Source organism: Streptomyces sp. L-9-10 (assembly GCF_004151105.1).
In the GTDB taxonomy this organism is placed as follows: domain Bacteria; phylum Actinomycetota; class Actinomycetes; order Streptomycetales; family Streptomycetaceae; genus Streptomyces.
The window spans coordinates 1-115,343 of the sequence record NZ_PHRF01000168.1; the positions used below are offsets into that span (position 1 = coordinate 1).

Annotated in this window: 96 protein-coding genes, 2 pseudogenes and 1 riboswitch (1 of these 99 running past the window's edge); of the genes and pseudogenes, 43 read left to right on the forward strand and 55 right to left on the reverse strand. The window is 70.4% G+C overall.

Annotation, left to right across the window (positions count from 1 at the left end):
• Window positions 1-107 precede the first annotated feature (107 nt).
• Both CU044_RS36355 and fahA read left to right on the forward strand, forming a co-directional pair.
• On the forward strand, window positions 108-2,123 hold the full coding sequence (locus tag CU044_RS36355) for a CocE/NonD family hydrolase (protein ID WP_129773098.1): 2,016 nt from the start codon (window positions 108-110) through the stop codon (window positions 2,121-2,123).
• 268 nt (window positions 2,124-2,391) lie between these two features.
• Window positions 2,392-3,615 carry a fumarylacetoacetase gene (gene fahA / locus CU044_RS36360; RefSeq protein ID WP_129773100.1) on the forward strand — a complete coding sequence of 408 codons (1,224 nt, stop codon included), beginning with the start codon at window positions 2,392-2,394 and terminating at the stop codon, window positions 3,613-3,615.
• Window positions 3,616-3,698: 83 nt separating this feature from the next.
• Here fahA and nuoN read toward each other — a convergent pair whose 3' ends face one another.
• Genes nuoN through CU044_RS36430 form a run of 14 tightly spaced genes read right to left on the reverse strand, consistent with a single transcriptional unit; the run spans window position 3,699 to window position 19,745 of the window.
• Window positions 3,699-5,351, reverse strand: a complete 1,653-nt coding sequence (gene nuoN / locus CU044_RS36365; protein ID WP_129773102.1) for an NADH-quinone oxidoreductase subunit NuoN — start codon at window positions 5,349-5,351, stop codon at window positions 3,699-3,701.
• The gene (locus CU044_RS36370; protein ID WP_129773104.1) at window positions 5,348-6,925 is read right to left on the reverse strand and encodes an NADH-quinone oxidoreductase subunit M; all 1,578 of its coding nucleotides are present in this window, start codon (window positions 6,923-6,925) and stop codon (window positions 5,348-5,350) included. The genes nuoN and CU044_RS36370 overlap by 4 nt, the downstream gene beginning before the upstream one ends.
• A gap of 5 nt (window positions 6,926-6,930) precedes the next feature.
• Window positions 6,931-8,826: an NADH-quinone oxidoreductase subunit L gene (gene nuoL, locus CU044_RS36375; RefSeq protein WP_129773106.1), complete on the reverse strand. Its 1,896-nt coding sequence runs from the start codon at window positions 8,824-8,826 to the stop codon at window positions 6,931-6,933.
• A 14-nt stretch (window positions 8,827-8,840) separates the two neighbouring features.
• Entirely contained in the window at window positions 8,841-9,140 is a 300-nt protein-coding gene (nuoK, locus tag CU044_RS36380) for an NADH-quinone oxidoreductase subunit NuoK (protein ID WP_129773108.1), read from the reverse strand.
• Window positions 9,137-10,015 (reverse strand): NADH-quinone oxidoreductase subunit J, encoded by an 879-nt coding sequence (locus CU044_RS36385; RefSeq protein WP_129773110.1) that lies wholly within the window; start codon window positions 10,013-10,015, stop codon window positions 9,137-9,139. The genes nuoK and CU044_RS36385 overlap by 4 nt, the downstream gene beginning before the upstream one ends.
• A complete protein-coding gene (gene nuoI, locus CU044_RS36390) occupies window positions 10,012-10,617 on the reverse strand; it encodes an NADH-quinone oxidoreductase subunit NuoI (RefSeq protein ID WP_193564164.1) in 606 nt (201 codons plus the stop codon). Before nuoI ends, CU044_RS36385 begins: the two co-directional genes overlap by 4 nt.
• Window positions 10,610-12,010 (reverse strand): NADH-quinone oxidoreductase subunit NuoH, encoded by a 1,401-nt coding sequence (gene nuoH, locus CU044_RS36395; protein WP_129773112.1) that lies wholly within the window; start codon window positions 12,008-12,010, stop codon window positions 10,610-10,612. The genes nuoI and nuoH overlap by 8 nt, the downstream gene beginning before the upstream one ends.
• Window positions 12,007-14,559 carry an NADH-quinone oxidoreductase subunit G gene (locus CU044_RS36400; protein WP_129773114.1) on the reverse strand — a complete coding sequence of 851 codons (2,553 nt, stop codon included), beginning with the start codon at window positions 14,557-14,559 and terminating at the stop codon, window positions 12,007-12,009. The genes nuoH and CU044_RS36400 overlap by 4 nt, the downstream gene beginning before the upstream one ends.
• Window positions 14,556-15,917, reverse strand: coding sequence for an NADH-quinone oxidoreductase subunit NuoF (gene nuoF, locus CU044_RS36405; protein WP_129773115.1), 1,362 nt, complete (start codon window positions 15,915-15,917; stop codon window positions 14,556-14,558). Before nuoF ends, CU044_RS36400 begins: the two co-directional genes overlap by 4 nt.
• Window positions 15,917-16,711, reverse strand: a complete 795-nt coding sequence (nuoE, locus tag CU044_RS36410) for an NADH-quinone oxidoreductase subunit NuoE (protein WP_129773346.1) — start codon at window positions 16,709-16,711, stop codon at window positions 15,917-15,919. Before nuoE ends, nuoF begins: the two co-directional genes overlap by 1 nt.
• A 35-nt stretch (window positions 16,712-16,746) precedes the next feature.
• Complete coding sequence (locus CU044_RS36415; protein ID WP_129773117.1) at window positions 16,747-18,078, reverse strand: NADH-quinone oxidoreductase subunit D; 1,332 nt, start codon at window positions 18,076-18,078, stop codon at window positions 16,747-16,749.
• Window positions 18,078-18,815 carry an NADH-quinone oxidoreductase subunit C gene (locus CU044_RS36420; protein WP_129773119.1) on the reverse strand — a complete coding sequence of 246 codons (738 nt, stop codon included), beginning with the start codon at window positions 18,813-18,815 and terminating at the stop codon, window positions 18,078-18,080. The genes CU044_RS36415 and CU044_RS36420 overlap by 1 nt, the downstream gene beginning before the upstream one ends.
• Window positions 18,812-19,366 (reverse strand): NADH-quinone oxidoreductase subunit B, encoded by a 555-nt coding sequence (locus tag CU044_RS36425; RefSeq protein WP_046505025.1) that lies wholly within the window; start codon window positions 19,364-19,366, stop codon window positions 18,812-18,814. Before CU044_RS36425 ends, CU044_RS36420 begins: the two co-directional genes overlap by 4 nt.
• 19 nt (window positions 19,367-19,385) lie before the next feature.
• Entirely contained in the window at window positions 19,386-19,745 is a 360-nt protein-coding gene (locus CU044_RS36430; RefSeq protein WP_129773348.1) for an NADH-quinone oxidoreductase subunit A, read from the reverse strand.
• Window positions 19,746-20,560: 815 nt separating this feature from the next.
• Here CU044_RS36430 and CU044_RS36435 point away from each other — a divergent pair.
• From CU044_RS36435 to CU044_RS36445, 3 genes are all read left to right on the forward strand, one after another.
• A complete protein-coding gene (locus CU044_RS36435; RefSeq protein ID WP_129773121.1) occupies window positions 20,561-21,406 on the forward strand; it encodes a C40 family peptidase in 846 nt (281 codons plus the stop codon).
• 151 nt (window positions 21,407-21,557) lie between these two features.
• Window positions 21,558-21,932 (forward strand): PadR family transcriptional regulator, encoded by a 375-nt coding sequence (locus tag CU044_RS36440; RefSeq protein WP_129773124.1) that lies wholly within the window; start codon window positions 21,558-21,560, stop codon window positions 21,930-21,932.
• Window positions 21,929-22,543 (forward strand): hypothetical protein, encoded by a 615-nt coding sequence (locus tag CU044_RS36445; RefSeq protein ID WP_129773126.1) that lies wholly within the window; start codon window positions 21,929-21,931, stop codon window positions 22,541-22,543. Before CU044_RS36440 ends, CU044_RS36445 begins: the two co-directional genes overlap by 4 nt.
• 27 nt (window positions 22,544-22,570) lie before the next feature.
• Here the strand turns inward: CU044_RS36445 and CU044_RS36450 are convergent, their stop codons facing one another.
• The gene (locus CU044_RS36450; RefSeq protein WP_129773128.1) at window positions 22,571-23,503 is read right to left on the reverse strand and encodes an SDR family oxidoreductase; all 933 of its coding nucleotides are present in this window, start codon (window positions 23,501-23,503) and stop codon (window positions 22,571-22,573) included.
• Window positions 23,504-23,606: 103 nt separating this feature from the next.
• Between CU044_RS36450 and CU044_RS36455 the strand changes: the two genes are divergently transcribed.
• A complete protein-coding gene (locus CU044_RS36455) occupies window positions 23,607-24,287 on the forward strand; it encodes a TetR family transcriptional regulator (RefSeq protein ID WP_129773130.1) in 681 nt (226 codons plus the stop codon).
• Between the two features lie 92 nt (window positions 24,288-24,379).
• Here the strand turns inward: CU044_RS36455 and CU044_RS36460 are convergent, their stop codons facing one another.
• Window positions 24,380-25,690 (reverse strand): helix-turn-helix transcriptional regulator, encoded by a 1,311-nt coding sequence (locus tag CU044_RS36460; protein ID WP_129773132.1) that lies wholly within the window; start codon window positions 25,688-25,690, stop codon window positions 24,380-24,382.
• Between the two features lie 212 nt (window positions 25,691-25,902).
• Here CU044_RS36460 and CU044_RS39925 point away from each other — a divergent pair, with 212 nt between their 5' ends.
• Genes CU044_RS39925 through CU044_RS36475 form a run of 5 tightly spaced genes read left to right on the forward strand, consistent with a single transcriptional unit; the run spans window position 25,903 to window position 30,147 of the window.
• On the forward strand, window positions 25,903-27,015 hold the full coding sequence (locus CU044_RS39925; RefSeq protein ID WP_240046051.1) for a hypothetical protein: 1,113 nt from the start codon (window positions 25,903-25,905) through the stop codon (window positions 27,013-27,015).
• Window positions 26,918-27,805, forward strand: coding sequence for a nucleotidyltransferase domain-containing protein (locus CU044_RS39930; protein ID WP_240046052.1), 888 nt, complete (start codon window positions 26,918-26,920; stop codon window positions 27,803-27,805). The genes CU044_RS39925 and CU044_RS39930 overlap by 98 nt, the downstream gene beginning before the upstream one ends.
• Window positions 27,775-29,022: a hypothetical protein gene (locus tag CU044_RS39935; RefSeq protein WP_240046053.1), complete on the forward strand. Its 1,248-nt coding sequence runs from the start codon at window positions 27,775-27,777 to the stop codon at window positions 29,020-29,022. Before CU044_RS39930 ends, CU044_RS39935 begins: the two co-directional genes overlap by 31 nt.
• On the forward strand, window positions 28,974-29,672 hold the full coding sequence (locus CU044_RS36470; protein ID WP_240046062.1) for an SDR family oxidoreductase: 699 nt from the start codon (window positions 28,974-28,976) through the stop codon (window positions 29,670-29,672). Before CU044_RS39935 ends, CU044_RS36470 begins: the two co-directional genes overlap by 49 nt.
• Before the next feature lie 34 nt (window positions 29,673-29,706).
• Entirely contained in the window at window positions 29,707-30,147 is a 441-nt protein-coding gene (locus CU044_RS36475; RefSeq protein WP_129773136.1) for an NUDIX domain-containing protein, read from the forward strand.
• A gap of 452 nt (window positions 30,148-30,599) precedes the next feature.
• On the opposite strand, the gene CU044_RS36480 is transcribed toward CU044_RS36475, so the two are convergent.
• Window positions 30,600-30,983: a metalloregulator ArsR/SmtB family transcription factor gene (locus CU044_RS36480; RefSeq protein ID WP_129773138.1), complete on the reverse strand. Its 384-nt coding sequence runs from the start codon at window positions 30,981-30,983 to the stop codon at window positions 30,600-30,602.
• Between the two features lie 96 nt (window positions 30,984-31,079).
• Between CU044_RS36480 and CU044_RS36485 the strand changes: the two genes are divergently transcribed.
• Window positions 31,080-33,059 carry a heavy metal translocating P-type ATPase gene (locus CU044_RS36485; RefSeq protein WP_129773140.1) on the forward strand — a complete coding sequence of 660 codons (1,980 nt, stop codon included), beginning with the start codon at window positions 31,080-31,082 and terminating at the stop codon, window positions 33,057-33,059.
• A 745-nt stretch (window positions 33,060-33,804) separates the two neighbouring features.
• Here CU044_RS36485 and CU044_RS36490 read toward each other — a convergent pair.
• Window positions 33,805-34,278 carry an ATP-binding protein gene (locus CU044_RS36490; protein ID WP_129773142.1) on the reverse strand — a complete coding sequence of 158 codons (474 nt, stop codon included), beginning with the start codon at window positions 34,276-34,278 and terminating at the stop codon, window positions 33,805-33,807.
• Window positions 34,279-34,522: 244 nt separating this feature from the next.
• Here CU044_RS36490 and CU044_RS36495 point away from each other — a divergent pair, with 244 nt between their 5' ends.
• The 4 genes from CU044_RS36495 (at window position 34,523) to CU044_RS36510 (ending at window position 36,541) form a co-directional block, all read left to right on the forward strand.
• A complete protein-coding gene (locus CU044_RS36495; RefSeq protein WP_129773144.1) occupies window positions 34,523-35,374 on the forward strand; it encodes a helix-turn-helix transcriptional regulator in 852 nt (283 codons plus the stop codon).
• Between the two features lie 13 nt (window positions 35,375-35,387).
• Window positions 35,388-35,582: a DUF397 domain-containing protein gene (locus CU044_RS36500; RefSeq protein ID WP_129773350.1), complete on the forward strand. Its 195-nt coding sequence runs from the start codon at window positions 35,388-35,390 to the stop codon at window positions 35,580-35,582.
• A gap of 90 nt (window positions 35,583-35,672) precedes the next feature.
• Complete coding sequence (locus CU044_RS36505) at window positions 35,673-35,867, forward strand: DUF397 domain-containing protein (protein ID WP_129773146.1); 195 nt, start codon at window positions 35,673-35,675, stop codon at window positions 35,865-35,867.
• Between the two features lie 314 nt (window positions 35,868-36,181).
• Complete coding sequence (locus CU044_RS36510; protein WP_129773148.1) at window positions 36,182-36,541, forward strand: hypothetical protein; 360 nt, start codon at window positions 36,182-36,184, stop codon at window positions 36,539-36,541.
• Window positions 36,542-36,582: 41 nt separating this feature from the next.
• Here CU044_RS36510 and CU044_RS36515 read toward each other — a convergent pair whose 3' ends face one another.
• Window positions 36,583-39,330 (reverse strand): hypothetical protein, encoded by a 2,748-nt coding sequence (locus tag CU044_RS36515; protein WP_129773149.1) that lies wholly within the window; start codon window positions 39,328-39,330, stop codon window positions 36,583-36,585.
• Between the two features lie 245 nt (window positions 39,331-39,575).
• On the opposite strand from CU044_RS36515, the gene CU044_RS36520 reads away from it, so the two are divergent.
• Window positions 39,576-40,124: a glycoside hydrolase family 25 protein gene (locus tag CU044_RS36520; RefSeq protein WP_129773151.1), complete on the forward strand. Its 549-nt coding sequence runs from the start codon at window positions 39,576-39,578 to the stop codon at window positions 40,122-40,124.
• 153 nt (window positions 40,125-40,277) lie between these two features.
• Here the strand turns inward: CU044_RS36520 and CU044_RS36525 are convergent, their stop codons facing one another.
• Window positions 40,278-41,564 carry a geranylgeranyl reductase family protein gene (locus CU044_RS36525; RefSeq protein ID WP_129773153.1) on the reverse strand — a complete coding sequence of 429 codons (1,287 nt, stop codon included), beginning with the start codon at window positions 41,562-41,564 and terminating at the stop codon, window positions 40,278-40,280.
• A gap of 107 nt (window positions 41,565-41,671) precedes the next feature.
• Between CU044_RS36525 and CU044_RS36530 the strand changes: the two genes are divergently transcribed.
• Entirely contained in the window at window positions 41,672-42,178 is a 507-nt protein-coding gene (locus tag CU044_RS36530) for a GNAT family N-acetyltransferase (protein ID WP_129773352.1), read from the forward strand.
• A gap of 103 nt (window positions 42,179-42,281) precedes the next feature.
• Here the strand turns inward: CU044_RS36530 and CU044_RS36535 are convergent, their stop codons facing one another.
• The 5 genes from CU044_RS36535 to CU044_RS36555 all read right to left on the reverse strand — a co-directional run bounded on the left by CU044_RS36535 (window position 42,282) and on the right by CU044_RS36555 (window position 47,846).
• A complete protein-coding gene (locus tag CU044_RS36535; RefSeq protein ID WP_129773155.1) occupies window positions 42,282-42,974 on the reverse strand; it encodes a demethylmenaquinone methyltransferase in 693 nt (230 codons plus the stop codon).
• A gap of 137 nt (window positions 42,975-43,111) precedes the next feature.
• On the reverse strand, window positions 43,112-43,561 hold the full coding sequence (locus CU044_RS36540) for a hypothetical protein (RefSeq protein ID WP_129773157.1): 450 nt from the start codon (window positions 43,559-43,561) through the stop codon (window positions 43,112-43,114).
• Window positions 43,562-43,593: 32 nt separating this feature from the next.
• On the reverse strand, window positions 43,594-44,820 hold the full coding sequence (mqnC, locus tag CU044_RS36545) for a cyclic dehypoxanthinyl futalosine synthase (RefSeq protein WP_129773159.1): 1,227 nt from the start codon (window positions 44,818-44,820) through the stop codon (window positions 43,594-43,596).
• A gap of 181 nt (window positions 44,821-45,001) precedes the next feature.
• Window positions 45,002-46,795, reverse strand: a complete 1,794-nt coding sequence (locus CU044_RS36550; protein ID WP_129773161.1) for a serine/threonine-protein kinase — start codon at window positions 46,793-46,795, stop codon at window positions 45,002-45,004.
• 130 nt (window positions 46,796-46,925) lie between these two features.
• Window positions 46,926-47,846 carry a menaquinone biosynthesis protein gene (locus CU044_RS36555; RefSeq protein WP_240046054.1) on the reverse strand — a complete coding sequence of 307 codons (921 nt, stop codon included), beginning with the start codon at window positions 47,844-47,846 and terminating at the stop codon, window positions 46,926-46,928.
• 400 nt (window positions 47,847-48,246) lie between these two features.
• On the opposite strand from CU044_RS36555, the gene CU044_RS36565 reads away from it, so the two are divergent.
• Window positions 48,247-48,450, forward strand: a complete 204-nt coding sequence (locus tag CU044_RS36565; protein ID WP_017948713.1) for a cold-shock protein — start codon at window positions 48,247-48,249, stop codon at window positions 48,448-48,450.
• A gap of 316 nt (window positions 48,451-48,766) precedes the next feature.
• Here the strand turns inward: CU044_RS36565 and CU044_RS36570 are convergent, their stop codons facing one another.
• Window positions 48,767-50,704 carry an AMP-dependent synthetase/ligase gene (locus tag CU044_RS36570; protein ID WP_129773356.1) on the reverse strand — a complete coding sequence of 646 codons (1,938 nt, stop codon included), beginning with the start codon at window positions 50,702-50,704 and terminating at the stop codon, window positions 48,767-48,769.
• Between the two features lie 350 nt (window positions 50,705-51,054).
• On the opposite strand from CU044_RS36570, the pseudogene CU044_RS36575 reads away from it, so the two are divergent.
• Window positions 51,055-52,118, forward strand: a pseudogene (locus CU044_RS36575) (MaoC/PaaZ C-terminal domain-containing protein).
• Here the strand turns inward: CU044_RS36575 and CU044_RS36580 are convergent.
• The 10 genes from CU044_RS36580 to CU044_RS36625 all read right to left on the reverse strand — a co-directional run bounded on the left by CU044_RS36580 (window position 52,072) and on the right by CU044_RS36625 (window position 63,669).
• Window positions 52,072-52,701 (reverse strand): TetR/AcrR family transcriptional regulator, encoded by a 630-nt coding sequence (locus tag CU044_RS36580; RefSeq protein WP_129773358.1) that lies wholly within the window; start codon window positions 52,699-52,701, stop codon window positions 52,072-52,074. The pseudogene CU044_RS36575 and the gene CU044_RS36580 sit on opposite strands and share 47 nt — an antisense overlap.
• A 257-nt stretch (window positions 52,702-52,958) precedes the next feature.
• Window positions 52,959-55,835, reverse strand: a complete 2,877-nt coding sequence (locus CU044_RS36585) for an ABC transporter ATP-binding protein (RefSeq protein ID WP_129773165.1) — start codon at window positions 55,833-55,835, stop codon at window positions 52,959-52,961.
• Window positions 55,835-56,800 (reverse strand): DUF1611 domain-containing protein, encoded by a 966-nt coding sequence (locus CU044_RS36590; protein WP_129773167.1) that lies wholly within the window; start codon window positions 56,798-56,800, stop codon window positions 55,835-55,837. Before CU044_RS36590 ends, CU044_RS36585 begins: the two co-directional genes overlap by 1 nt.
• Before the next feature lie 399 nt (window positions 56,801-57,199).
• A complete protein-coding gene (locus CU044_RS36595; RefSeq protein ID WP_129773169.1) occupies window positions 57,200-58,555 on the reverse strand; it encodes a dicarboxylate/amino acid:cation symporter in 1,356 nt (451 codons plus the stop codon).
• A 509-nt stretch (window positions 58,556-59,064) separates the two neighbouring features.
• Entirely contained in the window at window positions 59,065-59,361 is a 297-nt protein-coding gene (locus CU044_RS36600) for a DUF4229 domain-containing protein (RefSeq protein WP_240046055.1), read from the reverse strand.
• Window positions 59,362-59,433: 72 nt separating this feature from the next.
• The gene (locus tag CU044_RS36605; RefSeq protein WP_129773171.1) at window positions 59,434-59,964 is read right to left on the reverse strand and encodes a GNAT family N-acetyltransferase; all 531 of its coding nucleotides are present in this window, start codon (window positions 59,962-59,964) and stop codon (window positions 59,434-59,436) included.
• Window positions 59,965-60,036: 72 nt separating this feature from the next.
• Window positions 60,037-61,215, reverse strand: coding sequence for an aminofutalosine synthase MqnE (mqnE, locus tag CU044_RS36610; RefSeq protein ID WP_129773173.1), 1,179 nt, complete (start codon window positions 61,213-61,215; stop codon window positions 60,037-60,039).
• A gap of 64 nt (window positions 61,216-61,279) precedes the next feature.
• The gene (locus tag CU044_RS36615; RefSeq protein ID WP_129773175.1) at window positions 61,280-62,260 is read right to left on the reverse strand and encodes a zinc-binding dehydrogenase; all 981 of its coding nucleotides are present in this window, start codon (window positions 62,258-62,260) and stop codon (window positions 61,280-61,282) included.
• 94 nt (window positions 62,261-62,354) lie between these two features.
• The gene (locus CU044_RS36620) at window positions 62,355-62,810 is read right to left on the reverse strand and encodes an Lrp/AsnC family transcriptional regulator (RefSeq protein WP_129773177.1); all 456 of its coding nucleotides are present in this window, start codon (window positions 62,808-62,810) and stop codon (window positions 62,355-62,357) included.
• Window positions 62,811-62,952: 142 nt separating this feature from the next.
• Window positions 62,953-63,669 carry a UbiX family flavin prenyltransferase gene (locus tag CU044_RS36625; RefSeq protein WP_129773179.1) on the reverse strand — a complete coding sequence of 239 codons (717 nt, stop codon included), beginning with the start codon at window positions 63,667-63,669 and terminating at the stop codon, window positions 62,953-62,955.
• Window positions 63,670-63,840: 171 nt separating this feature from the next.
• Between CU044_RS36625 and CU044_RS36630 the strand changes: the two genes are divergently transcribed.
• Window positions 63,841-64,407 (forward strand): rhomboid family intramembrane serine protease, encoded by a 567-nt coding sequence (locus tag CU044_RS36630; protein WP_240046056.1) that lies wholly within the window; start codon window positions 63,841-63,843, stop codon window positions 64,405-64,407.
• 70 nt (window positions 64,408-64,477) lie between these two features.
• Here CU044_RS36630 and mqnP read toward each other — a convergent pair whose 3' ends face one another.
• Window positions 64,478-65,380, reverse strand: coding sequence for a menaquinone biosynthesis prenyltransferase MqnP (gene mqnP / locus CU044_RS36635; protein WP_129773183.1), 903 nt, complete (start codon window positions 65,378-65,380; stop codon window positions 64,478-64,480).
• Entirely contained in the window at window positions 65,377-66,828 is a 1,452-nt protein-coding gene (locus tag CU044_RS36640; RefSeq protein WP_129773185.1) for a menaquinone biosynthesis decarboxylase, read from the reverse strand. The genes mqnP and CU044_RS36640 overlap by 4 nt, the downstream gene beginning before the upstream one ends.
• Before the next feature lie 242 nt (window positions 66,829-67,070).
• On the opposite strand from CU044_RS36640, the gene CU044_RS36645 reads away from it, so the two are divergent.
• Window positions 67,071-67,496 (forward strand): PLD nuclease N-terminal domain-containing protein, encoded by a 426-nt coding sequence (locus CU044_RS36645; protein WP_129773187.1) that lies wholly within the window; start codon window positions 67,071-67,073, stop codon window positions 67,494-67,496.
• 171 nt (window positions 67,497-67,667) lie between these two features.
• Here CU044_RS36645 and ccsB read toward each other — a convergent pair whose 3' ends face one another.
• The 7 genes and pseudogenes from ccsB to hemL form a co-directional block, all read right to left on the reverse strand.
• Complete coding sequence (ccsB, locus tag CU044_RS36650) at window positions 67,668-68,759, reverse strand: c-type cytochrome biogenesis protein CcsB (RefSeq protein ID WP_240046057.1); 1,092 nt, start codon at window positions 68,757-68,759, stop codon at window positions 67,668-67,670.
• Window positions 68,756-70,525, reverse strand: a complete 1,770-nt coding sequence (locus CU044_RS36655) for a cytochrome c biogenesis protein ResB (protein ID WP_129773189.1) — start codon at window positions 70,523-70,525, stop codon at window positions 68,756-68,758. The genes ccsB and CU044_RS36655 overlap by 4 nt, the downstream gene beginning before the upstream one ends.
• Window positions 70,526-70,529: 4 nt before the next feature.
• Window positions 70,530-71,267 carry a cytochrome c biogenesis CcdA family protein gene (locus CU044_RS36660; protein WP_129773364.1) on the reverse strand — a complete coding sequence of 246 codons (738 nt, stop codon included), beginning with the start codon at window positions 71,265-71,267 and terminating at the stop codon, window positions 70,530-70,532.
• Between the two features lie 31 nt (window positions 71,268-71,298).
• A complete protein-coding gene (locus tag CU044_RS36665; RefSeq protein ID WP_129773190.1) occupies window positions 71,299-71,919 on the reverse strand; it encodes a TlpA disulfide reductase family protein in 621 nt (206 codons plus the stop codon).
• A gap of 204 nt (window positions 71,920-72,123) precedes the next feature.
• A complete protein-coding gene (locus CU044_RS36670; protein ID WP_129773192.1) occupies window positions 72,124-73,371 on the reverse strand; it encodes a hypothetical protein in 1,248 nt (415 codons plus the stop codon).
• Between the two features lie 246 nt (window positions 73,372-73,617).
• On the reverse strand, window positions 73,618-74,301 hold the full coding sequence (locus CU044_RS36675) for a histidine phosphatase family protein (protein ID WP_129773194.1): 684 nt from the start codon (window positions 74,299-74,301) through the stop codon (window positions 73,618-73,620).
• Between the two features lie 74 nt (window positions 74,302-74,375).
• A pseudogene (hemL, locus tag CU044_RS36680) lies at window positions 74,376-75,680 on the reverse strand (glutamate-1-semialdehyde 2,1-aminomutase); the annotation flags it as partial.
• 125 nt (window positions 75,681-75,805) lie between these two features.
• Between hemL and CU044_RS36685 the strand changes: the two are divergent.
• Window positions 75,806-76,381, forward strand: a complete 576-nt coding sequence (locus CU044_RS36685) for a hypothetical protein (protein WP_129773196.1) — start codon at window positions 75,806-75,808, stop codon at window positions 76,379-76,381.
• 77 nt (window positions 76,382-76,458) lie between these two features.
• On the opposite strand, the gene CU044_RS36690 is transcribed toward CU044_RS36685, so the two are convergent.
• Complete coding sequence (locus CU044_RS36690) at window positions 76,459-77,004, reverse strand: flavoprotein (RefSeq protein WP_129773198.1); 546 nt, start codon at window positions 77,002-77,004, stop codon at window positions 76,459-76,461.
• A gap of 292 nt (window positions 77,005-77,296) precedes the next feature.
• Here CU044_RS36690 and CU044_RS36695 point away from each other — a divergent pair, with 292 nt between their 5' ends.
• The 4 genes from CU044_RS36695 (at window position 77,297) to CU044_RS36710 (ending at window position 82,298) form a co-directional block, all read left to right on the forward strand.
• Window positions 77,297-78,997 (forward strand): hypothetical protein, encoded by a 1,701-nt coding sequence (locus tag CU044_RS36695; RefSeq protein ID WP_129773200.1) that lies wholly within the window; start codon window positions 77,297-77,299, stop codon window positions 78,995-78,997.
• Between the two features lie 120 nt (window positions 78,998-79,117).
• Entirely contained in the window at window positions 79,118-80,377 is a 1,260-nt protein-coding gene (locus tag CU044_RS36700) for a histidine kinase (RefSeq protein ID WP_240046063.1), read from the forward strand.
• Window positions 80,378-80,442: 65 nt separating this feature from the next.
• Window positions 80,443-81,225, forward strand: coding sequence for a hypothetical protein (locus CU044_RS36705; protein WP_129773204.1), 783 nt, complete (start codon window positions 80,443-80,445; stop codon window positions 81,223-81,225).
• A 92-nt stretch (window positions 81,226-81,317) separates the two neighbouring features.
• On the forward strand, window positions 81,318-82,298 hold the full coding sequence (locus CU044_RS36710; RefSeq protein ID WP_129773206.1) for a winged helix-turn-helix domain-containing protein: 981 nt from the start codon (window positions 81,318-81,320) through the stop codon (window positions 82,296-82,298).
• Window positions 82,299-82,428: 130 nt separating this feature from the next.
• Here CU044_RS36710 and CU044_RS36715 read toward each other — a convergent pair whose 3' ends face one another.
• On the reverse strand, window positions 82,429-83,076 hold the full coding sequence (locus CU044_RS36715) for a response regulator transcription factor (protein ID WP_129773208.1): 648 nt from the start codon (window positions 83,074-83,076) through the stop codon (window positions 82,429-82,431).
• Between the two features lie 186 nt (window positions 83,077-83,262).
• Here CU044_RS36715 and lanKC point away from each other — a divergent pair, with 186 nt between their 5' ends.
• From lanKC to CU044_RS36740, 7 genes are all read left to right on the forward strand, one after another.
• Entirely contained in the window at window positions 83,263-85,875 is a 2,613-nt protein-coding gene (lanKC, locus tag CU044_RS36720; RefSeq protein ID WP_165372051.1) for a class III lanthionine synthetase LanKC, read from the forward strand.
• A gap of 63 nt (window positions 85,876-85,938) precedes the next feature.
• Window positions 85,939-86,028 (forward strand): class III lanthipeptide, encoded by a 90-nt coding sequence (locus CU044_RS39125; RefSeq protein WP_193564165.1) that lies wholly within the window; start codon window positions 85,939-85,941, stop codon window positions 86,026-86,028.
• An 81-nt stretch (window positions 86,029-86,109) separates the two neighbouring features.
• The gene (locus tag CU044_RS39130) at window positions 86,110-86,199 is read left to right on the forward strand and encodes a class III lanthipeptide (protein WP_193564166.1); all 90 of its coding nucleotides are present in this window, start codon (window positions 86,110-86,112) and stop codon (window positions 86,197-86,199) included.
• Window positions 86,200-86,321: 122 nt separating this feature from the next.
• Window positions 86,322-88,271: an FtsX-like permease family protein gene (locus CU044_RS36725; RefSeq protein WP_129773212.1), complete on the forward strand. Its 1,950-nt coding sequence runs from the start codon at window positions 86,322-86,324 to the stop codon at window positions 88,269-88,271.
• 13 nt (window positions 88,272-88,284) lie between these two features.
• Window positions 88,285-89,523, forward strand: coding sequence for an MFS transporter (locus CU044_RS36730; protein ID WP_129773214.1), 1,239 nt, complete (start codon window positions 88,285-88,287; stop codon window positions 89,521-89,523).
• Complete coding sequence (locus tag CU044_RS36735; protein ID WP_165372052.1) at window positions 89,516-91,636, forward strand: prolyl oligopeptidase family serine peptidase; 2,121 nt, start codon at window positions 89,516-89,518, stop codon at window positions 91,634-91,636. Before CU044_RS36730 ends, CU044_RS36735 begins: the two co-directional genes overlap by 8 nt.
• Window positions 91,633-92,418, forward strand: coding sequence for an ABC transporter ATP-binding protein (locus CU044_RS36740; RefSeq protein ID WP_129773217.1), 786 nt, complete (start codon window positions 91,633-91,635; stop codon window positions 92,416-92,418). The genes CU044_RS36735 and CU044_RS36740 overlap by 4 nt, the downstream gene beginning before the upstream one ends.
• 131 nt (window positions 92,419-92,549) lie before the next feature.
• Here CU044_RS36740 and cobN read toward each other — a convergent pair whose 3' ends face one another.
• The gene (cobN, locus tag CU044_RS36745) at window positions 92,550-96,203 is read right to left on the reverse strand and encodes a cobaltochelatase subunit CobN (protein ID WP_129773218.1); all 3,654 of its coding nucleotides are present in this window, start codon (window positions 96,201-96,203) and stop codon (window positions 92,550-92,552) included.
• Window positions 96,204-96,259: 56 nt separating this feature from the next.
• Window positions 96,260-96,332: riboswitch (cobalamin riboswitch) on the reverse strand.
• A gap of 277 nt (window positions 96,333-96,609) precedes the next feature.
• Here cobN and cobG point away from each other — a divergent pair.
• From cobG to CU044_RS36765, 3 genes are read left to right on the forward strand one after another with little or no spacing between them, the layout of a single operon-like run.
• The gene (gene cobG / locus CU044_RS36750; RefSeq protein ID WP_240046059.1) at window positions 96,610-98,064 is read left to right on the forward strand and encodes a precorrin-3B synthase; all 1,455 of its coding nucleotides are present in this window, start codon (window positions 96,610-96,612) and stop codon (window positions 98,062-98,064) included.
• The gene (locus CU044_RS36755) at window positions 98,061-98,723 is read left to right on the forward strand and encodes a precorrin-8X methylmutase (RefSeq protein ID WP_129773222.1); all 663 of its coding nucleotides are present in this window, start codon (window positions 98,061-98,063) and stop codon (window positions 98,721-98,723) included. The genes cobG and CU044_RS36755 overlap by 4 nt, the downstream gene beginning before the upstream one ends.
• Window positions 98,720-100,537 (forward strand): precorrin-2 C(20)-methyltransferase, encoded by a 1,818-nt coding sequence (locus CU044_RS36765; protein WP_240046060.1) that lies wholly within the window; start codon window positions 98,720-98,722, stop codon window positions 100,535-100,537. The genes CU044_RS36755 and CU044_RS36765 overlap by 4 nt, the downstream gene beginning before the upstream one ends.
• On the opposite strand, the gene CU044_RS36770 is transcribed toward CU044_RS36765, so the two are convergent.
• Window positions 100,504-101,409: a cobalt-precorrin-6A reductase gene (locus CU044_RS36770; protein ID WP_129773228.1), complete on the reverse strand. Its 906-nt coding sequence runs from the start codon at window positions 101,407-101,409 to the stop codon at window positions 100,504-100,506. The genes CU044_RS36765 and CU044_RS36770 overlap by 34 nt on opposite strands.
• A 33-nt stretch (window positions 101,410-101,442) precedes the next feature.
• On the opposite strand from CU044_RS36770, the gene CU044_RS36775 reads away from it, so the two are divergent.
• From CU044_RS36775 to CU044_RS36790, 4 genes are all read left to right on the forward strand, one after another.
• Complete coding sequence (locus CU044_RS36775; RefSeq protein ID WP_129773230.1) at window positions 101,443-102,564, forward strand: cobalt-precorrin-5B (C(1))-methyltransferase; 1,122 nt, start codon at window positions 101,443-101,445, stop codon at window positions 102,562-102,564.
• A gap of 240 nt (window positions 102,565-102,804) precedes the next feature.
• The gene (locus CU044_RS36780; RefSeq protein ID WP_129773232.1) at window positions 102,805-103,278 is read left to right on the forward strand and encodes a hypothetical protein; all 474 of its coding nucleotides are present in this window, start codon (window positions 102,805-102,807) and stop codon (window positions 103,276-103,278) included.
• Window positions 103,279-103,299: 21 nt separating this feature from the next.
• Window positions 103,300-104,721, forward strand: coding sequence for a hypothetical protein (locus tag CU044_RS36785; protein ID WP_129773234.1), 1,422 nt, complete (start codon window positions 103,300-103,302; stop codon window positions 104,719-104,721).
• The gene (locus tag CU044_RS36790; protein WP_129773236.1) at window positions 104,718-105,233 is read left to right on the forward strand and encodes a hypothetical protein; all 516 of its coding nucleotides are present in this window, start codon (window positions 104,718-104,720) and stop codon (window positions 105,231-105,233) included. Before CU044_RS36785 ends, CU044_RS36790 begins: the two co-directional genes overlap by 4 nt.
• 37 nt (window positions 105,234-105,270) lie before the next feature.
• Here the strand turns inward: CU044_RS36790 and CU044_RS36795 are convergent, their stop codons facing one another.
• From CU044_RS36795 to cbiE, 3 genes are all read right to left on the reverse strand, one after another.
• Entirely contained in the window at window positions 105,271-109,695 is a 4,425-nt protein-coding gene (locus CU044_RS36795; protein ID WP_345790171.1) for a hypothetical protein, read from the reverse strand.
• Window positions 109,696-109,936: 241 nt separating this feature from the next.
• Window positions 109,937-110,695 (reverse strand): precorrin-4 C(11)-methyltransferase, encoded by a 759-nt coding sequence (cobM, locus tag CU044_RS36805; RefSeq protein ID WP_129773242.1) that lies wholly within the window; start codon window positions 110,693-110,695, stop codon window positions 109,937-109,939.
• Complete coding sequence (gene cbiE / locus CU044_RS36810) at window positions 110,692-112,065, reverse strand: precorrin-6y C5,15-methyltransferase (decarboxylating) subunit CbiE (protein WP_193564168.1); 1,374 nt, start codon at window positions 112,063-112,065, stop codon at window positions 110,692-110,694. The genes cobM and cbiE overlap by 4 nt, the downstream gene beginning before the upstream one ends.
• Window positions 112,066-112,329: 264 nt before the next feature.
• Between cbiE and CU044_RS36815 the strand changes: the two genes are divergently transcribed.
• On the forward strand, window positions 112,330-112,722 hold the full coding sequence (locus CU044_RS36815) for a hypothetical protein (RefSeq protein WP_129773246.1): 393 nt from the start codon (window positions 112,330-112,332) through the stop codon (window positions 112,720-112,722).
• Window positions 112,723-112,783: 61 nt separating this feature from the next.
• Here CU044_RS36815 and CU044_RS36820 read toward each other — a convergent pair whose 3' ends face one another.
• Window positions 112,784-113,452: a TetR/AcrR family transcriptional regulator gene (locus CU044_RS36820; RefSeq protein ID WP_129773248.1), complete on the reverse strand. Its 669-nt coding sequence runs from the start codon at window positions 113,450-113,452 to the stop codon at window positions 112,784-112,786.
• A 79-nt stretch (window positions 113,453-113,531) separates the two neighbouring features.
• Between CU044_RS36820 and CU044_RS36825 the strand changes: the two genes are divergently transcribed.
• On the forward strand, window positions 113,532-114,167 hold the full coding sequence (locus tag CU044_RS36825) for an NAD(P)H-binding protein (protein ID WP_129773250.1): 636 nt from the start codon (window positions 113,532-113,534) through the stop codon (window positions 114,165-114,167).
• Window positions 114,168-114,463: 296 nt separating this feature from the next.
• Here CU044_RS36825 and CU044_RS36830 read toward each other — a convergent pair whose 3' ends face one another.
• Both CU044_RS36830 and CU044_RS36835 read right to left on the reverse strand, forming a co-directional pair.
• The gene (locus tag CU044_RS36830; protein WP_129773252.1) at window positions 114,464-115,291 is read right to left on the reverse strand and encodes a CbtA family protein; all 828 of its coding nucleotides are present in this window, start codon (window positions 115,289-115,291) and stop codon (window positions 114,464-114,466) included.
• Between the two features lie 21 nt (window positions 115,292-115,312).
• Window positions 115,313-115,343, reverse strand: partial view of a CbtB-domain containing protein gene (locus tag CU044_RS36835; RefSeq protein WP_129773254.1) — the end only. The gene runs 203 nt beyond the window's last position; only the last 31 of its 234 coding nucleotides appear in the window; the start codon falls outside the window, past its right edge; its stop codon occupies window positions 115,313-115,315.

Genomic DNA, 115,343 nt, shown 5'->3' on the forward strand with positions numbered 1-115,343 from the left:
CCTCATGTCCGCCCCATCCGCACCCTCAGCAGCATCCGCACCGCAGGAACCCCAGGGCAGGCCCAGGGTCTCCGAGCGGGAAGCACGCCAGGTCGCCGGTGACCGGTATGCCCCCCACCATCCGCACCGACTTCCCGTACGAGACGACCCACACGGACCTGCGCATCCCCCTCCCCGACGGCACCCGGCTGTACGCGCGCGTCTGGCGCCCGGTCACGGACGAGCCCGTCCCCGCGCTGCTCGAATATCTGCCGTACCGGCTGACCGACTGGACGGCCCCGCGCGACTGGCAGCGCCACCCCTGGTACGCGGGCCACGGCTACGCGTCCGTACGGGTCGATGTGCGCGGGCACGGCAACAGCGAGGGGCTGCCGGGGGACGAGTACGACGCGACCGAGCTGGCCGACGGCGTCGAGGTGATCAACTGGCTCGCCGCGCAGCCCTGGTGCACCGGCCGCGTGGGCATGTTCGGGATCTCCTGGGGCGGCTTCAACGCACTCCAGCTCGCCGCCCTCGCACCGGAGCCCCTGAAGGCCATCGTCACCGTCTGCTCGTCCGACGACCGCTACGACAACGACGTCCACTACATGGGCGGCTCGGTCCTCGCCGTGGACATGCACGCCTGGGCGGCGACGATGCTGGCCTTCGCCGCCCGCCCGCCGGACCCGGTGTTCGCCGGGGAGGGCTGGCGCGAGATGTGGCTGGACCGCCTCGAAGCCGTCGAGCCCTTCATCCACACCTGGCTGGCCCACCAGACCCGGGACGCGTACTGGCGGCACGGCAGCGTCTGCGAGGACTACGGCGCGATCGAGGCGGCGGTCCTGGCCGTCGGCGGCTGGCACGACCCGTACCGCGACACCGTGCTGCGGCTCGTCGAGCACCTGGACCCGGCGCGGGTACGGGGGCTGATCGGCCCCTGGTCGCATCAGTACCCGGACCGGGGGCTGCCGCCTGGCCCGGCGATCGGCTTCCTCCAGGAGACCCTGCGCTGGTGGGACCAGTGGCTGAAGGGCGCGGACACGGGGATCATGGCCGAGCCGCCGCTGCGCTCCTGGATCAGCGCCTCGCACCCGCCCGCGACCGTCTATCCCGAGCTGCCGGGCCGCTGGGCGGGCGAGCCCTCCTGGCCCTCGCCGAACGTCACCGTCGTCCCGTACACCTTCCAGGGCGAGCCGGTGGTCGTCGACTCCCCGCAGCAGACGGGTCTGGACGCGGGCCGCTTCTTCCCGTTCGGCAACGACGCGGACCTGCCGCCCGACCAGCGCGACGAGGACGCGAAGTCCGCCTGCTTCGAAATCCCCGTCACCGGCGGGCTGACCGAGATCCTGGGCCGCCCGCGCGTCCGGCTGCGGCTGCGGCTCGACGTCCCCTCGGGACAGGCGATCGCCCGGCTCTGCGATGTCGCGCCGGACGGCTCGTCCACCCTCGTCACGCGCGGTGTCCTCAATCTGTCGGCCAGGAAGGGCCGCGACCGGATCACGCCCTGGCCCGAGGGCGCGACCGAGGACGTCACCTTCGAGCTGAACGGCATCGGGCACACCTTCCCGCCGGGACACCGCATCAGGCTCGCGGTCTCGTCCGCGTACTGGCCGTGGATCTGGCCGCGCGCGGAGTCGGCGGGCTTCACCCTGGACCCGGCGGGCAGCTCGCTCGAACTCCCGGTCCGTACGGCCACCGCCGCCACCGCCGCCGCTGACCGGGCGATCTCGTTCGAACCGCCCGAGCAGGCCGAACCGATGGGCGTGGTCTCGCCGGCGACGCTGGACGAGGAGCGGCCCGAGCGGCTGGTGACCCGGGACGTGGCGCGGGGGCTGTGGCGGCTGGAGGTCGATCCGCGCTACGGCGGTACCCGCGTCTATCCGGACGGTCTCGAATTCACCGAGGACGCGCTGGAGACGTACACGATCCAGGAGAGCGACCCGCTGTCGGCCACCGCCCGCTCGGACTGGCGGATCCGGCTCCACCGGCCTGAGCCGGCCTGGGACGCGCGGGTCGAGACCCGCTCCGAGATCAGCTGCGACGTGGACGACTTCATCACGTCCAACGAGGTGATCTGCCGGGACGGCGCGGAGGTGGTCTTCCACCGGACCTGGGAGAAACGCGTTCCGCGCACGGCGGGTTGATCGCGCGCGGGCGAACGCGGGTGAGCGCGGACGGTGTGGGCGACGCGGGCTGCGCAGGCGGTGTGCGCGGCGCAGGCGGCGCGAACGGCCCGAGCGGCGGCGATCTGACGGTGGAACAGGTCCGCCGCGGGGGCTACCGCGGGTACGCTCCGCGAACTACCCGTCACAGTCCGCACCTTTGGGTCAAGCCGGACTTTTCACCACTGCCGCGGCTGGGCAACAGCGACGTAACGTGTCCTGCATCGATCCGGAAAGCGAGGCAGCACCAATGCCCGAGCAGAGCCCGCTCGAACCGGCCGAGGGAGACCCCTTCGGTCCGCACAACCTCCCGTACGGAGTGTTCTCCACCGCCGACGAGCCCGACCGCCGCCGGCTCGGGGTCCGTATCGGCGACCACGTGCTCGACGCGGGAGCGGCGGCGCACGCCCTGGGCTCCCCGTACGCCGCACTGCTGGCCAGGCCGAGCCTCAACCCCCTGATGGCGGCGGGCCGTACGGCCTGGCGCGATGTCCGCCGGGCCCTCACCGCGTGGGTCACGGTGCCCGCGCACCGCGCGGACATAGAGCCCCTGCTCCATCCGCTCGGCTCGGTCACACTGCATCTGCCGTACGAGATCGCGGACTATGTCGACTTCTACGCGAGCGAGCACCACGCCACCAATGTGGGCCGGATCTTCCGCCCCGACGGAGACGCGCTGCCCGCCAACTGGAAGCATCTGCCGATCGGTTACCACGGCAGGGCGGGCACGATCGTCGTGTCCGGTACGGACGTGACGCGCCCGTCGGGCCAGCGCAAGGCGCCCGCCGACCCGGTTCCGGTCTTCGGCCCCTCCGCCAAGCTCGACATCGAGGCGGAGGTCGGCTTCGTCGTCGGCACGCCCTCGCGGCAGGGCGGTCCGGTGGACCAGGCGTCCTTCCGTGACCATGTCTTCGGGCTGTCGCTCCTCAACGACTGGTCGGCGCGCGACATCCAGGCGTGGGAGTACGTACCGCTCGGCCCGTTCCTCGGGAAGTCCTTCGCCACGTCCGTCTCGGCGTGGGTGACCCCGCTGGAGGCCCTGGACGCGGCCCGGGTGGCGCCCCCGGCCCGTACCACCGAGCTCCTCCCCTATCTGGACGACTCCGACGACGAGGAGCCGGGCGGCTTCGACCTGCGGATCTCCGTCGCGCTCAACGGCCAGGTCGTCTCGGAGCCGCCGTTCTCCACCATGTACTGGACGGCGGCCCAGCAGCTGACCCATATGACGGTCAACGGCGCCTCGCTCCGTACGGGCGACCTCTTCGCGTCCGGCACGGTCAGCGGCGCCGCGCGCGAGCAGCGCGGCTCCCTGCTCGAACTCACCTGGAACGGCACCGAGCCCCTCGAACTGCCCGCCGGCAAGCGGACGTTCCTGGAGGACGGCGACGAGGTCACCCTGACCGCCTGGGCCCCGGGTCCCGACGGCACCCGGGTCGGCCTCGGCGAGGTCAGGGGCCGTATCGTGCCCGCCTGAACCGGGCTGTCCTGCACCGGACGAGACTGCCCGGCACCCGCGACGGGTGCCGGGCAGCCGGCTCTGTCTCAAGCGACGGCGCTCTACCGGACGAACCCGCCCGCCTGGCCCGCCAGGTCCAGGAAGTACTGCGGGGCCACGCCCAGGACCAGCGTGACCGCGACGCCCACCGCGATCGCCGTCGTCGTCAGCACCGACGGCACCGCGACCGTCGGCCCCTCCGGCTTCGGCTCGCTGAAGAACATCAGCACGATGACCCGGATGTAGAAGAACGCGGCGATCGCCGAGGCGATCACACCGATCACGACCAGCACACCCGCGCCGCCGTCCGCCGCCGCCTTGAAGACCGCGAACTTCCCGGAGAAGCCCGAGGTCAGCGGGATACCCGCGAAGGCGAGCAGGAAGACCGCGAAGACCGCCGCCACCAGGGGTGAACGCCGCCCGAGCCCGGCCCACTTGGACAGATGGGTCGCCTCGCCGCCCGCGTCGCGCACCAGCGTGACGACCGCGAACGCGCCGATCGTGACGAAGGAGTACGCCGCCAGATAGAAGAGGACGGACGAGATGCCCTCGCTCGTCCCCGCGATCACACCGGCCAGGATGAAGCCCGCGTGCGCGATCGAGGAGTACGCCAGGAGGCGCTTGATGTCGGTCTGGGTGATGGCGACGATCGCGCCGCCCAGCATCGTGACGATGACGACACCCCACATCACCGGGCGCCAGTCCCAGCGCAGCCCCGGCAGCACGACGTACAGCAGCCGCAGCAGCGCGCCGAAGGCGGCCACCTTGGTCGCCGCGGCCATGAAGCCGGTGACCGGTGTGGGCGCGCCCTGGTAGACGTCCGGGGTCCACATGTGGAACGGCACCGCGCCGACCTTGAAGAGCAGCCCCATCAGCACCATCGCGCCGCCGATCAGCAGCAGCGCGTCATTGCCCATGGTGCCGGCGAGGGCCGGGCTGACGTTCTGCGCGGTACCGCTGACGACCTCCGCGATCCGCGCGTACGAGACGGAGCCCGCGTACCCGTACAGCAGGGCGATCCCGAAGAGCAGGAACGCCGACGAGAAGGCGCCCAGCAGGAAGTACTTGACCGCCGCCTCCTGCGACATCAGCCGCTTGCGGCGGGCGAGGGCGCAGAGGAGGTAGAGCGGGAGCGAGAAGACTTCCAGCGCGATGAAGAGCGTCAGCAGATCGTTGGCCGCCGGGAAGACCAGCATGCCCGCGACGGCGAACAGGGCCAGCGGGAACACCTCGGTGGTGGTGAACCCCGCCTTGACCGCCGCTTTCTCGCTGTCGCTGCCCGGTACGGCCGCGGCCTGCGCCACGAACGAGTCCACGCGGTTGCCGTGGGCCTCCGGGTCGAGCTTGCGCTCGGCGAAGGTGAACACGGCGACGATCGAGGCCAGCAGGATCGTGCCCTGGAGGAAGAGCGCCGGGCCGTCGACGGCGATGGCGCCCATGGCCGCGATGTGCTTCTTTGTCGTGCCGTAGCCGCCGGCCGCGAGCCCGACCACCGCGGCGAAGCCGGCGGCCAGGGCGACCACGGAGAGGAACAGCTGGGTGTGGTACCTGCCCCGGCGCGGGACGAACGCCTCGGCCAGAATGCCCAGGACCGCCGCGCCCAGCACGATCAGTACGGGTGACAGCTGCGCGTACTCGATGTTCGGGGCCGGGATCTTGGTGATCCCGTCGGCCGCCGTCGTTGTCCACAGGCTGTGGACGACAGTCGCACTCATGGAGCGGCCTCCACCTCGGGCTTGGGATCGGTCTGCTGTACGTCGGAGAGCGTGTGCTCCACCGCCGGGTTGACGATCTCGGTCAGCGGCTTCGGATAGACACCCAGGAAGAGGAGCAGCGCGATCAGCGGGGTGACGACCACCAGCTCCCGGACGCGCAGATCCGGCATCGTCCTGACCTCGGCCTTCACCGGTCCTGTCATCGTGCGCTGGTACAGCACCAGGACATAGAGCGCGGCGAGCACGATGCCGATGGTGGCGATGATGCCGATCACCGGATACCGGCTGAACGTGCCGACCAGGACCAGGAATTCACTCACGAACGGGGAGAGCCCCGGCAGCGAGAGCGTCGCGAGCCCGCCGATCAGGAACGTCCCCGCGAGAACCGGCGCGACCTTCTGCACACCGCCGTAGTCCGCGATGAGCCGCGAGCCGCGCCGGGTGATCAGGAAGCCGGCCACCAGCATCAGCGCGGCCGTCGAGATCCCGTGGTTGACCATGTAGAGCGTGGCGCCCGACTGGCCCTGGCTGGTCATCGCGAAGATGCCCATGATGATGAAGCCGAAGTGGGAGATCGACGCGTACGCGATCAGCCGCTTCATGTCCCGCTGGCCGACGGCGAGCAGCGCCCCGTAGACGATGCTGATCAGCGCGAGCACCAGGATCACCGGGGTGGCCCATTTGGACGCCTCGGGGAAGAGCTGGAGGCAGAAGCGCAGCATCGCGAACGTGCCGACCTTGTCGACCACGGCGGTGATCAGTACGGCGACGGGCGCGGTGGCCTCGCCCATGGCGTTGGGCAGCCAGGTGTGCAGCGGCCACAGCGGCGCCTTCACCGCGAAGGCGAAGAAGAAGCCGAGGAAGAGCCACCGCTCGGTGTCGGTCGCGATGGACAGCGAGCCGTTGGCCCGCGCCTCGGCGATCTCGGAGAGCGAGAAGCTGCCCGCGACGACATAGAGCCCGATGACGGCGGCCAGCATGATCAGGCCGCCGACCAGGTTGTAGAGGAGGAACTTGACGGCCGCGTACGAGCGTTGGGTGGCCGCCGCCTCGTCCCCGCCACTGTGGGCGCGGTCGCCGAAGCCGCCGATGAGGAAGTACATCGGGATGAGCATGGCTTCGAAGAGGATGTAGAAGAGGAAGACGTCGGTGGCCTCGAAGGAGAGGATCACCATCGCCTCGACCATCAGGATCAGCGCGAAGAAGCCCTGGGTCGGCCGCCACCGGCGGTTCGGGTTCACCTCTTCCAGCGGGTCGGCGTCATGCCAGCCGGCCAGGATCACGAAGGGGATCAGCAGCGCGGTCAGCGCGAGGAGCGCCACCCCGATGCCGTCCACGCCCAGTTCGTAACGGACCCCGAAGTCCGAGATCCAGGCGTGCGATTCGGTGAGCTGATAGCGGGCACCGCCGGGCTCGAAGCGGACCACCACGAGGGCGGCCAGCACGAGCGTGGCGAGCGAGAAGACCAGCGCCAGCCACTTGGCGGCGGTGCGCCGGGCGGCCGGGACGGCCGCCGTGACGATCGCGCCGACCGCGGGCAGCACGGCCGTCGCCGTCAGGAGCGGGAACGACATGTCCGTTACACCGCCCTCATCAGCAGGGTCGCGGCGATGAGCACTGCCGTACCTCCGAACATCGAGACCGCATAGGTGCGGGCGTAGCCGTTCTGCAGCTTGCGCAGCCGGCCGGAGAGCCCGCCGAACGACGCGGCGGTGCCGTTGACCACGCCGTCGACCAGGGTATGGTCGACATAGACCAGGGAGCGGGTGAGGTGCTCGCCGCCGCGGACCAGGACCACATGGTTGAAGTCGTCCTGGAGGAGATCGCGGCGGGCGGCGCGGGTGAGCAGCGAGCCGCGCGGGGCGGTCACCGGCACGGGCTTGCGTCCGTACATGAACCAGGCGAGGGCGACCCCGAGGACCATCACGACGACGGTGGCGGTGGTGACGGTGGCCGCGCTGACCGGCGGGTTCCCGTGCGAGTGTCCGGTGACGGGCTCCAGCCAGTGCAGGAAGCGGTCACCGATGGAGAAGAACCCGCCGGCGAAGACCGAGCCGAAGGCCAGGATGATCATGGGGATGGTCATGGACTTCGGGGACTCGTGCGGATGCGGCTCGTGTCCCTTCTCGTCGGGCTGCCAGCGCTTCTCGCCGAAGAACGTCATCACCATCACGCGCGTCATGTAGAACGCGGTGATCGCGGCGCCCAGCAGCGTGACGGCGCCGAGGATCCAGCCCTCCGTGCCGCCCTTGGCGAAGGCGGCCTCGATGATCTTGTCCTTGGAGAAGAAGCCGGACAGGCCGGGGAAGCCGATGATCGCCAGATAGCCGAGACCGAACGTGACGAACGTGACCGGCATGTACTTCCGCAGGCCGCCGTACTTCCGCATGTCGACCTCGTCGTTCATGCCGTGCATGACCGAGCCGGCGCCGAGGAAGAGCCCGGCCTTGAAGAAGCCGTGCGTCACCAGGTGCATGATCGCGAAGACATAGCCGATCGGGCCGAGGCCCGCCGCCAGGATCATGTAGCCGATCTGCGACATCGTCGAGCCCGCGAGGGCCTTCTTGATGTCGTCCTTCGCGCAACCGACGATCGCACCGAAGAGGAGCGTCACCGCGCCGACCACCACGACCACCAGCTGAGCGTCCGGCGCCGCGTTGAAGATCGCGCCGGAGCGGGTGATCAGATAGACGCCCGCCGTCACCATCGTCGCCGCGTGGATCAGGGCCGAGACCGGGGTCGGGCCCTCCATCGCGTCACCGAGCCAGGACTGCAGCGGCACCTGCGCCGACTTGCCGCACGCGGCCAGCAGCAGCATCAGGCCGATCGCCGTCAGCTTGCCCTCCGTCGCGTCGCCCGTGGACGACAGGACGGGGCCGAAGGCGAAGGTCCCGAAGGTGGTGAACATCAGCATGATCGCGATCGACAGACCCATGTCGCCGACGCGGTTGACCAGGAACGCCTTCTTGGCGGCCGTGGCCGCGCTGGGCTTGTGCTGCCAGAACCCGATGAGCAGGTACGAGGCGAGCCCGACGCCCTCCCAGCCCATGTACAGCAGCAGGTAGTTGTCGGCGAGGACCAGCAGCAGCATCGCCGCCAGGAACAGGTTCAGATAGCCGAAGAAGCGGCGGCGCCGCTCGTCGTGCTCCATGTACCCGATCGAATAGATGTGGATGAGCGTGCCCACGCCGGTGATCAGCAGGACGAAGGTCATCGACAGCTGGTCGAGCTGGAAGGCGATGTCCGCCTGGAACCCCTCGACGGGGATCCAGCTGAACAGATGCTGGTGCAGGGAGCGCCCTTCACCGCTCTTGCCGAGCATGTCGCTGAAGAGCACGACACCGATCACGAAGGACGCGGCGGCCAGCAGTGTGCCGAGCCAGTGGCCCACGCGGTCGAGCCGACGCCCGCCGCACAGCAGGACCGCCGCTCCGAGCAGAGGCGCCGCGATGAGCAGCGCAATCAAGTTCTCCACGATTCAGCGACCCCTCAGAGCTTCATCAGGCTGGCGTCGTCGACCGAGGCCGAGTGGCGGGAACGGAACAGCGACACGATGATCGCGAGCCCGACCACGACCTCCGCGGCGGCGACGACCATCGTGAAGAACGCGATGATCTGGCCGTCGAGATTGCCGTGCATCCGGGAGAAGGCGACGAACGCGAGGTTGCAGGCGTTCAGCATCAGCTCGACGCACATGAACACCACGATCGCGTTCCGCCGGATCAGCACCCCGGCCGCGCCGATGGTGAACAGCAGCGAGGCGAGATAGAGGTAGTTGACCGGATTCATCGCTTGACCTCCTCATCCTCGCGGCCCAGCCGCTCCGACGACCGCTGCTCCAGCGCCTTGAGATCCGCGATGGCCTCGTTCGACACATCGCGGATCTGTCCGCGGTCCTTGAGCGTCTTGTTGACCGTCAGCTCGGACGGGGTGCCGTCCGGCAGCAGACCGGCGATGTCCACCGCGTTGTGCCGGGCGTAGACACCGGGGGCGGGCAGCGGGGGCAGTTGCGTGCCCTTGCGTACGCGCTCCTCGGCCAGCTCCCGCTGGGTCTTGGCCCGTTCGGTGCGCTCGCGGTGCGTGAGCACCATCGCGCCGACCGACGCGGTGATCAGCAGCGCGCCGGTGATCTCGAAGGCGAAGACGTACCGCGTGAAGATCAGGGCGGCCAGTCCCTCGACATTGCCGCCGGCGTTGGCCTGGCCGAGCCCGGTGAAGGAGTTCAGCGAGGCGTTGCCGATCCCGCCGATGAGCAGGACACCGAAGCCGAGCCCGCAGGCGGCGGCCCACCAGCGCTGGCCCTTCAGCGTCTCCTTGAGGGAGTCGGCGGCGGTGACACCGACCAGCATGACCACGAAGAGGAACAGCATCATGATCGCGCCGGTGTAGACGACGATCTGCACCACGCCCAGGAAATAGGCGCCGTTGGCGAGATAGAAGACCGCGAGGATGATCATCGTCGCGGCCAGGCACAGCGCGCTGTGCACGGCCTTCTTCATCAGGATCGTGCAGAGCGCGCCGATCACGGCGACGGTGCCGAGGATCCAGAACTGGACGGCCTCGCCGGTCGAGGTCGTCGTGGCGGCGGCGGTGAAGGACGGAGCGGAGGTGAAAGAGGAAACAGACGTGACGGACGAGAGGGAGGACGCGGCGAGCAGGCTCATGCACCGGCCTCCTCGTCCGTCGGCTTCTCGCCCTTGCTCACCGCGACCTGCCGGACCGTACCCGGCGCGGCCTCGGTGACCAGCCCCCGGTAGTAGTCCTGTTCGTCGGTGCCGGGGAAGATCGAGTGCGGCGACTCGACCATGCCTTCCTGGAGGCCCGCGAGAAGCTGCTCCTTCGTATAGATCAGGTTCTCGCGGGAGCTGTCGGCCAGCTCGAAGTCATTGGTCATCGTGAGCGCCCTGGTCGGGCACGCCTCGATGCACAGACCGCACAGGATGCAGCGCGCGTAGTTGATCTGGTAGACGCGGCCGTAGCGCTCCCCCGGGGAGTAGCGCTCCTCGTCCGTGTTGTCCGCGCCCTCCACGTAGATCGCGTCCGCCGGGCACGCCCAGGCGCACAACTCGCAGCCGATGCACTTCTCCAGCCCGTCCGGATGCCGGTTCAGCTGATGCCGGCCGTGGAAGCGCGGCGCCGTCACCTTCTGCTGTTCCGGGTACTGCTCGGTCAGCCGCTTCTTGAACATGGCCTTGAAGGTCACGCCGAAGCCGGCCACCGGATTCCGGGGGGGACGCGGGATGTCCCCCGGCGAAGAGTCAGACACTGTCAGCCTCCTTTCCGTCACTCTCGGTACCGTCACTCACAGTATTGCCCCCGCCACTGACAATCAGCTCGCGGTCACGTCGTGGCCGCCTGCGCGGTACGGGCGGCAACTCCTGTCCCGGCAGCGGCGGTACGGGGAATCCGCCCGCCATCGGGTCGAAGGCCGGGGGTTCCGGTTCGTTCGCCGCCGCGGCCTTCTCCTTCCTGTCGCGGAAGATGTCCGCGACGAAGGAGAGCAGCAGGATCGCGATGACCGCCCCGAGGACGTACAGCACGATCGACTGGAAGCCGTAGTTCTCGTTGCGCAGGGCCCGTACGGTCGCGACGACCATCAGCCAGACCACCGACGCCGGGATGAGGACCTTCCAGCCGAGCTTCATCAGCTGGTCGTAGCGCACGCGCGGCAGCGTGCCGCGCAGCCAGATGAAGAAGAACAGCAGCAGCTGGACCTTGATCACGAACCAGAGCAGCGGCCACCAGCCGTGGTTCGCGCCCTCCCAGAACGTGGAGATCGGCCACGGAGCGCGCCAGCCGCCGAGGAAGAGCGTGGTCGCGACGGCCGAGACGGTGACCATGTTGATGTACTCGGCGAGCATGAACATCGCGAACTTGATCGAGGAGTACTCGGTGTTGAAGCCGCCGACGAGGTCGCCCTCGGACTCCGGCATGTCGAAGGGGGCGCGGTTGGTCTCGCCCACCATCGTGACGATGTAGATGATGAAGGAGACCGGCAGCAGGATGATGTACCAGCGGTCGGCCTGGGCCTCGACGATCGCCGAGGTCGACATCGACCCCGAGTAGAGGAACACCGACGCGAACGCGGCGCCCATGGCGATCTCGTACGAGATCATCTGCGCGCACGAGCGCAATCCGCCGAGCAGCGGATACGTCGACCCCGAGGACCAGCCCGCGAGGACGATGCCGTAGATCCCGACCGAGGCGACCGCGAGGATGTAGAGCATCGCGATCGGCAGGTCGGTCAGCTGCATCGTGGTGCGGTGGCCGAAGATCGACACCTCGTTGCCGGCCGGGCCGAACGGGATCACGGCGATCGCCATGAACGCCGGCACCGCCGCGATGATCGGCGCGAGAACGTAGACCACCTTGTCGGCGCGCTTGACGATGATGTCTTCCTTGAACATCAGCTTGGCGCCGTCGGCGAGCGACTGGAGCATGCCCCAGGGGCCGTGCCGGTTGGGGCCGATGCGCAGCTGCATCCAGGCGACGACCTTGCGCTCCCACACGATGGCGAAGAGCACGGTCAGCAGCAGGAACGCGAAGCAGAACACGGCCTTGACGACCACGAGCCACCACGGGTCGCGGCCGAACATCGACAGGTCCTCGGCGGCGAGGACGGTCCCCGGGGCCGCCGCGAACTGGGCGAGGGCGGTCATGCGCGCACCTCCGGTGCTTCCGTGGCCGCGTCCCTTGCCTCGGCCGGGCCGATACGGACGAGCGTGCCGGGGCGGGAGCCGGTGTCCGCGAGGACCCCGCCGCCCGTGGAGTTGAGCGGCAGCCAGACCACCCGGTCCGGCATCCGCGTGACCTGGAGCGGGAGCGTGACCGTGCCCAGCGGGCCGGTGACGGACAGCTCGTCGCCGTCCTTGACGCCCGTCTCGGCGGCCGTCACGGCGGAGAGCCGGGCGACCGCCGCGTGCCGGGTGCCCGCCAGCGCGTCGTCGCCCTCCTGGAGACGGCCGAGGTCCAGCAGGAGCCGGTGGCCCGCGAGGACCGCCTCGCCGTCGCCGGGCCTGGGCACCGGACGGGACGGTTCCAGCGGCTCGTCGGCGCGCGGACCCTCCCAGCGGCCGAGCCGGTCCAGCTCGGTGCGTACGGCCCTCAGGTCCGGCAGTCCGAAGTCGCCGGATACGCCGGCGTCCTCGGTGGCCGCGACGGCGGCGAACGTGTCGGCCAGCATGTGCAGCACCCGCGCGTCGGCCGGGGCCAGCCGCCGGGTCATCTGCTCCGGCTTCAGCGCGGCCTCGAACAGCCGCGCCCTGCCTTCCCAGTTGAGGAACGTGCCGGACTTCTCCGCGACGGCCGCCACCGGGAAGACCACATCGGCCCGCTCGGTGACCTCGCTGGGCCGCAGCTCCAGCGAGACGAGGAAGCCGACGGCGTCCAGCGCGGCCCGCGCGCCCGCCGGGTCGGGCAGGTCCGCGACCTCCACACCCGCGACGACCAGGGCGGCCAGCTCGCCGGTGGCGGCGGCCTCGATGATCTGGCCGGTGTCGCGGCCGTAGCGGTGCGGCAGTTCGCGTACGCCCCAGACCGCCGCGGTCTCCTCACGGGCCCGCGGGTCGGTGGCGGGACGGCCGCCGGGCAGCAGCGACGGGAGCGCGCCCGCCTCCACCGCGCCGCGCTCGCCGGCCCGCCGGGGGATCCACACCAGCTTCGCGCCGGTCGCGGTGGCTGCCCGCGCGGCGGCGGTGAGCCCGCCGGGTACGGCCGCGAGCCGCTCGCCGACGACGATCACGGCGCCCGGCTCGCGCAGCGCCCGGGAGGCCCGTTCGCCGTCCCCTTCGAGTCCGGCGCTGACCGGGTTGGCCGCCAGCGCGTCCAGCCATTCGGTCTCGGTTCCGGGCGCGGCCGGCAGCAGCGTGCCGCCGGCCTTCTCCAGACCGCGGGTGGCGTACGCGGCGAGCGAGAAGGTGCGCTGGCCGTGGTTGCGGTGCGCCTTGCGCAGCCGCAGGAAGACGCCGGGCGCCTCCTCCTCGGACTCGAAGCCCGCGAGGAGCACGGCCGGAGCCTTCTCCAGCGTGGTGTACGTGAGCCCCGTACCGTCCAGGTCACGGCCGTGGCCGGCGATATGGGCGGCCAGGAAGTCGGCCTCCTCGGTGCTGTGCACGCGTGCGCGGAAGTCGATGTCGTTGGTGCCGAGGACGACCCGGGCGAACTTGGCGTAGGCGTAGGCGTCCTCGACGGTGAGCCGGCCGCCCGCCAGGACCCCTGTCCGGCCGCGCGCGGCGCCCAGACCGCGGGCGGCGGCCTCCAGCGCCTCGGGCCAGCTCGCCGGTTCGAGGACACCGTCCTCGTTGCGGACGAGCGGGGTGGTGAGCCGGTCGGGCTTCTGCGCGTAGCGGAAGCCGAACCGCCCCTTGTCGCACAGCCATTCCTCGTTGACCTCGGGGTCGTTGGCGGCCAGCCGCCGCATGACCTTGCCGCGCCGGTGGTCGGTCCGGGTGGCGCAGCCGCCCGCGCAGTGCTCGCAGACGCTCGGCGAGGACACCAGGTCGAACGGGCGGGAGCGGAAGCGGTACGCGGCCGAGGTCAGCGCCCCGACCGGACAGATCTGGATGGTGTTCCCGGAGAAGTACGACTCGAAGGGGTCGCCCTCGCCGGTGCCGACCTGCTGGAGCGCGCCCCGCTCGATCAGCTCGATCATCGGATCGCCCGCGATCTGGTTGGAGAACCGCGTACAGCGCGCACACAGCACACACCGCTCGCGGTCCAGCAGCACCTGCGTGGAGATCGGGACGGGCTTCTGGAACGTCCGCTTCTTGCCCTCGAAGCGGGTGTCCGGGTCGCCGACCTGCATGGCCTGGTTCTGGAGCGGGCATTCGCCGCCCTTGTCGCAGACCGGGCAGTCCAGCGGGTGGTTGATGAGCAGCAGCTCCATCACGCCGCGCTGGGCCTTCTCGGCGACCGGGGAGGTCAGCTGCGACTTGACGACCATGCCGTCGGTGCACGTGATGGTGCAGGAGGCCATCGGCTTGCGCTGGCCCTCCACCTCGACGATGCACTGGCGGCAGGCGCCGGCCGGGTCGAGGAGCGGATGGTCGCAGAAGCGCGGGATCTCGATGCCGAGGAGTTCGGCGGCGCGGATCACCAGGGTCCCCTTGGGGACGGAGATCTCGATGCCGTCGATGGTCAGCGAGACGAGATCCTCGGGCGGGACCGCCGCCTCGCCGCCGCCGGAGGGAGCGCTCGTCGTCACGGTCATGCGTTCACCTCCAGGTGCGGGTTCCGGTCTGCCCAGACGGTGGACTTCGCGGGGTCGAAGGGGCAGCCCTTGCCGGTGATGTGCTGCTCGTACTCCTCGCGGAAGTATTGGAGCGAGGAGAAGATCGGGGACGCGGCACCGTCGCCGAGCGCGCAGAAGGACTTGCCGTTGATGTTGTCGGCGATGTCGTTGAGCTTGTCGAGGTCGGACAGCTGTCCCTTGCCGTCCTCGATGTCGCGGAGCAACTGCACCAGCCAGTACGTGCCTTCGCGGCACGGCGTGCACTTGCCGCAGGACTCGTGGGCGTAGAACTCGGTCCAGCGGGTGACGGCCCGTACGACGCAGGTGGTCTCGTCGAAGCACTGGAGCGCCTTCGTGCCGAGCATGGATCCGGCGGCGCCCACGCCCTCGTAGTCCAGCGGGACGTCGAGGTGCTCGTCGGTGAACATCGGGGTGGAGGAGCCGCCGGGCGTCCAGAACTTGAGCCGGTGGCCCGCCCGCATGCCGCCGCTCATGTCGAGCAGCTGGCGCAGCGTGATGCCGAGCGGGGCCTCGTACTGGCCGGGGCTGGTGACGTGCCCGCTGAGCGAGTAGAGCGTGAAGCCCGGGGACTTCTCGCTTCCCATCGACTTGAACCAGTCCTTGCCGCGGTTGAGGATCGCGGGAACGGACGCGATGGACTCGACGTTGTTCACCACAGTGGGGCAGGCGTAGAGGCCCGCCACCGCCGGGAAGGGAGGACGCAGCCGGGGCTGTCCGCGACGGCCCTCCAGGGAGTCGAGCAGCGCGGTCTCCTCACCGCAGATGTACGCGCCCGCGCCCGCGTGCACGACGACATCGAGATCGAGCCCGCTGCCCAGGATGTTCTTGCCGAGGTACCCCGCCGCGTACGCCTCGCGCACGGCTTCCTGCACCCTGCGCAGTACGGGGACGACCTCGCCGCGCAGATAGATGAACGCGTGCTGCGACCGGATCGCGTAACAGGCGATCACGATCCCCTCGATGAGGGAGTGCGGATTGGCGAAGAGGAGCGGGATGTCCTTGCAGGTGCCCGGCTCCGACTCGTCCGCGTTGACGACGAGGTAGTGCGGTTTGCCGTCACCCTGCGGGATGAACTGCCACTTCATCCCGGTGGGGAAGCCCGCGCCGCCACGGCCGCGCAGGCCCGAGTCCTTGACGTACGCGATGACGTCGTCGGGCGGCATGGCGAGGGCCTTCTTCAGCCCCTCGTATCCCTCGTGCCGCTCGTAGGTCTCCAGCGTCCAGGACTCCGGCTGGTCCCAGAAGGCGGACAGCACGGGCGCGAGGATCTTCTCGGGGCTGGTCCCGTTCTCGTTGAGCGCGGCGGCCATCGTCATCACTCCCCCTCCTCGGCTGCGGGTCCTGCCGGGTGGTCCGGGTCGGAGGCCGAGGTCTGCTGCGGCGATGTCTCCGGTGTCCCGGAGGGACTCGTTGCGCCGGAGTCGCGCGGGCGCACCACGCGCGGCTCGGGTGTCTCGCCCTTGGCCAGCCGCAGCCCGATCAGCGACGCGGGCCCGGCGCCGCCGGTGGCCTCGACGGCGCCGGGGCGCTCGTCGGGGAAGCCGGCGAGGATGCGCGCCGTCTCCTTGTACGTGCACAGGGGCGCGCCGCGGGTCGGCTGGACGGTCTGCCCCTCGCGCAGGTCGTCGACGAGCCGCCTGGCGCTGTCCGGCGTCTGGTTGTCGAAGAACTCCCAGTTCACCATCACGACGGGCGCGAAGTCGCAGGCCGCGTTGCACTCGATGTGTTCGAGGGTGACCTTGCCGTCCTCGGTCGTCTCGTTGTTGCCGACGCCGAGGTGCTCCTTCAGCGCGTCGAAGATGGCGTCGCCGCCCATCACCGCGCAGAGCGTGTTGGTGCAGACGCCGACCTGGTAGTCGCCGCCCTGCTTGCGGCGGTACATGGAGTAGAAGGTCGCGACGGCCGTGACCTCGGCGGTGGTCAGGTCGAGCAGCTCGGCGCAGAAGGCCATCCCCGTGCGGGAGACGAACCCCTCCTCGGACTGCACGAGGTGCAGCAGCGGAAGCAGCGCGGACCGGGAGCCGGGGTAGCGGCCGATGATCTCCTTGGCGTCCGCTTCCAGCCTGGCGCGCACATCGGCCGGGTAGTCGGGAGCGGGGAGCTGTGGCATCCCCAGGCTCACCCCCGCGTTGGGCGGTGTGGTGGTCACCGGTCGACGCCTCCCATCACGGGGTCGATGGACGCGACGGCGACGATGACGTCGGCGACCTGGCCGCCCTCGCACATCGCCGCCATGGCCTGGAGATTGGTGAAGGACGGGTCGCGGAAGTGGACCCGGTACGGGCGCGTGCCGCCGTCGGAGACGACATGCGCGCCCAGCTCGCCCTTGGGCGACTCCACGGCGGCGTACGCCTGTCCCGGCGGGACCCGGAAGCCCTCCGTCACCAGCTTGAAGTGATGGATCAGAGCCTCCATGGACGTGCCCATGATGTTCTTGATGTGGTCGAGCGAGTTGCCCAGGCCGTCGGGGCCGAGCGCGAGCTGCGCGGGCCAGGCGATCTTCTTGTCGGCGACCATCACCGGGCCCGGCTCCAGCCGGTCCAGGCACTGTTCGACGATCCGCAGCGACTGCCGCATCTCCTCCAGCCGGATGAGGAAGCGGCCGTACGCGTCGCAGGTGTCGGCGGTCGGGACCTCGAAGTCGAAGGTCTCGTAACCGCAGTACGGGTCGCTCCTGCGCAAGTCGTGCGGGAGCCCGGCGGAGCGCAGGATCGGTCCTGTGGCGCCCAGCGCCATGCAGCCGGTCAGATCGAGATAGCCGACGTCCTCCATGCGGGCCTTGAAGATCGGGTTGCCGGTGGCGAGCTTGTCGTACTCCGGCAGGTTCTTCCGCAGCGTCTTCAGCAGCTCGCGCAGCTGGTCGACGGCGCCCGGGGGCAGGTCCTGGGCGAGGCCGCCGGGGCGAATGAACGCGTGGTTCATCCGCAGGCCGGTGATCAGCTCGTAGGCATCGAGAATCAGTTCACGATCACGGAAGCCGTAGATCATGATCGTCGTCGCGCCCAGCTCCATACCGCCGGTGGCGATGCAGACGAGGTGCGAGGAGAGCCGGTTCAGCTCCATCAGCAGGACGCGGATGAGCGTGGCCCGGTCCGGGACGTCGTCCTCGATGCCGAGCAGCTTCTCGACGCCCAGGCAGTACGCCGTCTCGTTGAAGAACGACGTCAGGTAATCCATGCGCGTGACGAAGGTGGTGCCCTGCGTCCAGTTGCGGAATTCGAGGTTCTTCTCGATACCGGTGTGCAGATAGCCAATGCCGCAGCGGGCCTCGGTGACGGTCTCGCCCTCGATCTCCAGGATCAGTCGCAGCACTCCGTGGGTGGAGGGGTGCTGGGGACCCATGTTGACGACGATCCGCTCGTCGTCGGCCTTGGCGGCGGACTGGACGACCTCGTCCCAGTCGCCGCCGGTGACCGTATATACGGTGCCCTCGGTGGTCGCGCGGGGCGTGGCGTGGGGTGCGTGGGGAGCAGACATCAGGAGTACGACCTCCGCTGGTCCGGAGCCGGGATCTGGGCGCCCTTGTACTCGACGGCGATCCCGCCGAGCGGATAGTCCTTGCGCTGCGGGAAGCCCTGCCAGTCGTCCGGCATCATGATCCGGGTCAGGGCGGGGTGGCCGTCGAAGATCAGCCCGAAGAAGTCGTACGTCTCGCGCTCGTGCCAGTCGTTGGTCGGATAGATCTCGACCAGGGACGGCACATGCGGGTCGGCGTCCGGCGCGGAGACCTCGACACGGATCAGCCGGCTGTGGGTGAGCGAGCGCAGGTGGTAGACGGCGTGCAGCTCGCGGCCCTTGTCGCCCGGGTAGTGGACGCCCGACACCCCCGTACAGAGCTCGAAGCGCAGCGCCGGGTCGTCGCGCAGGGTGCGCACCACCCGGACGAGATGCTCGCGGGCGACGTGGAAGGTGAGTTCGCCGCGGTCGACGACCGTCTTCTCGATGGCGTTCTCCGGGACGAGTCCCTGCTCCTCCAGCGCGCCTTCCAGCTCGTCGGCGATCTCGTCGAAGGACCCGCCGGGGCCGCCGTACGGCCGGGCGGAGGGGCCCGGCAGCAGCACGGTCCTGACGAGCCCGCCGTATCCGGAGGTGTCGCCGCCGTTGTTGGCGCCGAACATGCCCTTCTGTACGCGGATGGGCTCGCCGGTGTCCTCGCGCGCGGACGGAACGTTGTTTCCGGAGGGCCGCTCTCCGGATCCCTGGTCGCCGGTCACCGCAGCAACCCCTTCATCTCGATCGTCGGGAGCGCCTTGAGGGCCGCCTCCTCCGCCTCGCGGGCCGCTTCCTCCGCGTTGACCCCGAGCTTGGAGCTCTGGATCTTCTGGTGGAGCTTGAGAATGGCGTCCATCAGCATCTCGGGCCGTGGTGGGCAGCCGGGCAAATAGATGTCGACAGGGACAATGTGATCCACACCCTGGACAATCGCGTAGTTATTGAACATTCCGCCCGATGATGCACAAACCCCCATGGAGATCACCCACTTGGGGTTGGGCATCTGGTCATAGACCTGCCGCAGAACCGGCGCCATCTTCTGGCTCACCCGCCCGGCCACGATCATCAGATCGGCCTGCCGCGGCGAACCGCGGAAGACCTCCATGCCGAACCGCGCCAGGTCGTACCGCCCGGCACCGGTCGTCATCATCTCGATGGCGCAGCACGCGAGGCCGAAGGTCGCGGGGAAGACGGAAGACTTCCGCACCCAGCCCGAGGCCTGTTCGACGGTGGTCAGCAGAAAACCGCTCGGCAGCTTCTCTTCGAGTCCCATTGGTGGCCCCTCAGCCCCTTTAGTCCCATTCCAGACCGCCGCGCCGCCATACATACGCGTAGGCGACGAAGACGGTGAGCACGAAGAGCAGCATCTCCACGAGCCCGAAAATCCCCAGTGCGTCGAAGGTGACGGCCCAGGGGTAAAGGAAGACGACCTCGATATCGAAGATGATGAAGAGCATCGCCGTCAGGTAGTACTTGATGGGAAAACGGCCGCCTCCGGCCGGCGTCGGCGTGGGTTCGATGCCACACTCGTACGCTTCAATTTTGGCCCGGTTGTAGCGCTTTGGCCCGATAAGCGTGGCCATGACCACGGAGAAGATCGCAAACCCAGCCCCGAGGGCGCCGAGCACGAGGATGGGTGCGTAGGAATTCACGCCCCTCAGCTCCTTCCAGTCGTCCTTGACCGTTGGATCGCACCGGGCGGTTCGCCTCACCGCCCCACCACGACCCCTGAAGATCGCGTACATGTGAGGCAGTTCACAAGCCCGACTGCCCCGCATCTTATGCCCGGTGGTCTGTGATCTGCGACACGGGGTACAGCAACGGCTTTGTGATCTCCACCACCCGACGAAGGATCATGAAGTCGGATGAGCGGTGATCTTCATACGTGAAGCGGCCGAGCGGTCACCAGATGTGACATCCGATCTTGTTTCCGCTGGTCGGGGGCGCATCGCCCTACCAAGGGATGCACCGTACAAGCAAATTTGCAATGAAACAGTATACAGTGATAAGGGCTCGGCGGTCACCCGCACGAGGGGGAAGTGCGGACCGACGTGGACACGTGCACGCATTCACGAGCAACCGGGACAGCTTCGCGAGCGTCCACAGAGATACGTGCGAGCACCTTCGAAGACCCCCAAGATCACGCCGAGATCACGCCGAGATGACCCCGAGCGGGCTCCGTGATCGTTCCGACCGCCGGACCATGGGCACTCTGTGACCTGTACCACCTCACTCAACCGTCAAGACAAGAGGGCTTGGCCATGAGTGTGAAGGGGTGGTAAGCGGCGGGCAATTCGGACGTTTATCAGAAAGACCGTGATCACAGCCATGATCACCCATGCCCGGTTTGCCCGTTACGGCGTCAATAAGACCCGAGGCTAAGCGGATTCACAGATTCCGAACGTAACTGTGGCGCAACACACCTTGCTTGACGGGAACCAGGTTCCACCTGATAGCCGTAGTTCTCATGTCCCACACCGCTCACATACCCAGCCACCGGAAGCCCCGCCGCAGCGCGTCGAAAGTCGTCCTCCGTAGTGGAGTTGCCGGTGGCGTCCTCAGCACCATCGCGGTCGCCGGTGCCGCCGGACCGGCGAACGCCGAGCCGGTGACCACCCAGACCATCGAAATGCCCACGCTCACCTCCGGACTCGTCGGCGACTTCACGCGGTCCGCCGAGGCCACGCAGCGCGTCGCGAACTCCCTGGACCTGCGTGCCCAGCAGGACGCCGCCGCGTCCACCGCCGAGCGGACCGCCAAGAAGGCCAAGGCCGAGGCGGACCGCAAGGCCGAGGCGAAGAAGAAGGCCGCCGAGGCCCGCGCCAAGGCCGCCGCCGCCGAGCGCGCGTCCCGCACCGCGGAGCGCACGACACTGTCGGCGCCTTCGTCCTCGAACTCCGGCTCGGGCTCCTCCTCCGGCTCGACCGCCTCCGCCTCGAACGTCTCCTCGCAGGCGACGGGCTCCGCGGCGGCCGTCCTCGCGTTCGCCCAGTCCCAGATCGGCGACGCCTACATCATGGGCTCGACGGGCCCGAACGCCTGGGACTGCTCCGCTCTCGTCCAGGCCGCCTACCGCCAGATCGGCGTCGACCTCCCGCGCGTCTCGCAGGACCAGTCGACGGCCGGCACCCAGGTCTCCCTGAGCAACCTCCAGCCGGGCGACATCCTCTACTGGGGCGGCGCGGGCAGCGCTTACCACACGGCGATCTACGCCGGCGGCGGTGAGTTCATCGGCGCGCAGAACCCCAGCTCCGGTGTGGTGAAGAAGTCCATGGACTGGGACCCGCCGAGCGGCGCGGTCCGCGTCCTCTGATCCACCCGTAGGTCCACTCGTCGTACGGCGAACACCCGCACCCCGCTCGGGGGGATGCGGGTATTCGTCGTTCCCGTCCCCTCGCCCGCTCACGGTGCGCGGAAGGGACCCCCCTTCCTGTCCACTTGCCCCGCCAGGTATCTTGCATCGCATGGAACCAGGTGATTCGACCAAGCAGGCGCGGGCAGCCGCTCAACTGCGCAAGGGTGTCCTGGAGTACTGCGTACTCGCCTTAATGCGGGACCGCCCCCGCTACGGCGTGGAACTCCTCCACGCCCTGGAGGACTCCGGCGCCCTGGCCACCAGCCAGGGCACGGTCTACCCGCTGCTCTCCCGGCTCCGCCGCGACGACCTGGTCACCACCACCTGGCAGGAGTCCACCTCCGGACCACCCCGTCGCTACTACGCGCTCACCGACAGCGGCCGGGCCGCGCTCAACGAGTTCACCCGCGTCTGGCCCGGCTTCCGCAACGCCGTCGACGCCTTCCTGACCACCCCCCGCCCCTCCACCGGAGACCTCGCATGAAGACCTCTGCCGACCCCGTACGCGACTACCTCTCCGCCGTCGAACGCGAGGCCTCCGCACTCCCCGCCGACCGTCGCCAGGAACTCCTCGCCGACCTCGCCGAACACATCGAGGTGACGCGCGCGGAACGCCCCGACGCCGCGACCGGCGAGATCCTGGCGGAGCTGGGGGACCCCCGTACGATCGCGGCGACGGCACTGGCCGAGGCGGGGTACGGGACCACCGGCACCCCGGCCCGGAGCGACGTGGACGCACCCGCCCGGCGCGGCAAGGTGCATCCCCTGGTCCCGCTCCTGATGCTCACCCTCTCGCTGCCCTTCACGATGATCTTCTCCATCGGCCCCGACGCGGCGTTCGACGCGGGCTCGGTGTTCGGCTTCCTGTTCCGCGTCACCGGCGCGGTACTTCTCTGCACCTCGGTGCACTGGACCGCCGTCCAGAAGACCACCGGCGTGCTGCTCACCGTCATCGTGCCGACCACCGCCTTCACGACCTGGAACCTGACCACCGGCTCGGCGGCGGGCGAAGTCCCGGCCCTCCTGGGCAATCTGGGAAGCCTCGCCCTGATGGCCGGCACGGCGGTATGGCTCTGGCGGGCCCGTCGCACCTGAGCGCGGCCGCCGGCCGCAGCGCTCCCGTCAGGCGGCGGGGGCGGGAAGCGTGACTCCCGTGAGGCGCTCGGACTCCGCCCACAGACGGGCGTTGACGGCCGGGTCGAGGGCCCGGCGGGTCGTGCGGGCCGTGGCGGTGGGGCCGACCAGCTCGAACCGTCGGCTCGGACCGTAGTAACCACCCGCGACGGCCGCGGGATCGGCCGCCGCGTACAGCAGGGGTTCCGTGCCCTGCTGGACGTCCTGCGAGGGCAGGAAGTTGAGGGACGTGAGTACGGAGACCCCGCGCGACGGCTTGCCGGTGCCGAGACTCGGCCCCGTCGTCTGGAGGTTCGTGCGCGTGTAGCCGGGGTGCGCGCCGGTGCTCAGCAGCCGCCAGCCGCGCTCGGCGGCGAGGGCCGCGAGGTGCCGGGTCATCATCAGGTTGGCGAGCTTGGACTGCGCGTAGGAGAGGTTGGGGCTGTAGCGGCGGCGCTCCCACTGAAGATCCTCGAAGTGGATACGGCCGTAGTTGGCCACACCGCTGCTCATCGTGGTCACCCGCGGCGCGGCGGCGGAGAGCAGCAGCGGAAGCAGCCGGACGGTCAGCGCGAAGGGGCCGAGGTAGTTGCTGCCCATCTGGAGCTCGAAGCCGTCGGCCGTGGTGTGCCTGGACGGCGGGGCCATCACCCCGGCGTTGTTGACCAGCAGATCGAGTGGGGTGCCGTCGGCGATGAGCCCGTCGGCGAACTCCTGGACGGAGGCCAGATCGGCCAGATCGATCCTGCGCACCTCAAGTCGGGCCTCCGGGTGCTGGGCCAGGATCTCGGCGCGGGCCCGCTCGCCCTTGGCGACCGTACGGACGGCCATCACGACGCGCGCTCCCGCGCCGGCGAGCCGCCGGGCCGCCTCCTTGCCGGTCCCGCTGTTGGCGCCGGTGACGACGGCGAGCTTCCCGCTCTGGTCGGGGACGACGTACATGGCGACTCCTTCTAGTAGACCGGCGGTCTGTTGTCTCGACTGCCCCGACGTTAGCAGACCGACGGTCTGCTAACAACAGACCAGGGGTCTGTAGTCTGGGGCCATGACAACGCCCTTCCAGCGCGCCCGCAGCGAGGAGCAGCGCGCCGTACGCCGGCAGGCGATCCTGGACACCGCGGCGGCGATGCTGACCGAGATGCCCGTGGCACAGGTGAGCCTCAACGAACTGAGCCGACGCGTCGGTCTGGCGAAGTCGAACGTGCTGCGCTACTTCGAGTCTCGCGAGGCCGTCCTGCTCGAACTGCTGGACACCGCGCTGCGCGAGTGGCTGGACCTGCTGGACGACACCCTCGCCACGGCGATCGACGCGTCGGACGGACCGTACGAACGCGGCGACCAGCTCGCCGGCGCGTTCGCGGAGACACTCGCGGCCCGTCCGGTGCTCTGCGATCTGGTCGGCGCGCAGGCCGCGGTGCTGGAACGGAACATCTCCCCGCGGATCGCCGCGGAGTACAAGCACGCCACCCTGGCCGGCGTCGCCGTCATGGTCCGGCTGATCCACGCATACGTACCCGAGCTGGATGAAAACGACGCGATGCGGTACGCCGCCGCCGCCTTCTTGCTGACCGGCGCGATCTGGACCCACGCACAGCCCTCTGCCGCGATGCTGGCCGCGTACGAGGCCGACCCCGCGCTGGCGGCCATGCGCATGGACTTCACGGCGACGCTCCGCGGGCAACTGGAAGTGATGGCCTCGGGACTGCTGGCCCGCGCATCGCGCTGAGGTGGGCGCCGCCGTGAGGCGCAGCCGGCGGATACGCCGGAACCCGAAAGGGCCCCGGTACAGTCACCGCCCATGGTCAGCGACGACTTCCGTCACCTTCGTGCGGACCGTACGCCGACGGCGGCGGCCAGTTCGCGGATGCCGCTGGTACGGGGGTGGCGCCGGGTGAGATCGGTGACGATGGCGCGGATGCTCGGGCGATCGTGGACCTCGGAGGGGGCCGCGCGATGCGCGGCGAGCAGTGCGTGCGCTGTCTGCTCGGGCTTCCCCCACTGCCAGTACGCACGCGCCATGTCGGTATGGAGGCGGCCGCGACGCTCCGCGGTGCGGAACTGGGCGGCGCGCAGGTTCCGGCCGGCGTGGACGGCGGCTCCGGCGTCGCCGAGGGACCTCAGCACGCCGACCTTGTAGAGGCTGACGGACGCGGGGGTGACGGTGAAGGACTGCGGACCGACGGCTGGTTCGGGGAGGAGGGCCGCGGCGCGTTCGGCCTCGCCGATCATCTCCAGAGCACGGACACGGTCTCCGGCCTCAGCCGCGGCGTAGGAGACCGTGCAGAGCATCTGGGCGAAGGCCGCGGCCTGGGCGGGAGTCGTCAGACCTGTCGCTTCGACCTGGGACGCTGCGTGGAGGGTGACCCGCTGGGCCGTGTCGGCGCGCCCTTGGTGCCGGAGCACGATGCTGAACGCTCGGGCCGAGGCGGCTGCGGCGAGTGGGGAGCCGGACAGGCGGGAGTAGGTGGTGGACCTGTCAGCGGTGATCCGGCTCGCCGAGTGTCGGCCGATCTTCGACAGCGCTTCGGTTGCCAAGTCATAGCAGGCCGCGAGCCGCGCGTAGTCGGCGGCCTCGCGGGAGGCAGCACATGCCTCGGCGATGGCGAGCAGGTTGGGCAACGTCTCGACGAGCTTGGCGTGCGCTCCCGAATTGAACAGGGCCTGCGCTGTGCGAAAGTCGGCCAACAGGCCGGACGGCGTCGGTGCGGAGGCGGGCTCGGGCAACAGGGCGAGGGACTCGTCGAGGTTGTTCAGCACGTAGAGCGGCGCGGCGAGGCCGACGGTCAACAGGGCCCGGCGCTTCATCGGATCCTCCCCCGGCTCGTCCTGCCATCCGGCGGTGGCAACTGTAGTGGCCTGAGGCGGCGTTACGCCGAGAACCGCGGCAAGGACCCCCGGAGGGATGACAAGCGCACCGGCGAAGGACTTGAGCATGTCGAGGTCCGTCGCCGGGCGTTCCGCTGTCTCAAGCCGACTGACGGCGGAGGCGGAGTAGCCGGTGGCCCTGCCGAGGTCGATCTGCCGCCACCCACGCTCGTGCCGGGCCCAGCGGATGAGTCCTCCGGTGTCGCCCGCGGCGATGAGAGCGCGGGCCCGGGGGGAGTTCCAGTCCGGTACCTGTACACGCATGACCGCCCCCGATTGCCGCTGAACACCAGCCCACCAACGGTAGCCGAACCGTCACAGTGCGTCGATGTCGTATGCGCGGCGCGCACACGCCGTGCGCGCGCCGGGCCGTGGCTTCGGAACCGGGACGTGGCGCGGTGTGGTGGAGGCTGCCCCGGCGGGCCGGCTCGTTGTCCCGCCGACAGGCCCCTGGAGCTTCGTCGGAGGAGGTCGCCATGACCATCGTGCCCGCCCGGTTAGAGCAGCCCGTGTCGATCGCGCTCAGCGGTCCCGACAACACCGGGAAGACCAAGCAGATCGCGCTCCTGGCCCGCCGGATGGGCCCGGCCGCGTGCGGCGGCGGCCCGCTGGAGGCCCACGACCCGCGCTGGGAGCGGATCAAGTCCGCCGGGATGGGGAGCTGGTGGTTCGAGACCGGCCCTGTGGAGGAGGTCGCCGATGTGCTGGCCTGCTCCTACCTGGAGCGCTCGCGCGGCGTCGCGTCTGCGCCGGTGCGCTTGCTCGACCGGGGCATTCCGATGCTGGAGGCGTCCGTGGCCGCCACGGTGGCGGTCCGCGAGGAACTGACGTCGCCGGCCGCCGCCGACCGGGCCCGCACGCTGCTCGCCCCGTACGCCGAGGGCCTCGCGGCGGCGGAGGCCGCCGAGCACTCGGTGGTCCTGATGCACTGCCAGGACCCGGCCGAGGGAACGCGGCGGGCCCTGTCCCACGAGGTGAGCATCACGCAGACCTACGCCGCCTATCAGCGCCACCTCCACGACCAGGTCGCCCGGCTCGTCGCCGACGGCCGGTTCGCGCAGACGATCACCGTCGGAGGAAGGCCCAGCATCGCCGTCCAGGACGACATGCGCCGCCGCCTGCACCCGCTCGCACCGGGCATTCCCGCGCGGGCGCTGCCGGGCGTGCGCGTCGTAGCGCTCGGCGGTCTGTCCGAGAGTGGGAAGAGCACGGCCGGCGAGTACCTGCGCACCCGACACGGGTACGCCCGCCTCAAGATCGGCTACCTCATCGAGGACAGCGCCCGCCGCTGCCGAATCGCGGACCCGTACGCGCTCGGCGAGGTTGTGCAGGCCGAGCTGATCGTGGACGCGCTCGACCGGTACTGCGCCGCCCACCATTTCCTGGACCGGGTCAGCATCGAGTCGCTGCACAGCACCGGTTCCACCCGCGAGCTCGCGCGGATGCTCGGGGAGCAGCTGACCGTCGCCCTACCTCAAAACACCATTCACCGTGCGGGCCGCGCGCAGCGTCCCGGGTGCGGCCGATGTCGCCCACCGCGACAGGACCAAGCTCAGCCGGGGCGCGGAGAAGATCGCCGCAGCCGCTGATGCGGTCATCGACAACCGTGGCAGCCGCCTTCAGCTGGAGCGGGCCCTGGACCGGATCGCCCTGTCCGCACGCTGGCCCTCCCACCAGCCGGAGACCGTCCCGTTGAACACGCTCGGCCTCCCGGTCCACTTGGAGGCCTACCTGTCCGCCGTCCTGGACCGGACGGCCGGCCGGCAGCCGCTGATCGACCTGCTAGCCGTCACCGGCAGCGGCGCTCGCGGCACGTACCAGCACGGCTGGAGCGACCTCGACGTCTTCATCATCTCTACCTCCGAGGCCCTGCCCGGCATGGCGAGGATCCTCGCCGACCTCGACGGCCAACTCGACGGAGTCAAGCTGGGCTTGACAGTGGTCACCCCGGGCGAGTGCGCCACCGGCGCCGTCTCCTCGCGCGTACTGCACGTCCTGGCCCTGCTCGGCACCGGCTCCCTGCCCGCCCTGTGGTGCCGCCCCGGCCTGATGCTCCCCGCCCCCACGGCCGCCGACGACGTCGACGCCAGCGTCCACGACGGCATCCGGGCCGCCACCGAGCTCCGCCGCCAGCTCCTTCGCACCGCCGTCGACCTGCGGGCCCTGTACAAGGTCACCGCGCTGCTGGCCAAGATCCAGCTCCGGTTCGCGGGCGTTGAGTGCCCCGCCGACGACGACGCCCTGACCATGCTCCTGACCGATATCCACCCGCGCCTCGACAGCCTGCCGCACCAAGCGCGCACCGACCGCGATCAGGCCGAGAGTCTGGCCCGTACTGTCCTGGACCAGTGGCTCGCGACGACGGACGGGACCCGGTGAACCCGGCCGACCCGCGCCGGCCGGTGTTCGACAAACACACCACCGCTGAAGGGGCCGAGGCCGAGGTCCGCGGTTGGCACCACATCCGGGAACTGCTGCCCGCGCCCGCCTTCCTGGGCCGCCGCACCACGGCACAGGCCCATGTGGTCACATTCGAGGACGTCTTCGACAACGGCCGCTGCCGGCTTCTCCTTGGCGACCTCATCGCCCTGGCCGACCGCGACACGGCCGCGCTGCCCCGCCTGCTCACCCTCGTCGACGAGATCTGCCGAAGCCTGCACACGGCTGCCTCTACCACCGGTGCGACAGCCCCGCTCTCGCAGTGTCGGCCCGGTCTGTACGCCGACCGGATCCGGCGTGGCGGACGACTCGACGCCTGGTACCTCCACCAGGACCTTCCCCTGGCCCTGCCCGGAACGCACACGGTGCTCACCCTCGGCGAACTGCGCCACTACACCTTCACCGTCAACGAGCGCCCCCTCGCCGTGGACCTGCCGGCCATCATCGCCGGGGCCCGGCGCACGCTGAACCCGGGTGGTCGGTGGGCCACCGCCATCACCCAGGGCGACCCGACTGAACCGAACATCGCCGACCCTCTGTGCTGGCTCGACTTCGAACACGCCGGTCGCAACACCCTCCCCGGTGAGAACGCCATCTTCCTCTGGTACCTCATGGCCCTGGGCGGCTGGCTCGTCCCCCGCTACCAGCCCGACACCTACCAGCGCACGCTCCGTCTGGCCCTGACCCCCCGCACCGCCCCACGCGTCGAGCACTGCGCCCTGGACGAGACCGAGCGGCACATCACCCTCCGCTACACCTGGGCCGTCGAACCCGGCCGCCACGCCGCTCTCACCCGTGCCCTGCAGAACCTCGCCGCCTCCCCAGCCGCCTTCCTCAACGAGGCGCGGGCCTTTCTCACGCTGCGCATCCTCGGCGTCATCCCGCCCACGCTCCTCAGCGCCCCGGATCTCCTCCTGGTTCTGATCAAGGCGGCCGAGTGCCACGACCCCGCCACCGAACTCACCAGCCTGTTCAACCCCACCCCCGTCCCGTTCCCGCCAAGCCGAAGCACGGAGTGGCCACCATGTCTCCCACTGGCCCTGAACCCACCCTGCGCACGCAGCCTCTTCACGGGCGGACCGCCCTGGTCACCGGCGCGGCCACCGGTATCGGCGCAGAGATCGCCCGCGCCCTCGCGGCGGCCGGCGCGGCCGTAGCCGTGTCCCACCTCGCCCAGCCCCGTGATGCCGACACCATCCTGCAGTCGCTGCAAGGTGACGGGATCGCCGTCCACGGCGACCTGACCGACCCCGACGAGGTGATCGCGCTGTGCGATCACGTTCGCGACCGGCTCGGCCCCGTCGACATCCTGGTCAACAATGCCGGCTCCTACCCCCGCGTCGCCTGGCCGGACACCGACGAGGCCGCGTGGGCCTACGCTCTGGACGTGAATCTCACCGCCCACTACCGCATGTGCCGGGCGATCACCCCTTCCATGGCCGAGCGGCGCTGGGGTCGGATCATCACCATGGGCAGCGTCAACGCCCTCGTCGGCCGTACGGGCCTGACCGCCTACGGCGCCGCCAAGGCCGGGCTCCAGGGCCTCACCCGCTCTCTGGCCCGCGAACTCGGCCCGCACGGCGTCTGCGTCAACGCGGTCCTGCCCGGAGCCATCCAGGTCGACGCCGAGAACAGCCTCCCCGCCGGCCACCGCACTGCCCCCGCAGAGCAGGTCCGTCGCCAGTGCGTCCCCAGGCGGGGCCGCCCCGCCGACATCGCCGCCGCCATCGCGTTCCTCGCGACCCCTGCCGCGTCCTTCATCACCGGCCAGTCCCTGCATGTCGACGGCGGCTGGCTCCCCACCTGACCAACCCACTCGCGAACTCTCGAAAGGCTGACCGATGAGGCAGCGCGTCCGTGCCGTACTGATCACCCCGACGAACACGATGCTCGCGATCAAACGGATCCGCCCCGGCCTCCCGGAGTACTGGGTCCTGCCCGGCGGCGGAGTCGAGGCCGATGACGAGAGCCTGGAGTCCGCACTTCACCGTGAGGTACGGGAGGAGATCGCGGGCCACGCCGAGATCACCGGTCTCCTGCGCATCCTGGAGTCCGACGACGAGCAACAGTTCTTCTACCTCGCACGCATCAAGCAATGGAACTTCAACCAGCGCAGCGGGCCCGAGTTCAGCCGGGACGACCGCGGCGAGTACCTACTCGAAGAAGTACCGCTCACCGCCGAGGGCCTCGACGCGATCAACCTCAAGCCCGAGGAGATCACCGACGAGATCCGCAACGCCCTCAACGACGGCCGCTTGGCCGAGGTTCGTGCCGAGGGGTAGTCGGGCTCGCCCGGAGGGTGTGGTGTCGGGTGGGGGCCGCCCCTGATCTTTGAGTTTCGCGGTTGCGGGCCGGGCGTCAAGGGCGCTCCTGCGTCGCGTCGGCTACGCCGATTCCGCTGCGCTCCACCCTGGACACCCACCCCTCCACCGCAAGTGCAGCTTCGAGGGGGGCCGGCCCCGGGGGGAGGGGTCCCCGGAGGGGATCCGTGGACGGTGGCCGGTCCGTTGCCGACTGCCGCTCGGTGGGCCCTGCGGGGCTGCGCGGCAGTGGAGTGGGGCGGCCCGACACCGGCTCGGCGACTTACCCCCGTGGAGGGCCAGGATTCATGCCCCGCTGATGACGGTGTGTGGGTGGTGGGGTGGGTGTGGCCCAGGGGGCGGCAAGTGGGCTAGCTGGAGGCCGTGGTGTGCCATGGAGCCCGGTTGGGCGGCCTCAGGACACATGCGACCGTCTACCGCCGGACCGTGGCCGGTGCCCCTTCAGTGGTGGGGGCGTCGCGCAGGCCGAGGCGCAGGTGCTCGACGTGGAAGAGGGCCTGTTCCAGGAGTTCGGCGACATGGCTGTCGTAGAGGGCGTAGACGATGGACCGGCCCCGGCGTTCTCCGGTGACGAGTCCGAGGTTGCGCAGCAGACGGAGCTGGTGGGAGCAGGCGGATGCCTCCATGCCGACGGCTTCGGCGAGGTCGCCGACCGCGCAGGGGCCTTCCTGGAGGCGGGCCAGGATGTACAGCCGCGAGGGGGTGGCCAGGGCCTGGAGGGTGGCGGCGACATCGGTGGCTCCCGCCGCGTCCAGCCGTTCGCGGGGGGTGGCCTTGTCGTCGGTTCCGTGACCCATGTCGCCCATCCTACCGGCCATACCTGAAGACCTGTTCAGATATTCCGGTATGGTGGATGTGTCGCGCCCCCCATGCCCGTGAAGGGTCGTTTCGTCATGCCTTCTGACCTGATCCAGCGCCCCGAAGAGGCAGTTCCGGCCGCCTCGCGTACGGCTCCGAAGCGGCGCACCCAGGTGTTCGCCCTGGCCGAGGCGCGCTGGGCCGCCTCAGCGCTGGCGCTGTTTCTGATCGCGCTGCCGCTCCAGCTGACCGGTGCTCCCGCCTGGGCGTGGGGCCCCCTCTACGCCGCCGCCTACATCACGGGCGGCTGGGAGCCGGCCTGGGCCGGGCTGACGGCGCTGCGGGAGAAGACCCTGGACGTCGACCTGCTGATGATCGTGGCCGCGATCGGTGCGGCCTCGATCGGGCAGGTGATGGACGGCGCCCTGCTGATCGTCATCTTCGCGACCTCCGGCGCGCTGGAGGCATTGGCCACCGCGCGGACACAGGACGCGGTGCGCGGTCTGCTCGACCTCGCCCCCACCACGGCCACCCGGCTGGCCGATGACGGAAGCGAGGAGAGCGTCGCCACCGCCGATCTGGTGGTCGGCGACACCATCCTCGTCCGGCCCGGTGAACGGGTCGGCGCGGACGGCCGCGTCGTGGACGGGGCCGGCGAGGTCGACCAGGCCACCATTACCGGCGAGCCGCTGCCGGTACCCAAGGAGACCGGTGACGAGGTCTTCGCCGGCACCCTGAACGGCACCGGCGCCCTGCGGGTCAAGGTCGAGCGGGACGCCTCGGACTCGGTGATCGCCCGGATCGTGGCCATGGTCGAGGAAGCCTCCGGCACCAAGGCGCCCACCCAGCTGTTCATCGAGAAGGTCGAGCAGCGGTACAGCCTCGGCATGGTCTTCGCGACCCTGGCCGTATTCCTCGTCCCCCTCGCGTTCGGCGCCGAACTCACCGGCTCGCTGCTGCGCGCGATGACCTTCATGATCGTCGCCTCGCCGTGCGCCGTGGTCCTGGCGACGATGCCGCCGCTGCTCTCGGCCATCGCCAACGCCGGACGTCATGGCGTGCTGGTGAAGTCCGCCGTCGTCATGGAACGACTGGGACAGGTCGACGCGGTCGCACTCGACAAGACCGGCACCCTCACCGAGGGCACGCCCCGCGTCACCGACATCCGCCCCTTGGACGGTTCCGGCCTTGACGAGGACACCCTGCTGGCGCTGGCGGCCACCGCCGAGCATCCCAGCGAACACCCCTTGGCCCGCGCGGTCGTCGACGCCGCCCGCACCCGCGGCCTGGCCATCGCGGACATGCGGGACTTCATCTCCACTCCCGGCATCGGCGTCACCGCCACCGTCGACGGCCACACCATCGCGGTCGGCGCCCCCGCCCGCATCCTCAACGGCAACGAGGACACCGTCTCGGCCCACGCCGCCGAGTTGGAGAACGGCGGACGCACCGCGGTCCTGGTTCTGCGCGACGGCGCCCCGGTCGGGGTGCTCGGCATCGCCGACCGGCTCCGTCCCGACGCCTCCGCGACCGTTGCGGCCCTGACCACACTGACCGGCAGCACGCCGATGCTGGTGACCGGCGACAACCCACGCGCCGCCGCACGCCTGGCCGCCGAGGTCGGCATCACCGGCGACGACGTCCACGCCGGTCTGCTGCCCCAGGACAAGGTCGAAGCCGTACGGCACCTGGAGACCCAAGGGCGCAAGGTGCTGGTCATCGGCGACGGCGTCAACGACGCCCCCGCCCTGGCCGCCGCCCACACCGGCGTCGCCATGGGCCGCGCGGGCTCCGACCTCGCCCTGGAAACCGCCGACGCGGTCATCGTCCGCGACGAACTCGCCACCATCCCCACCGTCCTGAGCCTGTCCCGCGCCGCCCGCCGCCTGGTGGTGCAGAATCTCGTCATCGCCGCAGTGTTCATCTCGGGCCTGGTCATCTGGGACCTGGCGGGCCATCTGCCACTGCCCCTCGGCGTTCTCGGCCACGAGGGCTCCACCGTCATCGTCGGCCTCAACGGCCTGCGCCTGCTGCGCGACGCCGCCTGGAACCGCGCCGCCCGCGCCGTACGGTGAGCCGGACCACACCAAGAAGCCCGCACAACTGGCCACAGGACACATGACCGGCCAGAGACCCCCCAAAAGCCCGGCCAAACAAGAACATAAGGGTCACGCTGCGCCTCCCGTTCACCTCGGGCCACAGGCGCACCCAACAACGGACCCTCACCAGCGGGGCATGAATCCCGGCCATCCACGGGGGTAAGTCGCCGAGCCGGTGCCGGGCCGCCCCACACCACTGCCGCGCAGACCACCCACCGAGCAGCGGTCGGCAACGGACCGGCCACCATCCACGGATCCCCTCCGGGGACCCCTCCCCCCGGGGCCGGCCCCCCTCAAAGCTGCACTTGCGGTGGAGGGTTGGGAGTCCAGGGTGGAGCGCAGCGGAATCGGCGCAGCCGACGCGACGCAGGAGCGCCCTTGACGCCCGGCCCGCAACCGCGAAACTCAAACATCAGGGGCGGCCCCCACCCGCCATGATGGATCCCGGCCCACCCCGACTACCCCTCGGTCCTGACCGGCCGCCGACCACCAGGAACACGCCCCACCAAATGCGCCTGCGGCGCACGAATCGTGACCCGCACCGGGTCGGGGCAGCAGTAACAGGTGTACGTGTACCCCTCCTCCGCATCCACCGGCACCAGCGGAACAGCGGCACTGTCCACCGCAGGCATCACCGCACACAACACCCACACCCCCAACACGACCGCACTCATCGCGATCGACACAACACCCCACAACGCCGGATCCGTTACGGGTTCCATCACCCGGCCACCTCGTTCCTGGCCTCGGCCAGCGTGAACCAGACCGCCTTCAACCTGGGCGAACGCCCCCCATAGATCGTGAATCCCCACGCACAGGCAAGGCTGTCCACGAGCATCAGCCCGCGCCCGCCTTCCTGCGTGCGTTCCACGCACAGCGCGGCGGGCTCGGTCGGTAGAGGGAAGGACCAGGGCCTGTCGTCCGCCACGGAGACCGTGGCCTGCTGGTGATCGACCGTCACCTGTACGCGGATCAGAGGCGTATGCGTGTGGCGGTGCGCGTTGGTGACCACCTCGGTCACACAGAGGCGCGCGTCATCAACGAGTGCGCGGTGCCGGTTCACCCCCAGCAGCGACGTGACGAAGTCACGCGCGACCTTGGCCGCGCTCGCGGTGTTAGGCAGGGCGAGCCGGTAGTTCTCGCCGCCTTGTGGTGGCGGGGGTACGGGAGTTGCGGTGGCGGTCACGGTGGTCATGTCGTTCTCCCAACGCGGTGCGGTCTGAACTGGCGCGTGGCCCGCCATGCGTGGCGATGACCGCGACAGCGCGCCTCAAGGCGCGCCAAAGCGGCTGCACTTCGGTCTTACTGACGTGCCGAGCGATTCATCACTACGGTACCGTCAATCCATAACTAGTGGTACCCGCTTCGATAGTGTGGGTAACGAAGTGGATTGTGGTTTGGACACGGGCCACACTGAGTCGCGACAAAAGGAGAGGCCGATGGCACCAAGGAAGGCGCTCACCGCGCGGCAGCGCCGATTGGGCGTCGAGCTGCGCAAGATCCGAGAGCACACAGGCATGACGATCGCTCAGGCAGCGGCCTTGCTCGGCGCGGACCGCACCACCATCAGCAACACCGAGTCGGGACGATTCGGCGTGAGCCCCGAGCGGGTACGCGCATGGGCCGGCCACTACGAGTGCCCCGACGCCGCGTACGTCGACGCACTCGCAAGCATGGCAGCAGAGCGCATAAATGGATGGTGGGAGGACTACCGCGGCGACCTCTCCAGCGGTGCGCTCGACCTGGCGGAGCTGGAGCATCATGCGGCAGGAATCCGGGCAGTGCAGATCATGTATATCCCGGGCCTGCTCCAGACCGAGGACTACGCACGCGCCGTATTCACGGAGGCCGTGCCGCCACCAAACGCCGCGTACCTACGGCGCCTGCTTTCGCACCGCCTGAAGCGACGCGACGTACTCGACCGAGCGGACCCACCCACTTGCACATTCTTGATCCACGAGACCGCACTCCGGATGGTGTTCGGCGGCTCCAAGGTTGCTCGCGGCCAGCTTGCATACCTACTGAAGGAGTCGGACCGCGACAACGTCACCATCCGTGCGATCCCGTTCTCAGCTGGCGGTTTCCCCGAGACCGGCAGTTCGACACAATATGTGTACGGCTCCGTTCCGCAGCTCGACACGGTACAGACGGACACCGCGACTGGGCCCGCATTCCTGGATGCTGAAACCCGTCTCGTGAACTATCGAGCCGTACTAGATCGGACCGAGGAGCGATCACTCGATCCGGAGAGTTCACGGGACTTCATTAGTGAAATCGCACAACAAGTATGAAGGCGTGAAAATCATGGAAATTCAGTGGCGCAAGTCCTCCAAGTCTTCGGGCGCCGACGGTAACAACTGCCTCGAGCTCGCAGAACATGGCGGCGAGATCCTCATGCGCGAGAGCGACAACCCCGACGTCATCATCCACACCACCCCCGCCAAGCTGCGTGCCTTCCTCGACGGCGCCAAGGAAGGCGAGTTCGACAACCTCGCTTGATCCAACGCGTTCCGCACAACGGGCGGTCTCCACCGGCGCAGGTGGAGGCCGCCCGTTTGGCTGCCGAGACGCCACGGCAAGCTTGAGGGTATGGATATTCACTGGCGTAAATCCTCAAAGTCCTCGGACGACGAGGACTCCAACTGCCTCGAACTCGCCGAACACAACGGCGAGATCCTCATGCGCGAGAGCGACAAACCTGACGTCATCATCCGCACCACCCCCGCCCTGCTCCGCGCCTTCCTCGACGGCGCCAAGCAGGGCGAGTTCGACAACCTCACCTGACCAACCGCACCCCGCAACGATGAAGACGCCCATCTCGCCACGTAAAACTCGTTGGCATATGCCGTCTCACTCGTTAGGGGTAAAACAGTTGATACGCGTCCGCAGCAAACGCTAACGTCTCACCCGTGCCGCCGCCACGGGCAGAACTCCCGGCTCCGCCGTGCCCGTCGCGTCGCACAACTCCCCCTCCTTCTGCGCCAGTTGGGGGAGCGTCAGAAAGGTTGCCCCCTGCCCGCCGCTCGTCACGCCGGCCAAAGACAGGGGGCAACCCCGCACCTCTTCCACACTCCGCCCACCCGCCAGGAGGCCCCACCATGCCCAACTCCGGCACAGAGCAAGCAGAGCGCGCGTTCTGGTGCGAGCGGGTCACCTACAGCTCACTGGCCGTCGGCGGGGTCGCCGACGCGTCGCACCACGTGGCTCCCACCCCCGCAGAAGCGATCAGTGCCATCCGCAGGGCCGTTCGTGATCTCGCCGCCACCCTCCCGCCCATCGAGCGCAAGCGCGCCCTGAGTTGGGTGGACGGCGGTGGCTGCATCGGCGCGGTCGGGGCGCTGCACCGGGGCGAGCCGTGCGGGTTCTCGCTCAGCCATCGTGGCTTCTGGACGGAGTGGACCGTACACCCCGTCCCGCTCCCCCTCAGCACCCGGCATGACGACGGCCCTGTGCGGTGACCGATCGGTCACCGCACAGGGCCATACGTACGGCTCAGCCGTCAGTCTCGCTCGTTCGGCGGCTCGTACCACTTGTCGTTCGGTATGTACTTGCCCAAACTACCGTCCGGGTTGATCTCCCAGGCGCCCTTGATGTACCTCGAATCGATCCCGCCGGGGAAGGCGATCTCCTCTTCGCTGGCCCAGCGACTGTTGTCCCCGAGGGTCCCGTTGACGTCGATTCCACCCGGCGGATCGATGTCGTAGCGGTACTTCCTGTCCTCGTAGAGCAGATCCGGCTGCTCGTTCCTCGTTGTCCCGACGAACGCCGAGTCCGTGTTCTGCGTGACGTAGTCGTACAGATCCCCGTTGTCCGGATTCTTCGGATCGAAGCCGTTCAGGAAGATGTCCTCGGGGGGACGGTCATCGAAGCGGTACAGAGTCTCGTCCGTGTCGCGCCACTTGATGTCTTCCTGGTCGACACCCGTGATCTTGATGTCGTAGTCGTCCTCCATCACCTCTGGATGAGGGTTGGGGTTGGGCTTGCCGACGGGGCAGTCCTCCGGCCCCGGCTCGGGCTCCGGCTCCGGCTCCGGCTCCGGCTCCGGCTCCGGGTCTTCCTTGATCGGCGGGGGCGGCGGGTCCGTGAGGCCGATCGCGATGGTCAGCCTGTCCTTGACGTCCTGGAACGTGTCGACACCGGCGATAGTGGACCCGGACACCGTGGACAGCACGTTCAGGGGAGACGGAATCCCGGAGCCGGCTGCGAACGTGGTGCCACTGACGACAACGGGCGTACGAATACCGGCCGAGGCGAGCGTGTAGCGCCCGCTGCCGGCTCCGCCGGGGGTCACACGGTTGTAGAAGGCGACATTTTTGTTCCGACAGTCGTCGTTGTCGTCGTCCTTGTCGTCATCCTTGTCGTCGTCATCCGGCTCGTCCGGCTTGTCCTGCTCCGTGCAGTGCTGGGTGATCCCCGCAGGACCCATGACCGGCGTGCAGACGGTTTCCTTGCCGTCGTCGTCCTTGTCCTTGTCTTCGTCCTTGTCATCGTCATCCGGCTTATCCGGCTTATCCGGTCCCGTGCAGTGCTGGGTGATCCCCGCAGGACCCATGACCGGCGTGCACACGGTTTCGTCATCCGAGCCACCACTGTCCGAGCCGCCGCTGCTCGACCCACCGCCGCTCGAACCACCACCGCTCGAACTGCCGCCGTTCGAACCGCCGCCGTTGGAGCCGCCACCGTTGGAACCACCACCGCTTGAGCGACCACCGGAAGAGCCACCACTGCTGGACCCGCCGCCGTTGGAGCCACCGCCGTTCGAACCGCCGCCGTTCGAACCACCACCGCTCGAACTACCACCACCGTTGGAACCGCCACCATTCGAACCGCCACCGTTGGAGCCACCGCCGTTGGAACCGCCGCCGCTCGAACGCCCACCGTCGGAACCACCGCTGTCGGACCCACCATCCGAACCACCGCTGTCCGAACCACCATCGGACCCACCACTGTTCGAACCACCACCGCTCGAACGGCCACCGTCGGACCCGCCGCCGTTGGAGCCGCCACCATTCGAACCACCGCCGCTCGAACCACCGCCGTTGGAGCCACCACCGCTCGAACGACCGCCGTCCGAACCGCCATTGGACCCACCACCGTTGGAGCCGCCACCGTTAGAGCCGCCACCGCTGGAGCCGCCACCGCTGGAACCACCGCCGTCCGACCCACCACCGTCCGACCCACCACCGTCGGAACCACCGCCATCGGAACCGCCACCGTCAGACCCGCCGTCGGATCCACCGCCGTTGTTCCCACCGCCGTTGTTTCCCCCACCGGAGTCGCCGCCGCCGGAGTCGCCGCCACCGCTGTTCCCACCGCCGGAATCACCACCACCGGAGTCACCGCCGCCGTTGTCCCCACCGCCGGAATCACCACCACCGGAGTCACCGCCGCCGTTGCTCCCACCGCCGGAATCACCACCACCGGAGTCACCGCCGCCGTTATCCCCACCACCGGAGTCACCGCCACCGTCACCACCACCGTTGCCGCCGCCGCCCGACTCACCACCGCCGCCGCCCGCGACCGCGCCGCTGTCGCAGTCGCCGCCGAGGATGGTGCAGACCGCCGTCTGAAGACCGTTCGCGATCTGAGTGCCCACGCCACCGAGAACAAGCGCACCGATGATCAGCGCGACCAGGCCGATCATCCCCGCGTACTCGGCCGCCGACTGTCCGCGATCCCGACGCCACCCGATCATGTGCGGAATCGACGGGATCCCCTCCCGGCGCAACCGCTCAAGCGTCCACCGCGGCCTCACAGCCCGCTGCTCCGCGGGCAGTTCGAACCAGGCCCGGCTGGCACCCGCACCGACCAGCGCCAGCAGAGCGCCCGGCAGCAGAAGCTGGCTGAGCCCGCGTGCCGAGCCCGCGTACAGGTTGACGATGCTGCCGATCAGCAGCCAGCCCTGGAGAGCGATCAACGCGAGCCAGACAACTTTCCCACCGGTCCACAGGCGCCGCGCCAGGATCACGGCGGCGATCCCCGGCACCAGCGCGTAGAGCGCGGCCAGCGTGAGCGTCGGCGTGATGTGGGTGCCCAGGTCCAGCAGCGAGTCGAACACACCGATGCCGCCCAGCAGCGTGAGAGCGAACATCAGATAAAGCAGCACCCGGGTCACGACCAGTGATCTCGGCAACTCCCAACGGTGCGTGGGTATGCCGACCTGATAAACCAGGCCCTGTGAGTCCGACACGGGTAACCCTTCCAGCAAACTGCTTTGTTGTCCGGCCCAGGCGTCCAGCCGCGGCACGTATATCGGACAGTACGTACGAGCTAGACCCATTTCGAAGGGCCCACGGGCCCACCACGGGCCCACGCCGGGCCCACACCGCGTCTCGATGGCGGGCTCAAGTTCCCTCAGCTGGGGGGTTTCACTCGTAAAGATGTCGTGGCTGTCGCCGATACGCCAGCGCGATCCGTACGAACCACGCTTGGGTAAGGAGGAGTTGAAACGCTTGAACCACTTGAACCACCGCGCAGGAGGCCTTCCCCCCCATGACCACCAAAGGCATCGACGTCTCGTCACATCAGAGTTCCAGCTACAGCACCGCCGGACTCGACTTCGTCTTCATCAAGGCCACCGAGGGCACGTCATACGTCAACCCCAAGATGACCGCGCAGGCCGGACGTGCCCGGGACGCCGGGCTGGTGGTCGGCTTCTACCACTTCCTGCGGCCCGGTGACATGAAGGCGCAGGCACGGTATTTCGTCGAGGAGTGCGCCAGCATCGAGTACGACCCGCTGTTCGCCGACTGGGAGGACGACGGGGTTTCCTGCGCGGAGAAGGACGCGTTCATCGCCGAGGTGAAGCGGTTGCGCGGGTCCAATCACCAGGTGGGGCTGTACTGCGGGCAGTACTACTGGCTGCACCGCGACACCACCAGCAACGCGGGCGACGCGCTGTGGATCGCCGACTATGTGGCCGCCGGAAAGCCCCGGATCAAGGCCGCGTGGAAGTTCCACCAGTACACGGACAACCCGATCGACACGAACGTGGGAAAGTTCGCCGACCGGGCTGCCCTGAAGAAGTGGACCCGAGGCTGAGACAGATTCCAGAGCAGAGACGGATTCCAAGGCCGAGCCGGATTCCAGGGCTGGGACGGATTCCAGGGCTGGGACGGATTCCAAAGCTGAGCCGGACTCCAGGGCCGAGCCGGACTCCAGGGCCGGGACAGGCCCTCCGCCGGAGGCGCCCCACTACGCCTTGGGGGCCACCTTCGACAGTCCGTTGATGATGCGGTCCATCGCGTCGCCGCCCGTCGGGTCGGTCAGGTTCGCCAGCATCTTCAGGGTGAACTTCATCAGCAGCGGATGCGTCAGCCCGCGCTGCGTGGCGATCTTCATGATCTTCGGGTTGCCGATGAGCTTCACGAAGGCGCGGCCGAGCGTGTAGTAACCGCCGTAGGTCTCCTTGAGGACCTTCGGGTAGTGGAGCAGTGCCATCTCGCGCTGGGCGGGGGTCGCGCGGGCATGGGCCTGGACGATGACATCGGCGGCGATCTGGCCGGACTCCATGGCGTACGCGATGCCCTCGCCGTTGAACGGGTTGACCATGCCGCCCGCGTCACCGACCAGCAACAGGCCCTTGGTGTAGTGCGGCTGGCGGTTGAACGCCATGGGGAGCGCGGCGCCGCGGATCGGCATCGTCATGTTGTCCGGGGTGTAGCCCCAGTCCTCCGGCATCGAGGCGCACCACGCCTTGAGCACCTCGCGCCAGTCCAGCTCCTTGTACGCGGAGGAGGAGTTGAGGATGCCGAGGCCGACATTGGACGTGCCGTCGCCCATCCCGAAGATCCAGCCGTAGCCGGGCAGCAGCCGGTCCTCGCCGGGGCCGCGCCGGTCCCACAGTTCGAGCCACGACTCCAGGTAGTCGTCGTCGTGGCGGGGAGAGGTGAAGTACGTACGGACCGCGACGCCCATCGGCCGGTCCTCGCGCCGGTGCAGGCCCATGCCCAGGGACAGCCGCGTCGAGTTGCCGTCGGCGGCGACGACGAGCGGCGCGTGGAAGGTGACCGGGGTCTTCTCCTCGCCCAGCTTGGCGTTGACGCCGATGATGCGGCCGGTGCGGTCGTCGGTGATCGGGGCGCCCACGTTGCACCGCTCGTGCAGCCGCGCGCCGGCCTTCTGCGCCTGGCGGGCGAGCTGTTCGTCGAAGTCGTCGCGCTTGCGGACCAGGCCGTAGTCCGGGTACGCGGCCAGGTCCGGCCAGTCCAGCTGGAGCCGTACGCCGCCGCCGATGATCCGGAGCCCCTTGTTCCGCAGCCAGCCGGCCTCTTCGGAGATGTCGATGCCCATCGAGACGAGCTGCTTCGTGGCGCGCGGCGTGAGGCCGTCGCCGCAGACCTTCTCGCGCGGGAACGCGGTCTTCTCCAGCAACAGGACGTCCAGGCCCGCCTTGGCGAGGTAGTACGCGGTGGTGGAACCGGCCGGGCCGGCGCCCACGACGATCACATCTGCGCTGTTTTCGGAGAGGGGCTCGGTCACAGCGGGTTCTCCCGAAGACTCGAATTTGGGTACCTGGCGGCACGGGGCATGTGCAGTCTATGGGGGTGCACCGTTACCTCCACTGAAGGGTTGCCCTCGTGAACAACATGACCCACCCGCTCCCTGTGGTGCAGCTCCACGTGCCCACGGAGGAGGACGCGTTCCACTGGCACCGGGTTTTCGACGACCCCGAGGTGATGGAGTTCCACGGCGGCGTCTCGGCGGAGAAGTCGGTGTACGAGGAATTGACCGCCCGGCAGCGCAGGCACGACGCCGAACGCGGCTTCTGCTTCTGGACGATGACGGACGACGGCGGTGAGGTGATCGGCTTCACCGGCGCCCAGCCGTGGCCGCACGAGACGTTCGGTCCGGTCGGCGAGATCGAGATCGGCTGGCGGCTGGGGCGGGCCCACTGGGGGCGGGGTTACGCGACGGCCGCCGCGCGCGCCACGTTGGAACGGGTACGCGCGGCGGGGGTCGGCCGGGTCGTCGCGATGGTCAACTCCCGCAACGAGCGCTCGGTCGCGGTGACGCGGCGGCTCGGGATGGAGCTGGCGGAGACGTACCCGCTCTCGTCGGGGGACACCGCGTACTGCTTCCGGATGGACTTGTGAGCCGGTGAGCCGGTGAGCCGGTGAGCACCCGATCCGGAGCCGAGCCGGTCGCAGGGGTCGCCTGAGCCGGAGAGGCTCAGTGGCGTACGCCCCGGCCCGGGACTCAGGCGCGTACGCCCCGGTGCAGCGCCACGATCCCGCCCGTCAGATTCCGCCACGCCACCTTGGACCAGCCCGCCCCCTTCAGCCGCGCCGCGAGGGCGGGCTGGTCCGGCCAGGCCCTGATCGATTCGGCGAGGTAGACGTACGCCTCGGGGTTGGAGGACACGGCGCGCGCGGTCGGCGGCAGCGCGCGCATCAGGTACTCCTCGTAGACGGTGCGGAACGGCGCCCACGTCGGGTGCGAGAACTCACAGATCACGATCCGCCCGCCGGGCTTCGTGACCCGGTACAGCTCGCGCAGCGCGAGGTCCGTGTCCTGGACGTTGCGCAGGCCGAAGGAGATCGTCACCGCGTCGAAGACCGCGTCGGCGAACGGCAGTCTCGTCGCGTCCCCGGCCGTGAACGGCATCCACGGGTGCCGCTTCTTGCCCGTACGCAGCATGCCCTGGGAGAAGTCGCAGGGCACGACGTACGCACCGGTCGCGGCGAGCGACATCGAGGAGGTGGCGGTGCCCGCCGCCAGGTCGAGGACCTTCTCCGCCGGGCGGGCCTTCACGGCCTTGGCGACCTCCTTGCGCCACAGCCGTGCCTGGCCGAGCGAGAGCACATCGTTCGTGAGGTCGTACTTCTCCGCCACGTCGTCGAACATCGAGATGACTTCGTGCGGCTGCTTGTCCAGGGAGGCTCGGGTCACGCACTCCATTGTGGCAGGGCCGGAATCGGCCGGACCGGGCCACTCCCTCGTACGGGACTCCTCATACGGGACTCCCCGTACGGGGCTCCTCATATGAGTCCCCGTACGGCACTCCTCGTACGAGTCCCCGTACGCGGCTACGCGCGGCGGTGCACCAGCCGGCCCGCGCACACCGTGGCGACGCAGCGCCCGTCCGCGTCGAACACGGCGAGATCGGCGCGGCCCGCCTCGGCGATCGCCGTACGCCCGGCCGCGGGCAGGACGAGGACGCCCACCCGCGCGGCGGCGGCGCGCAGCCCCGGGGCCGTCGCGTACTCGGCGAGGACCGCCGCCGCGCCCAGCTTCAGTACGGCGTGGATCCGCTCGCGCGGGGTCGGGGCGTCGGGCAGCGGCCCCTCGTGGACACGGGCGGGCCCGAGCACCCCGGCCCACTTCCGCACCCGCGCGCCGGGGAACCGCTCCCGCAGTTCCTCGAACGTGCCGACCGCGCCGATCCGGTCCCCCGCCACCATGACGCCGCCGCCCGTGATCGGCTCACCGGCGTCCCAGGCGCGGCGCACCTCGTCGGCCACGTGCAGGGTCTCCACCGCGCGGACTCCCGGACTCCCGATCGATCGGATCAGTTGGTGGCGATGAGCTTCAGCTCGGGGTGGGCCGTACCGCCCTCGATCGCCGTCGACGAGATGTGCGACTGGACCCGGTCGTCGACGGGGTCGTTCGCCGGGTCGTCGTGCACGACGAGGTGCTCGTACGTCGTGGCGCGCTGCGCCGGGACGCGGCCCGCCTTGCGGATCAGGTCGATGATCTCCAGCCGGTTGGAACGGTGCCTGGCGCCGGCCGACGACACCACGTTCTCCTCCAGCATGATCGAGCCGAGGTCGTCGGCGCCGTAGTGCAGCGACAGCTGGCCGACCTCCTTGCCCGTGGTCAGCCAGGAGCCCTGGATGTGCGCGACGTTGTCGAGGAAGATGCGCGCGATCGCGATCATGCGCAGGTACTCGAAGAGCGTGGCCTGCGTCTGGCCCTTCAGGTGGTTGTTCTCGGGCTGGTAGGTGTACGGGATGAAGGCGCGGAAGCCACCCGTCCGGTCCTGTACGTCACGGATCATCCGGAGATGCTCGATGCGCTCGGCGTTGGTCTCGCCCGTCCCCATGAGCATCGTGGACGTCGACTCGACGCCGAGACCGTGCGCGATCTCCATGATCTCCAGCCAGCGTTCGCCGGACTCCTTGAGCGGCGCGATCGCCTTGCGCGGGCGGGCGGGCAGCAGTTCTGCGCCCGCGCCCGCGAAGGAGTCGAGACCGGCGGCGTGGATGCGCCGGATCGCCTCGTCGACGGAGACACCGGAGATCCGGGCCATGTGCTCGACCTCGGAGGCGCCGAGGGAGTGGATGACCAGCTGCGGGAAGTCCTTCTTGATCGCGGCGAAGTGCTTCTCGTAGTACTCGACGCCGTAGTCCGGGTGGTGGCCGCCCTGGAACATGATCTGCGTACCGCCCAGCTCCACGGTCTCCGCGCAGCGGCGCAGGATGTCGTCGAGGTCGCGGCTCCAGCCCTTGGCGGTGTCCTTGGGCGCGGCGTAGAAGGCGCAGAACTTGCACGCCGTCACACAGACGTTGGTGTAGTTGATGTTCCGCTCGATGATGTACGTCGCGATGTGCTCCGTCCCGGCGTACCGGCGGCGGCGTACGGCGTCGGCCGCGGCGCCGAGTGCGTGCAGCGGAGCGGAACGGTAGAGGTCGAGCGCTTCCTCGGGGGTGATGCGACCGCCGGCGGCGGCGCGGTCCAGGACGTCAGTGAGGCTGCCAGTGACTTTTACGGACGTGAGGTCGGCCTTCTCGGTCACCGGTGCGGGTCCTTCCCAAGGGGGCTGTGACGACCGATCCAGCGTACGCCAGGGGTGGCGGCGAGCCGCGAGCGCCATGGGGGGCGGGGGGGACGGGGTGAGGCGGGGTGGGCCTCCGGCGCGTGGAAGCGGGCCGCTCACCTGTGTGGTCAGACCTGTACCTCTTTGATCACCCCTGTGATCACCTCTGTTTCGTCAGGACGCCGGTGGGGCTGCCCGCCCGCGCGTCCTCCGAGAGGTAGCGCAGACCGTCCCTTTCGAGGCCGAGCCGCAGGCCGGTCGTGCTCTCGGTGCACATGTCCTTGCTGCGAGGGCCGCGCCGTGCGTCGACCACGAGGGTGTTGCCCTCGACCCCGGTGAGGGTGAGCAGGTCCTCGCAGATGAAGTTGCCGAGGATGTCGGTCTGTTCGGCCTTTCCGACCCGTTCGCCGGTGGAGCCCGTTTGTATGGTCACCTTCATCGTGCCCGCGGGCAGTCCGGCGGCGGTGACCTCACCGTCCCAGACACCGACGAGTTCGGCGGGTACGGAGGCGTCACCGGAGTCTGTCGGAGGACCGGAGTCTGTCGGAGCAGCGGAACCTGCCGGAGCAGCGGACGCGGAGGCGCTCGGCGACGTGCCGGTCTTGTCCATGGAGGCGGAGTCGTTGGTACCGCCGCCCGGGATGAGGTCGAAGAGGAACGCGCTGCCCACCATCACGGCGGCCATCGCGCCCGCGACGGCCAGTGCCACCGTGCAACTGACCTTGCGCGCACGGCGTCCGGTGCCGGTGCCGGTACTGGAGTCGGGGCCAGAACCGGAGTCGGGGCCGGTGCTGGTGCTGGAGTCGGGACCCGTTCCCGTTGCCGTACTGGTGTCGGCGGAGACCGATACGGAGAACCGCGCCCCGGGGGCCGGGGCGTCCTGGCGTGAGTCGCCCGGCGGGGTCGACGGCGGGGCCGTCGGCGGGCCCGCCTCTACGTCCGTCGGCGGTCCGAAGGCCCCCAACGACGGGTTGCTGAAGGGCACGGGACCCGTCTGTACGGGCGGAGCCGCCGCTTCCAGGTGCAGCAGCCGGACCACCGCCAGGCTGACCTCCTCGACCAGCGGAGCCGGCAGCCAGCCCGCGGCCACCAGCCCCTGCGCGCCGTCGGCCCCGCGCACAGCCCCGGCGGCGGCCCCGCCACCGGCGAGGCGGCGCACGATCTCGGCCGGCGCGGGCCGTACGGACGGGTCCTTGGCGAGGCAGTCCGCGACCAGTTCGCGCAGTTCGCCGCGGAGGGAGCCCAGTTCGGGCTCCTCGTGCACCACCTTGTAGAGGAGCGCGGCCGACGAGTCGCCGGGGAAGGGGCTCGTGCCCGTCACCGCGTACGCCAGGACCGCGCCCAGCGAGAAGACGTCCGACGCGCCCGCGACCACCGTGCCCAGGATCTGTTCCGGCGACATGTAGCCGGGCGACCCGACCGAGACGCCGGTCGAGGTGAGCGAGGCGGTGCCGTCCGTGGCACGCGCGATACCGAAGTCGATCAGCCGGGGCCCGTCCGGGGCGAGCAGTACGTTCGACGGCTTGACGTCCCGGTGCACGAGCCCGAGGCCGTGCACGGCCTCCAGCGCCTCGGCGAGACCGGCGCCCAGCGCGCGTACGGAGTGTGCGGGCAGCGGTCCGTACGTCCCGACCGCCTGGGTCAGCGAAGGGCCCGCCACATAGGCCGTGGCCACCCACGGAACGGCCGCTTCCGGGTCGGCGTCCAGCACCGGCGCCGACCAGCGGGACCCGTCGGGCGCCGTACCGACGCGCTGCGCCGCGTCCACCTCGCGGCGGAAGCGGGCCCGGAACTCCTCGTCCGTCGCGAAGTGCGGATGGACGACCTTGACCGCGACCGTACGGCCTCCGTGCGAGCGGGCGACGTAGACCCGGCCCATTCCGCCCGACCCCAGCCGCCCGAGCAGCCGGTACTGACCGATGATCGCCGGATCGCCGGCCTCCAGCGGCTGCATTCCCCGTCCCCCTCGCGAGCCCTGTCCTGCGTCCCCGCCCTGCGTCCCCGCCCTGCGTCCCCGCCCTGCGTCCCCGTACGTCTCGACGGACCTCTACGCAGCAGAGTAGGGGGTGGGGGTACGTCCGTGGTCAGGTCCTGAGCAGCTCGACGTGCACATCGGCCGGGAACCCGGTGGTCGGACCCGTACGGTGTGCGAACTCCCGTACGCCCGCGAGCTGGTCGGGGCCGAAGCGGAAGTCGAGCGTCGTGAAGTACCGCTCCAGCAGCTCGGCGTCGAAGGTCTCCCAGCGTGCCGCCTGCTTGGCGACCTTCGCGACCTCTTCCAGGGAGAGGTCCCGGGACGCGAGGAACGCCTCGTGGACCTTCCGTACGACCTTCGGCTCGCGCGCGAGATAGTCCTTGCGCGCCGCCCACACCGCGAAGACGAACGGCAGGCCCGTCCAGTCCTTCCACATCTGCCCCAGGTCGTGGACCTGGAGGCCGAGCCGGGGGGCTTCGTAGAGCGAGGCGCGCAACGCGGCGTCACCGATCAGGACGGCCGCCTCGGCCTCCTGCATCATCAGACCGAGATCCGGCGGACACGTGTAGTAGTCGGGCGTCACCTTGTACTGCTCGCTCAGCAGCAGCTGGGCCAGGCGTACCGACGTACGGGACGTGGAGCCGAGGGCCACACGGGCGCCGTCCAGCTGGTCCAGCGGTACCTGCGAGACGATGACGCAGGACATGACAGGTCCGTCGCAGCCGACCGCGAGATCGGTGAAGGCGACAAGATCGTCGGCGTTGCGGAGGAATTCGACGAGGGTGACGGGCGCGATATCCAGCTCGCCGCGCACCAGCTGTTCACTGAGCTTCTCGGGGGTGTCCTTCGTCAGCTCCAGATCGAGAAGCGCACCGGTCCTTGCGAGGCCCCAATAAAGGGGCAGGCAGTTCAGGAACTGAATATGGCCGACACGCGGCCGACTGCGACGGTCGTCATCACCTCCGGCCGCCGTGTCGTCATCACCGTCGGCCGCAACGGGGCCCCCGGGCGCCCCAGCCGCCTCGGTCATCCCGGGCGTCCCCGCCGCCTCGGGCGCCTCGGGCGCCTCGGGCGCCTCGGACGGGGGTGCTGCCGCGCCGGATACCCCTGATGCCCGTGATGCTTCTGCCGCCGTGTTTTCCGCTGGACTGTCCACAGCGCGAGGCTAGACCCGCGCCGGGTGCGGGACGGCTCCGGGGCTCGCTTACGGCGTGGCTCGTCAGCACGTCAGGGCCCTATACAAACGTCCGGGTGAAGTGATCTTTCCCTCTACCGCTGGACATGTACTGCGTGCTAGGCTCGCCGCAAGTTGCAGTTTGGTTTCCCTTGCAGTACAGAGCCTGCGGAGCATGTGACCCGCAGGCTTTTGTAGTTTTCAGACTTCTTTGCAGGTTCTGGAGCAGGGCAACCCTTTGGCCCAAGGAGGGCTTATGGCTACCGGAACCGTCAAGTGGTTCAACGCTGAAAAGGGCTTCGGCTTCATCGCCCAGGACGGCGGCGGCCCGGATGTCTTCGTCCACTACTCCGCGATCAACGCGACCGGCTTCCGCTCCCTTGAGGAGAACCAGGTCGTGAACTTCGACGTCACTCAGGGCCCGAAGGGCCCGCAGGCGGAGAACGTCACCCCGGCCTAGTTGCCCGGGTCGGCGATCGCGCACGACTTACGCAGTAACCAAGGAGCCCTGCTTTCCCCACTCGGGTGGGGGACAGCGGGGCTCCTGCCTTTTCGCACGGGGGCCCGCCGCCCGCGCGTCGCTAGGGACTATCGACCACCCACTATCGAGCTTCTGTTCCCATAGCGGAATGTATACGACGGGTGGGCGGTGGGGCGTGTCCCTGGTGGTCGGCGGCAGGCCAGGACCGAGGGGTAGCCGGGGTGGGCCGGGGCGTTTGATGGCGGGTCACCCCGACTACCCCTCGGTCCTGACCCGCACCCAAAGCCCGCCCCGACTACCGACCGCCCCCGCCCCCGCCCCTCCCCCCATACAACCCCTCGATCTCCGGGCCGAAGTCTTCCGCGATCTTCGTTCTCTTCAGTTTGAGCGACGGCGTCAGGTGGCCGCTCTCCTCCGTGAAGGCCACCGGGAGGACGCGGAAGCGGCGGATGGACTCCGCGCGGGACACCAGGCGGTTGGCCTCGGCTATCGCGCGTTGGAGTGTGCCGCGCAGGTCTTCGTCCTCCGTCAGGGCGGGCAGGGGGATGTCCTGCTTCCCCTTCATCAGGCGCCAGTGGGCCAGGCCGTCGGGTTCGAGGGTGATCAGGGCCGTGACGTACGGGCGGTTGTCGCCGAGCACCATGCACTGGCTGACCAGAGGATGCGCGCGCAGCCAGTCCTCCAGGGGCGCCGGGATGACGTTCTTGCCGGCCGAGGTGATGATGATGTCCTTCTTCCGGCCGGTGATCGTCAGATAACCGTCCTCGTCCAGCGCCCCCAGGTCCCCCGTCGCGAACCACCCCTCCGTATGCCCCGGCCCGGATCCCGGTCCCGGCTCCAGCGCCCCCACCACCCGGCCGTGCTCCGCGTCCCAGTAGCCGGCGAACACATGGCTCCCGCGCAGCAGCACCTCCCCGTCGTCGGCGATCCGTACCGCCGTGCCCGGCAGCGGCCAGCCGACCGTGCCCAGCCGGGGTTTGAGCGGTGGGGTGACGGTCGACGCCGCCGTCGTCTCCGTCAGGCCGTACCCCTCGAAGATCTCGATGCCCGCGCCCGCGTAGAACGCGGCGAGCCGGCGTCCCAGGGGTGAGCCGCCGCAGATCGCGTACGTCACCTTGCCGCCGAGCGCGGCCCGTATCCGCCGGTAGACCAGCGGGTCGTACAGCGCGCGGGCCGCCCGCAGGGCGAACGACGGGCCCTGGCCTGTGCCGTGTTCCTCCGCCTCCACGGCCTGGCCGTAGCGCCGGGCGATCCTCGCCGCGCGGTCGAAGGACGAGGCGCGGCCCATCCTCTCGGCCGTCGCGCGGCCGGTGTTGTAGACCTTCTCCAGGACGTACGGGATGGCCAGCAGGAACGTCGGCCGGAATCCCGCCAGATCCGCGAGCAGGTCGTCGGTCCTGATGGACGGCGCGTGTCCGAGCCGTACCCGCGCCCGCAGGCAGCCGATCGCGACCATCCGTCCGAAGACATGGGACAGCGGCAGGAACAGCAGCGTGGACGCGGGTTCCTTGCTCACCGACGTGAAGACGGGGTGGAGCAGTTCGATGGCGTTGTCCACCTCGGCGAAGAAATTGCCGTGGGTGAGGACACAGCCCTTGGGGCGGCCGGTGGTGCCCGAGGTGTAGATGAACGTGGCCGGGGAATCCGGCGCCAACTGCGCGCGGCGCGCGGTGACCTCCTCGTCCGCGAGGTGTTCGCCCGCGCCGCGCAGGGTGCCGACGGCGCCGGTGTCGAACGCCCACAGCAGGGTGAGGCCCGGCAGTTGCCTGCGTTCCTGGGAGATCAGCCGGGCCTGGTGCGCGTCCTCCACGACGCATGCCACCGCGCCCGAGTCCTGGAGGATCCAGCGCGCCTGGAACGCGGAGGAGGTCGGATAGATGGGTACGGTGATCAGCCCGGCGGCCCAGGCCGCGAAGTCGAGGAGCGTCCACTCATAGGTCGTACGGGCCATGATCGCGAGCCGGTCGCCGGGGCGCAGCCCTTCCGCGATCAGTCCCTTGGCGACGGCCCGGACCTCCTCGGCGAAGGCGGCGGCCGTGACGTCCCGCCACCGCCCGTTCTTTCCTTTGCGGCTGAGGACGGCCTCATCGGGGGCCTCGTCGGCGTTGTCGAAAGGGATGTCCGCGAGGGAACCGCGCCGGACGGACGGCGCGAGCGGCGGTACGGACACCTGTCTCACGGTCCCGTCCACGCGCTGTTTGTCCGGCTCGACCAGCCTCAGAGGAACAGCCACGGTGGACTGGGGGGAGTCGGCGAACTCTGCGGACTCGGCGGACTGGGCGTCGGCAGGTGTGTCGGCGGGCACGGGCGGCTCCTCGGCGGTGAGGCTTCTGCGGCTGTGCGGCTGCGCGGCTCTTCGGTTCTTCGGTTCTTCGGTTCTTCGGTTCTTCGCTCTGCGACTATGCGGCTCTGCGGCTCTGCGGCTCTGTCATCCAGTCAGGTCAGGTCAGGTCAGACGCGTTCGGGAATCGCCGTCACCCCGTGCACTCGAAGAGGGCTGAGAGGAAGCATCTCGACCAAACTCCTGACCCCTAAGTAACCTTACTGAGGGGTAAATCTACGAGCGCCCAGGGAGCCAGGACAATGGCCGACCGCTATCCGCACGTCACCGGCACAGCACCCGGCCGTTTCCTCTCCTCACCGCCCCGGCTGGCACCCGCCGTGGTGCGAGGCGCCCTCGCCTCGCCGGGCCGCGCACGGCGGCTGCGGCGGCCGGGCTGGACGGGGCGGATACGGGACGACGCCGGCGCGCTGCCGAAGACCCGGCTCGTTCTGGCCGGTGCCCGTATCGACCCGGGTCGGCTCGCTTCGTACGCCCGGATCTGCGGGTTTCCCTCCGACAGGAACGGGACGGTGCCGCTCACGTATCCGCATGTGCTCGGATTCCCGCTGGCCATGCGGCTTATGACGTCCTGTCAGTTCCCGTTGCCCGTACTGGGGCTGGTGCACACCTGGATCGAGATCGGCGGAGAGCGCGCCCTCTCGGCGGACGAACGGCCGGAGATCAGCGTGTACGCGCGAAGTCTCGTGCCGCACCGCCGGGGCGTGGAAGTGATCATCGTGACGGAGGCGCGGGTCGGCGGCGAAGTGGTCTGGCACTCCCGCAGCGCCTATCTCGCGCGCCACCGGGACGGCGACGGTCAGGGCGACGGGCTCGGCCGGGCGGCCGTGGCCGTGACAGCCGTGGCCGTCACGGCCGCCCGGCGCCCGCGGTCGCGCCCGACATCCCCCGACCGCTGCCGGTCAGCGCGGAGTGGCGGCTACCCGCCGAGCTGGGCCGTCGCTATGGAGCCGTGTCCGGCGACCGCAACCCCATCCACCTGTATCCGCTCACCGCGCGGCCCTTCGGCTTCCCGCGCGCGATCGCCCATGGCATGTGGACGTTCGCCCGCTGTGTCGCGGAGGCGGAGGCACAAGCCGGAGCTGGTACGGGCACAGGCACGGGCACAGGCACAGGCACGGGTGGCCACGCATCCTCCGTACGCGCGGAGTTCAGGGCGCCCGTACTGCTTCCCGCCACCGTGACATACGCCGCGCGGACCGGCGCCGAGGGGAGCGTCGCCTTCCAACTGCGTGACGGTGACGGGACCCGCGTCCATCTCACCGGGGAGCTGTCTCGCGATCCGTCCAGCGCTCCCCCGCCATGAGGTTCCCGAGTCCCGTCCAGGCGAAGTTCATCAGCGTCGCCGCGGCCTCCTTCGCCGAGACGCCCGGAGTCTCGTTCGCCCATGCCGCGAGCGCCTCCGCCGCCCCCACCAGCGCCTGCGCCAGCCCGGCCACATCCCGGTCGGCCAGATCGGGCGCGCCGTGCGCCTCGCGGGCCGTCGCGCCGATCAGTCCCGTCACATACGCGACGAGCGCTTCCCGCATCCTCGTGGCCTCGGCGGCGAACGGCTGGCCGTGCGTACGCGCCTGACGGTGGAGCACCGCCCAGCCGTCCGGGTTCTCCGCGGTGTGCGTGAAGAACGCCACCAGTCCGGTCCACAGCTGCCGATCGGCCGGCGCCCCCGGTTCCACGGCCGCCGTCACGGCCGCGACCAGCGCCGCCGACTCGCGCCGGATACAGGCGGTGAACAGCTCTTCCTTGGAGTTGAGGTAGAGGTACACCAGCGGTTTCGAGACGCCCACCTGCTCGGCGATCTCATCCATCGAGGCGGCACGGTAACCGCGCTGTCCGAAGGTGCGCACGGCGGCGTCCATCATCTGCCGTTCGCGCTCCGCGCGCGGCATCCGCTTGCTCTTGCCGGTGCTCGCGGCACTCACCGCACCCACGTCAGGCTTCCTCCCGCTCGTCCTGCATCCCCGTCGGCCTACGAATCCGGACCACAAACCCGGCCACGAATCCGGCCCAAACCCCGTAAGCCTACGGTTCACGGGAAGCCCGGACAGCGGACCCGTGGTGTTCCAGCCGACTTCCGGCCCCCTTCGCCGGGCTCCGCCCATGCCAGGCCGGACCCGTCAGGGCCGGACAAGTCAGGGCTGACCCGTCAGGCGGCCCGCCGGGTCGCCCGCGCGGCCTTCCGCCGGGCCGGCGTCGAGGCCGGACCGCGGCACGTGAGCAGGGTGCCGTCGTCGAGATGGATGGTGCGGGTGGCGAGGCGGGTGAGCGCCGGCCGGTGGGTGGTCATGACCGCCGTTCTGCGCTCGACCAGGCGACCGAGCGCGCGGACGACGAGGTCTTCGGCGGCGTTGTCCAGTCCCGTGGTGGGTTCGTCGAGCAGCACAACGGGGGCGTCGGCAAGCAGGGCGCGGGCGATGCCGACGCGTTGGCGCTGGCCGCCGGAGAGTCCGGCGCCTCGGTCGGCGAGCCGGGTGCCCAGGCCATCAGGCAGGCGTTCGGTGAACTCGGTGACCAGGGCTGCCTCCGCCGCACGGGCGACCTCGTGCGGGCCGGCGTCGGGTCGGGCGTAGCGAATGTTGTCGGCGATGGTGCCGGAGAACAGGAACGTGTCCTGTAGCACGACGGCGATCTGGCGGTGCAGCCAGATGGTGGGCATGTCGGTGAGAGGGAGTCCGTCGAGGAGCAGACGGCCGCGGGTGGGCGGGTAGAGCCCGGCGATGAGGGAGAGCACGGTGGATTTGCCGGAGCCGTTGGGTCCGAGCAGCGCGAGGTGTTCGCCGGGTTGGACGGTGAGGTCGAAGTGGTTCAGGACGGGGCCGCGGCCGTAGTCGAGGGTGATGTCGTGCAGGTCGATCCGGCCGGTGGCGCGGTCGGGCAGGCGCCGGTGCGGTGTCGGGGGCGGGGGTGGCTGATCGAGGATGGCGGCGACGCGCTCCGCGGAGGCCGCGCCCTGGGGGAAGGTGATCGACAGGCGGGACATCGATCGCATGGGCTTGATCATGTCCTTGAGGTAGCTGGTCACCACGACCAGCAGCCCGACGCTCCACCAGTGGTTCACGACACCGAGACCGCCCGCCCACAGCAGGGCCGCGGTGGCCACCGCGGCGGCGGCTTCGAGCAGTGGCGTGAATCGGGCCCGCAGTTCGACGCTGCGCAGGCCGGCGTCGAGGGTGGTGCTGTTGCTGGTGGCGAAATGTTCGTCGTGCAGGTCTTGGCGGCCGAAGGCGTGGATGGTGCGGATGCCTTGGAGGGATTCGGTGACGAAGGCGGCGAGGTGTCCTTCGGCGGCGCGCTGCCGCCGTTCCGTCTGGCGGGTCAGCCGGGTGTAGCGGGCGGCCGTGAGGAATACCAGCGGGGCGCCCGCGATCGCGATCAGCCCCAGGCGCCAGTCGACGAAGAGGATGACGGTGGCGTAGCCCGAGAGGGCCAGCAGTCCTGGCAGGAGTGTGGAGAACAGGTCGACCAGAGCGTCCTGGATCCGGCTGGTGTCGATCGCGACGCGGCTGGTCAGTTCCCCTGCGGCCTGCCGGTCGTGGTAACTCATGGGGAGCCGTTGCATGTGGGCGAAGACATCCGTGCGGATCGACGCGGTGATCTGCTCTCCCGCGCTGTTCATCACACGGTCGCCGAGGTAGTCGAACGCCCCCGAGGCGAGAGTGATCAGCAGCAGTGCGGCGGCGGCCACACTGAGCATGGCCAGCGGTGACGAGCCCACGATGCCCGTGAGCCAGGCCAGTGGGCCGTTGGTCCGGCCCTTGAGTACGTTGTCGATGACCAGCGCCAGCGGCCAGGGTGCCGCCAGGTCGGCGATCAGTTCTCCGATGCGCAGCCCCACGCCGAGCGTGAGCGTGCGCAGGTGCGGGCGCCCGTAGGAACGGAATCGCCACAGGTGCCGCAGCATTCCCACATCGTCCCTGCGGGACTTCATCTGCCCACCTCCCCGACCAGTTCGGCGCGGGCGGCGTCTTTGAGAGCGGTGTTGCTCGCGCCGGGGCGGACGCCGTGCTCGGCCATGGCGGTCAGCACCACCGGCGCGAGTTCCGGGGTCGGCACGTGTGATCGCGGACAGCAGCCGGGAGAAATGGCGGCGCTCGTTCAAGGCGTCCTTGGTCAGCGGGGCGGCGTCGGCTCCGGCCGAGTCCATGCCGCGCAGCAGCGCCGCGTCGAAGCGGGCGGGGTCGGCACCCGTGGCGACGACCCGCTCACGGGCGGACCAGCATGCCGATGCCCACACGGTTCCGTCGGCGTGCGGGTCCTGGTCCCGCCCGCCCACGAAGTGCGCCATTGTCCACCGGGGCTGTAGTTTGCGACGCCGCGGGTCCCACTCGGCGATGGCCCCGCGGTGCCAGCCGTAGATGTCCGGGGTGCCCAGCAGGATGGCCGTGAGGACATCTGCCGTGCCCTCGTCCAGGGCGACCTTCAGGTTGGTCTGCTGCGCCGGGGGACGCAGCCGGTTGAGCCGGAAGTCCGCGGTGTGCCGGCACAGGTGATGGCCGACCTCGTGGCAGATGATCGCGGCGTTGTGCGCGGGGGCGAGGAAATACCGGCTGCCACCTGGTGCCGGGACGAATCCGGCGCCGCCCCCCAGATGGACCTCACCCGCACAGCTGAGAGCGGCGGGCTCGTCCGTGAGCGACGCCCTGGGAAGCCGGTAATGCCCTCCGCGCCAGCGGCGGGGCTGGTCGTGCATCCCGATTCTGACCAGCAGGTGCGGCAGCGGGTGGCCGAGCAGGACTGAAGCGAACCGCAGGGCACGCTGGACGTGGAAGGCCGTGTTGGTCACGCCGAATGCGCGGGCCTGCCGGTCCGCGACGGCGTCAGCCAGGGGGCCGCCACCGGCCGCGGGCTCGAACATCAACGTTGAGCCGTCGAACAGCCGCCCGCCGCGCTCGTCACGGACCGTGGCCTCGGGCAGCACCACTTCGGCCGGCCGCAGTTCAAGGACGTCCAGGGCGGCTTCACGCAGCTGTCCGGGCCAGGGACGTCCGTCAGGTAGGTAGACGATCGCCGATATCACCGGCATCAGCCCCGGACACCGGCATCGGCGACGGGTTCCGCCGTGGCGGCGGGATCCGCCGTGGCGGCGGTCTGCCGGACCGGTGCGCGCACCAGGTCCACGGCCGCGCCGTTCGCCAGCTGTGGCGGGGACAGGACCGGCAGTCCCGTGGCCGCGTGTGCTTCCTGGGAGGCAAGGGGGCTGGCGGTGACCAGGCCACTCACCATGCGGACCGGGACCCCCAGCCCTTGCAGGATCGTCACCCCGGCCACCGCGTCCAGCGCGTTGGCCGCCGCCAGGACGACACCGTGGGCGAATCCGGGCAGGCGCTCCACAAGCGCCCGTGTCTCGGACTGGAGCAGTCCGTCGGCGATCTCCAGGACGACCGCGTCCGCGCCGTCGTCGACCAGGGCATCGCGGATGGAGATCATCGTGGTCCGCAACCGCTCGACCGGGTAGCCGAACGTGGAGGACATACCGAAGTCGAGGAATTCGGCGACGGTACTGGCGCCCGCGTCGAGGTACATCCAGCGGTCCTTGCCGCTGCCGGAACCGGTGACCTTGCCCGCGCCGGCAGCCAGTCCGGCTCGTGTCCAGCCGCTCACCAGGGCCGACGCCGTCGTGGTCTTGCCCGCGTTCATCGACGAGCCGAGCACGACGAGAGTGCCCCACTCCGGCGCCGTGTGCGGCGACGGCGTCCGCGCGTAGTGCTCCAGCGACAGCGGCCTCCCGGCCCGGTCGTTCAGGGTGCCGATCACCTTCAGCTCGGTCGGTGGCAGCCGTCGCGTATGCGCCGAGGCGACCGTTCCCACCAGGCCGCCCGCCGTCAGCAGATGAACGTTCGGCCCGGTCGGCAGGTAGCCCTCGTAGAAGTCCGTGGCGTACCGGTTGCCGTATGCACCCACCACGATGTCGCCCCAGTAGAGACGGACGCGCCGACCATGGACATCCTCCAGATGGTCGAGTTCGCCCAAGCGGGCCACAGTGGCCACCACAAGATCCCCGAGCTGTGGTTCGCGAACCGACCCACCGGGCGCGGTCGCGTCCCGGTCGTTGATTCTGCGTGTCACGTAGCCCCACTTGGCCCCAGCGAAATCTCTCATCTCAGATCCCTCATCCGGTACGGATCGGGCCCGTGCCGGCGCCCGAACGGGTGTCGTCCATTCGATTCGCTCATCCCATGGTCAGTGCTCTCGGGATCGACCGCATTGTGGCCGGTGAACCCGGCGGTGAACCCGGTGGTGAGCCCAGCGGTGAGGGGAAGGTCCGGGGCGGCCCGGTCCGCAGGCGCGACAAGCCATCCGGCAGCACGTCGCCCCCGGCCTCAGCGGAGGACGGGGGCGATCCGAGGTGTGCTTCGCGCGTGCGCGTGACGCGGCGACGCGTGTGGTTTACGCGGCGACCGGGACCTTCGCCCCGCGCGTCTCGTCCGCGCTGTCGTAGTCGTCCACCGGCGACGCCGAGGCCGCGTTGTACGCGTCGTGGTCGAGGATCTTCTCGCGCGCCGCGACGATGACCGGGACCAGCGCCTGGCCCGCGACGTTCGTGGCCGTACGCATCATGTCCAGGATCGGGTCGATCGCCATCAGCAGGCCCACGCCCTCCAGCGGGAGCCCCAGCGTGGAGAGGGTCAGCGTCAGCATGACCGTGGCGCCGGTGAGGCCCGCGGTGGCCGCCGAGCCGACGACCGAGACGAACGCGATCAGCAGATAGTCCTGGATACCGAGCTGGACGTCGAAGATCTGCGCGATGAAGATCGCGGCGAGCGCCGGGTAGATCGCGGCGCAGCCGTCCATCTTGGTCGTCGCGCCGAACGGTACGGCGAAGGAGGTGTACTCCTTCGGGACGCCGAGCCGCTCGGTGACCTTCTGGGTGACCGGCATCGTGCCGACGGAGGAGCGGGAGACGAAGGCCAGCTGGATCGCGGGCCAGGCTCCCTTGTAGAACTGGATCGGGTTGACCTTGGCGACCGTGGCGAGCAGCAGCGGGTAGACGCCGAAGAGAACCAGCGCGCAGCCGATGTAGACGTCGGCGGTGAAGGTCGCGTACTTGCCGATGAGGTCCCAGCCGTAGTCGGCGATGGCGAAGCCGATGAGCCCGACCGTACCGATCGGGGCGAGCCGGATGACCCACCACAGGGCCTTCTGGAGCAGTTCCAGGACGGATTCGCTGAGGGTGAGGATCGGCTGGGCCTTCGGGCCGAGCTTGAGGGCCGCGATTCCGGCGACGGCGGCCATGAAGACGATCTGGAGGACGTTCAGCTCGGTGAACGGCGTGATCACGTCGGTCGGGACGATGCCGGTCAGGAAGTCGATCCAGGACCCGGAACCCTCGGGTGCCTTGCCGTCCTTCGGGGTGAGGCCGGTGCCCGAGCCCGGGTTGGTGATCAGGCCGATCGCCAGGCCGATGGCGACCGCGATCAGCGAGGTGATCATGAACCAGAGCAGGGTACGGGAGGCCAGCCTGGCCGCGTTGTTGACCTTGCGCAGGTTGGTGATCGACACGAGTATCGCGAAGAAGACCAGCGGCGCCACGGCCAGCTTCAGCAGCTGGACGAAGATGCTGCCGATCTTGTCGAGGGTGGTGTAGAGCCAGCTGATGTCCTGGCTGCGGGCGAGCCAGCCGAGCAGCACACCGAGGACCAGACCGGCGACGATCTGCGCCCAGAACGGGATCTTGGGCAGAGGAGAGCCGGATCTGGTCTCAGCCGGCTTCTCGGGCGTGGTGGACGCGGAGTTCGCGGACACGAACACACTCCAGACATGACGTATCGGGGTGAGGGGCCATACGGGACAGGGGTGCGGCGCTCGTGCTTCGAAGGCTCGGGAGGACTCGGAAGAAGACTCAGGAGGATTCAGCAGGGGCGCCGCTGCATGATGCCGGGTCAGACCGCGCGGCAACAGACCGCGGACATACAGCGGCACAGGTCGACATGCAGGCGTGCCACGAGCGGGATGCCCAGGTGGCCGCGGTGACGCACTGCTGTCTTCATATCGGACACGTTAACACTTGAACTTTGAGAAGCTCAAAGTATTTCTTTGGGGTACGAAGCGCCGGAAAGACCGCTCGAAGGGTCCCGGAAGGGCTCTGAAATGGCTCTGGAAGGCTCCGGAAACGCGGCACCCCAGCCCTGGAGGGACGGCTCCGGGGCTGGGGTGTGAGAAAGCTTACGTGGCGCTTATGCGGCGCCCACCGCGATGACGTACGAGGGGACGGACGTACGCGGGGGCGGACGTATAAGGGGACAGGCATCGCCCTACTGGGTGACGCCGTCCTCCTGGGCGCGGTTCGCCTCCAGCCGCGACTTCGCGCTGTCGACCTTGCCCACGATCTGCGCGGACATCTCGTCGCGCTGCTTGCGCAGCAGGATGAAGCTGAGCGGCGCCGAGATCACGATCGCGAGCAGCAGCACCCAGACGAAGTTGGAGTCGCCGAGCCCCTTGGGCAGCACACCGAACTGGACCAGGCCGGCGACGACCACGAAGCAGCCGGCGAAGATGCCCAGACGCATCGCGGTGTACCGGATCGTGGCGCTCGTCTTCGAAGCGGTCACAGCGGGCCCTCTCTCTTCCTGGCGTACCGACGTCGCGGTATGTCCGAGTCCTACCAGTCAAGCACGGCGTGTTCAGTACCGGTTCAGCGGGAGCAGCATCGTGATGTCGTCGCGGTCGTCACCCGGGGCGACCCTGATCGCGTCCGGCACCCGCCCGACCTCCTTGTAGCCGCAGGAGGCGTAGAACCTGTCGACGCCCGTGCCCCCGCGGCAGGTGAGCCGGATCGCCTCGATGGACTCGATCCCGCGGGCGGCGTCCGCCGCGGCGGCCATCAGGTCGCGGCCGTACCCCTTGCCCTGGTGCCGGGGGTGGACCATCACGGTGTAGAGCCAGAGCCAGTGCCGCATCAGCCGGTGGGTGTTGAGCGCGAGGAACGCCGTCGCGGCGACGGCGCCCTCCTCGTCGTACCCGACCAGCAGCCTGACCCGGCCCTCGGCCATGGCCGCGAAGTGCTTGACCAGCTCCGGCCGTACGTCGTCCACCGTGACCGGCGGTACGAATCCGACGGCACCGCCCGCGTTGGAGACATCCGCCCAGAGCGCGAGAACACCGTCGCGCAGGGCGGGGTCCACCGCCGGATCCAGCTCGAATATGAGCGCCATCCCGTATGCCCTGTCCCGTGTGCCCTGTTCCGTATGCCCTGTTCCGTGTTTCTCTCCGACCCGTGCGCCCGCTCAGACCCGCATGGGCTGCGGGGACTCGCGGCGGTCGGCGTCGGGGCCCGGGTACTCGCGGATGATCTCGTACCGGGTGTTCCGCTCGACGGGCCGGAAGCCCGCGTCGCGGATGAGGTCGAGCAGATCCTCGCGGCCGAGCTTGTTGGGCGTGCCGTAGTTGTCCGCGTCGTGCGTGATCTTGTACTCGACGACCGAGCCGTCCATGTCGTCCGCGCCGTGCTGGAGGGCGAGTTGGGCGGTCTGCACGCCGTGCATCACCCAGAACACCTTGACGTGCGGGACGTTGTCGAAGAGCAGCCGGGAGACCGCGAAGGTCTTCAGCGCCTCCGCGCCCGTGGCCATGGTCGTGCGGGCCTGGAGGCGGTTGCGGACCTTGCCGTCCTTCATGTCCACGAAGTCGTGCTGGTAGCGCAGCGGGATGAAGACCTGGAAACCGCCGGTCTCGTCCTGGAGTTCACGCAGCCGCAGCACATGGTCGACGCGGTGCCGGGGCTCCTCGATGTGCCCGTACAGCATCGTCGCCGGGGTCTTGAGCCCCTTCTCGTGCGCGAGCCGGTGGATGCGCGACCAGTCCTCCCAGTGGGTGTTGTGGTCGACGATGTGCTGCCGGACCTCCCAGTCGAAGATCTCGGCGCCGCCGCCGGTCAGCGATTCCAGACCGGCCTCGATCAGCTCGTCGAGGATCTCGGAGGCCGACAGGCCGGAGATCGTCTCGAAGTGGTGGATCTCGGTGGCGGTGAACGCCTTGAGGGAGACCTGCGGGAGGGCTTCCTTCAGCGCGCTGAGCGAGCGCGGGTAGTAGCGCCACGGCAGCGTCGGGTGGAGGCCGTTGACGATGTGCAGCTCGGTGAGGTTCTCGCCCTCCATCGCCTTGGCGAGGCGGACGGCCTCCTCGATGCGCATCGTGTACGCGTCCTTCTCGCCCGGCTTGCGCTGGAACGAGCAGTAGGCGCACGAGGCGGTGCACACGTTCGTCATGTTGAGATGACGGTTGACGTTGAAGTGGACGACGTCACCGTTCTTGCGGGTACGCACCTCGTGGGCGAGACCGCCGAGCCAGGCCAGATCGTCCGACTCGTACAGCGCGATGCCGTCCTCGCGGGTCAGCCGCTCGCCGGCCCGGATCTTCGCCTCCAGCTCGCGCTTGAGACCCACATCCTGAACAGATGCAGTCATCAGGCCGCCTCCCACTATCTCCGCCAAAATGTCTGCCAAATCGTGCCAGTCGAGACTACGCCCCTCACGGTACGAGAACGACGCGGCCCATGCTGACGCGCTGTTCGAGCAGGTCATGGGCGCGGGCGGCCTCGTCGAGCGGCACGCGCTCATGGATCACCGGCCGTACGGAGCCGTCCCCGACCAGCCGGAACAGCAGCCGTACGCCCTCCTCCGCGAGCGCCGGGCTGTCGCGCAGCATGGTGGGCATGCTGAAGCCCGTCACGTGCCGCATGCCCAGCAGATCCATGACCGGGATGGCCGGCTGCTCGCTGTCGCCGCCGGACGCGCCGTAGAAGACGAGCCGTCCGTACGGCGCGAGCAGCCGGACGCCGTCGAGGAGCCGGGGGCCGCCGACGCCGTCGAGGACGATGTCCACACCGTCGGGTCCGGCGGCGTCACGGACCCGCGCGGGCCAGTCGGGGGCGGTGTAGTCGACGGCCGCGTCCGCACCGAGCGCGCGTACGAAGTCCAGCTTGCGCGGTGAACCGGCGGTGGCGATGACCCGTTCCGCGCCCAGCGCGCGGGCCGCCTGCACGGCGATATGACCGATCGCGCCCGCGCCCGCGTGCACCAGCACGGTCTCGCCGGCGGCCACCCGCGCGGTCTGGAGCAGATGCACCGCGATCCGGCCGGTGGAGCCGAGCAGCGTCGCCTCCGCGAAGCCGAGGCCGTCCGGCAGCGGCAGCACACGCGCGGCGGGGGCGGCGACGAACTCCGCGTAGGCGTCACGGGCCTTCCATACGACGACCCGCTGTCCCGGTTCGATCCCGGTCACCCGGTCGCCGGTCCCGACCACGACGCCCGCGACATCCGTGGACGGGCAGTACGGGAGCGGCGGGGCGCCGAGCGGGAAGGTGCCGAGGCGGCGCTGTACGTCGGCGTGGTCGACACCGATGGCCTCCGCGCGGACGAGCACGTCCTCGGGGCCGGGGGCGGGCGGCTCGGCCTTCTCGGTCCGCAACACCCGGGACGGGCCGTACTCGTGGTGCCGGACGATACGCACAGTCGCTTCCTCTTCCTCTTCCTCTTCTGTGCTTCCGGTTCCGTGCTTCCGGTTCCGTGCTTCCGTTCTGTGCTTCCGGGCGGACCCGCCGGGCTCACATCTCCTCGGGCAACTCCCCCACCCTGTTCTCCCACTTGGTGGAGAGCACGATGGTGGTACGGGTCCGGGAGACGCCCTTCGTACCGCTCAGCCGGCCGATCGTCTTCTCCAGGCCGTCCACGTCGCTCGCGCGGACCTTGAGCATGTACGAGTCGTCGCCCGCGATGAACCAGCAGTCCTCGATCTCCCCGAGGTCGCGCATCCGGCGGGCCACGTCCTCGTGGTCGGCGGCGTCGGAGAGCGAGATCCCGATCAGCGCGGTGACGCCGAGGCCGAGCGAGGCCGAGTCGACCGTGGCGCGGTAGCCGGTGATGACGCCCGCCGCTTCGAGACGGTTGATGCGGTCGGTGACGCTGGGCCCGGAGAGCCCGACGAGCCTGCCGAGCTCGGCGTACGAGGCTCTGCCGTTCTCTCTGAGGGCTTGGATGAGCTGCCTATCCACGGCGTCCATATGCCTGAAGCCTTCCATTATTCAGCAATCCCACAAGATTATATATAGAATCTAAGGCATGCAGGGCTCAAGCCCTACGAATATTCGATTCGGCGGCCTGTCCTCGTCCCGGTCGATAGTCGGCCCAGTCGGCCCAGTCGGCCTAGTCGTCACCGCGAGCGCCGCCCAGCTCCCCCTCCCAACGGCGGTACAGCCGGTGCGGCACCCCTGCCGCGTCCAGGACCCGCCCGGCGACGAAGTCCACCAGCTCCTGGATATGCGTCGCCCCCGCGTAGAACGCCGGAGAGGCGGGCAGCACCACGGCGCCCGCCTCGTCCAGGGTCACCAGATGTCTCAGCGTCTGGCCGTTGAGCGGCGTCTCCCGTAGGGCGACCACCAGCGTCCGCCGCTCCTTCAGAGTCACGCTCGCCGCGCGCTGGAGCAGGTCCTTCGAGAGTCCGAGCGCCACCCCGGCCACACTCGCCGTGGACGCGGGCACGATCAGCATCCCCTTCACCGGGTACGAGCCCGAGGAGGGCCCGGCCGCCAGATCTCCGGCCGGCCAGTGCCGTACGTCGTCCGCGCCCGGGTCCCGGCTCAGCCTCACGTCGAAGGTGTCCGGCTTGCCGTCCGCGCCGCGCGCCAGCCAGGTGCGCAGATCGTCCCGCCAGCGCGCGTCCCTGAAGGCGATGCCCGTCTCGTCGAGCAGGGTGAGCCGTGACGCCCGGCTGACCACGAGATCGACGCTCTCGCCCGCGTCCAGCAGCCCCCGCAGCACGGCCGCGGCGTACGGCGTCCCCGACGCTCCCGAGACGCCGACGACCCAGGGCCGCCGGGGCTGTCGCGGGCTGTGCTGGTCTTCGTACGATCCGGGTTTCACGGATCCGAGCCTATCCGGCGGGCCGGGGCAGGAACCGATGACCGTACCCCGGACGTTCACGGGGCACAGAACCTCGGGAACGCGGACGAGCAGTGACCAGAGGGGGCCCCGATGCCGTATCCGACCGCCCGACCGCCCGCGGGCCCGACCGCGCGGAGCCGGACCTCACGGATGAAGCCGGCCGCGGCCGTCATGATCGGCTGGGTCGCGCTGCTCTGGGTGCTCGAAGCGGTGAACGGCCCGACCGGCTCGCTCAGTACGTACGGACTGAGCCCGCGTGACGTCGGTGAGCTGCGCGATGTGATCCCGATGGCCTTCCTGCACCACGGCTACGACCATCTCGTGTCCAACTCCGTGCCGCTGCTGATCCTCGGCTTCCTCGCCGCGCTGACCGGCCTGCGCCGGTTCGCCGCCGTCGTACTCACGATCATGGTGGTCGGCGGCCTGGGCGTCTGGCTCACCGCCGCCGACCACACGGTCACGGCGGGCGCCTCCGGGGTGGTCTTCGGGCTGCTCGGCTATCTGCTGGTGCGGGGCTTCGTCGACCGCAACGCGGTGGACATCGTGACCGGTCTGCTGGTCCTCGCGTTCTACGGCTCGGCCCTGTGGGGCGTCCTGCCGACCAACTCGGCCGTCAGCTGGCAGGGCCATCTCTTCGGACTGATCGGCGGGGTGCTGGCCGCGTTCATGTTCCGCAGGCAGCCCCCGCTGAACGAGCGGATAACGGCCCGGGGCTGAGCGCGAGGGCGCGGAACACCGGCCGTACGAGAACGTCCCAGGAGCAGCAGTCCCCGGACACCGGCCCGCCCTACAGCGTCAGGCCCCGCACCACGAGATCCAGCAGCGCGGCCACGAAAAGGGCTATCCCGATGAAGCCGTTCACGCTGAAGAACGCGCGGTTCAGCCGCGACAGATCGTCCGGCTTCACGATGGTGTGCTCGTACAGGAACGCCCCGGCGACGACGGCCAGCCCGGTCCAGAAGAACGCTCCGGCGTCCGTGGCCAGCGCGTACCAGACCAGCAGCGCCACGGTCACGGCATGGCAGGCCCGCGCCCCGTACAGCGCCGCCGGGATGCCGAAGCGCGCCGGTACGGACAGCACGCCGTGCGCGCGGTCCGCCTGGACGTCCTGGCAGGCGAAGATCAGGTCGAAGCCGCCGATCCAGATACCGACCGCCAGCCCGAGGATCACCGCGTCCCACGACCAGCTGCCGGTGACCGCGAGCCAGGCGCCGACCGGGCCTATGGCCTGGGCGAGGCCGAGGATGGCGTGCGGGAAGTTGGTGAACCTCTTCCCGTACGGATAGACGACCATCGGGATCACGGCGATGGGCGCGAGGGCGAGACAGAGCGGATTGAGCGCCGCCGCGGCCCCGAGGAAGACGACGACGGCCACGAGCGCGCCCGTCCACGCGGAGCGCACCGAGACCGCGCCCGTCACCAGTTCGCGCCCCGCCGTCCGCGGATTGCGCGCGTCGATCTCGCGGTCGATGATCCGGTTGCAGGCCATCGCGAACGTACGGAGCCCGACCATCGCGATGGTGACCAGCAGCAGACGGACCCAGTGGACGTTCCCGTCCAGCTGGAACATCGCGGTCAGCGCGGCGATATACGCGAACGGCAGCGCGAAGACCGAGTGCTCGATCATCACCAGCCGCAGAAAAGCCCTGGTCCTGCCCGGCTGCGGTACCGCCGCCGCTGCGCTCGTCACAGCCCGTACTCCCTCCACCGGCGGTCGACTTTCGCCGCCGTCTCCGGGTCGGACTCGACCATCTCCGGCCAGCCGCCGTCCCGGGTGTACCCCTCCTCGGGGAGCTTCCTCGTCGCGTCGATTCCCGCCTTGCCACCCCAGAACTGCTGGTAGGAGGAGTGGTCGAGATGGTCGACCGGGCCCTCGACGACGGTGAGGTCCCGCGCGTAGTCGGTGTTGCCCAGCGCCCGCCAGGACACCTCGTGCAGATCGTGCACATCGCAGTCCGCGTCGACGACCACGATCAGTTTGGTCAGCGACATCATGTGCGCGCCCCAGATCGCGTGCATCACCTTCTGGGCGTGCTTGGGGTACTTCTTGTCGATCGAGACGATCGCGCAGTTGTGGAAGCCGCCCGACTCGGGGAGGTGGTAGTCCACGATGTCCGGCACGATGATCTTCAGCAGCGGCAGGAAGAACCGTTCCGTCGCACGCCCCAGCGGCCCGTCCTCCGTCGGCGGCCTGCCTACCACGATCGACTGGAGCAGCGGCCTCTTCCGCATCGTCACGCAGTCGATGGTGAGCGCCGGGAACGGCTCCTGCGGGGTGTAGAAACCGGTGTGGTCGCCGAACGGGCCCTCGGGCAGCATCGTGCCCGGTTCGAGCCAACCCTCGATGACGACCTCGGCGTTGGCGGGCACCTGGAGCGGGACGGTCTTGCAGTCGACCATCTCGATGCGCCGGCCCTGGACGAAGCCCGCGAAGAGGTACTCGTCGATGTCACCGGGCAGCGGGGCGGTCGAGGCGTACGTCACGGCGGGCGGACAGCCGAACGCGATCGCGACGGGCAGCCGTTCACCGCGCTTGGCGGCCACCTGGTAGTGGTTGCGGCTGTCCTTGTGGATCTGCCAGTGCATCCCGATGGTGCGCCGGTCATGGCGCTGGAGCCGGTAGAGACCGAGGTTGCGGACGCCGGTCTCGGGGTGCTTGGTGTGGGTGAGACCGAGGTTGAAGAAGGAGCCGCCGTCCTCGGGCCAGGTGAACAGCGCGGGCAGCTGGTCCAGATCGACGTCGTCGCCGGTGAGGACCACTTCCTGGACGGGCGCGTCCTTGATCTTCTTCGGCGGTACGTGCGCCACGGAGCTGAGCTTCCCGAACGCCTCGCGCACCCCGATGAAGCCCTGCGGCAGTTCGGGCTTGAGCAGCCCGCCGATCTTGTCGCTGATATCGCTGTACGCCTTGAGCCCCAGCGCTTTCAGCAGCCGGCGGTCCGTCCCGTACACGTTCATGGCGAGAGGCATCGCCGAGCCGCGGACGTTCTCGAAGAGCAGCGCGGGCCCGCCCGCCTTGTTCACCCGGTCGACGATCTCCCCGACCTCCAGGTACGGATCGACTTCGGCCTTGATGCGCTTGAGGTCGCCCTCGCGCTCCAGCGCCCGGAGCAGCGAGCGGAGATCGTCGTAAGCCATGCGCTCCAGTGTGTCATCCTCCCCGGCGCGGTCCGCCGGGGGCTTACCGACCGGACGGGGCCTACGTACCGACGTACCGACAAGACCTGCGTGCGGCGAGAAGACCCCTGTGCCGCGAGAAGACCGCTTGACCGTCCGGGACCGGGTCTGATCGGTTACTCGTTACCCTGGTGCTGTCAGGGGGCCGCTGACCCGGTCTCGATCTCCGCCAAAATCTCGATCTCCACTAAAAAGGGGACTCCATGCTTCGGGTGCTGATGATTCTGGTGCCGTTGGCTCTCAGCATCTATGCCTTCATCGACTGCATCACCACCGATGAGAAGGAGATCCGGTACCTCCCCAAGCCCATCTGGGCGATTCTGGTGCTGCTTTTCCCTCTGGTCGGCTCCATCTCGTGGCTGATCGTGGGCCGGGAGCGGACGACGGCGGTGCGCCGTGGAGGCGGCTGGGTGGCGCCCGACGACAACCCGGAGTTCCTCAACTCCCTCAAGGACGAGAAGAACGTCAAGGACGTCAAGGACGTGAAAGACGCCAAGGACGTGGGGGGAAGCGACGAGGACTCCGCTCATCTCGCGCAGTGGGAAGCGGATCTGAGGCGCCGCGAGGAGGAGATCGAGCGGCGTGAGAAGGGCGGCGGCAGCGCGGACGACACCCCGCCGAAGCCCTGACAGCCGCCCCTTCGGACGGACATACACCCATCAGACATACGCACATACAGGGGCGCCCCACGCGGAGTCAATACTGCGGAGGGCGCCTCTTGATGTATCCGGTGTACGCGGGATGCACCCGGCGTACGGGAGTTGTGTTCGGTGCCCTGGAGATGCACCGGTGTACGCGAGTTACACCCCCGCGTACGAGTGCTTGCCCGTGACGAAGATGTTCACGCCGTAGTAGTTGAAGAGCCAGCAGCCGAAGGCGACCAGCGCCAGGTAGGCGGCCTTGCGGCCCTTCCAGCCTGCGGTGGCGCGGGCGTGCAGGTAACAGGCGTACGCGACCCAGGTGATGAAGGACCAGACCTCCTTGGGGTCCCAGCCCCAGTAACGGCCCCAGGCGTCGCCGGCCCAGATCGCGCCCGCGATGATCGTGAACGTCCAGAGCGGGAAGACCGCCGCGTTGACGCGGTACGCGAACTTGTCGAGCGACGCCGAGGCCGGCAGCCGCTCCATCACCGAGGTGGCGAAGGAGCCGGGCTTGAGGCCGGCGGCGAGCTTCGACTCGTACCGCTCACGGAAGAGATAGAGCAGCGTGGCGACCGCGCCGACATAGAAGACCGCGCCGCAGAAGATCGCCGTGGAGACATGGATCCAGAGCCAGTACGAGTGCAGCGCCGGAACCAGCTGGTCGCTGGCGGTGTACAGGACGGTGACCGCGAGCCCGAGATCGAGGAGGACCACGGTGACGAGCGGCAGTCCCATCCAGCGGACGTTCTTCCTCAGCGCCAGGAGCGCGAGATAGACACCGACGACCACGGTGGTGAAGGTGATGTTGAACTCGTACATGTTGCCCCACGGCGCCCGCTGCACGGACAGCGCGCGGGTGACCACCCCGGCCGCCTCGATGCCCCAGGCGAGGACCGTGAGGGAGATGGCGATCCGGCCGTACAGATCGCCCTGCGCGTCACCGCCGGCCGCGCCGGGGCCGTCGGGCAGGTCGCGGGTGCCGCTCGCGGAGCGGGTGATGACCTCGGGCCGCTCCAGGACGGCCGTGGAACCGCCTTCCCGCGCGGACCGTACCGTCACCGGCGCCGCCGCGGACTTCCGGTCGCCGCCGGTCAGCGCGGCGGCGGTCCTGGCGACCTTGCTGCGGCTGCCGAACAGCCACTCGGCCATGTACGCGAAGAAGGCCAGCAGGTAGACGGCCATGGCCGAATAGATCAGCACATTGCTGGTCTGTGCCAGGCTCTCATTGGTTGCTGTGGCGGCGAGATTCACTTCTCAGCCCCTTCAACAGTCTTTTCTGCGGGATCAGGCGCGCTGGGCGCCTCTGAATGGAGGGTGCCGGCCAGTTCGGCCAGTTCCTCGGGGAGCTTGGCGGACTCGCTGCGGCCGAGTCCCGCCATCTCGACGACGGTGACGCCGTCGGCGCCCCGTACCGCCCGGACCCAGACCCGGCGCCGCTGGATGAAGAGCGAGCCGGCCAGCCCCGCGATGGCGGCGATCGCACCGGCGAGGGCCCAGGAATCACCGGGCTGATGCGTGATCTGGAAGCTCGCCCACTCCTTGACCTCCTTCTCGAAGGTGATGGAGCCGGCGCCGTCGGGCAGCGTGAGCGAGTCGCCCGGCAGCAGGGTCTTCTTCAGGACATCGCCCTTGGCGTCCTTGAACGCCTTCATCTTGTCGGTGTTCAGCTGGTACACGTTCTGCGGCAGCCCGGAGTCGACACCGAGACTGCCGCGGTACGCGCCGATGTTGAGCACCGGGAAATCGAGCGCGGGGAACCGGGAGAACATCTGCCCGGAGCCCTTACCGCCGTACGTCGGCACGAAGAACGCGGCGAAGCCCAGCTGGTCCTTCTTGCCGTTCTTGTCGCGGTAGCCGTCCATGACCTTGATGGCGCCGGTGGACGAGACGTTGTTGTCGATCGGCAGCAGCGGGACCGCGCCCCGGAAGACCTCCTTGCCGCGGCCGTCCTTGACGGAGACGACGGGGGCGTATCCGTGGGCGATGAGGTAGACCTTCGAGCCGTCGACGTCGAGGGGCTTGTTGACCTCGATGACGGCCTTCTTCTCCGGGCCGGTCGGATCGGTGGTGTAGCGGACGTCGGCCTTGAAGGTCCGGGGGGTGCCCAGCTGCGGCCCGCTGCGCTCGTACGTTCCCGTGAACGCGTCCAGGGTGAAGCTGAACGGCGCCAGCTCGTCCGTGTCGAAGAGAGAGCCGGACTTGAAGTCGTCGTACTGGGTGAGGGTGTTGGAGAAGCCGTCGCCCTCGACGATCAGCTTGCCGCCCTCGGACTTGAGGAGCTGCCCGCTCGCGAAGGCCACCAGCAGCACGATCAGCGCGATGTGGAAGGCGAGATTGCCCGCCTCACGGAGATAGCCCTTCTCCGCGGCGACCGCGTCCCCGACCGTATGGGCCCGGAAGCGGCGCTTCTTGAGGATCGCGAGCGCGGCCTCGCGGGCGGCCTCGGGCTCGGCGGTGGTGCGCCACGTCGCGTACGCGGGCATCCGGTCGAGGCGCTTGGGCGCGCCAGGCGGCCGGCCGCGCAGCTGGCCGACGAACTGCCAGGTGCGCGGGACGATACAGCCGATGAGGGAGATGAACAGCAGGATGTAGATCGCGGAGAACCACACCGAGCTGTAGACGTGGAAGAGCTGGAGGCTGTCGTAGATCGGCGCGAGCGTCTCGTGCCGCTCCTTGAAGTCCTGCACCTTCACTTCGTCGATGCCGGTCTGCGGGATCAGCGAGCCGGGGATGGAGCCGAGGGAGAGCAGGAAGAGGAGGATCAGCGCGACGCGCATGGAGGTGAGCTGGCGCCAGAACCAGCGGAGCCAGCCGACGATCCCGAGGGTGGGGCCGCCGATGACGGTGTCCTCGCGCTCCTCGCGGGGGGCGGTGGAGAGGGTGGACCCGGCCTCGCCGAGTTCGCGCGCGTCGCGGGCCTCGGAGGCGGCGTTCGCCGCGTCCACCGCCGCCTGCTCGGCGGTGGGGTTGTCGGTCCCGGCCTCGGTCGGGGTGTCGTTCATGGACGCCTTGCTCATGGAACTAGATCCCCACCGTGAAGCCGTTGGTCCAGGTCTGCATGGACTGCACGAGGCTGTCCCACGCGCCGGTCAGCAGCGCCAGACCCGTCAGGATCATCATCGCGCCGCCGATGCGCATCACCCATACGTAATGGCGCTTGATCCAGCCGAACGCCCCGAGCGCCTTGCGGAACGCCACCGCCGCGAGCACGAACGGCAGCCCGAGACCGAGGCAGTACGCGACGGTCAGTATGGCCCCCCGGCCGGCGCTCGCCTGCTCGAACGCGAGGGCGTTCACCGCGGAGATGGTCGGCCCGAGGCAGGGCGTCCAGCCGATCCCGAAGAGGGCGCCGAGCAGCGGTGCGCCCGCCAGGCCGGTCACCGGGCGCTTGTGGAAGCGGAATTCGCGCTGGGTGAGCCAGGGCATCATCCCCATGAAGAACACGCCCATGAGGATCATCAGGACGCCGAGCACCTTGGAGAGGATCGCGCGGTGCTCCTGGAGCGTCTCGCCGGCGAAGCCGAACAGGGCCCCGCCCGAGACGAAGACCGCGGTGAAGCCGATGACGAAGAGCGAGGCTCCGGCGACCATCCGGCCGCGTCTGGCGTCCGCCAGATCGGTCCCGCTGACGCCGGTGACATACGACAGATAGCCGGGCACGAGCGGCAGCACGCACGGCGAGAAGAAGGAGATGAGCCCGCCCAGCAGGGCGATCGGCAGCGCGACCAGCAGCGCTCCGCTGTAGACCGTCTCATTCATGCCGGGGACCGCGGCGAGAACCTGCACGGGATCACTTCTCCGCGATCAGCGGGTCGATCATCTTGCGCAGCTTCTCCGCGTCGAGCGCCATCAGCGCGCGGGCCGCGATCTTCCCGTCCCGGTCGAGCACGATCGTGGAGGGGATGGACTGCGGGTTGAGACTTCCCCGGGGGAAGCCGTTGACGATGAGCTTGCCCGTCGGGTCGTACAGACTCGGGTAGGGGACGCCGTAGTCCTTCTCGAACGCGAGCGCCGGGCCCTTGTTGGCGTCCCGGGTGTTGATCCCGACGAACGCCACGCCCTTCGACTCGGTCTCCTTGGCGACCTTCGCGAAGTGCGGGGCCTCGGCCCGGCAGGGCGGGCACCACGAGCCCCATACGTTCATCACGACGATCTTGCCCTTGAGGTCGGCGACGTCGAGCCGCTCGCCCTCCAGGGTCTCGCCCGCGAGCCGGTTGGCGGGTTTACGGTCGGCTGCCGCCACGGTGGAGATGCCACCCGTGTTCGTGACGAAGTTGGTGTCACCGCCGCCGCCGGACTTGCCGCCGCCCCCGCAGGCCGAGAGCGTCAGGGCCGCCACGCCGACGACAACCGGCGGGAGGGCGCGGAATCGTCGCTCGGAGCGGCGTCGGGGAGCGCGGCCTGAGTTCATGTGAAAAGTTTCGCATGGGCGATTCAGGGATCTTGCGCACCCCCCTGGCTGCCCGTAAAGCCCGTTGTAAAGAGCCGTGTACGGACAACAGCCGGGGGTCTGCGCGACGGTCCGCTCAGGCCGTCTTCTCAGGCCGTCTTCTCAGGCCGTCTTCTCAGGCCGTCTTCTCCGCCTTGTCCGCCTTCTCAGGCGGCCTTCTCATGCTCATGCCTTGAAGAATGCGTTCCAGCCGCCGGCGGGGGCCTGGCCGACCTCCAATGTGCGGAGCTTGTCGAGTACGGCGGGGTCCTGGACATCGAGCCAGTCGGTGAACTGCCGGAACGAGACGAGCCGTACGTCCTTCTTGCCCGCCATCCCCTTCAGCGCCTCCTCCACGGCGTCCATATAGATCCCGCCGTTCCACTGCTCGAAGTGGTTGCCGATGAAGAACGGCGCGCGATTCGATTCGTAGGCGCGGTTGAAACCGCCGAGATACGCCTCGGTGGCCTGCCTGCGCCAGTCCGCGTAACGCGAGGTCATGCCGTTCGTCGAATTCTTCGACTGATTCGCCAGAATGTTGTAGTCCATGGAAAGGACCTCGAAGCTGTGCCCGGGGAACGGGACTTGCTGGAGCGGGAAATCCCAGATCCCCATCTTCTTGTCCGGCCACCGCTGGGTACCGCCGGGCGAACTCGCGTCGTACCGCCAGCCCAGCTTCTCCGCCGTCGGCAGCAGATTCTCCTGGCCGAGCAGACAGGGCGTACGGCTGCCGATCAGTTCCTTGCGGTAGTCGAAGGGCAGCGGGTCGAGATCGGTCCAGCCGCTGTTCGTACGCCACTCGGTGACGAAGGACACAGCCTGGTCGATCTCGCTGCGCCACTGCTGCGGGGTCCAGTCGCCGACGGAGCCGGAGCCGGCGCAGAAGTGCCCGTTGAAGTGCGTACCGATCTCATGACCGTCCAGCCATGCCTGGCGGACGTTCTTGAGGGTGTCCTTGATATGGCCGTCGGTGAGATAGCCGATGTCGGAGGCGCCGACGGGGTTGTTCGGCGGGCGGTAGAGCGTCTTCTTCGACTCGGGCAGCAGATAGAGGCCGGAGAGGAAGAAGGTCATCGCCGCGTCGTGGTTCTTGGCGAGTTCCAGGAAGCGCGGGAAGAGACCGTTGCCGACCTCGCCGGCTCCGTCCCAGGAGAAGACCACGAACTGCGGCGGGGTCTGGCCGGGCTCCAGGGGGACCGGGGCGGCCGGCTGGTGCGGCTGCTTTCCCGTGTCGGAAGTGGAACCGTCCCCTATGAGCCGGGCCTCTTTGGCGAGGGGGCGCGCACTGCCCGTCGCGCCTCCGCTCCCGCCGCCCTTGCCCACGTCCGTGTGCCGGACCGAACCGCTCTCGCCGGTGGAGCAGCCCGCGATCCCGATCGCGGCAGCCGCTCCGATTCCCGCTCCGAGCAGACTCCTTCGGCTGATGTCGCGCATACCGTTCCCATCCGCGCTCGTCTGGTGCGTATGCCGCTCGTAAAAGTCTTACAAGCGGCAACACGAGAGATGAGTGAGCGAACAGGGAGGTTCCTGTAATTGTCATATCTTTACCGATCTTCACTGATGTATCGGTAGATATGACAGAAAGTGATCAGCGGATCGCGAGCGCGCACTGGTTCACGGGCGTGCGCCGGTTCACGAGCGACCGCCGGTTCACGAGCGAGCGCGCCGGCTCCTGCGCGTTCAGGCGCCGAAGGCTTTGGCACCACCCTTGACCGGCCGGGCGCCGGCGAGAAGGTGGGCCGGGACGAGATCACGGGCGGGCTCGGAGTAGCCGACGGAGACGATCTTGTCGCCCTGATAGGTGAAGCTGGTCAGGGACGCGAGCGTGCACTGCCGACGGCGCGGGTCGTGCCACAGCCGGCGCCGCTCGACGAAGCTCCGCACGATCCAGATCGGCAGCTGATGGCTGACGCAGACCGCCTCGTGCCCGCGGGCCGCGTCGCGCGCGCCGCTCAGCGCGCCCATCATCCGTACGACCTGCTCGATGTACGGCTCGCCCCAGGACGGCCGGAACGGGTTGGTGAGATACCGCCAGTTCCCGGGCCTGCGCAGCGCGCCGTCACCGACCCCGAAGGCCTTGCCCTCGAAGACGTTCGCGGCCTCGATCAGCCGGTCATCGGTGTCGAGGGTCAGCCCGTGGCTCTTGGCGACGGGCGCCGCGGTCTCCTGTGCGCGCTCCAGGGGGGAGGCGACGACGTAGGCGATGTCACGGTCCGCGAGGTACTCGGCGACCCGGTCGGCCATCTGCCTGCCCAGCTCGGAGAGGTGGTAGCCGGGGCGCCGGCCGTAGAGGACACCGTCCGGATTGTGCACTTCGCCGTGGCGCACGAGATGGACGACGGTGATCTCTTCGCTCGTGCTCATGCGGCGTTCTCCGGGTCGGTGGGCTCGGGGGCACTGGCCTCGGCGGCGCCGGCCCCGGCGCCTGTGGGCTCAGGGGCGGTCGCTTCGGCGGCGGCGCGGGCGGCGGCCGGCAGCGCGGCGGCGATCCGCTCGATCGCGCGCTCGTCGTGGGCTGTGGAGACGAACCAGGACTCGAAGGAGGACGGCGGCAGATAGACGCCGTCGGCCAGCAGCGAGTGGAAGAAGGGCGTGAAGCGGAACGACTCCTGCTTCTTGGCGCCCTCGTAGTCGTGGACCTCGTCGGCCGTGAAGAAGACGGAGAACATGTTGCTCGCCGTCTGTACGCGGTGGGCGACGCCCTCCTTGCCGAGCGCCTCCGTCACCAGCCCCTGGATCTGCCGCGAGACGGCGTCGATCTTCGCGTACGCCGCGTCATCGAGCAGCCGCAGCTGCGCGAGGCCCGCGGCGGTGGCGACCGGGTTCCCGGAGAGCGTGCCCGCCTGGTAGACGGGGCCCGCGGGGGCGAGCCGCCCCATGACATCGGCGCGCCCGCCGAACGCGGCGGCCGGGAACCCGCCGCCCATGACCTTGCCGAAGGTCATCAGATCGGGCACGACACCGTCGACGCCGTACCAGCCGGCCTTCGACGTACGGAACCCGGTCATCACCTCGTCGGAGATGTAGAGCGCGCCATCGGCGGCGCAGATCTCCTTGAGACCCGCGTTGAACCCGTCCCGGGGCGGTACGACGCCCATGTTGCCGGGCGACGCCTCGGTGATCACACAGGCGATCTCCCCGGGGTACGCGGCGAACGCACCGCGCACGGCATCGAGATCGTTGTACGGCAGGACGATGGTGTCCCCGGCCTGCGCGCCGGTCACCCCGGGGGTGTCGGGCAGCCCGAGGGTCGCGACCCCGGAGCCCGCCGCGGCGAGCAGCGCGTCGACATGCCCGTGGTAGCAGCCGGCGAACTTCACGACCTTGGCGCGCCCGGTGAAACCGCGGGCGAGCCGGATGGCGGACATGGTCGCCTCGGTCCCGGACGACACGAGCCGCACCTGCTCGACGGGGCCGATCCGGGCCACGATCTCCTCGGCGAGCGCCACCTCGCCCTCACCGGGCGTACCGAAGGACGTACCGCGGGCGACCGCGGCCTGGACCGCTTCGATGACCTCCGGGTGGGAATGACCGAGAATCATCGGCCCCCAAGAACATACGAGGTCGACATATTCACGACCGTCCGCATCGATGAGGTATGGACCGTTACCGGACACCATGAACCGGGGCGTACCGCCCACCGCGCGGAAGGCACGGACGGGAGAGTTCACGCCGCCGGGCGTCACGAGGGCCGCACGGTCGAAAAGCGTCTGCGAAACTGGGGCGTCATAGGGGAAGCTCACGGAATCCATGGTGTCAGAGGCTCGGACGTTCTTGCGGACAGGTGTTTCACCGGACGTTCGTGGGGGAGGTCACTGTCACGATGATCGGGTTGCGCGGCCATGGCTGCGAGTGGTCGGGTGGAGATATGCATCGCGGTGGCGGACTGGGCGAGGGAACCGACGACCTCGGTCCCGAGCCTGCCCGGCGTGGAAAGCATCGACGGCGCGAACGTGAGGCGCGGGAGCAACCGCCGACAACGCCGGAAAGCAGGAGTGGTGGCCGGGTGGGGGTGACCTACAAATACTTCGGCGCGCCCGACGGAGCCACGGCCGCACGTGTGCCCATTTCCATGCGCCCGGAGGAGCTGGGCGGCGACGAGCTCGGCATGGGCGGCATGTTCACGAAGATCAAGCCGGAGACGATAGCGGCGATGGTCCTCACGGGCATTCAGGGCATGCCCCTGTACAAAGTGCCGCCGCTTGAACTGGTCGTGCTGCATCCCGATTACGCGGTGGTCAAACTCCCGATGACGGTGGTGGACCCGCTGCGCGGTATCGGCGAGGAATCCGTGGGCGCGGCGGCCTTCATCTGGTCGACGGTCCCGGACAGGGGCGGCCCGAGGGACGCGTACAACGTCTACCAACTGCTGCACGAATGGCAGGACTTCAGCCATCGGCTGCACGAGGCGGGGCATCAGCCGTATTGCCTGGTGTGGCCCTGAGCCGAGGTTTCGCTGCGTGAGGGCGAGGTCCGCGGACCCCGTTCGCGAAGCCGCGTGGCCGAGGTGAGCCGCAGGGGTCAGCGCTGCGCCGAGATCGCCGGAGCGAGGAGTTCCAGCGCCTCCTCCCAGCGGAATCGGTCCGCGCCTCCCTCCGCCTTCGGGCGATGGGGGCGGTACGACCCCATCAGGACACCCATCTCCCGCAGTTGCTCCAGGCTTCGGGAGTACGCGGGGTGAGAGGCCATGGCCGCGTTCACGTACGGGAGGACCGCGGTCGGGATGCCCAGTCCGTACGCCTCGCACAGAATTCCCAGGGCGAGGGTGTCGGCGATCCCGGCGGCCCACTTGTTGATCGTGTTGAAGGTGGCCGGCGCGACCGCGATGGCGTCCGGGGGCGGCAGCGGGCGAGGATCGCCGGGTGAGCGCCAGGCCGAGCGGATGGGGTGGCCGGTCTGAGCCTCAAGGGCCGCCGCGTCGATGAAACCCAGGCCCTGCGGGGTGGCGATGACGCCGACGTCCCAATTCGCCTCTTGGGCAGCCGTGATCAGGTCGGCGACGTCGCCGGCGATGCCGGCCGCGCACACGACGACGTACAGGAACGGCTTCTTCGGCTGCTCGCTCATCGGCGCGCCCGCGCCCCGGCGGCGACAGCGCGCTCTCCCGTGGTCATGCCCCCGACCCTAACGGCCGGGAGGGCAACGGCGGTTACGAGACCCGTCGGCACGGAAGACGTGAGGCGTCCCCGCAGAGTTCATCCAACAGTGCGGCGGGCGCCACTTTTCGCAGGTAGGAGGGGGTGCGCGGCTCTCGGAGTGGGCCCCTCAAGTGGGCCCGGGGACCCTGCGTTTGGGCCCGGACCCATCCTTACGCTGCTCTCGCTCGGGGGATCGGGGACGGCGTGGGCGAGGAGAACTGATGACGGGCGCCGACAGGTTGCGAAGATGGCACCGGCACAACCACGGGCTGGTCGACAGAGCGCGTCGCGACCGGGGGCAGAGCGGGGCCGAGTACGCGGCGATGGTCGGGGTGGTGTCCCTGGTCGTGGCGGGGATCGTCGGTCTGAGCGTGCCCGCCGACGAGGCGACCGGGCTGAAGAGCGCGGTGTGCCGAATCCTTCACCCGCTGAGCGGGGCCGAAGCGTGCTCCTCCGGCGACTACGCGGGCGACGGCGACGGTAACGGCGGCGACGGGGGCGACACCGGTGGAGGCGGCGGGCCCGGCGATCCCTTCGTGCCCAACGGCGACCCGTTCGAGCCCGCGCGGTGTCTGCTGTCCCAGGACCAGACCAAGACCACCGTGGTCATCCAGATCCTCTTCATCAAGATCAGCAGCTCGGAGACGGTCAAGCTCCAGCAGTGGTCGGACGGCACCGTCACCCTGGAGCGCGTGACCGAGGTCGGCGGCGGGGTCACGGCGAGCATCTCCGCCGGCATCCCGGGCCTGAAGGACTGGGGCGGCAGCGCCAAGCTCAGCGGCACCTACCTGGCGGGCAGCGGCAGCGGCGGGCAGTGGCTCTTCAACGGGAACAAGAGCGGCGATCCCCAGGCGGACCTGGCGGCCAACCTCGAGGACGCCCAGCAGTTCACCGAGTACCTCAAGGCGCAGGACAAGTGCAACAGCAGGCCCGCCGGTCCGCGCTCCTCCGAGCTGGGGATGATCTGCGGCTACCACGCCGGCAAGAAGAAGCCCGACCTCGAACCGGAGAAGGCGCCCGACGTCGACATCACCAAGACCTCCACCGAGGCGTCCGGCAACGTGAGCTTCGGCGGGAAGTTCAAGAGCAACGGCAAGGGCGGCAAGGACGCGGGGAAGAGCGACGGCCCCAAGGACCTCGGCAAGATCTCCGGCGAAGTGCTCAACGGCACCATGACCGAGGACGTCGTGGTCATGCGCACCAACACCGGTGTCAACGCCGGGAAGATCACCTTCATCTACACCTTCACCGTCAAGGGCTCGGCGGGCGCGGGCGGCGTCGCCACGGGCGAGAGGATGCAGCAGGTCGCGGTCACCTACGACGCGGCGGCCTATGACGAGGAGGAGAAGAACGACGACCCGCACCACCCGGAGAAGCTGGTCATCACCACCAGCCAGGAAGCCGGGGGCGGCGGCGGCGTCAAGGTCGAGGGGGGCGCCAACGCCGGTCCCGTCACGATCGATGTCGGCGGTGGCGGCGGTTCCACCGAGTCGCGGATACACACCGAGACGGCGGAGCTCATCCTCGACAACGACGCCGACAGCACCGCCGTCGAGGACTGGCTGCGCGGGCGCGGCGACGACCCCGCCAGCAACCCGCTGCCCTCCCCTTCCGACGCCGCCGAAGTACCGGATTCGGACGCCGGCCCGCTCGAACACCTCCTGCACGACAAGGGAAAGCTCAGCCGGCTCGACTACAAGGCCAACACCGACTGGTGGAACGCCTCGCTCGGCATCGGCTTCGGCATCTCCGCCGGACAGTTCTCCCTCGGCTTCAAACTCTTCGGCATCGACATCACCCACGAGGAGAAGAACCAGACGATCACCGGCGACCCCACGTACGCCACCGGCCCCAAGAACGGCGGCGCCCGGCCCTGGGTCGAGTGGAAGAACTGCACCAGGACCAAGCCCATCCCCACCTGACGGACGGGCCGGATGAGGACGCGCGCCGCCCCGCCCCGGCCCCCTCCGGCCCGCCAACCGCGTGGCTGAAAGGCGCGGTTGGACGCCCCGGGCGGATGACGGAGATTAGCCTTGCTCTCCGTGACGGAGGAGTGGCGGACGCGATTACGCGGAGGCGCGTGTGGGCTGTTGGTCGCCGCCACACTCGTGGTGGCGGTCGCCACCACCGCGTCGGCCAAGCCGCTGATCAGCGGCGCCGGGGCGGCCTCCGTCATCGCGGCGCTGGTCCTGACCGTCTGGAGTCCTGGACGGAACGGGGTGCTGACGGTCGTCAGCGTCGGCACCGCGGCGCTCTCCCTGCTCGTCACTCTCGTCTATCAGGGCCCGGCACGCACGGTCGCGGCGAACTGGTGGACCGCGGAGACGCTGGCCCTGATGACGATCCTCGCCGCCGCGGTACGGCGCTCACGCCCCCGTGCGGCCCTCGCGCTCGCGGCGGTGCTCTCCGTGGCGATCGCCGCCTCGCCGTTGCGGATCACGTTGAACATCGTCCCGCCGGCCAGTTCCGACGAGACCATACAGCTCTGTCTGTTGTGGGCCATTCTCGCCATGGTGTCGAGCGGGGTCGGCGTCTATCTGCGCAATCTGGACGCGCGCGGCCGGGCCGCGGTGGCGGCCGAGCGCCGTACCCAGAGGCTCAGCCTCGCGCGCAATCTGCATGACTACGCCGCGCATGACGTCACGGCGGTGGTCGTACTTGCCGAGGCGGCCCAGGTGATGGCCAAGGAGGATCTGGAGAAGGCTCTGGAACTGCTCCCGGAGATCACGGCGGCCGGGGCGCAGGCCCTCAAGGCCATGGATCACACCGTACAACTGCTCGCCGAACCCCAGCCGAGGGAGGAGCCGGGCGAGTCCGTCGGGTACGGGATGGGCGCCACGCCGCTCCCGGGCCCGAGGCCGCGCCGGGACCTGAGTGAACTCGAGCTGCTGACCGAGCGGTTCAACCGGACCGGATCGCCCTTGGTCGTCCTCGACCTGGCCGAGGGTGCTCTGGACGGAGTGGACCCGGATGTCAGCTCCGTCGGCTACCGCGTGATCGTGGAGGCCCTGACCAATGTGCGCCGGCACGCGGGCTCCGCCTCCCATGTCCTGATCGCCGTGCGCCGGGTCGAGCGGCCTTCCGGCCCCGGGCTGCGTATCCGCGTCACCGACGACGCTCCTCACCCCGAGCCCGGCCCCGGACTGCGCGACCGCGCTCCGCGCTCCGGCGGGCTGGGCATCGCCGGCCTGACCGACCAGGTCCGCGCGCTCGGCGGTGAACTGACCGCGGCACCTCATCGGCCCGCCGGATGGCGTGTCAGCGCCCTGCTGCCGCTCCGGACGGGGCCTGAACGACCGTAACCGCCCGCCGGTATCTGCCATTTGGCAGATACCGGCGGGCCCCCGGCCCTGCAAGCATGATCGGCATGTCTGAGCGCACGGGGGGACGAATCGTTTTGGCGCTGGCCGTAGCGTTCGCCGCCGTCGCGCTGGTGCCCACCTATGCCTTGGACGACCTGGACACCGATCCCCGAAGCGGGGAGCGGGAGTTCGACTTCGCCGGCCCACGCCTCGCGGTGATCGTCAGCTCCGGCAGCCAGGTGGGCCTGGAACCCGGCCGCGGGACGGTCCTCACCGTCGTCCGTCACCTGACCGGCACGGCCGCCAAGGACGGTCACGCGGAATGGCGGCTGGAGGGCGACACGCTGCGGCTGTCCGCCAAGTGCAGCGGTGTAATGATCAATTGCAGTGGCAGGTTCGTCGTGAGGGTCCCGCCCGGCGTCGACACCTCGGTCGACGCGGCGAGCGATATCGATGTCACGGCCAAGGGGATGCGCCACGCGCTTCGGATCACCACCCGGCGCGGTGACATCAGGCTGGAGGGAACCGCGGGGGCCCTGTGGCTCAGTTCGCGGAGCGGGCGTATCGACGTACTGGACGCGGCGTCCCCGACGGTCGACGTCCGAAACCGGAACGCACCCATCACACTCGGCTTCGCCGTGGCACCGCGGAGCGTGACGGCCGCCTCCGAGGTCGGTGACATCACCGTGGTCCTGCCACGAACCGACGCGGAATATGGAATCGATATCAAGGCGCGGGTCCGCGAGGTCGACGGAATCGCCCTCTCCGAATCCCCGCCCCACGCCCGTCACATATCGGCACGAACCAGGGACGGTGCTGTACGTGTACAGCGCCTTGGAGACCGGTAGCCGGCGACGCCATCACAGGAACAGAGCAGAGGAAGCAGTGGAGACACGGGTATCTCACCCTTGCCGATTCTTGTCATTGGGAGCCAATTTTCATGCAACGAATCATTCTGTCCGCCAACGATCTGGCTCGTGTCAAGATCGCCGAATCGATCTCTCCGGCCGTGGAAGCGATATTCGCCGTGGATGCGCTCAGGGACGCGGAAGGCGAGTACTTCAGAGCCTGGCGCGGGAAGGTGTGGCGGAACATGGTGCGCCCGGACGCGCGCATGGAACGCGTGATGCGTCTGACCCGTGTGCGCGGCGGCTCCCGCGAGGTCTGGGGCGCGTGGTCGGGCAGCCATGATCCGGAGGCAGGTCATTCCGGCGACGGGGTGCTGGCCCCCGGACATGTCGTCCCGGCGGTACAGGATCTCTGCCACCTCGCGGTGATGCCCAGTTGGAGCCGGGTCCGGCTCCACCTGGACACCATTCGGGCGGAGTGCCGGGAGATCATGAGCGGCGATGGTCTCCAGGCCCTTTTCGAGCGTCTCGATCCTGGCATCCGATGGAACGCGCCGGTCCTGGAGATCGAAGGACATGGGCAGCCGCAGAAACTGAAGCCCCGCGGCGCCGGCCTGGTCCTGTTGCCGTCGCTGTTCGCGCAGAGTACGGCCATCGTGCTGCCGGCCGCCGTACCGGGCGAGGAACGCGCTCCTGTGCTGGTGTTCCCCGCCCTTCCGTACCCCGTGAAGGGCCATCTCCTGGACGAGGAACCGATCGCCCCGCCGGTCGGCCGCCGCTCGCCGGAGAATCTCGCGGCGTTGCTGGGACGCACCCGGGCCGCAGCGCTGCGCGCGTTGCGCGAGGACTGTACCAACGGCGAACTCGCCGAGAAACTGGGTGTCTCCACGGCCGCGGTGAGCCAGCACACGGCGGTGCTGCGGGGGGCCGGACTCATCTCCACGCATCGGCGCAGCAGCCGCGTCGTCCATACCGTCACCCCGCTAGGGCATCTCCTCCTGGGCGGGGAGAGCACGCTTCGCGGACCGGGCCCGCAGATTCCGCCCCGCGCCCGGCACTCGACTTCCGTATGACGGGCAGCCTCCGCTTCTCGTCCGGCGCGAGGGTCCACAACGTGTGCCATGCACCCCATCGTGCCCAGCCGGGGAGCTGAGCGGTATCGGCCGTTCGGTAGATCGTGCGGCCCTCTCGCGTCATCCGGATTCACAGCTCCCGCATCAGTCCCGACTCCCAGACCCATGCCGCGATTCCCACCCGGTTGCCCACCGCCAATTTGCGCTGAAGGTTGGCCAGATGCGTCTTGACCGTGCCGGCGGAGATGAACAACTCGGCACCGATGTCGGAATTGGTCATTCCATCCGCGACGAGCCGCGCGATCTCCTCCTCACGGGCCGTCAGGGGCGCGGTGGGGCGCCGTACGTGCTTGCGCGGTGCTCTGAGCCGGCTCAGGAGTCGCGTGGTCACTTCCGGGCTGATCATGGAGTCGCCCGCCGCCGCCGCGCGTACCGCCTCCACGAGCACGCCGGACCGGGAGCGCTTCAGCAGGAAGCCGCAAGCCCCCTCGCGGAGAGCCGTGAGGACGTAATCGTCGAGGTCGAAGGTGGTCACGACGACCACGCGCACGGACGGGGCGCTCCCGACGACCTTCCGGGTCAGCTCCAGGCCGTCCATCCCGGGCATGCGGACATCGGCGAGCAGTACATCGGGGGCCAGGGCATGGACCGCCTTCAGCGCGTCGATGCCATTGTCCGCCTCGGCAACGACCCGCATATCCGGCTGCGCTTCGAAGATCCGGCGAAATCCCATACGGATACTGGCCTGGTCGTCCGCGATCACAAGACGTGTCGTCATACGGATCATGCTGCCATGACTTTCCGCCGGAGGGCAGCTGTCCGGTTAAGCATGGCCTTAAAACTGTTGCCCCTCGAATCCCTCCTCTGGAAGCTTGAGTGCATCGACGAGGGCAAGCGCTTCCTCGAAGGAAATTCCTTTCCCTGGAATTTTCCGACAGAGCGCCCGCGGACAGGGGGAGTTGAAATGGATCCGAGGTACGAGGCATACGTCATCGCCGATTCCACGTGGTACGAGCCGCTCGACCGCTGCGACGACTCCGCATCTCGCTTCGCGCTCTCCGCAGGGGAACTTCCCGCGGGCTGGCACCGGGAGCACCAGGGGGTCTGGGAGTTCCTCAGGCCCGCCGACTCCCCGGCGCTTCCCGAGCAGGGCTGGAAGATACACATCAGCGCGACCCCCGACAGCGCGGAGAAGACGGTCGGAGCGGCCTGGGAGATCTGCCAACGGCTCGGTCTCCCCTGGAAGTTCCTGCGCAGCCGACGCGTCGTCGCAGCGATGAACACCAAGTACGCGAACAGGGCCGCCAGCGGCAAGGCCGTCACCGTCTATCCGCGGACCCCCGACGAGCTCCGGGAAGCCGTCACGGAACTCGACGCGGCCCTGAGCGGCCATCCCGGTCCGTATGTGCTGTCCGACTACCGCTGGAACGACGGACCCGTATCTCTGCGGTACGGAGCCTTCACTCTCATGTGGTGCGAACTCCGTGACGGGACCCGGGTACCGGCGCTCCGCCATCCCCAAGGGCACGCGGTACAGGACCCACGGCGGCCCGTATTCACCGTGCCCGAATGGGCGGAGATCCCGGACTTCCTGGCCGATCGGTTCGCCACCGCCACCACGCAAGGGGGCGACGCGACCGTCGGCGGCTATCGGGTAATCAAGGCGCTGCATTTCTCCAATGGCGGAGGCGTCTATCTCGCCGAGGACGAGCAGGGCGAAAAAGTGGTCCTCAAGGAGGCACGGCCGCACGCCGGACTGGACGCGCACGGCGTGGACGCGGTGCACCGCCTTCATATCGAGCGGGATATTCTCGAAAAGACCGCGCAGCTGCCTTTCATGCCCCGCCTCCTGGATTCTTTCACCTCGTGGGAACATCACTATCTGGCGATGGAGTACATCGAAGGCGAGACGTTCAGCGCCTGGCTGGGCCGCGACTATCCGCTGACTCTTCATCGTCCCGGGGACCGCGCGCGCGCCGACTTCGCCGCACTCGCCGTCGATCTGCTGGATCAGGTCGGGACATGTCTGAGCACGCTCCACGAGGCCGGGATCGCCTTCGGTGACCTGCACCACCGCAACATCCTGATCCGTCCCGACCGGACCGTGGCGCTCGTGGACTGCGAGCTGGCGGTCCCGGTGGACAGCGAACGGACCGCCGGCCTCGGGGCGCCCGGCTTCATGGACGCCTCGATCACCAGGGCACGCGACGCGGACCTGTTCGCCCTGGGGTGCTGCCAGCTCGCCACCCTCGCTCCGCTGACCGTACTGACGGTACGCAATCCGGAAGCCGTCCGAACCCTGGTCGAGCTCGCCGCCACCGCCTTCCCGACACTGCCCGCCGGGTTCATCGACCGGATGACGGAACACCTCGCGCTGTCGGCCGCGCTGCGTCCCCATCTCCCTCCCGTGGACGCCCGGTCAGCGGCCGGCGGGGAGCCGGCCGACGGGAATCGGGCCGACGGGAATCGAGCCGACGGGAATGCCGACGGGGAGCGGGCCGACGCCGAGGCCGCGTCCCCGCCCCTGTCCCCGCCCTCCTCCGGTGAGCTGCTGAGGGGCCTGGTCCGTTCCGCGACCGTCGACCGGACGGACCGGCTGTTCCCCTGCGATGTCAGCGGATACCGGCCGGGCGCGGCACTGGGACTCGCGTACGGAGCTCCGGGGGTGCTGCTCGCCCAGTTGAGCGCGGACACGGAACCGGCACCCGAGCATGTGGAATGGCTGCTCCAAGCCGTACGGCGAGCCCCCGCCGACACTCCCCCGGGCCTCTATGACGGGTTGTCGGGCGCCACCTGGCTGCTGCATCGCCTCGGCCATCCGGACGTCGCGAACGCCGTCGACCGCATCCTGGCCGGTCCGCTGCCCGCCTCGCCCGGCCTGTTCTGCGGGCTGTCCGGAATCGCGCACCTCCTGCTCGACGTCGGCGCGCGGACCGAGGCTCTCGCTCTGGCGAGCCGGGTTCGTGAACAGATCGGCAGAGCGGGGGCGTTGGACCGTCCCGGTCTCATGCACGGCTGGTCCGGCCCAGCGGTTCTCCTCGCCCGCTGTGCCGAGGAGACAGGGGACGCCGAGTGGGCCGAGGCGGCGGTGAGCGCGGTGCGGTGCGATCTGAGACATGGCCGCACGATGGACGGAATGCTTCAGATGCATAGTTCGAACCGGTTGCTCCCCTATCTCGCCGAGGGCTCGGCGGGGGTGGCTTTCGCCGCCATGGCACTCCCCGAAGCGCAGGCGGAGGCCGTGGGAGCGGACGACATCGTGACCGGCGCGGCACGGGCCGGTGCGGTACGAGTCGTCATCCAGGGCGGCCTGTTCAGCGGCCGGGCCGGACTGGCCTACTTCCTCTCGCACGCCGCGGCGCGGGCGCCCCGCTGGGCCGGGGAAGCGGACGAGCAGCTGACCTGGCTGTCCCTGCACCTGGCTCGTCACGGCGACAGCCTGGTCCTCCACGGTGACCAACTGATGCGCCTCTCCACGGACCTGGCCACCGGCTCCGCCGGCGCGCTGCTCGCGCTGGAAGCCGCCAAGAACCCCGGTCGCCGTCTGCTCCCCGGTGCCCATCCCACATATGGGTGACCACCGGCCGCGACAGCGGTGCCGGCCCACAGCCCCTACCAGTCTTGAGAGGAGGTGACTTCCATGCTGAACATTCTCGCCCTTCAGGAGCTCGACGAGGAGACCATCGTCGACGCCCCCATCAGCACCATCAGCCTCGGTGGCTGCCACTGACCCCGTCGGCCCGGTGTTCCCGGGTCCGCAGCGGTCGGCATCGCGTAACCCGGCACATGAAATGAGAGGAGGTGACCACCCATGGTGAACATTCTCGCCCTTCAGGAGCTCGACGAGGAGACCGTCGTCGACGCGCCCGTCAGCACCGTCAGCATCGTCGCGTGCAGCTGACGCGGCCTGATGACGCACACCACCCGCACCACGAGGTGAGTCCGGGGAGGCCACGATCTAGGTGGCCTCCCCGGACTTCCTCAGCTTATTCTCCCCGCCAGGGAGGGCAGGAACACGTGTCCTTGACGTCCCGAAAGCCACCGTCTCCCATCGGCCCCACCACCACCCGCCGACTCTTCCTCTCCGAGATCCGCGCCTACCCGGCCCGGGTGGCCGGCGCCGCGCTGGCCTGCGCCGTGACGGCGGCCGGGGTCGGCGCCTGTGTGCTGCTGCTCGTCGGTGCGAGCAGACCCGACTTTCCCGAGAACTCCCCGGCCGCCGCCGCCGCGCTCGACGCCCAGAACGTGCTGTCGCTGCTGCTGTCGATGCTGCTCATGTGCGCGGTGGTGGTGACCGGTTCCACCGTCTCGCTGTGGACCGGGCAGCGCCTGGGGCAGTTCGCCGTTCTGCGGGCGCTGGGGGTGACGGCGGGGCATCTGCGGCGCATGGTCGCCACCGATGTGGCGCGGCTGGCCGTCCTCTCCGCCGCCGTGGGGGCCGCGCTGGGGATGGTGCCGCTGGCGCGGCTCGGGCGCGGAGCGCTCGTGGAGCGCGAGCTGTTTCCCGCGAGTGCCGGGCTGCCCGGTGGTGATCAGATCTGGGCGACCGGGATCGGGGTCTGTCTCGCCACCGGCGCCGTCGCCGTACTGGCGGCTCTGGCGAGTGTGCTCGCGGCCGGCCGGGTCAGCGCGATGGATCTGCTGAAGGATCCGGAGCTTCCCGCGGCCCCGACGGCCCGCAGCCGGGCCCGGCTGCTCACCGGGCTGGCCATGGCGGGCCTTCTCTGTCTTCCCCTGCTGTTCGTCATGGCCTTCATGGACCTCCCCGGGACCATACGGGCGGCCGTCGCGCCGGGCCTGGCCCTGATGGTCATCCCCACGCTCGCGGTGCTCGCGCCCTGGGCCGTCCCTCCGCTGACCTGGCCGGTACGGATGGCGCTGCGCGTGCTGGACCGGCGCGTCGGCCGTATCGCCGCGGCCGGAATGCGGGCGGCCCCCGCGCGCACCACAGCCGTCGCGGTCCCCGTGCTGCTGGCGGTGGGCGTCGCGGTCTGTCTGCTCGGCGCGGGAGCCACCATGGGCCAGGCGATCCAGCGTCAGACGGAGGACGGGTTACGGGCCGACGGGGTGGTCACGGCGGAACCCGGAAGCCGTCTCCCCGTCACCGCCGTGTCCCCCGCGGGGGTTTCCGCGACCCCGCTCATCGCCACGGAGGTCACCCCGCCGCCCACCGGCTTCGACGACCGGCCGGGGCCTGCGCGGGCGTGGGGAGCCGACGGCCCGTCGCTGGCGAAGGTCCTGGACCTCGGTGTGCGGCAGGGCCGTCTGGCCGACCTCAAGGAGGGCACGTTCGCCGCCGGAGCGACGCAGGCCGAGGGACATCACTGGAGGCCGGGCCAGCGGGTCCGGCTCGCACTCGCCGACGGCACCGCCCGGACGCTGACCCTCGCCGCCGTCTACGAACGCGACCTGGCCTTCCCCGAGTTCGTAATCCCCCGCTCCACCGCCCTGGCGCACACGGCGTCCCCGTACGCCGAGCGGATCCTGCTGACCGGGGCCGTGGCCTCGTGGCCGGTGGAGGACGGCCGGCAGGTGGCGTCCCGGGCCGCGTACCTCGACGGCCTCGACCCCCGCGATCCGGCGGACGATCTCGCCGTCCGGCTGATCGTCGCCGTGGTCTCGGGATACGCGCTGCTGGCCGCGGCCAACACCTGCGCGCTCGCCCAGCGCGACCGGCACTCCCAGCGCGCCCATCTGCGCGCGATGGGCCTGGGCCGGTTCCAGCTGCTGCGCTGTGTGCTGTACGAGGTCCTGGGGGCGGCGGTGGTCGGTGTCGCCCTGGCCGCCGTCACCGCGCTGGCCTGTCTGGTCCCGTTGGCCGCGACCCTGAGCGCCGGGGCGCTGCCGGCCTTCGACGTGCCCTGGACGGTGGGCGTCCTGGTGGCCTCGGTCGCGGCGGTCGCCGCGCCCTCGGCGATGGCGTCGCATCCGTTGTCCGGTATCCAGCGGCAGTTCGCGAGGAGGACGACATGAGGAGGAGCACCCCATGAGGCAGAGACTGGGCAAACCGTTCTGGCTGCTGTTCTGCGGAGAGTCCGCCTCCGCCGTGGGCACCGCCGCCTCGGTCGTCGCGCTGCCCGTGGTCTCGTACCGGGCCACCGGAGATCTCCGGCAGGCGGGACTCATCAGTACCGCCATGTCGATCGGCATCGTCGCGGCCCGCCTTCCGGCGGGGGTGCTGGCCGACCGGTACGAGCGCAGGACGCTGCTCCTCATATGCAACCTCGTCGGCACGCTCGTCCTCGGCGCGCTGGCGGTTCTCCACGCCGTGGACGCGGTGTCGCTGCCGTCGCTCCTGGCCGGCTCCCTGCTGCTCGGAGCGGTGGGCAGCACGCTCGCGCCCGCCGAGAACGTCGCCGTGCGCAATTATGTGCGCGCGGATCTCCTGCCCAGGGCCCTGGCTCTGATCCAGAGCCGTGCGGCGGTCGCCCTGATCGCCGGGCCCCTGGCAGGCGGCGCGCTGCTCGCCGTCGAACCGGTGTGGGTGTTCGCCGCCGACGCCGGCACCTATCTGATCGCCGCCGTCTGCGCGTACTTCCTGCCCACCGGGGCCGGGCCCAGGACGCCCGCCCAGCCACCCCTGAAGGCCATGGGCGAAGGGCTGCGCTTCCTCTGGAGATCGCCTTTCCTGCGCTATGCCGCCGTGAACTCGACCGTGCTCAACCTCGTCTTCAACGGGCTGCTGATCGCCATCATCGCCTCGACCGGCGGCCATGCCGCATCGGACGTGAGCATCGGCGTGCAGACGGCCTCCCTGGGCGCCGGAGCCCTGATCGGGTCCCTGCTGGCCGACCAGACCGCCCGGCGGGTCCCGCCGGGCGTCGGCATCGCCGGCGCCACCGGTGTGGTCGCCGTGGCGCTCGTCGGTTTCGCGTCGGTCTCCAGCACCTGGGGCGCGGCGCTCCTGCTCGCTCTCGCCACGTCGGCCGGGCCGGTCATCACGGTGATCATCTCCTCGACACAGATGCGGATCACGCCACCGGAGCTCCAGGGACGGGTGCACAGCGGAAGCGGATTCGTCTCCCAGGCGGTCGCCCCGCTGGGCCCCACGCTCGTGGGTCTCAGCACCCACGCCTTCGGACTCACCCGTACCGTGGCGGGGGCCGCCGCGGTGGTCGTCGTGCTCGCCGCCGCGGGAGCGGTCGTCACCTCCCGTCATGCCCTCGTCCCCGCCACGGCGGAGGCGACGGCGGCGATGGACTCCGTGGAGGCCAACCGTGCTTGACGGCATTCCTGTCCCGCCCGCCCCGGACCTCACCGGCGACGGCACGGACACGGACACCGGCACCCCCACGGACCCATACAGGTGGCTGGAGGAGACGGACTCCCCACGCACCCTCGCCTGGCTCCACCACCAGCGGCGATTGCTGGAGCAGCGGCCGGGGCGCGCCGAGGAGACGGCGTGGGAGGAGCTGGTGACCGACATCGAGCGCGGCGCGGCCGGACGTCTGCTGACACCGCCCGCCGAAGCCGGTGGAACACTCTTCACCCACCAACTCCACCGGTCCGGCGGAGAATCGCTGAGCGCCCGTCGGCCGGACGGCTCGCGTCATGTTCTGCTCGACCCGCAGTCGGATCCGTCCGCGGGCCGGGTCGCGGCGTGGCGGCCCGACCCTCGCGGCCGGGTGGTCGCGGTACAGCTCCACCACGACGGACGTGAGAACGGCGGCGCGCACCTTCTCTCCGCCGACGGCACCCGACCGCCGGAGTATCTGCCCGACGCGTCACCGCACCCCGCGCTGGCGTTCCACGGCGACCTGCTCCTGTACAGCGGCGGTACGCGCACGGAGCACACGCTGCGGACACGCCGTCTCCTGGACGGAACGACCGGGAGCGTCGCGCTGCCCGTCACCGGCCCCGTACGGCTGTCCCTCCACCACGGCCACGGCGGACACCTCCTGCTGCGCACCCGGAATCCGGACGGTTCGTCACCGCTCTGGTGGTGCACGCGGTGGGACGGCCGGAGCGCCCCGGACTGGCAGCCCCTGCCGTTCGACGACCTCCCGGTCACCGCGTTCGCACTCGGTCCGGACAGCTGCTACGTCGCCGCGGGTGGGCTCTACGTACTGGATCTCGGTGCTGTCGCCCGTGGTACCGCCACGCGGCCGGTCCCTCTAGGGGACGGCCCGGAGGACGCGAACACGCCCGGAGCCGATGCCACGACGAGCGTCCGCGCGCTGCGTGTCCTGGGCCCGGAAGCAGCACCGCGGCTGGCCGTTCTCCGGCAGACAGGCACCGTCCGGCACCTGGAGTTCCGGCCGGCACGCGGTACGGCGGCCGACGGTACGGGCCTGCACGAGCAGGACGGCCGCAGATCGGCCGCCGCGCCGGACCGGACCGCCGGCGGCTTCACCTGGCACGCCCGGCTGCGCCTCGGATCCGCTTGCCATGGCCCCGACGGTGAACTGGCCGACGCGCTCTGGTTCCTCGCCGACGACCCCCGGTACGGCACGCGGGGCCACCGGATACCCAACGGCCCCCCTCTTTCCTCCTCGCCCCCGGCGTCCCCCTCACCGTCCGCCACCCGTACGTCCGCGCTGCGCGCCCTGACCGCCGTCAGCCGCGACGGGACCCCCGTGAGCGTGACCGTCTGCGACCCAGCCCAGGCCGTGGGCGGGCGCCCCGTACCCACGCTGATCACCGTCTACGGTGGCTTCGGTATCCCGTTGGAGCCCTCCTGGGATCCCATATTCGCGGCCTGGCTGGCTTCCGGAGGCCGCGTTGCCTGGGTGCACGCCCGCGGCGGCGGAGAGTTCGGCCGCGCCTGGGCGGCAGCGGGACGCGGGGCGGGCAAGAACCGGACCGTCGACGATCTGTGCGCCGCCGCCGAAGCCGTACTGGACGCCGGGGAGGCGGCCCCCGGGCAACTCGCCGCACTCGCGGCGAGCAACGGCGGACTCGTCGTGGCGGCGGCCACGATCCGCTCACCGCACCTGTTCTCCGCCGTGGTCTGCGCCGCGCCTCTCACCGACATGGCGCGCTACCACCTGGGCGGGCTCGGGGCGCTCTGGCTGGAGGAGTACGGCGATCCCGCCGATCCCGAGGCGCTGCGCGCCCTGTTGTCGTATTCGCCCTACCACCGCGTCACCACGGGCGACGCCTATCCCGCCACGCTCCTCGTCACCGGTGGCAACGACGAGAGGGTGCCGCCCTGGCACGCGTGGAAGCTCTGCGCCGCTCTCCAGGACGCGGGCCCGGGCCGTGCTCCCGTGCTCCTCGACCACGAGGAGAACACCGGCCACCGCGGCAGGGAAGCCACCGCCGCACGCGCGCTGAGCGCCCGTGTCCTCGCTCTCCTCTCCCTCCGTACCGGCCTGACGCCCAGGAGTCGCGCATGACCTCGCACCGTTCCCGGTTCGACGCCGTGAACCCGCCCCGTCCGCTCGTTCCCGCCGCGTCCGCGGTCGGCCTCACCAAGGTGCACGGCAGCGGACCGCAGCGGGTCACGGCGCTCGACAGCGTCACCGTCGCGTTCCACCAAGGACGCTTCACCGCCATCATGGGCCCGTCGGGCTCGGGCAAGTCCACGCTGATGCAGTGTCTGGCCGGGCTGGACACGCCTTCCTCGGGACAGGCGTGGATCGGCGACTCGGATCTCGCGGCGCTCTCCGACCGGAGCCTGACCAGGTTGCGGCGGGACAGGATCGGCTTCATCTTCCAGGCGTTTCATCTGCTGCCGACCCTGACGGTCGCGGAGAACATCACCCTCCCGCTGGGCATCGCGGGAAAGCACCCGGACCGGCAGTGGCTGGACCAGGTGATCGCCGCTCTCGGCCTCTCCGACCGGCTCACGCACCGCCCGCCCCAACTCTCGGGGGGCCAGCAGCAACGAGTGGCCTGTGCCCGCGCCCTGGCCGGCCGACCGGAGATCATCTTCGCCGACGAGCCGACGGGGAACCTCGACACCCGGTCGGGTGCCGAGGTGCTCGTCCTGCTCCGTTCCCTGGTCCGGCAGCTGGGCCAGACCATCGTCATGGTCACCCATGACCCTTCGGCCGCCGCCTACGCGGACCGTGTGGTGTTCCTCGCGGACGGACGCGTCGTCGACGAACTGGACGCGCCGAGCGCGGATCGCGTCCTGGACCGGATGAGGCGGTTCGAGAGGCCCTCGCCCGCTTGACGGGGACGAGAGATGAGGACGAGAGACAGGGACACGAAACAGGGGCGCGAGACAGGTCCGAGAAACGGGGACGAGACGGACGCCCGGCCGCCGCCCGGCCGCCGCCCGGCGGCCGGGCCCCCGGACCGGGCTCAGTCCTCCCCCTCCAGCTCCCCCTCGGTCTCCAGGAACACCGCCCGCAGCGCGTCCAGCACCGCCGGGTCCGGCTTCGCCCACATCCCGCGCGACTCCGCCTCCAGCAGCCGTTCCGCGATGCCGTGCAGGGCCCAGGGGTTGGCCTCCTGGAGGAACTCGCGGTTCTCCGGGTCCAGGACGTACGTCTCCGTGAGCTTGTCGTACATCCAGTCCGCGACCACGCCCGTCGTCGCGTCGTACCCGAAGAGGTAGTCGACCGTCGCGGCCAGTTCGAAGGCGCCCTTGTAGCCGTGGCGGCGCATCGCCTCGATCCAGCGGGGGTTGACCACGCGGGCGCGGAAGACCCGTGACGTCTCCTCGACCAGCGTGCGCGTACGGACCGTCTCGGGGCGGGTCGAGTCGCCGATGTACGCCTCGGGGGCGGTGCCCTTGAGCGCGCGGACGGTGGCGACCATGCCGCCGTGGTACTGGAAGTAGTCGTCCGAGTCCGCGATGTCGTGCTCGCGGGTGTCGGTGTTCTTGGCCGCCACCGCGATGCGCTTGTACGCGGTCTCCATCTCGTCGCGCGCCGGGCGGCCGTCGAGTTCCCGGCCGTACGCGTAGCCGCCCCACACCGTGTAGACCTCGGCGAGGTCCGCGTCCGTGCGCCAGTCGCGGCTGTCGATGAGCTGGAGGATGCCCGCGCCGTACGTACCGGGCCGGGAGCCGAAGATACGGGTCGTGGCGCGGCGTTCGTCGCCGTGCTCGGCCAGGTCCGCCTGGGCGTGGGCGCGGATGAAGTTGGCGTCGGCGGGCTCCTCCAGCGAGGCCGCGAGCCGTACCGCGTCGTCCAGCAGCCCGATGGCGTGCGGGAACGCGTCACGGAAGAAGCCGCTGATGCGCAGGGTGACGTCGACGCGCGGGCGGCCGAGTTCGGTGAGCGGGATCGCCTCCAGGCCCGTCACCCGGCGCGACGCGTCGTCCCACACCGGGCGGACGCCCAGCAGCGCGAGCGCCTCCGCGATGTCGTCGCCCGAGGTGCGCATCGCGCTCGTGCCCCAGAGGGACAGCCCGACGGAGGTCGGCCAGTCGCCGTTGTCGGTGCGGTAGCGGGTGAGGAGGGAGTCGGCGAGGGCCTGGCCGGTCTCCCAGGCGAGCCTGCTCGGTACGGCCTTGGGGTCGACGGAGTAGAAGTTGCGGCCGGTCGGCAGGACGTTGACCAGGCCGCGCAGCGGCGACCCGGACGGGCCCGCTGGTACGAACCCGCCGCTCAGCGCGTGCACCACATGCTCGATCTCGTCGACGGTGCCCGCGAGGCGCGGAACGACCTCGCGCGCCGCGAAGCCGAGGATCGCCGCGACCCCCTCCGGGAGGCCGTCGGCCACGCCCGGCACCGCCGCCGGGTCCCAGTCCGCGTCCTCCATCGCCTGGACGAGCGCGCGGGCCCGCTCCTCCGCCTCGTCGGCGTCGGTACGGGTCGCGGCCGACTCGTCGAGCCCGAGGGCCTCGCGCAGACCGGGCAGGGAGGCCGTACCGCCCCAGATCTGCCGGGCGCGCAGGATCGCCAGGACCAGGTTGACGCGCGCGTCACCGGCCGGCGCGCCGCCGAGCACATGCAGACCGTCACGGATCTGCGCGTCCTTGACCTCGCAGAGCCAGCCGTCGACATGGAGCAGGAAGTCGTCGAACCCGTCGTCGTCCGGCCGGTCCTGGAGCCCCAGGTCGTGGTCGAGCTTCGCCGCCTGGATCAGGGTCCAGATCTGGGCGCGGATCGCGGGCAGCTTCGCCGGGTCCATGGACGAGATCGCCGCGTACTCGTCGAGCAGCTGCTCAAGGCGGGCGATGTCGCCGTACGACTCGGCGCGCGCCATCGGCGGTACGAGATGGTCCACCAGCGTGGCGTGCACGCGCCGCTTGGCCTGCGTGCCCTCGCCCGGGTCGTTGACCAGGAACGGATAGATCAGCGGCAGGTCGCCGAGCGCGGCATCGGGGGCGCAGGCCGCCGACATTCCCGCGTTCTTGCCGGGCAGCCACTCCAGATTGCCGTGCTTGCCGAGGTGGATCATCGCGTCGGCGCCGAAGCCGCCGTCCTCGCGGGCGGCCTGGATCCAGCGGTAGGCCGCCAAGTAGTGGTGCGAGGGCGGCAGATCGGGGTCGTGGTAGATCGCGATGGGGTTCTCGCCGAAGCCGCGCGGCGGCTGGATGAGGATCAGCAGATTGCCGCGCCGCAGGGCGGCGAGCACGATGTCGCCGTCCGGGTCGCCGCCCGCGCCGGCACGGCTGCGGTCGAGGAACATCTCGCCGGGCGGCGGCCCCCAGTGCCGCTCCACCGACTCGCGCAGCCCGGCGGGGAGTTGGCCGTACCACCGCCGGTAGTCGGCGGCCGGTATGCGCACGGGGTTACGGGCGAGCTGCTCCTCGGTCAGCCACTCCTGGTCATGGCCGCCGGCCTCGATGAGGGCGTGGATCAGCTCGTCGCCGTCACCGGACTCCAGGCCCGGTACCGGCTCCGTACCGAAGTCGTACCCCTCATTGCGCAGCCGGCGCAGCAGCGTGACGGCGCTGGCGGGGGTGTCGAGGCCGACGGCGTTGCCGATACGGGAGTGTTTGGTGGGATACGCGGAGAGGACCAGCGCGACGCGCTTCTCCGCGTTCGTACGGAACGCCAGCGTGGCATGGCGTACGGCGATCCCGGCGACGCGCGCGGCCCGCTCGGGGTCGGGTACGTACGCGGGCAGCCCGTCCTCGTCGATCTCCTTGAAGGAGAACGGGACGGTGATCAGCCGGCCGTCGAACTCCGGTACGGCGACCTGCGAGGCGGCGTCCAGCGGCGTCAGCCCCTCGTCGCTCTCCTCCCAGGCAGCGCGGCTGCTGGTCAGGCAGAGGGCCTGGAGGATCGGTACGTCGAGCGCGGCGAGCGCGCCCGCGTCCCACGCCTCGTCGTCGCCGCCGGCCGACGCCTCGGCGGGCTTGGTGCCGCCCGCCGCGAGCACGGTGGTGACGATGGCGTCGGCCTCGCGCAGGGCCACCAGCAGCTCGGCCTCGGGCGCGCGCAGGGAGGAGACGTAGAGCGGGAGGGGCCGGGCGTCCGCGTCCTCGATCGCCGAGCACAGCGTCTCCACGAAAGCGGTGTTGCCGCTCATGTGGTGCGCGCGGTAGTAGAGGACGGCGACGGTCGGGGCCAACTCCCCCACCAGGTGCCCGGGACGGCCGAAGCGGGGCGGCCTGACGCGCCGGTCGAGCCGGCCCCAGGTGGGCGCGGCGGCGGGCGGCTCGAAGCCGTGGCCGGTCAGCAGGACCGTGTCGGAGAGGAACCGCGCGAGCTGGTCCAGGTTGGCCGGACCGCCGTGCGCGAGATAGGCGTGCGCCTCGGCCGCGATACCGATGGGGACGGTCGACGCCTCCATCAGCTGGGCGTCGGGGGCCTGTTCACCGGTGAGGACCACGACCGGCCGGTCGCCCGCGAGCAGCAGGTCGATCCCGTCCTGCCAGGCGCGCAGCCCGCCGAGGAGCCGTACGACCACGAGGTCGGCGCCGTCGAGCAGCGCGGGCAGTTCGTCGAGCGCGAGCCGGGCGGGGTTGGCGAAGCGGTACGGGACGGGCCCGCCCGCCGCGTTCGCCGCGCGGGCGCTCAGCAGATCGGTGTCGGACGTCGACAGGAGCAGAAGCATGCGGCGTCTGGCCTTCCTCGGGGTCCGCGCCCCGGGCGAGGTGTGGAGGACGGCGGGAGTTCCTGGCTCGTCCGGCTGCTGCCGGACTCACAGTGGCGGGACCGCGCCGGGTTCGCACCGGGCTTCCTCCCCATGACGCCGTCGCTGGCGTTGACGGGCCTGGGCAGACCCGTCGTCTGCATAGTAAGTGCTGAGGTCACGGGCGGGGGAGGGCGCCCGGAACACGGGCCGGCCGGGCCGACCGGTCCGGCCGGGGGGCAGGAGCGGCCGGATGTGGCCGGGCGGTGGCCGGATGGCGACCGGGCCGTGGCCGGGTAATGCCAGGCGCGGTGACCGAGCGGTGGCCGGAGAGGCGGCCCGGCGGCGGGAAGGGAGCGGGCGTGGGTGCGTAGGTATGCTCGCCGCCATGCCGCCCACCTCGCCAACACCCGTGAACCGGGACGAAGCTCCCCCGCGGGCCGCCGTACGGGCCCCGCTGCGGGAGTCCGTACGGGCCCCGCTGCGGGAGTCCGTACGGGCCCCGCTGCGGGAGCGCGGCGACGCCTGCCCCGGCGCACTGCGGCTGCACACCGCGGACGACGGCCGGCTGGCCCGGTTGCGGCTGCCCGCCGGACTTCTGACGGTCCGTCAGGCGGAGACGCTGGCGGACGCGGCGGAGCGGCTGGGCGACGGACATCTGGACCTCACCTCCCGGGGCAATGTGCAACTGCGCGGCCTGGGCGGGAGCTGCGGCGCGGAACTGGCCGGGCTGCTGCACGAGGCCGGGCTGCTGCCCTCGGAGAGCCACGAGCGGGTACGGAACATCGTGGCGTCACCACTGGCCGGACTCGACGAACTCCGTTCCTCCGACGTCCAGTTGTGGGCGCGCGAGCTGGACGGACTGCTGTGCGCGAGCGCGCGGGCGGCGGCGCTCTCCGGGCGGTTCCTCTTCGCGCTGGACGACGGACGCGGCGATGTGGCGGGCCTCGGCGCCGATGTGACGTTGCTCGCATGCGGGGACGGGTCGACTGTCGTACGTATCGGGGCAAACGGGTCGGGCCTGCGTGTGACCCCCGAGGACGCCCCGCGCGCGGCCCTGCTGGCGGGGGAGACGTTCCTCACGGTCGCGGAGGCGAGTGGTTCGGGGGCGTGGCGGGTACGGGAACTGCCCGCCGAGTACGGCCGGGGGCTGGAGGCGGCGGTACGGGCGGGGCTGACGGACGCCGGGATCGGGACGGAGTACGTGGCGGAGGCGGCGGGGCCGGGGGCGGGTTCGGGCCCAGGCCCCATCCCAGGCCCCATCCCAGGCCCCGTTCCAGGCCTCGTACCGTCGCCCGACGGGACCACGGCACTCTCCGTCCACGCCCGCCTCGGCCGGCTGACCGTGGCGCCGTGGCGGCTGCTGGCGGCGGTGGCGAACGGACCGCTGCGCGTGACCCCGTGGCGCGGAGTGATCGTGCCGGGGGTGGCTCCGGCCGCGGCCGGAGCCACCCTGGACCGGCTCCGTACGGCCGGGCTGATCACCGGCCCCGGCTCCCCCTGGCACGGCGTCGGCGCCTGCACCGGCCGGCCCGGCTGCGCGAAGGCGCTGACGGACGTACGGTCCGACGCGGCGGCGGCCGTGTCCCACGGCTCGGGCGGACTGCCCGTCCACTGGTCGGGGTGCGCACGCCGCTGCGGCCATCCGCAGGGCCGGTGGGTGGATGTGGTCGCGACGGGCGAAGGCCGCTACGACATCTCCGTACAGGGAGACGCCCCGGACACCACCTCCAACGCCACCGCCACCGCCACCGCCACCGCCACCGCCACCGCAACAGGACCGGAACTCGCCGACGCGGTTGCGGCGGCACGCACGACCCCTTTGACGAGTTCGACGAGATGAGCGAGAAGACCACGGTGTCCACACAGCCCACAGGGTTCGAGTACGAGAAGGACGGCGCGGCGATATACCGCCAGTCCTTCGCCACGATCCGCGCCGAGGCGGACCTCACCGGGCTGCCGGCCGAGGTCTCCCAGGTCGCGGTGCGGATGATCCACGCCTGCGGCATGGTCGACCTGGTCCGCGACCTCGCCTTCAGCCCCGGTGTGGTGATCCGTGCCCGCGAGGCGCTGCGCGCGGGCGCGCCCGTGCTGTGCGATGTGGCGATGGTCGCCAGCGGGGTCACCCGCAAGCGGCTGCCCGCGGACAACGAGGTCGTCTGCACCCTCTCCGATCCGTCGGTGCCCGCTCTGGCCGCCGAACTGGGGACGACACGCAGCGCCGCCGCGCTGGAGCTGTGGCGGGACCGGATGGACGGCGCGGTGGTGGCCGTCGGCAACGCGCCGACCGCCCTCTTCCGGCTGCTGGAGATGATCGAGGACGGCGCCCCGCGCCCGGCCGCGGTCATCGGCGTGCCGGTCGGCTTCATCGGCGCGGCCGAGTCCAAGGACGCGCTCGCCGGACACCACTCCGGCCTGGAACACCTGGTCGTACGAGGACGGCGCGGCGGCAGCGCCCTCGCCGCCGCGGCCGTCAACGCGATCGCGAGCGAGGAAGAATGAGCGCCCGGAACACCACCGATGAGCAGGGCGCGGGAGTCCGGACGGACGCGGACTCGGACGTACGGACGGACGCGGGCTCGGGAGTCCGGACGGACGCGGACGTACGGACGGACGCGGACTCGGGCGTACGGGCGGGCGCGGACGTACGGACGGACGCGGACTCGGGCGTACGGGCGGGCGCGGACGTACGGACGGACGCGGGCTCGGGAGTCCGGACGGACGCGGGCTCGGGCGTGGGCCGGCTGTACGGGGTCGGTCTGGGGCCGGGAGACCCGTCCCTGATGACCGTACGGGCCGTACGGGTCATCGCCGAGGCCGAGGTGATCGCGTATCACAGCGCCCGCCACGGCCGGTCCATAGCCCGGTCCATAGCCGCCGAGCATCTGCGCCCCGATCACATCGAGGAGCCGCTGGTCTACCCGGTCACCACCGGGACCACCGACCACCCCGGCGGCTATCAGGGCGCGATGGACGAGTTCTACGCCGAGTCGGCCGCCCGGCTCGCCGCCCATCTGGACGCCGGGCGGACGGTCGCGGTGCTCGCGGAGGGCGATCCGCTCTTCTACGGCTCGTACATGCACATGCACAAGCGGCTGGCCGGCCGCTATCCGACCGAGGTCATCCCCGGTGTGACGTCCGTGAGCGCGGCGGCGGCGCGGCTCGGTACCCCGCTCGTCGAGGGCGAGGAGGTGCTGACGGTCCTGCCGGGCACGCTGCCCGAGGAGGAGCTGACGGCCCGGCTGGCCTCGGCGGACTCGGCGGTGGTGATGAAGCTCGGCCGTACGTTCCCGACCGTGCGGCGGGCGGTCGAGCGGGCGGGCCGGCTGGCCGACGCGCGGTACGTCGAGCGCGCCACGATGAGCGGCGAACGCACCGGGGCGCTGGCCGACACGGATCCGGAATCGGTGCCGTACTTCGCGGTGGCGGTGCTGCCGAGCCGCGTTGCCGCGCGTGCCGTACCCGGGTCGGCGGAGGAATCGGCGGAGGAATCGGCCGACGAGTCGACCACCGAGGCGGCTACTGACGCGACCGGCGAGGCGGCCGGTGACGTGGTGGTCGTGGGGACGGGCCCGGCCGGGCCGCTGTGGCTCACGCCCGAGACGCGCGGCGCGCTCGCCGCCGCCCAGGATCTCGTCGGCTACACCACCTATCTGGACCGTGTTCCGGTCCGCCCCGGTCAGCGGCGCCACGGCTCCGACAACAAGGTGGAGTCGGAGCGCGCGGAGTTCGCCCTCGACCTCGCCCGGCGGGGCCGGCGCGTGGCCGTGGTCTCGGGCGGCGACCCGGGGGTCTTCGCGATGGCCACGGCCGTCCTGGAGGCCGCGTCCGCCGACCCGTACCGGGACGTGCCCGTACGCGTGCTCCCGGGCGTGACCGCCGCCAACGCCGCCGCGGCCCGGGTCGGCGCGCCGCTCGGCCACGACTACGCCGTGCTCTCGCTCTCCGACCGGCTCAAGCCGTGGGAGGTCATCGCGGAGCGCCTGCACGCGGCGGCGGGCGCGGACCTGGTGCTGGCGCTGTACAACCCTGGTTCCGCCAGCCGGACCTGGCAGGTCGGCAAGGCCCGCGAACTCCTCCTGGAACACCGCGCGCCCGACACCCCCGTCGTCCTCGGCCGCGATGTGGGCGGGCCGGAGGAGAGCGTACGGATCGTGCGGCTGGCCGATCTCGATCCGGCGCAGGTCGACATGCGGACGATCCTGCTGGTCGGCTCCTCGCGGACGGTGACCGCGCGGCGGGGCGGGGACGGGGACGAAACGGTGGTGTGGACGCCGCGCCGCTATCCGGAGAGCCCGGGAAGCCCGGGAAGCTGAGCCAGCCACTCCACCGCGTCCTCGACCGTGGCCACCGAGAACACCCCCTCGGGGACGGCCGGCCGCCGGACGACCACGACCGGTATCCCCGCCTCGCGGGCGGCCGTGAGCTTGGGCGCGGTGGCGGCGCCGCCGCTGTCCTTCGTCACCACGACGTCGACGCGATGGCGGCGCAGGATCTCCCGCTCGCCGTCGAGGGTGAACGGCCCCCGGTCCAGGAGCACTTCCGTACGGGCCGGGCACGGAGGTTCCGGGGCGTCCACGGACCGTACGAGGAACCACACCGCGTCGAGGTGCGCGAAGGCGGCGAGCCCCATCCGCCCGGTGGTGAGGAAGACCCGCGCGCACCGCAGCGCGGCCAGCTTCCCGGCGGCCTCCGCCAGGGAGCCGACCGCGTGCCAGTCGTCACCGGCGACCGGCACCCAGGAGGGGCGGCGCAGGGAGAGGAGGGGAACATGGGTGAGCCGGGCGGCATGTGCCGCGTTGCGGCTGATGGTGTCGGCGAAGGGATGGGTGGCGTCGATGAGCGCGTCCACACGGTGCTCGCGCAGCCAGCGCGCCAGCCCCTCGGCGCCCCCGAACCCGCCGATCCGTACGTCCCCGGGCGGCGGTACGGGCCGGGCGACCCGGCCGGCGAGGGAACTGGTGACACGGAGGCGGCCGTGGCCGTGCAGGCGCTCGGCGAGCCGGCGCGACTCGGTCGTACCGCCGAGGATCAGCACATGGGCCGGGGCCGGCTTCAGGACCGGGGTCGGCTCCAGGACCGGGGTCGGCTCCAGGACCGGGGTCGGCTTCGGGACCGGGGTCGACTCCAGGACCGGGGCCGGCTCCAGGACCGGGGTCGGCTCCAGGACCGGGGTCGGTTCACTCATCGTCGGCGGGTCTTTCCATGACGGGGTCTTTCCATGACTGACGGCGGGAAGGGCGGGCGTGCCGCCCAACTCAAGCACACCGGTCTCCGGCCGGGCTGGACGACCGGCGCGTGCGCGACGGCGGCGACGACCGCCGCGTACACGGCGCTGCTGACCGGCGAGTTCCCGGATCCGGTGACGATCACGCTGCCCAGGGGCCAGACGCCGTCCTTCGCCCTCGCCGGCGAGAGCCTGACCACCGGCGACCGGGCCATGGCGGCCGTGGTCAAGGACGCGGGCGACGACCCCGACGTCACGCACGCCGCCCTGATCCGTACGACCGTACGGCTGCTGCCGCCGGGCGCGGGCGTCGTCTTCCGCGCGGGCCCGGGTGTGGGGACGGTCACCCGCGCCGGGCTCCCCCTGGACGTGGGCGAACCGGCGATCAACCCGGTCCCGCGCCAGCTGATGCGCGCCCATGTGGCGGAGGTGGCGGCCCGCCACGGCGGCACGGGCGATGTGGAGATCACCGTCTCCGTCGACAACGGCGCGGAGATCGCCCGCTCCACCTGGAACCCGCGCCTGGGCATCCTGGGCGGGCTCTCCATACTCGGCACGACGGGCATCGTCGTGCCGTACTCCTGCTCCGCCTGGATCGACTCGATCAGACGCGGCGTGGACGTGGCCCGCGCGGCGGGCCGTACGCATATGGCGGGCTGTACGGGATCGACGTCCGAGAAGACGGTCCTCGCGGCCTACGACCTCCCCGAGGACGCCCTCCTGGACATGGGCGACTTCGTCGGAGCCGTACTCAAATACATCCGCCGCCACCCCGTCGACCGCCTCACCCTCTGCGGCGGCTTCGCCAAACTCTCCAAACTGGCGGCGGGCCACCTCGACCTCCACTCGGCCCGCTCCCAGGTGGACAAGACCTTCCTCTCCCGACTGGCCCTGACGGCAGGCGCGGACGCGCCACTGGCGGAGCAGGTGACAGCGGCCAACACGGGCCTGGAGGCACTCCGCCTGTGCCAGTCCCGGCACGTACCGCTGGGCGACGCGGTCGCGAGACGGGCACGCGACGAGGCACTGCGGGTGCTGCGCGGGGCGCCGGTGGAGGTGGACGTGATCTGTATCGACAGGGCGGGCACGGTGGTGGGCCGCAGCGATCCCGCGTGACCGCGCGTGCCTCCGCGCATCGGTTGTACGTCACTCACCGGCACCTTTTCGGCACTCCTCGGACCCGAATCCGCAAAGTCCGAGCACGACGAAGGCCCCGAGCCGGACAATGCCCGGAGACAGACGCTGAGCCGAGGTGAAACCGCAGGGGTGACCGAGAGCGACACGAGAAGTACAAGGGCCGGGACATCCGGTGCGATGACGCACATGACTCATATGGCCGACGGGGGGAATTCGAGGATGGCATGGGACGAGTGGGAGCACCTGAAGACCGAGGTCACCGCACGGCAGTCGACGGAGATGCGGCTGAACCAGCTGCCGCCGGGCGGCGGGGGCGGTGGCAATCAGGATCTCGTGGTGCGCCAGGACGATCTGGGCGCCGTGGGCCACGAGGCGTTCATGCTGTACGACCAGTTGGGCAAACAGGCCGACATCGCCGGCGCGGGTGCTGATGACAGCGGCTCCGGATCCACCATGCGTGCCGGAGCCGAGCTGAAGTCCCGTCACTTCGCCATGGGCTCGGAGCTGGAGAACACAGTGAGCGTATGGACGGCCCAGGTGAAGGCGGTACGCCAGGCTTGTGCGCACATCTCCAATCACTTGGACTACTCGGCGAAGGAATACGCCAAGGAGGACGAGGCCATCGGTGCCGTATTGCGAGACCGCGGCGGCGCGGCCGTCCCCGTCTCGCGCCTCAACGAGTACTTCACGTAGCCGACAGGGGGCCAGGACGAGATGGACTACGACGATCTGTTACACGTCGACCTCGGCAAACTGAGCACCGCGGTGTCCGACTGGAAGACCGTGTTCCAAGACCTGGAGCGGCTTGCGGACAACGCCCGTGACGGCATGAAGGCGGCGTCGGACGAGGCGCGCTGGCAGGGTGCCAACGCCACGGTGACCCGGGCCTTCGTGGGGAAGACGGCCAAGGAGTTCGACGACCTGCGCCGAGAGGCCAAGAGTGTGTGGAGCGTCATGAACGACGCCCACAGCGAATTGCTGGGGCTGCAGCGCCGGGCCAAGGACCTCACGGCGGAAGCGGGCAGGGCCGGGTTCCTGGTCACCCGTGGCCAGGACGGGAGAGTCAAGGTGATGGAAGCGCTGTGTACTCCGGAAGGCTCGGGCCAGAAGAAACTGGACCAGATGCAGTGGTACGCCGACACTCTCACCGACATCGTCAGCCACGCCGGCGAGATCGACGAGGCGACGTCCCGCGCGCTGCGCGCAAGCCACGGCGGCAACCCGGACAACCCCGGCCACGGTACGTACACCTCGCTCGACGAGGACATGTTCCCTCGTGCCGTCGGCCTGGCCCGGCTCGGGAACGATGCCGAGCCCGCGCAGCGGCAGGAACTGCGGCGGCTCTGGGCGTCCCTGAGCCCCGAGGCGCGGGCGCGATTGTGGTCACAGCACAAGGACGGCCTCTTGGACGCCGACATTTTCGCGCCCCAGGTACGGCGCGTGGCCGCGGACGACGGGGCCGGCCCGTACGACGTGGAGGATCCGGGCTGGAGCGATCGCTGGATCCACGCGCAGGCCGGCATGATGACTGACGCGGGCGACTTCATCGGCAACACCGACGCTTCCCGGAACATGAACCACTATCTCGAAGGCTCCGGGGACACACTGAACCTGGATGTCGACAGAATGCTCACCGACGACGAGACGCTGCGGCTGACGGCGGAGACGTCGGTCGCGGCCCACCAGGACAGATGGCGGCAGCAGGCCCTTGAAGCCTTTGAGCAGTCGGGTGGCAAGCCGGTGACCATCCCGGTGGAAACCCCCGCCCTCGGTTACACGCACAGCGATCGCAACTGGTACCTGGCCGTCGGCAGCGGCATGTCCAACACCACGGGCGCCGTCACGGTGGTGCCCGGCGCGGACGGCAGGCCGCAGGTGGCACTCGATTACCAGGTGAACGTGTGGGACCGGTACAACTGGGATCCCGGGAAATCCACCCCGATCGGTCCGACCACGATCACCGACGCCGACATGGCCCGACTGCATACGACGGGCCTCGCGAGGGAGTTCGACATGCGAGGCAGCGGTTCGACGCAACATGTCGAGCTGGGTTCCGGCCCCGCCCCATTACCCGATCCCCCGGACCCGGGACGCGATGGAGAGCGTACGGATCCGGGTCGCGAAGGAGTCCGGTGAAGAAGATTCCGCCCCGCGGCGCCCTCATCCTGGGGGTGGCCGTCGTGCTCGGGTCGGCCCTGGCCTCCTGCTCGACCGCCACGACCGGCGACACCGCCGGCGCGCGCGGCCAGGTGCCCAACTGGGCCGGGGACGCGACACCGTCGAGCGTCAGCGAGCAGCTCGGCGTCGAGATCCCCGCGACGGCCACCGACCGCCGGGCCGCGTACCAGAACGGCTTTCAGGATGACGGACTGCTGCTGGCGTTCTCCCTGTCCACCTCGGAGGTCGACGCGTTCGTCACCGGGCTGGCGCCCCAGGGCGAACTGACGCGGCGGGAGAAACCGCTCCGTAAGTCCGTCAAACCCACCACGCCCTTCTCCCACTTGGGCCTCGCGGAGCCCGAGACTCTTCCCGATGTTCAGGAGGGGCAGATCTGCGCACCGTGCGAAGGCCGGCTGAACTCCCTTCAGATCGCGGTGCATCCGCTCGATGACCGGGCCAGCCGCGTCTACCTCAGGGGAGTCGGCTGACCGCGCCTCCCCCGGCGCCCCGCGCCCCCTCCCCGGCTCAGTCCCCGCACACCGCCCCCGGCGGCACCTCCGCCGGTACCGCGGCGCGCTCCGCGGCCGTGAGGGTGCGGCGGCCGGTCACCGCGCACAGGCCGGCGGTCCATTCCGCGGGGTCCAGGCGTACGGGGATCGTCTGGCCCTCGTCGTCGTACAGGACCGTCGAACCGTCCGCCGAGACGGCCGGGAACGTCCCCGGGGTGGCGTTCATCGCCGTTCCGAAGTCGAAGGACTCCACGGCGGAGCGGCGTCCGACCTCGTAGATCCGCACCTTTCCCGCGTCCGCCACCAGGAAGCGTCCCTCGCCGTCGATGAACTCGCCGGTGAACTCCCCGCCGGTGCCGCCGCCACCGGCGCCGCTCATGGGTCCGAGTTCCCTGCGGGCCGGGTCGAGTCGCCACAGCTCCCAGTCGCCGCCCCGGCGGAAGACCCCCATGTACCGGCCCGTGGCGTCGATACGGAGGCCGGTCGCGTCCTCCCCGATCTCGACCCGGAGTTCCCTCACCTCGCGCCCCTTGCGGACGTCCACGACGTGAAGGGAGGTGTCGCCGAGCACCGCCACATGCCCTTCCCTGGGATACGGCCAGGTGACGGGGGTACCGCCGACGCTCCCCGCCAGGTCCAGTTCCGCCAGGTCGACCTGGTCGACGCGTTGCCCGCTCCTGGCGTCCCAGCGCTCGACGGTGGTGTGGACGGTGACGAGCAGATGCCGGTCGTCGGTGAACATGAACAGCGAGGGCTCACCGATCTCCGCGGGGCTGACGACACTGACCTCGCGCAGGGACGGCACCTCCCGGATGACGATGTCCGAGTCCACCGGATCGGCGACCAACGCGCCGTCACCGCTGACCTTCAGGCTCTCCCGCGCCCCCAGGCCCGGCCGGTCCGCCGTGGCGTCCGTCGTGAATCCCCCGGCCACCGTAATTCCCCCGGCCACGGTGTGCGTCCGTATCAGCTCCGCCTCGCGCGACTTGCTGATCGCCGTGGCACCGTCCGGTGTCAGGGCCGTACCCATGCCATCCCCGTCCGCGGAGAGGAACTCCCGCACACCGGCGGACATTCCGGTCACGGTCACGCCGGTCGGGTCATGGGCCAGGAGAGAGAACCCATCGTCCTCCCGCACCAGTTGACCGTACGGGCGACGGCTCCCCAGAGCGGTGTCCGTCGCCCCGGCCCCCACGCGCGCCCCGATCTCGGAGACCGGTTTCCGCTCCTTCGTGTCGGCCAGCCGCATGACGTCGCCCACGAGATCGCTGACCGCGATGTACCGGCCCGTGCGGTCGATCGCCATTCTCTCCACGCAGGGACCGTCGCTCGCGAACCGGCCGGTCTCCTCGCCGTCCGCCACCCGGACCACCCGGTACAGCGCCTTCTCCGCGACGTCGGTGCCATGGCAGAAGACCACCGCGGTTCCGTCGCCGGACACTTCCACCCCGTTCAGGTCGGACAGGACGGTGCGGGGCGGGCGGGAGCCCTCGTACGCGCGGAGTGTGTATTCCCTGCCCGCCATGGAGTCGCCGGTGTACGCCAGCACGGTGTCCGGGTCCGCCCCGAACCAGAGCGCCAGGAAATCGTGGCCCTCCGGAGGCTCGGTCCTGCGGACGACGGTGCCTCTGGCGAGATCCCAGATCACCAGGTCGTCGCTGACGACGGCGGCCACCCGGCTCCCGTCCGGCGAGACCGCGGCCTGCCGGAGGGCCGAGCCACGGGTGGAGGCGATCGGGGCCGCGGATATCGTCCGGCCGTTCGCCACCAGCGCGTCCGTTTCCGCGCGGACCTGGTACCAGAGCAGCTTTCCGTTGGCCGCGACGTAACCGGCGCCCTTCCCGTCCCGCGTGACCACCGGATGGACCGCTTCCGCTTCCGGCGGAAGGTGGGCCCGGCGTATCCGCCCGTCGTCGTCCCGTACGAACAGGGTGGCCCGCCCCAGCTCGGTCGTCGCCAGCACGACGCGGCCGTCCTCGCCGGCGGCGACCTCACGCACCCTGCCCGGCGTCCCCGACATCAGCCAGCGCGCCCGCCCGTACGCGAGGTAGCTCTGCAACAGGGCGTCGCGCGCCGATTCGGTGGGCGAGCGGCGGTACGCGGAGATCGCGAGCAGCGCCGACAGCGCCGGGTCGGTGGCGCGCAGGTCCGTCGAGGTCGCCGCCATGGAGCGGGAGTCCGCCTCGGCGGCGCGCTCCTCCGTGACGCCCGTCTGGTACACGAAGAGCGAGCCGAGCACCGCCGCGAGCGCCAGTACGGTACCGAGGCCGGTGAACAGCCCGCGTCTGCGCAGGGTTCTCGTCCGCGACCGGTCGCGGCCCCGGCGCAGGAAGTCGGCGTCGGCCTCGCTCAGGTCCTCGCCGCGCTCGCGCTCCCAGCGGCGCGCCGCCTCCAGGGCCGACGCGGCGGGCAGCAGATCCGGCACGCGGCCGGCGGCCTCCCAGCGTTCGCGGTCGTGCCGGAGACCTTCCCGCCAGGCGAGGAAGTCCCGGTCGCGTTCCACCCACGCGCCGAGCCGGTCCCACGCCCGGATCAGCGCCTCGTGGGCCAGTTCGACGGTCTCCCGCCGCTCGTCGTCGAGGCCGATGACCACCAGCCGTTCCCTGGCCAGCGCTCGGGCGACCGTCCACTCCGGCCCGTCCAGCTCCGCGCGGGGCACGACACGGCGCGTGGCCGCGGGGCCGCCGAGCGGCAGCCGGACCAGCCGCGTGAACAGCCGCCGCGCCGTGTCCTCGTCGGTCCCCTCCGTCCGGCCGGACCCGTCGGCCTCCCCCGCCGCGCGCCGCCATACGGCCTCGGCCCGCTCGGCCAGGGCGCCGCTGACGCCGCCGAGTTCCTCGTACGCCCGGTGGGTGAGCAGACCGCCCCGCTGCCGCTCCCACAGCTGATCGAGGGTGAACTCCAGGAGCGGCAGCACGCCGTGCGCGTCGCCGCAGTCGGCGAGAATGCGCTGTTCCAGGCCGTCCGCGTACGCGACGGACGCGATCGCCCGGACCGGCAGGACCACCGCCTGCCGCACCTGTTCCGCGGACATCGCGGGCAGGAGGAGGGACTTGCCCCGCAGGGCGCGTTCCAGACCGGGCCGCGCGCTGACGGCTTCCAGGAAGTCGGCGCGGAGGGTCGACAGCACGCGCAGCCCCGACGGCGGGTGTTCGGGGAAGAGCGCGGCGACGGCCTCGGCGGCGGTCCGGGCGGCGGGGCCGTTGTCGAGGAGTTCCTCCAACTGGTCGACGACCACGACGAGACCGCGGAGACCACCCACCCCGCGGAGACCACGCACCTCGCGAGCGCGCCGCGTGACCGCACCCGGACCTCCGCCCGGCCCTCGGCCTCCGCCTGTACCCGTACCCGTACCCGCGCCAGCGCCCCCGTCCGTCAGCTGCGCCAGGATCTCCCCCCAGCCGTGCACGGAGAGCTCCGCCTCCACCACCCGGCTCTCCTCGCGCTGCGCGCTCCCCGTCAGGCCCGGCTGGGTGAGCCGTGTCAGCTCCATGGCGAGAGCGCCGAGCAGACCGGACGGACCGCCCGGCCGTACGACGACGACGGCGTATCCGGCCTTCCTCAGCCGGGGCACCACACCGGCCCGCACCAGCGACGACTTCCCGCAGCCCGACGGGCCGAAGACGGTGACCACCGCGTGCTCGGTGACCAGCGCGGCGACCTCGGCGCTCTCCTCGTCCCTGCCGTGGAAGACCTCGCTGTCCGCCTCCTGGAACGCCGACAGACCGCGGAACGGCGAGGGCGGCAGAACCACCTCCCGCAACGACGGTACGGCGAGCAGCAGTTCCGCGGTCGGGATGAGGAAGGCGGACGGCTGCCGGGGATCGGCGGCGACCACCATGCCGACCACGGCACCCAGCCGCTCGTCCCACACCGGTGCTCCGCTGAAGCCCCGGCTGATCGCGTGGTTGCTGCCCGCCGCCCGCTCGAACTGGAGCCAGCCGGCTCCCTGCCGCGCCCGCAGGACGCCCGCGTGCCACACCCCGTCGTCGTGGCGGGCCGGGAAGCCGAAGGTCCGCACGGGGTGTCCCCATACGTCGTCCGCCTCGGCCATGCGCAGCGGTACGGAGCCGGGGATGGTGGACCGCAGGCGCAGTACAGCGATGTCACGGGCCCCGGACGGGCCGCCGTCGGGCCAGTACTCCACCGCCGCCGCGACGACCACCGGACCGCCCGCCGGGCCGCCCTTCCGGCCGTCCCCCTCCCGGCTATCCCCCCGACCGCCCGCCGGGCCGTCCACGGGGCCGAGCGGCAGGTCCACCTCGACGGTCGCCCCGGGGGCCGGGCGCTCGTCCTCGTCCAGCCCGAGCGCGGAGGCGACGACATGGGCGCAGGTGACGGCCAGTTCCCCGGTCACGAGAAAGCCGACGCCGACAGCCGTACCGTCGGGATACCGGACCCTGAGCACCGCGGCGGCGAGCGGCTCGGGCGTACTCGGCATCTCGACCACGTACGCCCAACTCCCTTGTACGACTTGGCAGTTTATTGAGGATTTATTGAATGTTCGATTGCCCTCTCAGTATGGCGCGCGGACGCATCTCACATGGAGCCCTGGGTCGAACACATGAGGAAGATGTGACATGACCGCGACAAAGAAGAACAGGACCGGGCAGGGCTGAAGCGCCTGAAGCGCCCCACAGGGCCTGAAGCTCCCGACAGGACCCGGCGGGACCCGGCAGGACCTACGGCCGCGAGGTGTGCGGGCGCTCCCTGTCGGCCGAGTACAGGTGGCTGTCGCGGAACTGCTCCGCGCCCAGCGTCCGGCCGACCATGATGACCGCCGTCCGCACCACACCCGCCGCCTTCACCTGGCCGGCGATGTCGTCCAGCGTGCCGCGCAGCACCAGTTCGTCCGGGCGGCTGGCCATCGCCACCACCGCGGCCGGGCAGTCCGCCCCGTAGTGCGGCAGCAGTTCGGCCACCACCCGGTCCACATACCGCGCGGCCAGGTGCAGGACGAGCAGCGCGCCGCTCCGGCCGAGGGTCGCCAGGTCCTCGCCCTCCGGCATCGGGGTGGCGCGCTGGGCGATCCGCGTGAGGATCACCGTCTGGCCCACCGTCGGGATCGTCAGCTCACGCTTCAGCGCGGCGGCCGCCGCCGCGAACGCCGGTACGCCCGGCACCACTTCGTACGGCACGCCCGCCGCGTCCAGCCGGCGCATCTGCTCCGCGACGGCGCTGAAGACCGACGGGTCGCCGGAGTGCAGCCGGGCGACGTCGTGGCCCTCCTCGTGCGCCCGGACCAACTCGGCCGTGATCCCGTCCAGGTCCATCTGCGCGGTGTCGACCAGGCGCGCGTCGGGCGGGCACTCGGCCAGCAGTTCGCGCGGCACGAGGCTGCCCGCGTACAGACACACCCGGCAGGCGGCCAGCCTGCGGGCGCCGCGCACCGTGATCAGATCGGCGGCGCCGGGACCGGCGCCGATGAAGTACACCGTCATCGTTCTTCTCCTGCCAAGGGGAGTCCTGCCGAGGGGAGACCTGCCGACGGAAATCCCGCCGAAGGGAGTCCTGCTGAAGGGACGCCCGCTGAAGGAACTCCTGTTGTGGGGACCCGCGGAGGCCGGTCCTTCGTGACCGCCCACTGAGTGACCGGCATGGCCTGCCGCCAGCCGGTGAAACCGCCCACCGGAACGGCGTGCGCGACCGCCAGCCGTACGAGTTCCCCGCCCAGGCGGCGGTACCACTCGGCGAGCAGCGCCTCGGACTCCAGCGTCACCGTGTTCGCGACCAGCCTGCCGCCCTCGGGCAGCGCGTCCCAGCAGCGCTCCAGCAGCCCCGGTACGGTCAGCCCGCCGCCGATGAACACCGCGTCGGGCACCGGCAGTCCGGCCAGCGCGCCGGGCGCCCCGCCGGTGACGACGCGCAGCCCGGGGACGCCGAGCGCCCGCGCGTTGCGGCCGATACGTTCCGCCCGCGCCGGATCGCGCTCGACCGAGACGGCGCGGCAGGACCGGTGCGTACGCATCCACTCGACGGCGATCGAGCCCGACCCGCCGCCGATGTCCCAGAGCAGTTCGCCGGGCGCGGGCGCGAGCGCGGCCAGGGTCGCGGCGCGCACATGCCGCTTGGTGAGCTGGCCGTCGTGCTCGTACGCGGTGTCCGGCAGGCCGGGTACGGCGCCGAGGCGCGGCGCGTCGGGCGCGCGGCGGCACTCGACCGCCACGACATTGAGCGGATCACCGGCGGGCTCGGCCCACTCCTGGGCGACGCCCTCGAATCGCCGTTCCCGTTCCCCGCCGCCGAGTTGTTCGAGGACATGCATACGGCTCGGCCCGAAACCCCGGTCCCTCAGCAGCGCCGCCACCTCGGCCGGGGTCGCCGCCCCCGCGCTGAGCACGAGCACCCGACGGCCGTCGTACAGGGCGGCGGAGAGCCGCTCGGCGGGGCGGCCGACGAGTGTGACCACCTCCGTGTCCTCCACCGGCCAGCCGAGCCGGGCGCACGCGTACGAGACGGACGACGGATGCGGCAGCACGCGCAGCGCCCCGGCCCGCTGGGCGTCGGCGCCGAGGGTCACGGACAGGACCTCGGACAGGGTCCGCCCGATCCCGTGGAACATCGGGTCCCCGCTCGCCAGTACGGCGACCCGTCGCCCGGCGTGGGCGGCGAGCAGCCCGGAAACGGCGGGCCGCAGCGGCGACGGCCACGGCACCCGCTCGCCCGCGCACTCCCCGGGGAGCAGGGCCAGTTGCCGGGGGCCGCCGATGAGGACGTCCGCCTCGCGCAGCGCGGCCCGCGAGCCGCCGGGCAGCCCCGCCCAGCCGTCGGCGCCGATCCCGACGACGGTCACCGGCACCGACACAGGCACCGGCACCGGCACCGGCTCCGGCCCCTGGGGCGCGGGGGACCCGGATGGCCCGGGGGACCCCGTGGGCCCTGTGGGCGCGGATGGCTGGGCGGGGCTCACTGCCGTACACCTCTGAACTGGGGGAAGACCGAGTCCGCACTCTACTGGCCGCCCTCCGGACGAGATGCGGGTGACCCATCCGTATGGAACCTTGAGGTGACGGCAATGGCCGCGGACCGGACCGGCACCGGCCCGCGGCCCGTCTCCTCACCGAGGGAGCGCCCCATGACGGCCAAGAGGGCACTTGCTACCGGCTGGACGGTCTTCGCCGCGGTTCTCATGATCTTCGGCGGCGCGATGACGGTCCTGGCGGGCATCTCCGCCATCGCCAGGGACGACATCTTCCTGGCGACGAGGAACTACGTCTTCTCGTTCAGCCTCGTGGGCTGGGGCTGGGTCCATCTCATCATCGGCGCCATCATCTTCATCGCGGGCTGCGCGCTGTTGCGGGGCGCGGTGTGGGCGCGCGTGATCGGTGTGATCCTGGCGGGTCTCGGCGCGGTCTCGAACTTCCTCTGGATCCCGCGTTATCCGCTCTGGGCCCTCGTGCTCCTCGCCGTCGATCTCTTCATCATCTGGGCGCTGTGCGCGGGCGACAGGCGCCGCTCCGAGAGATGAGTCCGAGGACGGTTCACGGGCCCGGATCCTCACGCCCCTCCGGGCTCGGCGGATCCTCACGTCACGGGCCCGGAGGGGCGATGCCCGCCAGCAGTGCCCGTACCGTCTCCCGCGCGAAATCCGCCTCGCTCTCCGGACGCAGCGTGCCCTCCGGGGGATCCGGGGCGAAGAACAGGTCCAGAAAGGCCCGGTGGAAGCAGGCGCCGACGAGGAGCAGCGCCGCCGCGTCCGGGTCGATGTCCGGGGAGACCCGGCCCAGTTCCTGTTCCGCCGCGAGATACCCGGCCACGGACCGGCTCACCTCGTGCGGCCCCGAGCCGTCGAGTCCGAGCCGCTTGCGGTGGGCCGCGAGCAGGTCGGGGCTGGCGAAGAGGGACGCCGCCATCGGGAACGTACCCCGGTAGAAGAGCACCCCGACCCTGGCCACCTCCTCCAGATGAGCGGCCACCTCCCCCTCGCCCACGCGGCCCGGCAGCCGCGCCAGCGCGTCCGTGAAGCGCGGCGCGCGCTCGTGCAGGACGCTGACGAAGATCTCCTCCTTGTCGCGGAAGTGCTTGTAGAGCGCGGCTTCCGAGCAGCCCGCCTCCCTCGCGATCTCCTTGGTCGTCGTGCGCGTCAGCCCCACGGTGCCCATCAGCCGCGCGGCGGCGTCGAGGATCCGCGAGCGCGTCAGGGCGCCGCCGGTCAGGGGCGGCGCGGCCGGTTCTCGGTTCGTACCCGTACCCGTCATGCCCGCCAGCCTACTTTGACAAGTGGGTGAGCGCTCACCCACTATGGCTGGTAAGCGTTCACTCACCCCTGGAGGGGTTATGAAAATCGCTGTGCTGGGAGCCACGGGCGGCGTAGGATGGCAGCTCGTCCGCCACGCTCTCGCGGACGGACACAAGGTTTCGGCGGCGGTACGGGACCCGGCCAAACTGAGGACGGAACACGAGAGCCTGACGGTCGTACGCGCCGACGCCCTCGACGCGGCTTCCCTGACCGAGGTGGTCGACGGGGCCGACGCGGTGCTGTCGGGGATGGGCCAGGCCGGCCGGCACGACCCGCTCAAGCCCGCGTCGGCCTCGGCGCGGGCGGCGACCGAGGCGATGGCCGCGACCGGCGTACGGCGGATCGTCGTGGTGAGCGCGGCACCGCTGAACCGCTCGGGGGCGGGTCAGCCGTGGCTGGCGCGCCGAGTGCTGCTGCCCGGGATGTGGCTGGCGCTCAAGGAGTTGTACACCGATCTCGAACTGATGGAGACGATCCTGCGGGACAGCGGGCTCGACTGGACGTCGGTACGGCCGCCCCGGCTGACGGACGCCGACGGCAGGGGCACCTACCGGCACGCCGTGGAGGCGGGCCCGGCCGCCAACGCGATCGCCCGCGCGGACGTGGCCCGCGCCATGCTGGACTTCGTCACGGACCGGGAGACGTTCGGACACGCGGTCGGCGTCAGCGACTGACGGACGAGCGGTTGAGGAACGCGCGGTTGACGGGCTGCTGGGGAACAGGCGGTTGAGGAACGGGCGGCTGGGAACGGGCGGTTGAGGAACGCGCGGCACCGGCGACGGTGACCAGCGCGACGGCCGACCGGAGACCGGCCGACGGCGGCAGACCGGAGACCAACCGGCGGCCGACCGGAGACCAGGCCAACATCCCGCCAACGACCGGGGACCGGCCCGCGCGTCACACGCGGGCCGGTCCCCGGTTCAGCCGTTGGCCGGCCGATGGTTCCGCCGATGTCGCCACGGGCGCCGCTTCAGCCGGCGGTACGCACCGACGCGGCAGCGCTGTCGGACGCCGCCGCCTCCGCGGCCCCCGCGGCCTGCCCCGGCCGGAGCGCCCGCTCCGCCAGCGCCCCGAAGATCAGCCCGAAGGCCGTCCACAGCAGCGCCTGTACGCCGATCGACGCCAGCCGGAATTCCCAGAGCAGGGCAGCCGGGAAAGAGGCCGCAACGGCATCGGTGTTGCCGGGCAGGACGAGACAGGCCACCACCACGGCGACGGCGTAACCGCCACCGGCGACGACCGCCGCGTTCCAGTTGCCCAGACGCGGCGCGAGCCGTCGTCCCGCGATGACCGCGACGACGGCCAGCAGGACGCTCAGCAGGATCATCAGGAAGAACAGCGTGGTGCGCTTACCGATGGTGTCCGGGTTGCCGACCGCGGGCGGGGTCGCCGGATACTTCAGGAACGGCACCAGATAGACGGTGACGAAGGCGGCCCCGGCGAGCAGCGCCGCGGTCGCCCTCGGACCGAAGCGGCCGATCCTGCCGAGGCACCCGGCGAAGACCAGGGAGGCGATCCCGCCCAGGGCCACCCCGTATACCAGGACGCCGGTGGCCAGCCCGAAGGTCGACTGCACCGGCCGGCTGACCAGCTCTTCCTCCTCTTCCTCTGCCGCGCCTTGCTGATGGTCTTCCCCGCCGTGCTGATGCGCGGGCGCGGAGCGGGCCTCCTCCTGCGCGATGGAGTCCCGTACCGAGGGCTCACCCGCCACATAGGCCAGCACGAACGCGCAGAGTCCGGCGAGCAGGCCCGCGATCATGCCGCGGACCAGGAGGTTTCTGACGGTGGACGCGTGCATGTGCGTGATCTCCGTCGGTCGTCAGTGGCAGGGGAAGCCGAGGAGATGACGG

Coding starts and splice junctions, on each gene's coding strand:
- nuoH (WP_129773112.1), bottom strand. CDS start 12,010: ATGACCGCCCTCGCCCAGTTCGCGGCGGCCCCGGGGACCGTCCTCGCC.
- CU044_RS36740 (WP_129773217.1), top strand. CDS start 91,633: ATGACCTCGCACCGTTCCCGGTTCGACGCCGTGAACCCGCCCCGTCCG.
- CU044_RS36355 (WP_129773098.1), top strand. CDS start 108: ATGCCCCCCACCATCCGCACCGACTTCCCGTACGAGACGACCCACACG.
- CU044_RS36815 (WP_129773246.1), top strand. CDS start 112,330: ATGACGGCCAAGAGGGCACTTGCTACCGGCTGGACGGTCTTCGCCGCG.
- CU044_RS36520 (WP_129773151.1), top strand. CDS start 39,576: ATGACCACCAAAGGCATCGACGTCTCGTCACATCAGAGTTCCAGCTAC.
- CU044_RS39125 (WP_193564165.1), top strand. CDS start 85,939: ATGCTGAACATTCTCGCCCTTCAGGAGCTCGACGAGGAGACCATCGTC.
- nuoK (WP_129773108.1), bottom strand. CDS start 9,140: ATGAATCCGGTCAACTACCTCTATCTCGCCTCGCTGCTGTTCACCATC.
- lanKC (WP_165372051.1), top strand. CDS start 83,263: ATGGATCCGAGGTACGAGGCATACGTCATCGCCGATTCCACGTGGTAC.
- CU044_RS36495 (WP_129773144.1), top strand. CDS start 34,523: ATGGCACCAAGGAAGGCGCTCACCGCGCGGCAGCGCCGATTGGGCGTC.
- mqnE (WP_129773173.1), bottom strand. CDS start 61,215: ATGACTGCATCTGTTCAGGATGTGGGTCTCAAGCGCGAGCTGGAGGCG.
- CU044_RS36435 (WP_129773121.1), top strand. CDS start 20,561: ATGTCCCACACCGCTCACATACCCAGCCACCGGAAGCCCCGCCGCAGC.
- CU044_RS36825 (WP_129773250.1), top strand. CDS start 113,532: ATGAAAATCGCTGTGCTGGGAGCCACGGGCGGCGTAGGATGGCAGCTC.
- CU044_RS36780 (WP_129773232.1), top strand. CDS start 102,805: ATGGCATGGGACGAGTGGGAGCACCTGAAGACCGAGGTCACCGCACGG.
- CU044_RS36705 (WP_129773204.1), top strand. CDS start 80,443: ATGTCTGAGCGCACGGGGGGACGAATCGTTTTGGCGCTGGCCGTAGCG.
- CU044_RS36830 (WP_129773252.1), bottom strand. CDS start 115,291: ATGCACGCGTCCACCGTCAGAAACCTCCTGGTCCGCGGCATGATCGCG.
- CU044_RS39130 (WP_193564166.1), top strand. CDS start 86,110: ATGGTGAACATTCTCGCCCTTCAGGAGCTCGACGAGGAGACCGTCGTC.
- CU044_RS36550 (WP_129773161.1), bottom strand. CDS start 46,795: ATGCAGCCGCTGGAGGCCGGCGATCCGGCGATCATCGGTCAGTACCGG.
- CU044_RS36460 (WP_129773132.1), bottom strand. CDS start 25,690: ATGCGTGTACAGGTACCGGACTGGAACTCCCCCCGGGCCCGCGCTCTC.
- CU044_RS36370 (WP_129773104.1), bottom strand. CDS start 6,925: ATGTCGTTCCCGCTCCTGACGGCGACGGCCGTGCTGCCCGCGGTCGGC.
- CU044_RS36755 (WP_129773222.1), top strand. CDS start 98,061: ATGAGCGAGAAGACCACGGTGTCCACACAGCCCACAGGGTTCGAGTAC.
- CU044_RS36445 (WP_129773126.1), top strand. CDS start 21,929: ATGAAGACCTCTGCCGACCCCGTACGCGACTACCTCTCCGCCGTCGAA.
- CU044_RS36675 (WP_129773194.1), bottom strand. CDS start 74,301: ATGAGCACGAGCGAAGAGATCACCGTCGTCCATCTCGTGCGCCACGGC.
- CU044_RS36785 (WP_129773234.1), top strand. CDS start 103,300: ATGGACTACGACGATCTGTTACACGTCGACCTCGGCAAACTGAGCACC.
- CU044_RS36670 (WP_129773192.1), bottom strand. CDS start 73,371: ATGCGCGACATCAGCCGAAGGAGTCTGCTCGGAGCGGGAATCGGAGCG.
- CU044_RS36530 (WP_129773352.1), top strand. CDS start 41,672: ATGACCCACCCGCTCCCTGTGGTGCAGCTCCACGTGCCCACGGAGGAG.
- CU044_RS36385 (WP_129773110.1), bottom strand. CDS start 10,015: ATGAGCCTGCTCGCCGCGTCCTCCCTCTCGTCCGTCACGTCTGTTTCC.
- CU044_RS36505 (WP_129773146.1), top strand. CDS start 35,673: ATGGATATTCACTGGCGTAAATCCTCAAAGTCCTCGGACGACGAGGAC.
- CU044_RS36490 (WP_129773142.1), bottom strand. CDS start 34,278: ATGACCACCGTGACCGCCACCGCAACTCCCGTACCCCCGCCACCACAA.
- cobM (WP_129773242.1), bottom strand. CDS start 110,695: ATGACGGTGTACTTCATCGGCGCCGGTCCCGGCGCCGCCGATCTGATC.
- nuoN (WP_129773102.1), bottom strand. CDS start 5,351: ATGAGTGCGACTGTCGTCCACAGCCTGTGGACAACGACGGCGGCCGAC.
- fahA (WP_129773100.1), top strand. CDS start 2,392: ATGCCCGAGCAGAGCCCGCTCGAACCGGCCGAGGGAGACCCCTTCGGT.
- CU044_RS36475 (WP_129773136.1), top strand. CDS start 29,707: ATGAGGCAGCGCGTCCGTGCCGTACTGATCACCCCGACGAACACGATG.
- CU044_RS36770 (WP_129773228.1), bottom strand. CDS start 101,409: ATGAGTGAACCGACCCCGGTCCTGGAGCCGACCCCGGTCCTGGAGCCG.
- CU044_RS36500 (WP_129773350.1), top strand. CDS start 35,388: ATGGAAATTCAGTGGCGCAAGTCCTCCAAGTCTTCGGGCGCCGACGGT.
- CU044_RS36480 (WP_129773138.1), bottom strand. CDS start 30,983: ATGGGTCACGGAACCGACGACAAGGCCACCCCCCGCGAACGGCTGGAC.
- CU044_RS36710 (WP_129773206.1), top strand. CDS start 81,318: ATGCAACGAATCATTCTGTCCGCCAACGATCTGGCTCGTGTCAAGATC.
- CU044_RS36400 (WP_129773114.1), bottom strand. CDS start 14,559: ATGACCGTGACGACGAGCGCTCCCTCCGGCGGCGGCGAGGCGGCGGTC.
- CU044_RS36715 (WP_129773208.1), bottom strand. CDS start 83,076: ATGACGACACGTCTTGTGATCGCGGACGACCAGGCCAGTATCCGTATG.
- CU044_RS36555 (WP_240046054.1), bottom strand. CDS start 47,846: ATGACCGAGGCGGCTGGGGCGCCCGGGGGCCCCGTTGCGGCCGACGGT.
- CU044_RS36730 (WP_129773214.1), top strand. CDS start 88,285: ATGAGGCAGAGACTGGGCAAACCGTTCTGGCTGCTGTTCTGCGGAGAG.
- CU044_RS36605 (WP_129773171.1), bottom strand. CDS start 59,964: ATGGCGCTCATATTCGAGCTGGATCCGGCGGTGGACCCCGCCCTGCGC.
- CU044_RS36455 (WP_129773130.1), top strand. CDS start 23,607: ATGACAACGCCCTTCCAGCGCGCCCGCAGCGAGGAGCAGCGCGCCGTA.
- CU044_RS36450 (WP_129773128.1), bottom strand. CDS start 23,503: ATGTACGTCGTCCCCGACCAGAGCGGGAAGCTCGCCGTCGTCACCGGC.
- CU044_RS36765 (WP_240046060.1), top strand. CDS start 98,720: ATGAGCGCCCGGAACACCACCGATGAGCAGGGCGCGGGAGTCCGGACG.
- CU044_RS36425 (WP_046505025.1), bottom strand. CDS start 19,366: ATGGGACTCGAAGAGAAGCTGCCGAGCGGTTTTCTGCTGACCACCGTC.
- CU044_RS36510 (WP_129773148.1), top strand. CDS start 36,182: ATGCCCAACTCCGGCACAGAGCAAGCAGAGCGCGCGTTCTGGTGCGAG.
- CU044_RS36580 (WP_129773358.1), bottom strand. CDS start 52,701: ATGCCGCGCGCGGAGCGCGAACGGCAGATGATGGACGCCGCCGTGCGC.
- CU044_RS36565 (WP_017948713.1), top strand. CDS start 48,247: ATGGCTACCGGAACCGTCAAGTGGTTCAACGCTGAAAAGGGCTTCGGC.
- CU044_RS36690 (WP_129773198.1), bottom strand. CDS start 77,004: ATGAGCGAGCAGCCGAAGAAGCCGTTCCTGTACGTCGTCGTGTGCGCG.
- CU044_RS36655 (WP_129773189.1), bottom strand. CDS start 70,525: ATGAGCAAGGCGTCCATGAACGACACCCCGACCGAGGCCGGGACCGAC.
- CU044_RS36630 (WP_240046056.1), top strand. CDS start 63,841: ATGAAGCCGGCCGCGGCCGTCATGATCGGCTGGGTCGCGCTGCTCTGG.
- CU044_RS36585 (WP_129773165.1), bottom strand. CDS start 55,835: ATGCCGGTGATATCGGCGATCGTCTACCTACCTGACGGACGTCCCTGG.
- CU044_RS36640 (WP_129773185.1), bottom strand. CDS start 66,828: ATGGCTTACGACGATCTCCGCTCGCTGCTCCGGGCGCTGGAGCGCGAG.
- CU044_RS36795 (WP_345790171.1), bottom strand. CDS start 109,695: ATGCCGAGTACGCCCGAGCCGCTCGCCGCCGCGGTGCTCAGGGTCCGG.
- CU044_RS36775 (WP_129773230.1), top strand. CDS start 101,443: ATGACTGACGGCGGGAAGGGCGGGCGTGCCGCCCAACTCAAGCACACC.
- cobG (WP_240046059.1), top strand. CDS start 96,610: ATGCCGCCCACCTCGCCAACACCCGTGAACCGGGACGAAGCTCCCCCG.
- cobN (WP_129773218.1), bottom strand. CDS start 96,203: ATGCTTCTGCTCCTGTCGACGTCCGACACCGATCTGCTGAGCGCCCGC.
- CU044_RS36685 (WP_129773196.1), top strand. CDS start 75,806: ATGCATCGCGGTGGCGGACTGGGCGAGGGAACCGACGACCTCGGTCCC.
- nuoF (WP_129773115.1), bottom strand. CDS start 15,917: ATGACGATGGCCGCCGCGCTCAACGAGAACGGGACCAGCCCCGAGAAG.
- CU044_RS39925 (WP_240046051.1), top strand. CDS start 25,903: ATGACCATCGTGCCCGCCCGGTTAGAGCAGCCCGTGTCGATCGCGCTC.
- CU044_RS36645 (WP_129773187.1), top strand. CDS start 67,071: ATGCTTCGGGTGCTGATGATTCTGGTGCCGTTGGCTCTCAGCATCTAT.
- CU044_RS36665 (WP_129773190.1), bottom strand. CDS start 71,919: ATGAACTCAGGCCGCGCTCCCCGACGCCGCTCCGAGCGACGATTCCGC.
- CU044_RS36620 (WP_129773177.1), bottom strand. CDS start 62,810: ATGGACGCCGTGGATAGGCAGCTCATCCAAGCCCTCAGAGAGAACGGC.
- CU044_RS36440 (WP_129773124.1), top strand. CDS start 21,558: ATGGAACCAGGTGATTCGACCAAGCAGGCGCGGGCAGCCGCTCAACTG.
- CU044_RS36485 (WP_129773140.1), top strand. CDS start 31,080: ATGCCTTCTGACCTGATCCAGCGCCCCGAAGAGGCAGTTCCGGCCGCC.
- CU044_RS36820 (WP_129773248.1), bottom strand. CDS start 113,452: ATGACGGGTACGGGTACGAACCGAGAACCGGCCGCGCCGCCCCTGACC.
- CU044_RS36660 (WP_129773364.1), bottom strand. CDS start 71,267: ATGAATGAGACGGTCTACAGCGGAGCGCTGCTGGTCGCGCTGCCGATC.
- nuoE (WP_129773346.1), bottom strand. CDS start 16,711: ATGCCACAGCTCCCCGCTCCCGACTACCCGGCCGATGTGCGCGCCAGG.
- CU044_RS36415 (WP_129773117.1), bottom strand. CDS start 18,078: ATGTCTGCTCCCCACGCACCCCACGCCACGCCCCGCGCGACCACCGAG.
- CU044_RS36695 (WP_129773200.1), top strand. CDS start 77,297: ATGACGGGCGCCGACAGGTTGCGAAGATGGCACCGGCACAACCACGGG.